The following is a 112,332-nucleotide window of genomic DNA, read 5'->3' on the forward strand; positions in this document are numbered from 1 at the left end:
AAGCGGTGCGCCTCGTCGCGCAGCCGCTGCACGAGATAGAGGGCCTCGCTGGTCCGCGGCAGGATGACGGGGTACTCGTCGCCCGGCAGCCAGAGCTCCTCCAGCCGCTTGGCGATGCCGCACAGCGCGATGTCCGATCGTCCGGCATCCCGGAGCGCGCGCGCCGCCGCCTCGACCTGGGGCTTGCCGCCGTCGACGATCAGCAGTTGGGGCGGATACGCGAACCGCGGCCTGCGCCGCTCCGTGACGACCAGCTCCTCGCCCGGTTCCTGAGCCTGATGGAGAGCGCCGACCGGCCGCGCCTCCTCGGGCTCCTCGGGAGCATCGATGTGCGCGAGGCGACGACGCAGCACCTGGTAGATCGAGTCGGTGTCGTCGGTGGTCTCCGCGATGTTGAAGGAGCGGTACTGATCCTTGCGGGGCAGTCCGTCCTCGAACACCACCATCGATGCGACGACGTTCGTGCCGCCGAGGTGCGAGATGTCGTAGCACTCGATCCGCAGCGGCGCCTCGTCGAGTCCGAGCGCCTCCTGCAGATCCGTGAGCGCCTGCGTGCGGGTGGTGTAATCGCTCGATCGGCGCGTCTTGTGCCGGATCAGCGCCTGCTGCGCGTTGAGGGTGGCGGTGCGCATGAGCTCCGCACGCTGACCGCGCTGCGCGACGGCGATCTCGACCTTCCGGCCGCGGCGCTCCCGCAGCCACTCCTCCAGCTCCGCGGCGTCCTCGGGGAGCGACGGCACGAGCACGCGTCGCGGGACCTGATCGCCGCTCGCCTCGCCATACGCGCGCTGGAGGATCTGGTCCACGAGATCCGCCCCCGAGATGTCGATCTCCTTGTCGAGGGTCGACGCCCGCACGCCGCGCACGCGGCCTCCGCGGATCACGAAGTGCTGGATCGCAGCGGACAGCTCGTCCTCGGCGACGCCGAACAGATCCGCGTCCTCGTCCTGCGGCAGCACCAGGGCGCTGCGGCCCAGCACCGCGTCGATCGACGCGAGCCTGTCGCGGTACTTCGCGGCGCTCTCGTAGTCCATCGCGGCCGACGCCTCGTGCATCCGCCGCGTGAGGTCACGCGTGAACCGCTCGTCACCGCCCTCCATGAACGCGATGAAGTCGTCGACCATCGCACGGTGCTCTGCGATCGTCACCGTCATCGAGCACGGGCCGCCGCACTTCCCGATCTGCCCGGGGAAGCACGGACGCCCCGTCGCCATCGCCTTCCGATAGCTCGCATCGCTGCAGGTGCGGATCGGGAAGACCCTGATCATCTGATCGATCGTGTCGTGGACGGTCCACACCTTCGGGTACGGGCCGAAGTACTTCGCCCCCGGGATCCGCCGATTGCGCGTGACGATCACCCTGGGCGCCTCATCGGCGAGCGTGATCGCCATGAACGGGTACGACTTGTCGTCCTTGTAGCGCACGTTGAAGGGCGGATCGAACTCCTTGATCCACATGTACTCGAGCTGCAGCGAGTCGACGTCGGTCGGCACGACGGTCCATTCGACGGAGGCCGCCGTCGTGACCATCCGCCGCGTGCGCTCATGGAGCGTGCGCAGCGGTGCGAAGTAGTTCGACAGCCGCTGACGCAGGTTCTTCGCCTTGCCGACGTAGAGCACGCGCCCCTGCGCATCGCGGAACCGGTACACCCCGGGATCCGTCGGGATCTCCCCCGGCCTGGGCTTGTACGGGAGTTCTGCGGCCATCAGCCCGCCTTGCGCTCGAGCACCCGCCGCGCGCCGGGACGCCCTGCGGCGACGGCGCCGTCGAGGATCTCCGCGAGGAACGCGCCGGTGTGGCTGTCCGCGTTGCGCGCCACCTGCTCCGGCGTGCCCGTCGCAATGATCTGACCTCCGCCGGACCCGCCCTCCGGACCGAGATCGATCACCCAGTCCGCCGACTTGATGACGTCGAGGTTGTGCTCGATCACGATCACGGTGTTGCCCTTGTCGACCAGCCCGTTCAGCACCTCGAGGAGCTTGCGGACGTCTTCGAAGTGCAGACCCGTGGTCGGCTCGTCGAGCACGTAGATCGACCGGCCGTTGCTGCGGCGCTGGAGCTCGGTGGCGAGCTTCACGCGCTGCGCCTCGCCGCCGGACAGCGTGGTCGCCGACTGGCCGAGACGCACGTAGCCGAGACCGACGTCGACCAGGGTCTTCATGTAGCGGTGGATCGCCTGGATCGGCTCGAAGAACTCCGCCGCCTCCTCGATCGGCATCTCCAGCACCTCGGCGATGTTCTTGCCCTTGTAGTGGACGGCCAGGGTGTCACGGTTGTACCGCTTGCCGTGGCAGACCTCGCAGTCGACGTACACGTCGGGCAGGAAGTTCATCTCGATCTTGATCGTGCCGTCGCCGGAGCACGCCTCGCAGCGACCGCCCTTGACGTTGAAGCTGAACCGTCCCGGCTGATAGCCGCGCACCTTCGCCTCGGGCGTCTCGCTGAAGAGCGTGCGGATCCGGTCGAAGACGCCCGTGTAGGTGGCGGGGTTCGAGCGCGGGGTGCGGCCGATCGGCGCCTGGTCGACGTGCACGACCTTGTCGAGGTTGTCGAGCCCGGTCACCCTGGTGTGCTTGCCGGGAACCGTGCGTGCGCCGTTCAACCGCGACGCGAGCACCCGGTACAGGATGTCGTTCACGAGCGAGGACTTGCCGGACCCGCTCACGCCGGTGACGGCAGTGAGCACTCCGAGCGGGAAGTCGGCCGTGACGTTGCGGAGGTTGTTCTCCTTCGCCCCGACCACGCTGAGCATGCGCTTGCGGTCGATGCGACGGCGCTTCCTGGGCGTGACGATCTCACGACGACCTGCGAGGTAGTCTCCCGTCATCGAGCCCTTCTCGCGCAGCAGAGCGTCGTACGGACCGGAGTGCACCACGAGCCCGCCGTTCACGCCCGCGCCGGGGCCGATGTCGACGACCCAGTCGGCCGCCTCGATGGTCTCCTCGTCGTGCTCGACGACGATCAGGGTGTTGCCGAGGTCTCGCAGCGTGAGGAGCGTCTCGATCAGGCGACGGTTGTCGCGCTGATGCAGGCCGATCGACGGCTCGTCGAGCACGTAGAGCACGCCCGTGAGCCCGGAGCCGATCTGCGTCGCGAGACGGATCCGCTGCGCCTCGCCGCCCGACAGCGACCCGGCCGAGCGGCTGAGGTTGAGGTAGGACAGGCCGACCTGCAGCAGGAAGTCCAGGCGCAGACGGATCTCGCGCAGCACCTGCGCGGCGATCTTCGCCTCGCGCGGGCTGAGCTCGAGGCGCTGCATGAAGTCCTGCGCCTCGGCGAGGCTCTTGTGCGACACCTCGGCGATGGAGTGCCCGTGCACCCGCACCGCGAGCACCTCGGGCTTGAGCCGGTCGCCGTCGCACACCGGGCAGGGCACCTCGCGCAGGTACTCGCCCCAGCGGCTGCGCTGGGTGTCGCTCTCAGCCTGCTGGTACTGACGCTCGATGTAGGGCACCACGCCCTCGAACCCCGACGAGTACCGCATCTCGCGGCCGTAGCGGTTCTTCCACTTGACGGTGACCTTGTAGTTCTCGCCGTGGAGCACCGCCTCCTTCACGTCGGAGTGCAGATCCTGCCACGGGGTGTCGAGGGAGAAGTCGAGATCCACCGCCAGGCCCTCGAGCAGCCGCTCGTAGTACTGGAACAGACCCTTGCCTTGGGTCGTCCACGGGATGATGGCACCCTCGCGGATCGAGAGCGACTCGTCGCCGAGCATGAGGTCGACGTCCACCGACATCCGGGTGCCGAGACCGGAGCAGGCGGGGCATGCGCCGAACGGGGCGTTGAAGGAGAAGGTGCGGGGCTCGATCTCGGTGAGCGTGATCGGGTGCCCGTTGGGGCACGCCAGCTTCTCGGAGAACGACTGCCAGGCGTCGTCGCCCTCCTCGTCCACGAAGTTCACCTGCACGACGCCGCCGGCGAGTCCCAGCGCCGTCTCCACCGAATCGGTGACGCGACCCAGGATGTCGGGGGCCGCGACGAGGCGGTCGACCACCACGCCGATGTCGTGCTTGTAGCTCTTCTTCAGCACGGGAGGCTCGGCCAGCTGCACGAGCTCGCCGTCGACGATCGCGCGTGCGTAGCCCTTCGCCCCGAGCTCGCGGAAGAGGTCGACGAACTCCCCCTTCTTCTGGCTGACGACGGGAGCGACGATCTGATAGCGGGTGCGCTCGGGCAGCTCCATGAGCTGATCGGCGATCTGCTGCACGGTCTGGCGCTGGATGCGCTCGCCGCACTGCGGACAGTGCGGCACCCCGATGCGCGCCCAGAGCAGGCGCATGTAGTCGTAGATCTCGGTGATGGTGCCCACCGTGGAGCGCGGGTTCCGGTTCGTCGACTTCTGGTCGATGGACACAGCGGGGCTGAGCCCCTCGATGAAGTCGACGTCGGGACGGTCGACCTGTCCCAGGAACTGGCGGGCGTAGGCGCTCAGCGACTCGACGTAGCGGCGCTGCCCCTCGGCGAAGATCGTGTCGAACGCGAGGCTCGACTTCCCGGATCCGGACAGCCCGGTGAAGACGACCAGGGAGTCGCGCGGAATCTCGAGGTCGACGTTGCGGAGGTTGTGGACACGAGCGCCTCGGACGCTGAGTCTTCCGGGGCTGGTTACGGGTACGATCGGCACCCGTCAAGTCTAGGAGCGGCCTCCGACATTGGCGCCGGTCGCCGGATCGTCGGTGCTCGCCGGATCCGGTCCGGCGACCGTGGACAGCCGCAGCACGGTCGCGCTCGCACCCGCGAGCACCGCCGCGCCGAGCGGTGCCAGCCAGGAGAACCCCGGGCCGTGCAGGGGCGGAACGGCCAGCACGACCGCCGCCGCCACCGTCTGCGCGATCGCCTGGATCACGAGCAGCCGCCGCACGCCGGGGAGCAGCACGCGGAGCCGGATCCGCGAGTGCCACGGCACCGCCCAGGCCCAGGACGCGACGACGTGCGCGACGTGCACCAGCAGCACGGCCAGCGCGGTGCGCACCGCGGACGGCTCGGTCAGGACCACCCCCATCGCCAGACAGGCGATGGCGACCCACGACCCCATCGTTCGCGGGATCAGCACCGAGAGCAGTGCGGAGAGGACCGCGATCGTCCACCACATCGGATAAGGGTTCAGCAGCAGCACGCCGCCGACGATCAGCCCCGCCGCGCCCACCCGCAGCACCGGCGCCGGCATCGACCCCGGAACCCGCAGCTCATGAGCGTGCGTCATCGTCCCGCCCTCCGCCCGCGTTCCCGCTGCATCCGGCGGGCCGCGATCCTCAGGTCCGTCGCCGCGTCCTCCGCCGACCACGCGACGACCTCCACCCCGGCGCCCCGAAGGTCCTGGAGGACGCCGGCGCGCTCGAGCAGGAGGGTCCGCATCGCGAGGGTCTGCACGGCTGTCAGGCGCTCGGTCCGCGGAGGAGGCAGCACGTCGACGGCGACCACGGCCTGCCCACTCGCGCTCCAGCGCAGTGCGAGGTCGGCCGCCGCCCCGTCGGAGAAGGTCGACAGGATGAAGACGATCGACCCCGGCGGCACCGGCGGGGTGCGCCGGTACCGCGTGCCGTCGCCGTCTGCGCCGACGCCGGCGATCACGCCGCGCAACCGCTCCAGATGACGTGCGCCGGAGCCGCTCCGCACCGAGCGCCCGCCGGGTGCAAGGGCGTGGAAGGCCACACGATCCCCGGCGTCGATCGCCGACGCGGCGATCGACAGGGCCGCTTCACGCCCGAGATCCATCGAGGTGGGCCCGCTGCGCGCCGTCGCGCCGCTCCCCCACGTCGCCACGACGGCCCCGAGGTCGTCGACCGCATCCAGGGCGACGACGACGGCGCTGTCGCTGAGGGCGTTCGTGCGCCGCACCAGGAGGTCTCCCGGACGCCGCGCCATGCGCGCGGTCGCACGCCAGTCCACCCGGCGCAGCTCGTCACCGGGCCCGAACGGATGGATGTCGCGGAAGTCCCCTCCACTGCCCCCGCGCCGCCCCTCGTGCCCGCCGTGCAGACCGATCAGCCGCGGCGACAGCGGCAGTTCGGCCGCACGGCGCGTTCCCGGGGCGGCGTTCCAGATCGCCGCCACCCGCGGGAGCGGGATGCTCGCCCACGATGCGTCGTGCTGCAGGGCACGAGCGGTCACCGCCAGGGCCTCCCCCGGACCGGAATGCAGGATCCGCGTGCGCGCGGTCGCCGCCTCCCCCGGTCCCGTCTCGACGGCTCCGGTGCGCTCGCCGCCCTGATCGACCGCGAGCTGGATCCACTCGGCGTCTCCTCCGACCTCGATCCGCCCCTCCACGGCGCCGGTGTCCGGCTCCGCGTCGAGCGTCAGAGCGAGCTGCACGGATCCGGCATGCGGAGGCCGGAACAGAGCCCAGGCGCCGGCGAGGGCGAGCGGGAGGCCCACCGCGATGACATCAGGGCGGCCCAGCACGAGGCCCGCGCCGGCGAGGAGAACCGCACCGGCGAGCGCCGACGCGGGAACGGGCGTCCGCCTCCAGTGCAGCGGAGCGTCCTTCGTCGAGCGCACGCCGATCATGCGCGGAGTGCTCCCTCCCGCGCGACCGTGGGCGGAACGGGGGTCGTCCCGACGACGCCCGCGACGACGGTCGCCGGATCCACTCCCTGCGCCCATGCCTGGGGCGTCAGCGTGAGGCGGTGGGCCAGCACAGGGACGGCGACGCGCTTGAGGTCGTCGGGCCGCACGTACCCGCGCCCCTCGATCGCCGCGACGGCACGCGCGAGCAGGATCAGCGCCTGAGACCCTCGTGGCGACGCCCCGACCGCGACGTTCTGCGCCGTGCGGGTGCCCCGGGCGAGCGCCACCGCGTAGCGGATGAGATCCGCCTCGACATGGATCCGTTCGACGGCCGCCTGGATCCGCCACAGCTCCTCCGCGTCGATGACCGCGTCCACCTCGGCGTGCTCACGCCGGCGCCGGATGCGCTGGGCGACGATCCCCACCTCGTCCTCCTGGACGGGGTACCCCACGGCCAGTCGCACCATGAAGCGGTCCAGCTGAGCCTCGGGCAGCGCAAAGGTGCCCTCGTACTCGATGGGGTTCGAGGTCGCGATCACGTGGAAGGGCTCGGGGAGCGGATAGCGTCGGCCCTCGACCGTCACCTGACGCTCGGCCATGGCCTCGAGCATCGCGGACTGCGTCTTCGGGGTGGTGCGGTTGATCTCGTCGGCGAGCAGCAGGCCGGTGAAGATCGGCCCCGGCCGGAACCGGAAGTCCCCCGTGTCCGGCGCGTAGACGAACGACCCGGTGACGTCGCCGGGCAGCATGTCGGGCGTGCACTGCAGCCGGCGGAACTCCAGCCCCAGGGCGGCCGCGAGGCTGCGGGCGGCAAGGGTCTTGCCCAGGCCGGGGACGTCCTCGAACAGCACGTGGCCCCCCGCGAGGATCGTGGCGAGCGCCAGGGTGAGCGGCTCGTCCATGCCGACCACCACCGCGCGCACGCGGTCGAGGATCTGCGCGGCCGTCCGCGTGATGTCGGTGATGTCGTCGCCGGTCTGCTCCGAGGTCATGGGCTCTCCTGGGTCGAAGGGACGAGGGGCTGCTCAAGAGCGCGCAGCAGGCTCTCGAGGTCTTCACGGCGCAGGACCGGTCCGGTCAGGGCCGCATGCGCTCCGGCGCCGAGAACGGCGTCCACGTCGGCCGGGTCCGCCGTCTCCGGCGGGAGTCCGTGCTCGCGCAGACGGCGTTCGGCGAGCGCAGTGATCCGGCGACGGAGCGACGGCCCGACCATCCCTGTACGGGTGTCGATCGACCAGGCGAGCCGAGCGACCTCCGATCCCCGCTGCAGCGGCTGCGGCGGCGCCGGCGGCCAGGGACCCGCCTCATCGAGGAAGCTCTGCCGTGCGATCAGCAGCGCCGCGGCGAAGACGAGGATCCACGCCGCCCCGAAGACGAGCGGCACTCCGAGGAAGCCGAGGAACAGCACGACGGGGACGCCGAGGACGATCCAGACCGCCGTCATCACGATCGGACGCCTCATCGCCATTCCTCCTCGATGGCGGCGAGGCATCGTCGCGCGGCGGCGCGCGCCCGCTCGTCTGCGGGCACCCCGCCGAACCGCACCGACTCGTAGAGGGCCAGCAGCGTCTCCACCTCAGCATCACGTCCGGGGCGTCGCCGCAGGATCCTCACGGTGAACTCGCCGGGCGTCTCCGACTCGGCCCTCGCCCGGCCGGCGCGTGCGGACGCCTGCTCCAGCTCCACCCAGGCGGCGACGATCGCATCGCTCGGATCCCGGTGCTCGTCGATCGCCTGCTGCGCGTCGACGGCGGCGTCCCGGATCGCACCGGCGTCGACGCTGTCGTCGGAGGCCATCGCAGGCTGGCCGACATCGACCGCGCCGCCCTCCTGGCGACCCAGCGGACGCGCCGCCCAGAGCGCCCGGACCACGCGCCACAACAGCCAGCCGAGCAGCAGCAGCCCGACGACTGCCATCACGATCGCGATGACCGATGCGATGGCCGCGAGCAGCGGGAGATCCGGCAGCCGCTGACCGATCGACGGCCCCGCCGTCTGTCCGCCGGACGACGGGGTGGGCGCCGGAGGCCTGCGATCGAGCAGGAGGTTGCCGAACTGGGGCACGCCCTGGAGCGAGGCGATGGCCATGAGCAGCACGGTCACGAGCACCACGAGCGCCAGCGCTCCCGGGAGCGGGAGCGACCGCAGACGCCGGTCGTCGTGGACCATGTCCTCACCCTATGCGGCGGTCGGCCCGGCCGTGCGACGCCGTGTCAGGTCGGCGCCTCGGGCTCAGAGGTCGACGGCGCCCGCGAACCGGGTCAGAGCGTCGCGGACCGCTTCGACCTCCGGCACCGTCATGCCGAGCCGCGCCATGACCTGGCGAGGGACGTCCACTGCCTTGGCCCGGAGCGCGACGCCCTTCGGAGTGAGCGCGATGTCGAGCCGGCGCTCATCCGCGCTGCTGCGCCGCCGCTCGATGAGGCCGTCCGCCTCCAGCCGCTTGACCAGGGGCGAGGCGGTCGCCGGCTCCATGGCGAGGGCCGCAGCCAGATCCCCGAGCGAGCGCGGCGATTCCTCCCAGAGCGCCAGCATCGCGAGGTACTGCGGATGCGTCAGGCCGAGCGGCTCGAGGATCGGGCGGTACACCGCCACCACGTTGCGGGCTGCGGTCACGAGCGCGAAGCACAGCTGGTTGTCCAGCCGGAGAAGGTCGTCGGTCGTGGTCTCGCTCACGGATCCGATGGTACCAAACTGCCCTAATCGTTAGTACACTAATGATCATGGTGAACACTCCGACCGAGCACACGCCGCTCCGCCAGCGCATCCGTGATGCGGGTGGACTCTACGCCTGGATCAACACGAACCTCATCCGGTTCGCCGGTCCGGCTTCCGTCGGCCCGTATGAGGCGACGCCGCCGCCGTCCGACGCCGAGCGCGCTCAGCGCGGCTGCCCGCTGTGCGGCGCACCGATGACGGCGCACGAGATCGACCGCAGCGGGCCGAAACCGCTCATGCACTGCCCCTGAGCACGCAGCAGCCGCCGGACCTGCCCGTCAGACGCCTTCCGCGTCCTCGCGGGCGAGGTCGATCCAGCCCATGAGCGCCGCGTCGTCGGCGACGGCCTCGGCTGAGACGTCGAGCCAGTTGTCGCTCATCGTGCGCGCCCCCATCACCGCGCGCGACACTCCGGGCTCGGTGATCAGGGCGGCCGCGCGCTCCGCCGCGACCCGCACGAGCAGCGTGCCGCCTTTGCGCGCGCCGACGAGGATCCGGCCTTCGCTCAGGAAGGCGCGACTGCCGAACATCGCCCGCTCCTCGATCTCGCCCTCACCGCCGAGCAGCGCGCGGATGCGGTCCGCCAGCTCGACGACCGCCGGATCCGCCATGCTCCCGCCTTCCTCAGCGTCGCCTTGCGCGCTCAGACACGCCTCAGGCGTGTCCCGCCCGCTCCATCGCGCGCAGCTCCTTCTTCAGGTCCTGCACTTCGTCACGCAGTCGCGCTGCGAGCTCGAACTTGAGCTCACCCGCCGCGGCGAGCATCTGCGAGGAGAGATCCGCGATCGTCTCCTCCAGCTGGATCGCACCCTCGGCGGCGATGCCTTCGCGGCGCAGATTCGGCGTCGGCGACTTGCCCCGGCCCGACTTCGTACGCTTGGACAGCAGCTCGGCCGTGTCGGCGCCTTCGCGCGCGAGCACATCGGTGATGTCGGCGATACGCTTGCGCAGCGGCTGCGGATCGATGCCGTTGGCGGTGTTGTACGCGATCTGCTTCTCCCGCCGCCGCTCGGTCTCCTCGATCGCCTTCGCCATCGAGTCGGTGACCGTGTCGGCATACATGTGCACCTGGCCCGACACGTTGCGGGCGGCGCGGCCGATCGTCTGGATGAGCGAGGTGCCGCTGCGGAGGAAGCCCTCCTTGTCTGCGTCGAGGATCGCGACGAGCGACACCTCGGGCAGGTCGAGTCCTTCCCGGAGCAGGTTGATGCCGACCAGGACGTCGTAGACGCCGGCTCGGAGTTCGGTGAGCAGCTCCACGCGTCGCAGCGTGTCGACGTCCGAGTGCAGATAGCGCACGCGGACCCCGTGCTCGCCGAGGAAGTCGGTCAGCTCCTCCGCCATCTTCTTGGTGAGGGTGGTGACCAGCACGCGCTCGTCCCGCGCGACCCGGATCCGGATCTCCTCGAGCAGATCGTCGATCTGCCCCTTCGACGGCTTCACCACGATCTCGGGATCGACGAGGCCCGTCGGCCGGATGATCTGCTCGACCACGCCGTCTGCGATGCCCATCTCGTACTTCCCCGGCGTCGCGGAGAGGTAGACGGTCTGCCCGATGCGCTTGGTGAACTCATCCCATCGCAGCGGGCGGTTGTCCAGGGCGCTCGGCAGCCGGAAGCCGTGGTCGACGAGAGTGCGCTTGCGCGACGCGTCGCCCTCGTACATCGCGCCGATCTGCGGCACGGTGACGTGCGACTCGTCGATGACGAGCAGGAAGTCGTCGGGGAAGAAGTCGAGCAGGGTGTGCGGCGGCTCTCCGGCCTCGCGGCCGTCCATGTGCCGCGAGTAGTTCTCGATGCCGGAGCAGAAGCCGAGCTGCTGCAGCATCTCGAGATCGAACGTCGTCCGCATGCGCAGTCGCTGCGCCTCCAGCAGCTTGCCCTGCCGCTCGAGTTCTGCGAGGCGCTCCGTGAGCTCGTCCTCGATCTGGCCGATCGCACGCTGCACCACGTCGGTGCCGGCCACATAGTGCGACGCCGGGAAGATCGGCACGGAGTCGAGCTTCGCGATCACCTCACCGGTCAGCGGGTGCAGCGAGTACAGCGCCTCGATCTCGTCGCCGAACAGCTCGATGCGGATCGCATGCTCCTCGTAGACCGGGATGATCTCGATGGTGTCGCCGCGCACGCGGAAGTTCCCGCGGGAGAAGTCGACGTCGTTGCGGTTGTACTGCATGGCGATGAACTGGCGGATGAGAGCGTCGCGGTCGTACCGCTCCCCCACCTGCAGCGCCACCATCGCGCGCAGGTACTCCTCGGGAGCACCGAGACCGTAGATGCACGAGACGGTCGAGACGACCACTACGTCGCGGCGGCTGAGGAGTGAATTCGTCGTCGAGTGGCGCAGGCGCTCGACCTCGGCGTTGACCGACGAGTCCTTCTCGATGAAGGTGTCCGTCTGCGGCACGTACGCCTCGGGCTGGTAGTAGTCGTAGTACGAGACGAAGTACTCGACCGCGTTGTTCGGCATGAGGTCGCGGAACTCGTTCGCGAGCTGGGCGGCGAGCGTCTTGTTGTGCGCGAGGACGAGCGTGGGCCGCTGCACCTGCTCGATGAGCCAGGCTGTCGTCGCGGACTTTCCCGTTCCCGTGGCGCCGAGCAGCACCACGTCGGTCTCACCGGCGTTGATGCGCGCCGCAAGCTCGGCGATCGCCTGCGGCTGATCTCCCGCGGGCGCGTACTCCGAGACGACTTCGAACGGCCGGACCGAACGTGTGGGTTGCATCCCTTAACACTACGAGGGGCTTCCGACATCGGCGCCGGAAGCCCCTCGCAGAGCAGACTCAGGCGTCGTGCACCTTGGGCCCGACCACCGGGCCGCCGTCGAGCGCCGACACGAGTCCGTCGATCTTCAGCGTGCCGTCCGTGCTCACGCCCGAGATGTTCAGCGTCAGCGAGTTCAGCGGCGGCACCGCGGAGCCGGCGTTGTAGGCCAGGTCGAAGCCGGTGATCCCGACGAAGCAGGTCACCGTCTGCGTGGCGGTGAGCGTCACGGACGTCGCGGACCGGCTGGCGACCGTCCACACGCTGCCCGCCGAGGTGACGGTGCTGCCGGCGAGCGAGAACGCAGGGTCGCTGTTGTCGTACGTGATCGTGGCGATCAGGTTGAACGGCGCGGAGAACGTGTTGGCGGGGAAACAGGACTCGACGCGGGACGAAGAGGCCGACAGGACGGTGTCCTTCACGTTCGGCGAGGACTCGACGAGCGATCCGACGCTGTTCGGGGTGGTGCTCGCCGCAGCCATCGGCGCGGCCGCCGCGACGGCGATGACGGGCACCGACCACGCGGCCCCCTTGATCACGGTGCGGCGCGAGAGGCCGCTCTTGAGGTCAGTCATTCTGTTGCACTCCAGATATCGGTTGAGCCCACAGCTCAGATACCGAGATCGCGCACGTCGCGGGTTCGATGCGCGCGACGGAGACGCAGTGCGTCCAGCCCCCAGAGTTCCCCAGAGCTTTTCCCCATTGTCCCCACAGCGCTTCCCCGCACTGCCCCACCGACGAAGATATACGATCGCGGCGAATATTGCAAACCATCCGTACAAACTGTCCGATCGGTTGGTTTCTCCACTCGTAGACACGCTCCGGACAGTGAGCGACGCGCGATCGGGGGCGCGCCGGCTGCCCCCACCCCTACAGTGGTGCCGTGATCGAGTTCGTGATCGGATCCAGTCTCGCCGCGGCCGCGGGCCTGAACGCGTGGATCCCCCTGTTCCTGCTCGGACTCGCGGCTCGCCTGCTCCCCGCCGTCACGCTCCCCGCGGGATGGAGCTGGCTGAGCAGCGATCTCGCGCTCTGGATCATCGGCCTCCTGCTCGTGCTGGAGATCGTCGCGGACAAGATCCCGGCACTCGACTCGCTGAACGACATCGTGCACAGCATCATCCGGCCCGCGGCGGGCGGCATCGCTTTCGGGGCGGGCGCGAGCGCGCAGACCGTCGCCGTCGACGATCCAGGGACTTTCTTCTCCACGCACGCCTGGATCCCGATCGTCGCGGGAGTCCTCATCGCGCTGGCGGTGCACGTCGTGAAGGCGACGGGTCGCGTCGCGGCGAACACCGCGACCGCAGGGATCGCCGCGCCCGCGCTGAGCACCGCGGAGGACGTCGTGTCGTTCGTCCTCGCCGCGGCCGCGATCCTCGTGCCGCTCCTCGCCGCCGCGCTGCTCGTGGGCCTGATCGTCGCCGTCGTCGTGCTCGTGCGACGGCGCACCCGCCGGCGGAGGACGACGGCGACCGGGGACTAGCCGGTCGCCTCCCGCGTCCACACCCACGGGGTGGTGGTCGTGAACCGACGCATGCCGGAGCGTTCCAGGATGGGACGGGAGAACTCGGTGGAGTCCGAGTGCAGGAACCGCAGCCCCCGTGCCAGCGCCGCCTGCGCGCGCTTCGCGGTGAGCGCGCGGTAGACGCCGCGCCCGCGCCACTCCGGAACGGTCGCACCTCCCCAGATGCCCGCGAACTCCGTGCCCGCCACCGGCTCCAGGCGCCCGGCGCTGATCACGCGTCCGCCGGCCTCCGCGATCCAGAGGACGACGTCCTCCCCCTCGGCGAGCCGCTCGATCATGTGCTCCGCCCTGGCCTCCCCGTCGCCGTGTCCGAAGACGGCCGCCTCCATCTGCTCCATCGCGCGGATGTCCCCGGCGTCACGGATCTCGCGCAGGACGACCCCGTCCGGCAGGGACAGATCGGCCGCGAGCGCCGCCGCCTCGCCCAGCATGACCGACTCCGTCTCCTCTGGCTCGAACCCTGCGTCGCGCAGGGCCGCGTCGAGCCCGGGCGCGACGTCGTGCCCGCGTGTCTTCCACTCCGCCGTGCGCACGGCCGGGTGCCGGGTGAAGTGCTCCCTGACCTGGACGACGAGGGACCGGATCCGGCGCTCGCCGAGCCCGTCCAGGTCTCGATAGCTCGCGAAGCCGGCTCCGCCGGGGAAGATCCCGACCGACACCGGGCCGATCGTCTGCACGTCGTCGGCCCCCTGGAGCTCGGCCTCCCCGCGCAGCTGCGCATCGTATGCCGCGAGCAGATCCGTCACGCAGTCTCCCCCGCGCTCAGGCGACGCCAGAGGCCGTCCGTCTGCCGGAGCGTGTCGTCGAGGCTGCCCGCGGTGTCGATGACGACGTCCGCGATCTCCCGGCGCTTCTCGTCGGAGACCTGCGAGGCGATGCGCTTGCGCGCCTCGGCACGATCGAGGCCGCGCTCACGCACGAGCCTCTCCTCGCGCTCCGCGGCCGGTGCGTCGGCGACGACGATCAGATCCCAGGGATCGTCGACCCGCGCCTCGACGAGCAGGGGCACGTCGTAGACCACGACCGCCGCAGGATCCGCATCCCGCGCGGCCGCGAAGCGGCGCTGCGACTCGGCCTTGACGGCGGGATGGACGATCGCGTTGAGCCGGCCGAGGGCCTCAGCGTCGCCGAACACCCGTGCGCCGAGCGCGGCACGGTCCAGTTCGCCATCGGCCCGGATCACATCCTCGCCGAACTCTGCGGCGATGCGGTCGAGCACCGGGGAGCCCGGTGCCTGCACGTCGCGGACGATCCGATCGGCATCGACGACGACGGCGCCGTGCTCCGCCAGCCGGGCGGCGATCGTGGACTTGCCCGACGCGATCCCGCCGGTGAGTGCGATGAGGGGCATGCTGCCAGTCTCGCACGGTGCCGGCGGGCGCCGTGCGCGCGGGATCACCGCCGTGACGGGTCGGCGTCGCGCAGGGCGGAGGCGGCGGCCAGCGCGGCCAGAGCGCACATCGCGATGACGATCGCCGCGAACCACGCCCATCCCGCGGAGCCGAACACGACTCCCAGGATCCAGCCGAACAGACTCGATCCGGCGTAGTAGGCGAAGTAGTAGAGGGACGACGCCTGGGCGCGGCTGTCGGCCTCCGTGGCGACCGAGGTCCACCCCGATGCCACCGCGTGCGCGCCGAAGAAGCCCGCGGTGAACAGCAGCAGGCCGGCGAGCACCGCGATCGTGCTCGACGCCAGCAGGAGCAGCGCTCCGCACGCCATGACGGCGATCGCGCCCAGCAGCACCGGATACCGCCCGATGCGGGAGGCGAGCACGCCGGCCCAGGGTGAGGAGAACGTGCCGGCGAGATACGCGAGGAAGAGCAGCGTCACGAACCAGGCCGGCAGGGCGAACGGCGGCGCGGCGAGGTGGAAGCCCAGATAGTTGTACACGGCGACGAAGGCCCCCATGAGCAGGAACCCCTGCGCGTAGAGCGCGAGCTGGCGAGGCGAGCGCAGCAGGCGACGCAGGCGTGCCGGGACACCTGCGCCGCGCTCCCTCCCCGGGATCCGTGGGACGAACCCCTGCGAGCGCGGCGCCAGCCACAGGAACAGCACGGCCGCCACCGCGCAGAGCCCGGTCGCCGTCCACACCCCGGCGCGCCACCCGCCGCCTTCCGCCACGAGGCCCGAGACGATGCGCCCCGCGAGGCCGCCGACGGTCGTGCCGGCGATGTAGCTGCCTGCGGCCGCCGCGGCGTGACGCGGCCCCACCTCCTCCGCGAGGTAGGCCAGCGCGACGGCGGGGACCGCGCCCAGGGCCACACCCTCGGCGCCGCGCACCACGAGCAGCACGACGATGTTCCCGCTGAAGGGAGCGAGCAGGCCCAGCACCGTCGCAGCGATCACTCCGACCGCCATCACCGGCACGCGTCCGACGCGGTCGGCGACGACCGACCAGCCGATGACCGAGGCGGCGAGCCCCAGGGTCGCGGCCGAGACGCTCAGCGCCGCGGTGGCCGGCGGGATCGCGAGATCGCGGGCCATCTGAGGCAGCACGGCCTGGGGCGCGTAGAGCTGCGCGAAGGTCGCGACTCCAGCGAAGAACAGTCCGAGGATCAGCCGCCGGTACTCCGCGGAACCGGGCGCGTGACCCGCGAAGCTCATGGGGCGAGGATCCGCATTCGCGTGCCGCGAGGGGGACGCGGCAGGAGCGGATCCATGTGCTCCATCCTCACATGCCGGCGGCGTCGCTCCGACGGGAGGCGCGTCGAGGATGCGGAAAGGGCCGCCACCCGCCCGAAGGCGAGGTGACGGCCCGTTCCGATGAGGCGATGCTTACGCGTTGCCGCCCGAGAGCTTCTCGCGGAGAGCCGCGAGAGCCTCGTCGTCGGCGAGCGTGCCGGCGCCGGTGGACTCGCTCGAGAACGACTGCGCGCCCCCGAAGTCGTCGCCCGCGGCAGCCTCGGCCTCGGCGGCCTTGAGCACCTGAGCCTTGTGCGCCTCCCAGCGAGCCTGGGCAGCGGCGTACTCCTGCTCCCAAGCCTCGCGCTGGGCGTCGAAGCCTTCCTTCCACGCACCGGTCTCGGCGTCGAAGCCCTCCGGGTACTTGTACTCGCCGTTCTCGTCGTACTCGGCGAGCATGCCGTACAGAGCCGGGTCGAACTCGGTGCCGTACGGGTCGACCGACTCGTTGGCCTGCTTCAGCGACAGCGAGATGCGGCGACGCTCGAGGTCGATGTCGATGACCTTGACGAACACCTCTTCGCCCACCGAGACGACCTGCTCGGCCAGCTCGACGTGCTTGCTGGACAGCTCGGAGATGTGCACGAGGCCCTCGATGCCGTCCGCGACGCGGACGAACGCACCGAACGGGACGAGCTTGGTGACCTTGCCCGGGGTGACCTGGCCGATGGCGTGGGTGCGGGCGAAGACCTGCCACGGGTCCTCCTGCGTCGCCTTCAGCGACAGGGAGACGCGCTCGCGGTCGAGGTCGACCTCGAGGATCTCGACGGTGACCTCCTGGCCCACCTCGACGACCTCGGAGGCGTGCTCGATGTGCTTCCAGGACAGCTCGGAGACGTGCACGAGGCCGTCCACGCCGCCGAGGTCGACGAACGCACCGAAGTTGACGATCGACGAGACGACGCCCTTGCGGACCTGGCCCTTGTGCAGGTTGTTGAGGAACGTGGTGCGCGACTCGGACTGCGTCTGCTCGAGCAGGGCGCGGCGCGAGAGGACCACGTTGTTGCGGTTCTTGTCGAGCTCGAGGATCTTGGCCTCGAGCTCCTGGCCGAGGTACGGCGTGAGGTCGCGGACGCGGCGCAGCTCGATGAGCGAGGCCGGCAGGAAGCCGCGGAGGCCGATGTCGACGATGAGTCCACCCTTGACGACCTCGATGACCTGACCGGTGACGACGCCGTCGTTCTCCTTGATCTTCTCCACGTCGCCCCAGGCGCGCTCGTACTGGGCGCGCTTCTTGGACAGGATCAGACGGCCTTCCTTGTCCTCCTTCTGGAGGACGAGGGCCTCGACCTGGTCGCCGACGGAGACGACCTCGTTGGGGTCGACGTCGTGCTTGATGCTCAGCTCGCGCGAGGGGATGACGCCCTCGGTCTTGTAGCCGACGTCCAGCAGCACCTCGTCGCGGTCGATCTTGACGATCGTGCCCTCGATGATGTCGCCGTCGTTGAAGAACTTCAGAGTCTTCTCGACCGCAGCCAGGAAGTCCTCGGCAGATCCGATGTCGTTGATCGCGACCTGCTTGGTGGCCGGGGCGGCCGTTGCGGTAGTCATGTAGTGGGTTGTCCTTGTTGATGGATACTCGGGCCACGACGCGCGCTCCTCAGGGAGCACAGGATCGCGTCGCGGCGAAATGGATGTGTGTTGTTCGTCACGCACACGTGAGGAAGCCCCCACGGGTGACAGTTCATGCTATCAGGTCGCCGTGAGCTGCGGAAACCGCATTCGCAGGCGGATCAGGCGGCGTGGCGGACTCTGCGCACAGCGGATGCAACACGGACTCCGGGCACGGTGTTCCCGGAGCATCACCCGGCCCCCGGGCGTCGTGCGGCCCGCGTTCCGACAGCCGCGTGCCCCCGCCTGGCAGACTGTGGGCATGACCGACGCCGCTCCGAAGCTGCTCCTGCTCGACACCGCCAGCCTGTACTTCCGTGCGTTCTACGGGGTGCCCGATGCGGTCAAGGCTCCTGACGGCACCTCGGTGAACGCGGCACGCGGCCTTCTCGACATGATCGCGAAACTGGTCGGCGCCTATCGCCCCACGCATCTCGTCGCATGCTGGGACGACGACTGGCGCCCGCAGTGGCGCGTCGACCTCATCCCCAGCTACAAGGCGCACCGGGTGGTCGAGGTCGTCCCGGGCGGCGCCGACGTCGAGGAGGTGCCGGACCCCCTCGAGGCGCAGATCCCGATCATCCGACAGGCCCTGGGCGCGCTGCGGATCCCGATCATCGGCGTCGCGGAGCACGAGGCCGACGACGTGATCGGCACCCTGGCGACGATCGCGGGAATGCCGGTCGACATCGTCACCGGAGATCGCGACCTGTTCCAGCTCGTCGACGACGGCCGCGCGGTGCGCGTGATCTACACGGCCCGCGGGATGAGCAACCTGGAGACGGTCACCGAGGAGACGGTCGTCACGAAGTACGGCGTGCTGCCGAGCCAGTACGCCGACTTCGCCACGATGCGCGGCGACGCCTCGGACGGACTCCCCGGCGTCGCCGGGGTGGGCGAGAAGACGGCGGCCAACCTCCTGGCCGTGCACGGGGACCTCCCCGCGATCCGCACCGCCGCCGAGACGGCGACGGGCATGTCCGCCGGCGTGGCGAACAAGATCCTCGCGTCGTCCGACTACCTGGATGTGGCTCCGGCCGTCGTGCGCGTCGCCACGGCACTCCCGATCTCGGTGCCGACCGACGCCCTGCGCCCCCTGGACGCCGCGGAGACCGCCGGTGCGGTCGCGGTCGCCGAGCGGTGGAACCTCGGCACGTCGATGGCGCGCGCGCTCGAAGCCCTCGAGCGCACCGCCTGACGCCCGCCCGTCGCTCGGATGGGCTCAGCCGGCCCAGCGCCGCAGTCGCTCGAGCCCCCACGTGGTGACGATCCGCTCCGCGGGGACCCCTGCACGTTCCGCGCGCTGCGCGCCGTGGTCCAGGAGGGACAGCTGCCCGGGAGCATGCGCATCGGAGTCGATCGAGAAGAGGCAGCCCGCCTCGAGCGCGATCGCGATGAGCTCGTCGGGCGGATCCTGCCGTTCCGGGCGGGAGTTGATCTCGACCGCGACACCGTGCTCGGCGCACGCCTCGAAGACCGCGCGGGCGTCGAACCTCGACGGCGGCCGCGTGCCCCGCTCCCCCTGCACGAGCCGCCCCGTGACGTGCCCGAGCACGCTGACGCGCGGATCCGACACCGCGGCGATCATGCGCCTGGTCATCGGCCCCGGCTCCATGGCGAGCTTGGAGTGCACGGAGGCGACCACCACGTCGAGCTCGCCGAGCAGGGCGTCCTCCTGATCCAGGCGTCCGTCTTCGAGGATGTCGACCTCGATCCCCGCGAGCAGGGTCAGGCCGTCTCCGCTGAGCGCGCGCACCTCGGGGATCTGGGTGCGCAGCCGTTCCGCGGTCAGGCCTCGCGCGACACGGAGACGCGGCGAGTGGTCGGTGATGGCGAGGTACTCGTGGCCCAGCGCCCGCGCCGCGTCCGCCATCGCCGCGATCGGCGTCGTCCCGTCCGACCACTCGGTGTGCGCGTGCAGATCGCCGCGCAGCCGGGAGCGCAGCTCGGAGACGATCTCCGGCTCGACCTCGCGGCGCAGCTCCACCAGGTACGACGGCGTCTCGCCGGCGAGGGCCTGCCGGATCACCTCGAACGTCGACGCGCCGATCCCCTTGGCCTGCTGGATCCGCCCCAGGTCCTGCCTCGCGTCGTCGGGAAGGGCCTCGTACGTCGCCGCCGCGGCGCGGAACGCCTTCGCCCGGTACCTCGACGCGCGCTCGCGCTCCAGCAGCCTCGCGATCTCGAGCAGCGCCTCCTGCGGATCCATCCCGGCCTCCCGCCGTCAGCTCGCGGCGAGCTCCCGCGACGCCGCCACCCAGGCGTCGAGCTTGGCCAGCGCGCTCCCGTCGTCCACGGCGGCCTCGGCCTTCGTGAGCGCGTCGCGCAGACGCTGCACGATCGGCACCTGCGCCTGCGCGGCGTCGTGCGACAGCTCGTACGCCACGATGCCGGCCGCGGCGTTCAGCAGCACGATGTCGCGGACGGCCCCACGCTCGCCCTCCAGCGTGCGGCGCAGCACGCCCGCGTTGTGCTCGGGCGAGCCTCCGATGAGGTCCTCGAGCTCGGCGAGCGGGATGCCGAGATCGCGGGGATCGAGGTCATGCTCGTGGATGTCGCCGCGGGTGACCTCCCAGATCCGGCTGTGCCCCGTGGTCGTCAGCTCGTCGAGCCCGTCGTCGCCGCGGAACACGAGCGCCGTGGCGCCGCGCGTGCGGAAGACGCCGGTGATCAGCGGGACGCGGTCGAGCTGGGCGACGCCCACGGCGTTCGCCTCGGCGCGCGCCGGGTTGCAGAGCGGGCCGAGCATGTTGAACACGGTCGGCACGCCCAGCTCCGAGCGCACCGCTGCCGCGTTCTTGAAGCCCGGGTGGAAGGCGCCGGCCCACGCGAAGGTGATGCCGGTGCGATCGAGGATCTCGGAGACGGACTGCGGATCCAGCGTGAGCTGCAGTCCCAGCGCGCCCAGCACGTCGGACGACCCCGAGGAGGAGCTCGCGGCGCGGTTGCCGTGCTTGACCACGGGCACGCCGGTCGCGCCGATGATGATCGCCGCGGTCGTCGACACGTTCACGGTCCCGATCCGGTCGCCGCCGGTGCCGACGATGTCGAGCACGTCCGAGGAGACCGGCAGGGGCACCGCCGCCTCGAGGATCGCGTCGCGGAAGCCGACGATCTCGTCGATCGTCTCCCCCTTCGCGCGGAGGCCGATGAGGAATCCGGCGAGCTGCGCCTCGGTGGCCTGGCCGCGCATCACCTGACGCATCGCCCACGTGGACTCGTAGACGCTCAGATCACGTCCGGCGAGCAGGGTGGAGAGGACATCGGGCCAGGTCAGAGCTTCCGCCATGCCAGAGATCCTATCGATGTGATGCAGTCGTGATCGCGGGGTCAGGATCCCGGCGCTCCCCCGCCATGCCGCGTCTCTCAGGGGATTCGCGGCGGGTTCCGAGGTCGCACCGAGGCTGGGGCGGGCTGAACCGCCGGGCCCGGTGCGACAATCGGCCCCGCGGATCGGCCATAATGGACGGGTGACGACCTCAGCGACGTATGCCCCGGCGGCGAGAACGATCAAGCGCCCCAACCCGGTGGCTGTGGGAACCATTGTCTGGCTCGGCAGTGAGGTGATGTTCTTCGCGGGACTCTTCGCGATCTACTTCACCCTGCGCAGCACCTCTCCGGAGCTCTGGGCCTCGCGCACCGAGCACCTGAACGTGCCGTTCGCCGCGATCAACACCCTGGTCCTGGTGGCGTCATCGTTCACCTGCCAGATGGGCGTGTTCGCCGCCGAGCGCATGCAGCCGTACACGGCCGTGAACGACAAGGGCCGCAAGCGCTGGGGCATGGTCCCGTGGTTCTGGCTGACCTTCATCATGGGCGCGTTCTTCGTGTCCGGCCAGGTGTGGGAGTACTCGCAGCTCGTCGCGGAGGGCATGCCGATCTCGGCCGACTCCTACGCCTCTGCGTTCTACATCACCACCGGCTTCCACGCTCTGCACGTCACCGGCGGCCTGGTCGCGTTCCTGCTGACCCTGGGCCGCGCCTTCGCCGTCAAGAACTTCACGCACAAGGAGGCGACGACCGCGATCGTGGTGTCCTACTACTGGCACTTCGTCGACGTCGTCTGGATCGTGCTGTTCTTCGTCATCTATTTCCTCAAGTAAGAAGCGGAGCGGATTCCCGACATGGCACGTGAGAAGAAGCGCCGTACCGGCCGTCGCAGCCCCCTGGCCGCGGCGGCGCTGATCGGCGCAGGCCTGATGATCACCGGCGGCGTCTACGCCGGTGCGAGCGCGGCGTTCGCCGCCACCGAGCCGGCGTCCGTCACCGCCGCGGTGTCGACCGAGGACGGCCAGAAGCTGTTCCAGGCGAACTGCGCGACCTGCCACGGCATGAACCTGCAGGGCACGTCGACCGGTCCCAGCCTCTACGGCGTGGGCGAGCTGGCCGTCGAGTTCCAGATGTCGACGGGACGCATGCCGCTGCAGATGCAGGGACCGCAGGCGCCGCAGAAGCACCCGCAGTTCACCGAGGAGCAGATCAAGAACGTCGCGGCCTGGGTGCAGTCGGTCGCGCCCGGCCCCACCTACCCCGATGAGAAGATCACCGACGGCAAGGGCGATGTGGCGCACGGCGCCGAGCTCTTCCGGATCAACTGCGCGATGTGCCACAACGTCGCCGGCGCCGGCGGCGCGCTGACCGAGGGCAAGTACGCCCCCGGTCTCATGAAGACCAGCGCCCTGCACATGTACGCGGCGATGGTCACCGGCCCGCAGAACATGCCGGTCTTCGGCGACATGAACCTGACGCCCGAGGACAAGCGCGACATCATCTCGGCGCTGCTCTTCCAGCAGAAGGCGACTCAGGTGGGCGGCATGGATCTCGGATCCCTCGGCCCCGTCTCGGAGGGTCTGTTCATCTGGATCTTCGGCATCGGCGCACTCGTCGCCATCACCGTGTGGATCACGGCGAAGTCCAACTGACGCCGGCTTATCGAAGAACGTACGAGGAGAACCATGGCACACGACGACCCGCACGCTCTTGACCGGACCTATCAGGCTCCGGCTGGGCTGAGCGTCGACGTCAGCGACCCCGCGCTGAACCCCGGGCTGCCCCCGCACCGCGCTCGCGTCACCGACCAGGACCCGAAGGCGATGAAGGCCGCCGTCCGCACGGTCTACACGCTCTTCTACCTGTCGCTCGCGGGCAGCATCTGGGCGGTCGCCGCCTACATGCTGTTCCCGATCGAGAGCGGCTCGCTCATCGATGTGCGCTACAACAACCTGTTCATCGGTCTCGGCATCGCCCTCGCGCTGCTCGCCCTCGGCATCGGCGCGATCCACTGGTCGAAGGCGATCATGGCCGACCACGAGCACGTCGAGTACCGCCACCCCACGCGCGGTCGCGATTCGACGCGTGCGGCCGCGATCCAGGCGTTCGCCGACGCGAACGAGGAGTCCGGCTTCGGACGTCGCGTGATGATCCGCAACTCGCTCATCGCGGCCGTCGTGGCGTCGGTCGTTCCCGGCCTCGCCCTGTTCCGCGGTCTCGCCCCCCAGGACACTCCGGAGAACCCGATCGCGGGCCAGCCGGTGAAGCTCCTGCAGCACACGATGTGGGAGAAGGGCATGCGCCTCGCGCACGACCCCGACGGCACCCCCATCCGCGCGGCGGACATCACGATCGGCTCGGCCGTGCACGTGATCCCCGAGCCCCTCGGCAAGGTGGCCCACGAGGACGGCTACCTCGAGGAGAAGGCCAAGGCCATCGTGCTGCTCATGCGTCTGCTCCCCGAGCAGCTCATCGAGTCCGAGGAGCGCAAGAGCTGGTCGTACAACGGCATCGTCGCGTACTCCAAGGTCTGCACCCACGTCGGCTGCCCCGTCGCGCTCTACGAGCAGCAGACCCACCACCTGCTCTGCCCGTGCCACCAGTCGCAGTTCGACGTCACGGAGCACGCCAAGGTCATCTTCGGCCCGGCGGCGCGTCCGTTGCCGCAGCTGCCGATCACGGTCGACGACGAGGGCTACCTCGTCGCGCAGAGCGATTTCCACGAACCCGTCGGTCCGAGCTTCTGGGAGCGTCATTGAGCACCGCAACTGTTACCGAGCCGAAGTCCTCGGAGAAGCCCTCGGAGGCGCCTCTGGGCGGCCGATTCGTCGGCGGCCTCTCGAACTACATCGATGAGCGGACGAGCCTCTCGGGCTTCGTCAAGGAGCTCGGCCGCAAGATCTTCCCGGATCACTGGTCGTTCATGCTCGGCGAGATCGCGCTCTGGAGCTTCGTCGTCGTGCTGCTCTCCGGCACGTTCCTGACGTTCTTCTTCCAGGCCTCGATGGTGCCGACGCACTACTCCGGCGCCTACCCCCCGATGCGGGGTGTCGAGATGTCGGCCGCGCTGGACTCGACCCTGCGCATCTCGTTCGACATCCGCGGCGGCCTGCTGGTCCGTCAGATCCACCACTGGGCGGCCCTGACGTTCGTAGCCGGCATCGGTGTGCACATGCTTCGCGTCTTCTTCACGGGTGCGTTCCGCAAGCCGCGTGAGCTCAACTGGGTGATCGGCTTCGTGCTCTTCGTCCTCGCCATGGCCGAGGGCTTCACCGGCTACTCGCTCCCCGACGACCTTCTCTCGGGCAACGGTCTGCGCATCATCGACGGCATGATCAAGGGCCTCCCGCTGATCGGCACGTGGACCTCGTTCATGCTCTTCGGCGGCGAGTTCCCGGGCGACCAGATCGTCGGGCGCCTGTACACGCTGCACATCCTGATCCTCCCGCTGCTGGTCATCGGCCTGGTCGTGCTGCACCTGATGCTCATGGTCATCAACAAGCACACGCAGTTCGCCGGCCCCGGCCGCACCGAGGAGAACGTCGTCGGCTACCCGATGATGCCGATCTACATGTCGAAGATGGGCGGATTCCTGTTCATCACCTTCGGCGTCATCGTCCTGATCGCCTCGCTCTTCCAGATCAACCCGATCTGGAACTACGGACCGTACGACCCCTCCCCCGTCTCGGCGGGCACCCAACCGGACTGGTACATCGGCTTCGCCGACGGCGCCCTGCGTCTGGCTCCGTCGAACCTCGACGTGGTGTTCCTCGACCACACCTGGTCGTTCGGCATCATCATCCCGGTACTGGTGCTGGGTCTGTTCATCGTGCTCGTCGCCGTCTACCCCTTCATCGAGGCGTGGATCACCGGTGACAAGCGCGAGCACCACATCGCGCAGCGTCCCCGCACCTCGGCGACGCGCACCGCGATCGGCGTCGCCGGCGTGGTCTTCTACGCGACCCTGTGGGCGGCGGCGTCGTCCGACCTGATCGCGACGCACTTCTCGCTCACGATGGAGGGTGTCATCCACACGCTCCAGGCCCTGCTCTTCGTCGGTCCGGTGCTCAGCTACTTCGTCACGAAGCGCATCTGCATCGCTCTGCAGAAGAAGGATCGTGAGATCGTCCTGCACGGCTACGAGTCGGGTCGCATCGTCCGCCTCCCCGGCGGCGAGTACATCGAGGTGCACAAGCCCGTCGACGTGTACGACCGCTGGAAGCTCGTCGACACCGAGGTGTACGAGCCGCTCGTTGTCCGCCCCAACGCCAAGGGCCGCATCCCGTGGACGCAGAACCTGCGCTCCTCGATCTCGCGGTGGTTCTTCGAGGACCGTCTCTCCCCGCTCACGCAGGCGGAGATCGCGGCAGCGGACGCCCACCAGCGTCACACGCTGCACGACGTGAACGAGGGCGCGCACGAGGAGATCGTCGCCTCCCACGTCCGCGCGGGTGTGAGCGAGGACCAGATCGCTCCGGCCGACACCTCGCACGTCAGCGAGACGCCGAACACGCCGAGCTCCGCGCTCGCGCCGGAGTCGCTCCCCAAGAAGGAACAGGGCGAGTAACCCTCCCCCGCACGCTCGAAGGCCCCGTCGTTTGACGGGGCCTTCGTCGTTGCCGTCTCATACGCGATTCCCACCCCTCGCAGCGGATACGCTGACCTCATGACCTCCGCCGACTATTTCGCCGCGAAGCTCGCCCACGAGACCGATGCGAGCGATCTGCACGCAGCCCGCAAAGCCGGCGAACGGATCGCCGTCGTCGACGTGCGCAGCGACGAGGCTTGGGCACAGGGACGCGTCATGGACGCCATCCACATGCACTACAGCGAGATCCCCGCACGCGCTCCTCAGGAGATCCCTCTGGACACCCCCGTGGTCGTGTACTGCTGGAGCCCCGGCTGCAACGCGGCCGACAAGGGGGCGCTGGCCTTCGCACAGCTCGGCTACGAGGTGAAGGTGATGATCGGCGGATTCGAGTACTGGGTGCGCGAGGGCTACCCCGTCGAGGACGCCGACGGCGTCCATCGCCGCCCCGTGGACGCCCTCACCGGCATCGCCCGCATCCGAACCCGCGCCTGACGAGGTCCGCGCCCCGCAGCGGCGCGGTGGCTCTTTCTTTGACCGGACTCCCGCCTGATCGCTCACGGACGTCGGGCATCCGTCCCGCGCGCGATGCGCAAGGGACGGGGGCGCGTTCTCTCGCCGCAGTCGCCCATGCACGAAAGAGGCCCTGGAGCGATGCTCCAGGGCCTCTCGACGACCTTCGCTCAGCGAGCGAAGTGACCGCGGTAGTACTCGTACACCCAGCCGACGATCGCCACGACGAAGATCGCAAGGGCGACGGGGAAGAGGAAGACACCGACAGCGAGGGCGATCATGCCGACAGCGGCGGCGCCGGCCAGCACGATCGGCCACCAGGACCAGGGGCTGAACTCGCCCAGCTCCGGGTCGCCGTCGTCGATGTCGCTCGTGAGGATGTCCTCGGGCAGCGTGCCGCCCTGAGCCTTGTGGGTGCGGTCGAGGTAGAACGCCACCATCGCGCCCATGAACGCGGCGAAGAACAGGGCGACGGTGCCGACCCATTCGATCGCCTTCACAGGCGGCTCACCGGCGTGCGCGATGAGGTTCCAGACCGTGTACGTCACGCCCATGAGGGCGAAGAAGGCGGTGAGGATCCACCACAGGACGATGTTGTCGCGCATGGGTCAGTGGCCCTTTCCGTCGGCGGCCGCGGCAACCGGGTGCTCTGCGGCCTCCGGGTGGTTGAGGTCGAATGCGGGACGCTCGCTGCGGATGCGCGGGATCGACGTGAAGTTGTGCCGCGGCGGCGGGCACGACGTCGCCCACTCGAGCGACGCGCCGTATCCCCACGGGTCGTTCACGGTGACCTTCGGCGCCTTGCGCGCGGTGAGCCAGACGTTCAGGAAGAACGGCAGCATCGAAGCGCCCAGGATGATCGCGCCGATCGTCGAGACCTGGTTCTCCCACGTCCAGTTGTCGTACGCGGAGTAGTCCGCGTAACGACGAGGCATGCCGTCGACGCCCAGCCAGTGCTGGATGAGGAACGTCATGTGGAAGCCGATGAACAGCATCCAGAAGTGCACGTAGCCGAGGCGCTCGTTGAGCATGCGACCCGTCCACTTCGGCCACCAGAAGTAGAAGCCGGCGAACATCGCGAACACGACGGTTCCGAACACCACGTAGTGGAAGTGGGCCACGACGAAGTAGGAGTCCGAGAGGAAGAAGTCCAGCGGCGGGGAGGCCAGGATCACACCGGTCAGACCACCGAAGACGAACGACACCAGGAAGCCGAGCGAGAACACCATCGGCGTCTCGAACGTCACGGATCCTCGCCACAGCGTGCCGATCCAGTTGAAGATCTTCACACCGGTCGGGACGGCGATGAGCATCGTCATCAGAGCGAAGAACGGCAGCAGCACACCGCCGGTGACGTACATGTGGTGCGCCCACACCGCGACCGACAGGGCCGCGATGGCGATCGTCGCGTAGACGAGGGTCTTGTACCCGAAGATCGGCTTGCGGCTGAACACCGGGAAGATCTCGGAGACGATGCCGAAGAACGGCAGCGCGATGATGTAGACCTCGGGGTGGCCGAAGAACCAGAACAGGTGCTGCCAGAGCAGGACGCCGCCGTTGGCCGGGTCGTAGATGTGCGCGCCGAGGACGCGGTCGGCGGCCGCAGCCAGCATCGCCGCGGCGAGCACCGGGAACGCCATCAGGATGAGCAGGCTCGTGATCAGCGTGTTCCACGAGAAGATCGGCATGCGCCACATCGTCATGCCCGGGGCGCGCATCGTGATGATCGTGGTGATGAAGTTCACCGCGCCGAGGATCGTGCCGAAACCGGACATGCCGAGGCCGAGCATCCACAGGTTTCCACCCGCACCCGGCGTGAACGAGGCGCTGGCGAGGGGCTGATACGCGAACCAGCCGAACGACGCCGCGCCCTGCGGAGTGAGGAATCCGGCGACCGCGATGGTCGAGCCGAACAGGAACAGCCAGAACGCGAAGGCGTTCAGACGCGGGAAGGCCACATCGGGAGCACCGATCTGCAGCGGCAGGATCGCGTTCGCGAAGCCCGCGAACAGCGGCGTCGCGAACATGAGCAGCATGATCGTGCCGTGCATCGTGAACAGCTGGTTGTACTGCTCCTTGGTCGGGATGATCTGCATGCCCGGCGAGAACAGCTCGGCGCGGATGATGAGCGCCATCACGCCGCCGAGGAGGAAGAACAGCACCGAGGCGATCAGGTACATGTACCCGATGGTCTTGTGGTCCGTGGAGGTGATCCACTTGACGACGATGTTGCCCTTCTGCTCGACGCGGGTCGAGCTGAGCAGGGCCGCCTGACGCGGCGGGATCGTCGTCGGACGCGCGCCGACCTCAGACGTGTCGGGAAGAGTGCTCGTCATTCTGCTTACTTCGCTTCCGAGTCGGTCGTGGGCTTCCCGGTGCCGGGGAAGTTGGTGAGGCGGTCGTAGGCGTCGGTGATGTCGCCCGTGTTCCCCTCGTCCTTGAGCTTGGTCAGGTAGGCCTGGTACTCGGCGTCGCTGACGACCTTCACGTTGAAGAGCATCATCGAGTGGTACTCGCCGCAGAGCTCGGCGCACTTGCCCTGGTAGGTGCCCTCACGCGTCGGGGTGAAGGACCACGAGTTGTCCTTCCCGATGTACATGTCCTTCTTGTACAGGAAGTCGATGATCCAGAAGGAGTGGATCACGTCGCGCGACTGCAGCGTGATGTGCACCTTCTTGTTCACCGGCAGGTACAGCGTCGGAAGAGCCGCCTGGTCGATGTTGCCGGCCTTGTCCGGCTGCGCCTGGACGCCCATGGTCCAGACCGCGTCGGAGTTGTCCTTCTCCGTGCCGTCGTACTGGAAGTCCCAGGCCCACTGCTTGCCGATCGCGGTGATCGACACATCGGGCTTCTCGTACTGGGTCTCGATGATCGTCTGGTCACGAGCCGTGAACGCGAACATCCCGAAGATGAGGATCAGCGGCACGATCGTGTAGAAGATCTCGATCGGCATGTTGTAGCGCAGCTGCACCGGCAGGCCGGTCTGGCCCTTGCGACGGCGGTACGCGATCGCGGCCCAGCCCATCAGACCCCAGGTGATGAGGCCGACGACGAGGAGAACGATCCACGAGTTGACCCAGAGCGCGGCGACGCGATCGGTCTGGTTGGTGGCGGGTGTGCCATCGGCGACGAAGCCCGGAAGGAATCCGTGGAGCTCTGTGGGAGAGCATCCCGCGAGGGCCACGGCTGCCGCGACTCCCAAGGGGAGTGCGGCCCAACGAAGGCGGCGTTTCGAGGGCACGATGCACCTTTCAGATCACGGACGTGGGCTACCCCAGTCTAGGGCAAGCTCACACCCGATTCACGCCATCCACGCAGGTTCGGCGTGGATGGCGCAGGGGTGGGAGAGGGGAATTCCGCGGGTCAGTGGAAGCTGTCGCCGCAGGCGCAGGAGCCCTGCGCGTTGGGGTTGTCGATGGTGAACCCCTGCTCCGAGATCGTGTCCTTGAAGTCGATCGAGGCACCGTCCAGATACGGCACGCTCATGTTGTCGACGATCACCTCGACGCCGTCGAAATCGACGGTCTCGTCGCCTTCGAGATAGCGCTCGTCGAAGTAGAGCTGGTAGATCAGGCCGGAGCAGCCGCCGGGCTGCACGGCGACGCGCAGGCGGAGGTCGTCGCGGCCTTCCTGCTCCAGCAGGCTCTTCACCTTCGCCGCAGCGGCGTCGGTGAGCTTCACACCGTGCGCGGTGGTGGTCTCGGGGGTGAGGGTGATGTCGCTCATGTCGCTCCTTGGATCGGCCGTGCAGCGGCACGGTTTCCGTCCCTCGAGTCTACCGCCGCGCACGGGGGTGGCATCGAGCGCGGCCGTCACGACCGCGTCTCGATGCCGGGCGTGTCAGAGGGTGATCTCGTTCATCCGCGCCAGCAGCAGCGCCTCGGTCGCGACCGCGTTGCGGAAGGTCTGCAGGTGCAGCGACTCGTTCGGGCTGTGTGCGCGCGCGTGCGGGTCCTCGACGCCGGTCACCAGGATCTCCGCGCCCGGGAACCGCTCGACGAGGTCGGCGATGAACGGGATGGATCCGCCGACGCCGAGATCGACCGGGTCCTTGCCGTAGCCGTCGGCCATCGCCCCGCGCGTCAGCCCCACAGCCCAGCCCGACGTGTCGACGAGGAAGGGGTTGCCGAGATCGAGGTCTGAGAAGGACAGCTGGGCGCCGAAGGGGGCGTGCGCCCGCAGGTGCGCCTCGAGCGCCGCATACGCCTCGTCTGCGCTCTGGCCGGGCGCGATGCGGCAGCTCAGCACCACGGTGGTCTCGGGGGCGAGCGTGTTGGACGCGGCGGCCACCGAGGTGGCGTCGATGCCGATGACCGTGACCGACGGCTTGTTCCAGATGCGGCTGAGGATCGTCCCGTCACCGATGGGCGAGACGCCGGGGAGCAGCCCGGCCTCATCGCGCAGCGTCTCCTCGCTGTACTCGGGGGTCTCGGCGTCGCGCACCGTGAGCCCCTCGACGGCGACGGATCCGTTCTCGTCCCAGAGCGTGTCGAGCAGGCGGATCGTGGCGAGCATCGCGTCGGGCACCGCTCCCCCGAACATGCCTGAGTGCGAGGCGTGACCGAGAGTGCGCACGGTGAGCGTGAAGCGCACCGCGCCGCGCAGCGAGACCGTGAGGCCGGGCGTGGAAGAGTCCCAGTTGCCCGAGTCGGCCACGACGATCGCGTCGGCGCGGAGGGCGTCCTCGTTGTCGGTGAGGAACTGGGCGAACGACCGGGAGCCGTACTCCTCCTCCCCCTCGATGAACATCGCGATCCCGAGATCGAGGCCGTCGCCGAGCGATTCCGCGACCGCGCGGATCGACGCGATGTGCGCCATGATGCCGGCCTTGTCGTCGGCCGCGCCGCGACCGTACAGCCGGCCGTCGCGCACCGTGGGCTCGAACGGCGGGGTCTCCCACAGCTCGTCCGCCCCCGGGGGCTGGACGTCGTGGTGCGCGTAGAGCAGGATCGTCGGCTTGCCGTTGCGCGCGGCCCGGCGGGCGAGCACGGCCGGCTGACCGACCTCGTCGGTGCCGGGGATCGCCGAGCGCAGCACGCGCACGCTGTCGAACACGCCCGTGCCCTCGGCGAGCTCCGCGACCGCGGCCGCGCTGCGCACCAGCTGCGTCTGGTCGAACGCCGGCCAGGCGATGCCGGGGATGCGCACGAGGTCTCCGAGGTCGCTCAGCGCGGCGGGGATCCCGGTGGAGACGGCGGCGGCGACGGCGGCTTCGACGTCACCGGGTGCGGTGACCGAGGAGGAGGGAGAAGTCATGCAGGTAATCTTAGGGAACACCCGTTTCTCCTCTCTCGACATCCAGGAGCCTTCGTGCCCAGCACTCCCACCCCCGCCCCCGACGACTCCGCCGACGAGGCGACGAGCGGCAAGGGTCGCCGCACGCCCACGCGCGCGGAGCAGGAGGCCGCCCGGCGCCGTCCGCTGGTGCCGGACACGAAGGAGGCCAAGGCGCAGGCGCGCGCCGAGCTGCGCCAGCGCCAGGAGCGTCAGCGCATCGGGATGGCCAACGGCGAGGAGAAGTACCTGCCGGTCCGGGACCGCGGTCCGCAGCGCCGCTGGGTGCGCGACTACGTCGACGCCGGCTGGCACGTCAGCGAATGGATCATGGCGCTCATGGTCGTCGTGATCATCGTGTCGCTGATTCCGAACACGCTCGTGGCGTACTGGGCGTTCGTCGGTCTGTGGGGCTTCATCGCGATCGCGATCATCGACATGGTCTTCCTCGGGATCCGCGTGAACCGCCGGATCGCCGACAAGTTCGGCAAGGACAAGCGCGAGCGCGGCCTGGCCTGGTACGCGGCGATGCGCTCCCTGCAGATGCGCTTCATGCGCCTGCCGAAGCCGCAGGTCAAGCGCGGCCAGTACCCGGACTGATCCGGCCCCCGCTCAGAACGACGAAGATCCCGGTGCGCGTGATGCGCCCGGGATCTTCTCTTCGTCCGCCGGTCAGCGTGCGCGCAGGCCGGCGCGGATCTGCCGGGCCCAGAACGGCCCGCGGTAGAGGAACGCCGTGTAGCCCTGCACGAGCGTGGCGCCGGCCTCCAGACGCTCGCGCACCTCGGCGCCCGTCTCGACACCACCCACGGAGATCACGCAGAACTCCGCCGGCACCGCGGCGCGCACCAGGCGCAGCACGGCGAGGGAACGCTCCTTGAGCGGCGCACCAGAGAGCCCGCCCTCCCCCGCGGCGGCGACCTTCGCGGGATCCGTCACCAGGCCCTCGCGGGAGATCGTCGTGTTCGTCGCGATCAGTCCGTCCAGCCCCTCGGCGACGGCGAGCTCTGCGATCGCGGTGACCTCGTCATCGGGCAGATCCGGTGCGATCTTGACCAGCAGCGGGGTCGCGCCCGCGGCGGCCTTCACCGCGCGCAACAGCGGCGCCAGCGTCTCGACCGCCTGCAGTCCGCGCAGCCCGGGTGTGTTGGGCGAGGACACGTTGATGGCGAGGTAGTCGGCGAGCGGTGCCAGACGCACCGCCGAGGCGACGTAGTCGGCGGTGGCGTCCTCCACCGCCACCACTCGGCTCTTGCCGATGTTCACGCCGATCACGGCGGAGGGACGGCGACGGCGCAGCTTCCAGAGCCGCTTCTCCGCGGCTTCGGCCCCCGCGTTGTTGAAGCCCATCCGGTTGACGACCGCGCGATCCGCGATGAGGCGGAACAGGCGCGGCTTCGGGTTGCCCGGCTGCGGGATCGCGGTGATGGTGCCCACCTCGACGTGCCCGAACCCGAGGGCCGAGAGCCCGCGCACGCCGACCGCGTTCTTGTCGAAGCCGGCGGCGATGCCGAACGGTGTGGGGAACGTCAGCCCCAGCGTCCGGACCTCGTCGTCCGGCAATGGGCGCGTCAGCGACCGCGCGATCCAGGAGAACGGAGGCACGCCGAGGATGCGCACCACAGCCATGCCGGCGTGGTGTGCGAACTCCGGGTCGAAGCGCGCGAGGACGAGGCGGAAGAGCAGCGCATACATCCCTGCCAGGCTACCGGTCCGCGGCCGTGGATCCCGACCGCCGCCGAGGCGCCCGCTCCCGCCTCAGAGCGCGGTCTGCTCCGCGGCGGCGTGGTGATCGGCGCGGAGCTCGGCGATCGACGCCTCGAAGTCCTCCAGCGAGTCGAACGCCTGGTACACGCTCGCGAACCGCAGGTAGGCGACCTCGTCGAGGTCGCGCAGCGGCCCCAGGATGGCCAGCCCGATCTCGTTCGTGTCGAGCTGGGACACCCCCGTCTGCCGCACCGCCTCCTCGACACGCTGCGCGAGGATCGCCAGATCGGCCTCCGTCACGGGCCGCCCCTGGCACGCCTTGCGCACGCCGGAGATCACCTTCTCGCGGCTGAACGGCTCCATCACGCCGCTGCGCTTGATCACGTTCAGGCTCGCGGTCTCGGTGGTCGTGAACCGCCCCCCGCACTCCGGGCACTGGCGGCGCCTCCGGATCGACAGACCGTCGTCGCTCGTGCGGGAGTCGATGACGCGGGAGTCCGGGTGACGGCAGAACGGGCAGTGCATTCGTGAAAGCCTACGCCTCGGTGACCGGCACCGGCGCGAACCGTGCCTCGACCGCTTCGCCGTGCGCCGGCAGCAGCTCTGCGGAGGCCAGCGCCGCCACACCGGCGCGCGCTTCGGTGAGCGCTGCGTGGTCGTACGCCACGACCTGCTGCGGACGGAGGAACGTGTACGCCCCGAGCCCGGACGCGTAGCGCGCCTGGCCGCCGGTCGGCAGCACGTGGTTGCTGCCCGCCATGTAGTCGCCGAGGCTGACCGGGGTCTGGTCGCCCACGAAGACGGCGCCCGCGCTCGTGAAGGAGGCCGCCGCCTGCGCCGCGTCGACGAGGTGCAGCTCGAGGTGCTCGGGCGCGTAGGCGTTGCTGAACGCGACCGCCGCGGCACGGTCATCCACCAGCACGATCGCGGACTGCGGACCGCTCAGGGCCGCCCGCACGCGCTCGGCGTGCCGGGTGCGGCCGGCCTGCTGCTCGACCTCGTGAGCGACGCGCTCGGCGAGCGCCGGGGCATCCGTGACGAAAACGGCGGAGGCCTGCTCGTCGTGCTCCGCCTGGCTGATCAGATCGGCCGCGATGAGGCGTGGATCGGCCTGGTCGTCGGCGACGATGAGGATCTCGGTGGCGCCGGCCTCGGAGTCGGTGCCGACGACGCCGGCGACGGCGCGCTTCGCGGAGGCGACGAAGTTGTTCCCGGGGCCGGAGATCACGTCGACCGGGTCGAGCCCGACCGCGCTGACCCCGTGGGCGAAGGCGCCGATCGCCCCGGCACCGCCGATGGCATAGACCTCGTCGATTCCCAGCAGAGCGGCCGCGGCGAGGATCGTCGGGTGGATCCGCCCGCCCTCGCTCTGCTGCGGCGGAGAGGCGAGCGCGATGCTGCCGACCCCGGCGACCTGCGCCGGGACCACGTTCATCACGACGCTCGACGCGAGGGGGGCTTTGCCGCCAGGGATGTAGACGCCGACCCGGCCGACCGGCTGCCAGCGCTGGACGATGCGGGCGCCGGGACCGATCTGCGTCTCCCGATCCTCCGGCACCTGAGCGGCGGATCCGCGGCGGACCCGCTCGATCGCGGCCTCCAGCGCGGCACGCACCTCCGGCGCCACGGCGGCGAGAGCCTCCTGGAGGTGCTCTCGCGGAACGCGGATGGCGTGCCCCGTGACCCGGTCGAACCGCTCCGCCTGCTCGCGCAGGGACTCCTCGCCGCGGACGCGCACGTCCTCCACGATCTCTGTCGCGGTCGCCAGCGCTTCGGCGCGGGCGGCCGTGGCGCGCGGCACCGCCGCGAGCATCTCGGCGGTGGAGAGGGAGCGTCCCCTCAGGTCGATCGTCTGCATGCGTCCTCAGCCTCGGGTCATGTTGTCGGTGTCGTGCAGGTAGCCGACGCGGCCGTCGTCGTGCCGCACGACGAAGGCTCCGCCGCGGTCCTCGAGTACAAGGATCCACGCATCGGGCCCGATCGTGAAAATCTCCTCGCCTCGCGCGTCATGGACCGCGCGGGTGTCGGGCGCCAGCGCCCAGAAGGGCTGGGACTGTCCGGACGGCGCCGCGGCGCCGTCCTCCGCGACCACGTCGACCGCGTGCGTGGCCACGTCGTCGGCCGGAGCGGGCTCGAGAAGGTCGCCGAGCACCTCGGTCATGGTGTCCGACAGGTCGCGCGGCGCAGGCTCCGCCTCCGCCAGGGCGTCGTCCGCCGGCGAGGGCTCCGCGAAGTCGACGATCGGCGCCGATTCCGAGGCCGTCGCACCGCGGCGCGCGTCGGCACGCGTGGCGGGCTCGTCCTCCGAGGAGGACGGCACCGCCGGCCCGGCCCCGCTGTCGACGATCGTCGGCGCACCGGCGTACGGGATGGCCTCGGTCAGCGCCTCGGCGGCGGGCGGCGCTTCGGCGGCGCGCGGCGCCTCGGCCGCATCGGCGAGCGCGACGCCTTCGGTGCTTTCCGCCGAGGCGAGGAACGACTCGCGGTGATGCTCCGGCACGTAGCCGGCCGCACCCGCGATCGCGGCGCCCGTCGTGCCTGCGGACAGATGCGCGTTCGCTCCGACCTCGTTCTCGTGCAGGAGACCCGGATCCACGTCGTCCTCGTTCTGCGGATCAGAGACGCTCCCCCGCGCGCGCACCGGGCGCGGGCGGGTGAACACCGGGCGTACGGGGTTCGCGCTGCGGTGCGCCAGGGTGTCGGTACGTCCTTCGAAGTCCTCGCGGATCCCGGGGATGAGCGTCGCGAACACCGTGACCACGACCAGCCCGAGCAGGAAGAGGAGCTCCAGCCACAGCGGCCACGTGGTGAGCGCGCTGCGTCGCTGGGCCGCGACGAGGTCGAGCTGCTGCCACAGCAGCACACCCCCGTTGACGAGGGCGACCGAGAAGGCGACCGACGCGAACTGGTCGATGCCGAGGGAGCCGACGCGGCGGATCCCTTCGGGCGACAGGCGGCGCAGCACGATCAGGAACACGGCGGCCGTGGGCACGCCGATGGCGAGCAGCCAGGCGCCGTTCATCGTCCACACGGTGGCCGAGCCGTCCAGCACGCTCCCCGCGGCCGGGACGAAGGACAGCACGAACGCGAGGAGCCACAGCCCGACGATGATCAGCTCGCGCAGGGTGAATCCGAAGTAGCCCTGCTGAGGCGCTGCGGCGGGCAGAGCGTCCCCCGGGAGCGCGTCGCCGGTGAGGGACTCGGGAGCCGGCGTCGAGGTGTCGTCGTCCTGCGTCGTCTCAGCGAAGGGGGCGTCGCTGGTCATCAGTGCTTCCTTTCGTCGTGCGGCCGTCTGGGGGTCGGCCGTCGAACGCGACCAGATACTACCGGGCAGGTTTGGACGCCTCCTGAGCGGAGTCGCACGACGGGATGTCCGGCTGCGTGGCTGCGTGAGTCGCGGCTCAGCCCAGGCACTGCGGGCCGAGCAGCGACTTCAGATCGCCGAAGAGGTCCGCGGTGACGGTGACGGGAAGCGGCACTTCGAACACCTTCGCGCGCCCGCCGCGATGCATCTTGAGCATGACCTCGGTGTCGCCGGCATGGCGCCGGAGCACCTCGGCGAGGTCTTCGATCACGCGCTCCGTGGCGCGCTGCTCCGGGACGATCAGCGACAGCGGACCGGCGGCGTCGAACGCGCCGACATCCGGCGTGAACGCGGACTGGGCGTGCAGGTTCATCCCGTCGTCACGGCGCGAGACGCGGCCTCGCACGGCGAGGATCGCGTCCTGCTGCAGCATGCTCTGGAACTCGAGGTACGTCTTGCCCATGAACATGATCGTGATCTCGCCATGGAAGTCCTCCACCGTGATCATGCCGTACGGGTTGCCGCTGGCCTTCGCGACGCGGTGCTGCACGCTGGTCACGAGTCCCGCCACCGTCACCTGGTCGCCGTCCTGCAGATCCTCCGACTCGAGCAGCGCGTTGATCGCGATGGACGCGTGCTTGGCGAGCGGCACCTCGAGCCCCGCCAGCGGATGGTCGGACACGTACAGGCCCAGCATGTCGCGCTCGAACGCGAGCTTGTCCTTCTTGGTCCACTCCGGCCGGTTCGGCACCTTGGGCGGAGCGACCTCCTCGACCTCGTCGTACAGGCTGTCGAAGTCGAAGCCGATGGCGCCCTGGGCCTCGTTGCGCTTCTGGTCGACCGAGGCCTCGACAGCGTCCTCATGGATCTCGACGAGCGCACGGCGGGTGTCGCCCATGGAGTCGAAGGCGCCGGCCTTGATCAGCGACTCCACCGTGCGCTTGTTCGCGACGTGCAGCGGGACCTTCTTGAGGAAGTCGTGGAACGAGGTGAAGTTCTCCTCCTGGCGCGCCTTCACGATGCCGTCGACGACGTTGGATCCGACGTTGCGGACGGCTCCGAGCCCGAAGCGGATGTCCTCGCCGACGGCCGCGAAGAAGTTGATCGACTCGCGCACATCCGGCGGCAGCACCTTGATTCCCATGCGGCGGCATTCGTTGAGGTACAGCGCCATCTTGTCCTTGGAGTCGCCGACGCTGGTCAGCAGCGCCGCCATGTACTCGGCGGGGTAATGCGCCTTCAGGTACGCGGTCCAGTAGGAGATCACGCCGTAGGCAGCCGAGTGGGCTTTGTTGAAGGCGTAGTCGGAGAACGGCAGCAGGATCTCCCACAGGGCGTTCACCGCGCCGTCGGAGTAGCCGTTGGCGTGCATGCCCGCCTGGAAGCCCTCGAACTGCTTGTCCAGCTCGGACTTCTTCTTCTTGCCCATCGCGCGGCGGAGGATGTCTGCCTGACCGAGCGAGAACCCGGCCACGCGCTGGGCGATCGCCATCACCTGCTCCTGGTAGATGATGAGGCCGTAGCTCTCCTCCAGGATGTCCTTCAGCGATTCCGCGAACTCCGGGTGGATCGGCGTGATCTCCTGGAGCCCGTTCTTGCGGAGCGCGTAGTTGGTGTGCGAGTTGGCGCCCATCGGGCCCGGCCGGTACAGCGCGATGAGGGCCGAGATGTCACCGAAGTTGTCCGGCTTCATGAGCCGCATGAGCGCGCGCATCGGCCCGCCGTCGAGCTGGAACACGCCGAGCGAGTCACCGCGGGTGAGCAGGTCGTAGGAGGGGCGGTCGTCGAGCGCGAGATCCTCGAGGACGAGCTCCTCCCCGCGGTTCATCCGGATGTTCGCGAGGGCGTCCGAGATGATCGTGAGGTTGCGCAGCCCCAGGAAGTCCATCTTGATCAGGCCCAGGGACTCGCACGACGGGTAGTCGAACTGGGTGACGATCTGCCCGTCCTGCTCGCGCTTCATGATCGGGATGATGTCGATCAGAGGGTGCGACGACATGATGACGCCGGCCGCGTGCACGCCCCACTGGCGCTTCAGGTTCTCCAGGCCCAGGGCCGTGTCGAACACCGTCTTCGCCTCGGGATCCGTCTCGATCACGACGCGGAACTCGCTGGCCTCCTTGTACCGGGGGTGCTCGGGATTGAACATCCCGTCCAGCGGCATGTCCTTGCCCATGACCGCCGGCGGCATCGCCTTGGTCAGCTTCTCCCCCATGCTGAAGGGGAAGCCGAGCACGCGGCCGGCGTCCTTCAGGGCCTGCTTCGCCTTGATCGTGCCGTAGGTGACGATCTGCGCGACGCGCTCGTCGCCGTACTTCTCGGTGACGTACTGGATCACCTCGCCACGACGGCGGTCGTCGAAGTCGACGTCGAAGTCGGGCATCGAGACGCGGTCGGGGTTGAGGAAGCGCTCGAAGATGAGGCCGTGCTCGAGCGGGTCGAGGTCGGTGATCCGCATCGCGTAGGCGGCCATGGATCCGGCACCGGAACCACGGCCCGGTCCGACGCGCACGCCGTTGTCCTTGGCCCAGTTGATGAAGTCGGCGACCACCAGGAAGTAGCCGGGGAAGCCCATCGAGCTGATGACCTCGACCTCGTAGTTGGCCTGCTTGCGCACCGCGTCCGGGATGCCCCCCGGATAGCGGATGTGCAGGCCCTTCTCGACCTCCTTGATGAACCAGCTCTCCTCGGTCTCCCCGTCGGGGACCGGGAAGCGCGGCATGAAGTTCGCGCTCGTGTTGAACGACACGTCGCACCGCTCGGCGATGAGCAGCGTGTTGTCGCACGCCTCCGGGTTGTCGCGGAAGATCTGGCGCATCTCGGCAGCCGACTTCACGTAGTAGCCGTCGCCGTCGAACTTGAACCGGTTCGGGTCGGCCAGGGTCGATCCCGACTGCACGCACAGCAGCGCCTCGTGGCTCTTCGCGTCGTGCTGGTGCGTGTAGTGCAGGTCGTTGGTGCCGACCAGCGGGATCCCCAGATCCTTCGCGATGCGGAGCAGGTCGCCGGTGACGCGCCGCTCGATCTCGAGGCCGTGGTCCATGATCTCGGCGAAGTAGTTCTCCTTGCCGAAGATGTCCTGGAACTCGGCGGCCGCCGCCCGTGCCGCGTCGTACTGGCCCAGGCGCAGCCGCGTCTGGATCTCGCCGGACGGGCAGCCCGTCGTGGCGATGAGGCCCTTCGAGTACTTCTGCAGGATCTCCCGGTCCATGCGGGGCTTGAAGTAGTAGCCCTCGAGGCTCGAGATCGACGAGAGCCGGAACAGGTTGTGCATGCCCTCCGTCGTCTCGGAGAGCAGCGTCATGTGGGTGTACGCACCGGACCCGGAGACGTCGTCGCTGCGCTGCTCCGGCGTTCCCCACTGCACCCGGGACTTGTCGCTGCGGTGCGTGCCGGGCGTCACATACGCCTCGATCCCGATGATCGGCTTGACGCCCGCGGCCTGCGCCGCCTTGTAGAACTCGAAGGCAGCGAACGTGTTGCCGTGGTCGGTCACGGCGACGGCAGGCATGCCCTGCGCGACCGCCTCCTGCACGAGCGGCTGGATGCGCGCGGCCCCGTCCAGCATCGAGTACTCGCTGTGCACGTGCAGGTGGACGAAGGAGTCTGATGCCATGCTTCGAGTCTACGTTCGACCTCTGACGCGAGCCGCGCGGGCTCCGTCGTCGTCGGTTCGACGACGGAGCCTGCGATCCTCGGCTACGGCGCCGAGTCGACGATCTCCTGGCTCAGGATGAAACGCACATCCGGCACTTCCGCGGGGACCAGGCCACCGTCCGTCCGAGGGGACGTGACCGTGTATTCGGCGGCCCACCCGGTTCTGGCATCGATCGTGATCGTCTCCCGGCGGACTCCGGTGGCGGTGAAGTCCACCGCATACGTCGTCGAGGTTCCCTGGATCGAGGTGACCGTGCTCCGCCCTGTGAGCTCCAGCGCCTGGAGGAGACCATCGCGCAGCGTCGCCGGCGCGAGGTTCGATCTCAGCACCCGGATGATCCAGCTCACCGTGCGTTCATCCTGGTCGGGGCCCGCATCCGCGTGCTCCTGGCGGATCCGCTCCAGCAGAGCGCCAGGATCCGTCGGGTAGTCGGTGAAGTCGATCGGAGCCGACTGCCCCTCGAACACCCCTCCCGGCGCGCGGGAGAGCATGTCGTCTCTCGCCGGGATCAGTGTGTCCCACGCCGCCGAGTCCGCCGCCGACTGCGGATCCGGAAAGGAGCCGACCCGCTGCGCGCTGCGGCCGGTCGACTGGACCCAGTCGGATGCGCGATCCGCGGGGACATAGAGCGCACTGCTGTCCTGGACGACGACCGCGGAGGACGGAAGGGGGATCGTGGGGTCTCGAAAGGACCACTGATACGCCGTGCCTTCGGGGCCGTGATAGAGGAGCACCTGAGCCGTGGTGGAGAGCTTGAGGTACTGCCCCGCGTGCGGGGTGGTACCCGGGAAGGGCTCCGCTCCGACAGCGCCCGCTCCGCTGCTCTGAGAGGAGGTGGGGCCGGCGGTCGGTGCCGGGGTCGTCGCGGCGCTCGCGGTCGGAGCAGGCACCGCGTCGACCCGCGGCCCGGACGCCGTGCCGTGGGTGACGACCAGAACCGCCGTCGTGATCGCGGCGACTCCGACGAGGCCTCCGGCGATAAGAAGCATCGGGCGCCGAGACACGTGCGTCCGAACTGCGGCATGCTGGTCGTCGATCCCGGCCAGGAGCCGCGAACGCGCCGCGGAGATCTGTGCCGACGTCAGCTCCGCCCCTGTGTTCACCTCACGCACGCGCTCGAAAACGTCCATCGACTTCCCCTTTCCTGCTGGTGTTCCGCACCGAAGCGATCGCACCGGCGGGGTGCAGCTTCGTGCGAATGCGATTCATCCTCGACCGCACCGTTCCCACGGGCACGCCGAGCGCCTCCGCTACTTCCTCGTAGGTCAGGTCGCCCCAGGCATAGAGAAGCAGCGTCTCGCGCTCCTTGCCGGACAGCGCAGCGATGCGAGGCGCGAGCTCTCTCGTCGAGAGCTCGGCATCGAGCCGGGAGATCGTCGAGTCGAGGTCGCCGTGGGAGATGAGTTCCTCTCGGCGGGCGAACTCCGCCCTCGAGCGCAGGTGCTTCGCCTCCGTCGCACGGTGTTTCCTGACCAGCCGGGAGGCGATTCCGTACAACCACGGAAGGGCCGAATCCCACGCGGTGTCGAAGGAGGTGCGCCGCGCGAACGCCACCAGGAACGTCTCGCTCAGGATGTCCTGCCCGGCGTCCGCACCGAGCCGCCGGGCGGCGTAGCCGCCCAGCATCCCGGCGTGCCGGTCGAACAATTCGGCGAAGGCTCGGGGGTTCCCGAGCGAACGCTGAATGATCTCGCTGTCTGTGCTCACACTATGTATTGCCTGAACGGTTGATGACGGTTCGAAAATCGTGCACGGGCTTTCTCCGGACGCTGTTCGTATTCTCCGGGACTCGCAGGATGCCGCGCGATGGACGAGGCTAGCCTGGATCCATGACCACTCCCGACTTCGTCGTCGCACTCCGCGAGCACGTCGGCCACTCCCCGCTGAATCTCGTCGGAGTGACGGCGATCGTGTTCCGCGACGAGAAGGTGCTGCTCGGCAAGCGCGCCGACAACGGCGCCTGGCAGCCGATCTCCGGCATCGTCGAACCGGGCGAGGAGCCCGCCGACACCGCCGTGCGGGAGTGCCTCGAGGAGGCAGGCGTGACCGTGAAGGTCGAGCGCCTCGCACTCGTGCAGCAGCTCCCCCGGGTCACTTACGCGAACGGCGACGAAGTCGACTACCTGGATCTGGTGTTCCGCTGCTCCTGGATCGCGGGCGAGCCGCATCCCGCCGACGGAGAGCTGACCGAGGTCGGCTTCTACGACCTCGCCGCGATGGGCGACATCGACGACGCGCACGTGCGCAAGATCGCCCTGGCGGTGGCGGAGGACGACCCCGCGCACTTCCGGGGAGGAAGGCCGCCCCGGTTGGACGCGCCCGCCGCACGCGACTAACGGAGATCCAGCCGCATCAGCACACGGGGGAACTTGTTGATCACCGATTCGGTGTCGGCTGCCTTGGTGAATCCGGCGGACTCGAACAGTGCGCGGGTGCCCACGTACGCCATCGTGAGGTCGACCTTCGCGCCCTGGTTGTCGACGGGATACGCCTCGACGGCGGGAGCGCCGTACGCGCGTGCGAAGGAGACCGCGCCTTCGATGAGGGTGTGGGTGATGCCCTGCTTGCGATACCCCGGCCGGACACGCAGGCACCACAATGACCACACGTCGAGCTCATCGACGTGCGGGATCAGCCGATTGGCCGCAAAAGCGGTGTCCCGCCGCGGATGCACCGCGGCCCAGCCGACCGGCTCGTCGTCCAGATAGGCGATCACGCCGGGAGGCGGATCCTCGGCACAGAGCCCGCGCACACGCTCCGCCCGGGCCTCGCCGCGCAGAGACAGGCTCTCCTTGCTCGGGATCCGGTAGCTCAGGCAGAAGCAGGACTGCGATGTCGGGTTCTTCGGCCCCACCAGCGTCGCGACGTCCTGGAAGACGTTCGCCGGCCGCACCTCGATGCTCATGGGCTCAGTCTGCTCCGTGGCATCGACATTCGCATCCGCCGCCTCGGGGCAGACATCACGGCTCGACGATGCGCTGATCGGTGTTGGTGTAACTGATCGAGTCGGCCACCGTGCCGACGAGCCCCATCGTCACCCGGAGTAGTCCCGGTGAGACATCGTCCAGCGGTGGAGGCGTGTCCGTACCGAGAGTGAGCGCACGTCCGTCCTGCGTCGTCGCCGTGATCGATCCGAGGTAGACGCTGACATGCCCTTTGAGAGTCATCGTGTCGGCGTTCGTGACGAGTCCCGCCTTGTCGGGCGGACGCACGGTGAGCGAGAAGCCGCTGATGGTGATGGAATCCGCGGAGATCTTCAGAGCGCGCACGGTGCTGCCGTCGATCGTCGGCACATCCACGATCGCGATGCCGCTCAATCCCGTGAACGACAGCCCCTGGGATCCCATCGACGCGGGCGTCTTGGTGAAGATCGGCGCGCCCTCGTCCTTGGCGGCGACGACCGGTGTCGGCGCGGGCGTCGGGGTCGTCTCCCCCGGCGCGGCGGGCGTCGTCCCGGGTGCGGACGGCGTGCCGGGCACCGCAGGGACTCCGGGAACTCCCGGGAGCCCCGGCACCCCCGAGGTGGGCGTCGGCGCGGGCGTCGGACTCGGCGACGGGCACCAGATCAGCGGGATGCACAGGCCCGCGGGATGCGCCGCAGGCGCCGCGGCAGCGCCGAGCGTCATCGGCGCGACCAGGGCGAGGACCGCGATGGCCAGGACGCCGGCGCGGGGCACGCGGATCACGTCGTGCTCTCCGCGACCTCTGGTGCCGGCACGCGCGGGCCCATCCAGGCCACGACCAGCACGGCGCCCGTTCCGGCGAGCAGCATGCCGACGATGAAGCCGCCGAGGTTGACGCCGATCAGCGAGTAGATCGCGACGACCAGGGCGAGGATCCCGTAGAACACGTGATGCGCCGGCATCGTGATCGCAAGGATCCCGAGGAGCAGCAGGGCGATGGGGATGATCGTGGCCTGCAGTCCTTCGATCCCGAGCTGCACGTGCAGGTGGCCGATGTCGAGCTGGCCCGAGAAGAACATCTCGATGCCGCCGAGAGCGACCAGCAGCCCGCCGACGAACGGGCGCTGCCTGCGCCAATGCCGGAAGCCGCCGGCCGGCGCCCGATCGGCGGGCGTCGCCGCGGCGGCGCCCTCCTCGGACTCCGCACCGCGCACGGGCGGCATCGCGCTCGTCTCGGGCTTCCGACGCTCGCGCCGCGCGGATCCCCGCTCGTCCGTCTCGTCGGTCATCGTGGCGGCGTTCCTCAGAAGCATCCCTGCGAACCGTCCGTCAGCTCCAGCGTCATGCCCGTGAGCGTGAACACCGAGGCCTGAGTGCTCCAGGCCGTCTGCTGCAGGTTCTTGATGGAGACCGTGTCGGCGTCCTGGGCGAAGTCGCCGGCACTGCCCTTGGCGTCGGTATTGACGGTGGAGGCGTCGACGCCGATGCGGATGGCGCCGAACGAGGCATCGCCCTTGAGCCCGGTCATGCCGATCTGCAGATCGCTCGCCGATGCGGGGTTTCCGTTCCCGCCCGCCTTGATGAGCACACCGACCTTGCCGAGAGGCGTGTCGGTGATCACCGACTGGCACAGATCCGCCAGCGTCGCGCTCTTGATGTTCGCGATCGCGACCGTGTGCTCCTTGCCTTCGGTGTCCTTCGCCACTCCGGCGTACTGCGAGAAACCGGTGCCCTCCAGCTGCGATGCGCTGATCTGGAACTGGCTCCCCGACACTGTGAACGACACGGGGACGGCACCCTGGGCGACGCCGCCCATGAGGGCCGCGGCCACGACTCCTGCGGGAACCGCGACGAGCGCGATGCGGCCGGCGTGCGACGAGCCGAGCTTGCGGACCCGGTCGGACTTCGGGAACTTCATCGATCCTCCTCCTGTGCGCCGACAGCCGTGGCGGCGCTCACCACGTCGAGTATATTGCTCATTGACTCAGAGTCAATACGCGGTGCGAGACCCCGCGCCGCGCCGCTAGGCTCAGAGCATGCCTGAGGAGCGACGTGCCCGCCTGACTCCGGACGAGCGTCGCGCCCAGCTGATCGCGACCGGAGTCAACTTCCTCGCGGACCATCCCCTCGATGAGCTCACCATGGACGTGCTCGCGCAGCGCGCCGGGGTCTCCCGACCGCTGCTCTTCCACTACTTCGACACGCGGCAGGGCATGCACCTCGCGGTGGTCACGATGGCGCGCGACAGCCTGCTGCGGGCATCCGAGCCGCGGGACGACCTCGAGCCGCGGGACCGGATCCGCGACACGCTGCTGCGCATCACGGAGTTCGTGCGCCAGCACCAGAGCACCTTCCACTCCCTCGTGCGGGGCATCGCGAGCGGTGATCCGGCGGTCCGCCGCGTCGTGGACGAATCCCGGGATCTCAACGCCCAGCGTCTGATCGATGCCTTCACGGAGCTCGGCACGCCGGACACGCCGGCGCTGCGTGTCGCGATGCGATCCTGGGTCGCGTTCACGGAGGAGACGCTGCTCAGCCTCGTGATCGACCGCGACGAGGATCCGGAGCAGGTCGTGCGGTTCCTCGAGGGGACGCTCGACGGCGTCGTGGCCGCCACAGGGGCGCTGCAGCTCGGCTGACCGCCCGGCCGATCTCGACCTCAGGCCTCCCCGCGGAGCACGTCCAGCGCGTGCTGCAAGTCGGCGGGGTACGGCGACTCGGTCTGCACCCACTCGCCGGTGACCGGATGCGCGAAGCCCAGCCGATGCGCGTGCAGCCACTGCCGCGTGAGTCCCAGGCGCGCCGAAAGGGTCGGGTCGGCGCCGTAGAGGGGGTCGCCGACGCAGGGATGGCGATGAGCGGCCATGTGCACGCGGATCTGGTGGGTGCGGCCGGTCTCCAGATGGATCTCCAGCAGCGACGCGCCGGGGAACGCCTCGAGCGTCTCGTAGTGCGTGACCGACGGCTTGCCATCGGGGATCACCGCGAACTTCCACGAGTGGTTCGGGTGCCGCCCGATCGGGGCGTCGATCGTCCCCGCCAGGGGGTCCGGATGACCCTGCACGACGGCGTGATAGATCTTCTCGACCGTGCGCTCCTTGAACGCGCGCTTGAGCGCGGAGTAGGCGGCCTCGGTCTTGGCGACGACCATGAGTCCGCTCGTTCCGACGTCGAGCCGGTGCACGACGCCCTGCCGCTCCGGGGCGCCGCTCGTCGCGATCCGGAAGCCGGCTGCGGCGAGGGCCCCGACGACGGTCGGCCCTTCCCAGCCGAGCGAAGGATGTGCTGCGACGCCGGTGGGCTTGTCGACCACGACGATGTCGTCATCGTCGTAGACGATTCCGAGCTCGGGCACGGCGATCGGCTCGATGCGGGGCTCCTGCTTGGGAGCCCACTCCACCTCCAGCCATCCGCCCGCGCGCAGCTTGTCGGACTTGCCGAGGGTGACACCGTCGAGCGCCACTCCCCCGGCCTCGGCGACGTCGGCGGCGAAGGTCCGCGAGAAGCCGAGCATCTTGGCCAGCGCGGCGTCGACGCGGACGCCGTCCAGTCCGTCGGGGACGGGAAGCGCTCGGGACTCCACGGTCAGCTCCCCGCTTCGGTGGGATGCGGGCTCTGGCTCCCGGTCGCGTCGGGCGCGTCCTCGCTGTCGGCGGGGCTGGCCGCGTCATCGGATGCGGCGTGGTCGCGCTCGCGCGAGCCGTCGAGCCGGAGGCCCGCGATGATCAGCAGCGCGATCGAGATCATGCCGGTGACGATGAAGATGTCGGCGACGTTGAAGATCGCCGGGAGCATCCACGGCATCGAGATCATGTCGACGACATGGCCGACGGGGAATCCGGGCTCGCGGAAGACACGGTCGGACAGATTGCCCAGGACGCCGCCGAGAAGCGCGCCGAGCACGACCGACCACAGTCGGGAACGGACCGAGAACGCCTTCCACACGATCACGCACGCGACGACCGCGAGCGCGATGGTGAAGATCCAGGTGTAGCCCGCGCCGATGGAGAACGCCGCTCCGGAGTTGCGGATGGAGTACAGCTGCAGGAACTCTCCGAGGACCGGGACGGCCTTCTGCTCCGGGAGATGCGTGATGGTGAGGTACTTCACAAACTGGTCGGCGGCCAGCACCACCACCGCGAGAATCGCGATGATCGTGCCGGCCGCCGAACCAGGAAGCGGTTGACGCCGGGCCAACAGGGCTCCTTACTGCGCGGAGGCGTCCCCGCCGGGGCCGCCCTTCTCGTCGAGGTCGCGGAGCTGACCCTCGATGTAGCTGCGCAGCTGCGTGCGGTACGAGCGCTCGAAGTCGTGCAGCTCGGCGATCTTGCTCTCGAGAACGCTGCGCTCGCGCTCCAGGCGGGCAGCCTCCTCGCGCGACTTCTGCTCGGCGTCGGAGAGGATCTTCGAGGCCTGGGCCTTGGCGTCGGCGATGAGCTGGTCGCGCTGCGACTTGCCCTCCGCGACGTGCTCGTCGTGCAGGCGCTGCGCGAGCTCGATGATGCCGGCGGTCGCCGCGGCGGGTGCCCCGCCTTCGGCGGCGGGAGCGGGGGCGGCGACGGGGGCCTGAGCGGCCGGGACCTCGGCGACCGGAGCAGCCTTCTCCCCCGACTCGTAGGCGGCCAGCTTGGCCTTCAGCTCGGCGTTCTCGTCGAGGGCCTTACGCCACTCGAGCACGACCTCGTCGAGGAAGTCGTCGACCTCGTCCGGGTCGAAGCCGTCCTTGAAACGGACGTGCTGGAACTGCTTGGTGACGACGTCATCCGGGGTCAGTGCCATTGGTGGCTCCTCTTTCGATGAGTTCTCGGTGGCCGGGTGGACAGCGGCGCCCGCTGGTCGGCCGGCACCTTCAGAAAAGCATAGCCGTCCAAAACCGCGGCCGCGAAGGCGCGCGGAGACGCGCGGAGCGATATGTCGGAGGTCATGCAATATGTCGGGGTCAGATGAACGATCGAGTGATCGAGATCAGGATCAGCACGACGATCATCGTGAGGGTGAGTCCCATGTCGAGCGCGACGGGTCCGATCCTCAGCGGAGGAATGAGGCGTCGGAACATGCGGATCGGCGGGTCGGTGATCGTGTAGACGATCTCGGCCGCGATCAACCCGGCGCCGCGCGGACGCCAGGAACGATTGAACACGGGGATCCACTCCAGGATCACGCGCACGAAGAGCGTGAGCAGGTAGAGCAGCAGCAGGATGTTGAGGATCGCTGCGATCACAGAGATCGCGGGCGCCACCACCACCTGTCAGGAGTGCGCGAGCGCGGGCTCGTCGCTCCCGGCGATCCCACCCTGCCCCGACACCGCGATGCTCTCGGGCGACAGCAGGAAGACCTTGCTGGTGACCCGCTCGATCCGGCCGTAGAGGCCGAGGGAGAGGCCGCTCGCGAAGTCGATCAGACGACGGGCATCGGCGTCGCTCATCTGCGACAGGTTGATGATCACGGGGATGCCGTCACGGAAGCTCTCCGCGATGACCTGCGCGTCGCGGTACTGCTTGGGGTGCACCGTGAGGATCTCGTTCACCGTGCCCGCCGAGGGCTGACGGATCGCAGCCGGACGACGCAGCGGCGTGACCGGTGCGGCCTTGACCTCTTCGCGCTCACGACGGATCTCCTCACGACGAACGGGCTCGTGCTCCTGACGCGTGCCGTGCGCGACGGGAGCGTCCTCGTAGACCTCTTCCTCATCGGCGAGGCCGAGGTACACCATGGTCTTCTTCAGCGGGTTCCCCATCGTGTCCTCCGAACGTGTGCGGGGTGGTTCTGATTCGAGGCTAACCCTGGGCAGGGCGCGGCCCCGTGATTGCGGAGCCGATGCGAAGGTGTGTCGCGCCGGCCGCGATCGCCTCGGCGAAATCCCCGGTCATCCCGGCAGAGATCCAGTCGGCCTCCGGCGCGACCGCGCGCAGCCGCGCGGCGTAGTCGTGGACGCGCGCGAACGCGGAGGCCGGATCCTCGTCGAGCGGCGCGACGGCCATCACCCCGCGCAGCCGCAGGGTGGGCAGCCCGAGCACGTGCTCGGCGAGCTGCTCGAGCTCGGCCGGGGCGACCCCGCCGCGGCCGGGGTCATCGGTGAGGTTGATCTGCAGCAGCACATCGAGCGATGCTCCCCCGTCGGCGACGCGGTCGAGGGCGTCGGCGATCCGCGGCCGGTCGACCGAGTGCACCGCGTGGGCCGCCCGGCGGATCTGCCCGGCCTTGTTCGTCTGCGCCTGCCCGATGAAGTGCCAGCGCAGGTCGTCGAAACCCGATCTCTCAGACTCCTCCCGCAGGGCGTCGGACTTCGCTGAGAGCTCCTGCTGGCGGTTCTCGCCGAACTCGCGGACGCCCAGGGCGTAGAGCTCGCGGACCAGGGAGACGGGGTGGAACTTCGTCACCACGATCCGGGTGATGTCCTCCGGATCGCGCCCCGCGCGCCGTGCGGCGTCCGCGATCGCTGCATCGATCGCGGACAGCCGCTCGGCGACGCTCAGCTCACGCTGATCGTTCACCCTGAGCCTGTCGAAGGGTCACTTGAGGAACTCGGGGATGTCGAGGTCGCTCTCGTCGAAGGCCGGCTCGATGCTGGTGTGCACCGGCGGGATCGACGGCACGCTCACGGGCGCCGTCTCGCGGGGCGACTCCTCGACGGCCGACTCCTCGGCGTCCTCGGCCGCAGGCTTCTCGGCCACGGCGGGAGCCGACGTGCGCGAGAAGATCTGCGGGTCGAGGCGCAGCGTGGGCTCTCCGCTGTCGAACCCTGCCGCGATCACCGTGACGCGCACCTCGTCGCCGAGGGTGTCGTCGATGACCGTTCCGAAGATGATGTTCGCCTCGGGGTGCGCGGCCTCCTTGACGAGGTCCGCCGCGTCGTGGATCTCGAAGATGCCGAGGTTCGATCCGCCCTGGATCGACAGCAGCACGCCGTGGGCGCCCTCGATCGACGCCTCCAGCAGCGGCGACTCCACCGCGAGCTCGGCGGCCTTGATCGCACGATCGGCGCCGCGCGCCGATCCGATGCCCATGAGCGCGGATCCGGCGCCCTGCATGACGGACTTGACGTCGTTGAAGTCGAGGTTGATCAGACCGGGCGTGGTGATCAGGTCGGTGATGCCCTGCACGCCGGCGAGGAGCACCTGGTCGGCCGTGGCGAACGCCTCGATCATCGAGATGCCGCGGTCGCTGATCTCGAGCAGGCGGTCGTTGGGCACGACGATGAGGGTGTCGACCTCTTCCTTCAGCTTCGCGACGCCCGCGTCGGCCTGACTCTGCCGGCGGCGGCCCTCGAAGGAGAACGGCTTGGTCACGACGCCGATGGTCAGGGCGCCGATCGACTTGGCGATGCGCGCGACGATCGGCGCACCTCCGGTTCCGGTACCGCCGCCCTCGCCCGCAGTCACGAAGACCATGTCGGCGCCGGTCAGGGCCTGCTCGATCTCCTCCGCGTGGTCTTCCGCGGCGCGGCGGCCGACTTCGGGATCCGCTCCGGCGCCGAGGCCGCGGGTGAGGTCGCGCCCGACGTCGAGCTTGACGTCGGCGTCGCTCATGAGCAGCGCCTGCGCATCGGTGTTGATGGCGATGAACTCGACGCCTCGCAGGCCGAGCTCGATCATGCGGTTGACAGCATTGACGCCACCACCGCCGACACCGACGACCTTGATCACGGCGAGGTAGTTCTGGTTCTGGCTCATCCCGTCCTCCGATGTATTTCGAGCCTCGAGCCGAGGGCAACCTTAAACCTCAAGCAGAAGGTTAAAGTATTTCCCGGTATTGCTTTCTCTGGATCGAAGGTAAGCGGCGCAGGGGGCGCAGAGCCCAAGCGACACGCGACTGCGCGCGATCGTTTCGGATATTCGTGGTCAGCCGACGACGCCGACGCCGGGCGAGGACACGTCGTAGGACGTCGCGGCGGGATTCGCCTTCATCAGCGCCTGGAGGGCGAGGGTCTTCTCGGCCGACTGGTCGGCACTCCCCCACACGATCTTCGCGCCGCCGGCGAGCTGCAGCACGATGTCGTCGGGCGTCGAGGCGGTCGCCGTGTCGACCTGCGCGCGCAGTTCGGCCGGGAGCGAGCGCAGGGCGGTGCCGACCGCCGCGAAAGCGGGGGTGCCGGTGCCGTCCGGAGTCTCGATGAGGGCGTAGCCGGCGGGGCGCTGCTCTGCGGTCGACAGCACGACGCCGGCGACGTCGACGACCGTGAACCGGCCGTCCTTCTGCGCGACCGCGCCGACCGGCGTGCGCTCCACGATGCGCACGACGAGGTCGTGCGGAGGATGCGCCTCCAGGCGGTAGGTCTCGATCAAAGGGAACCGGACAAGGGCGGCCTTGACCGCGCTCGGGTCCACGAGGGCGAGCGGCCGGCCGAGCTGATCCGCGAGGGCCTTCTGCACGTCGCCCGGCTTGAGGGCGCCGGTGCCCTCCACGGTGATCGTCCGCACGGCGAAGAGTGGGCTGTAGGCGGCGCCGACGCTGCCGCCGACGACGAGCAGCGCGAGCGCGGCGCCGACGATCCATCCGATCCGGCGCCGGCGGGAACGCTGCGTGAAGCGACGGATCTCGCTGCGCAGCGCACGACGACGCGCACGCGACGCCTGCCAGAGGTCCCGCGCCGTCAGTGGAGTGCCGCCTCCGGCCCCGGCCGCGTCGTCCTCCACGGACGGATCCCCCGTACGGCGGCCGAGCGGGATCGGCCCGGCGCCGCCGTCGTCCGCGCCGGAGGACACGGCCGCCTCCGGTGCGATGCCGCCCTCGGAAGCACCCACGCCACGACGTCCGACGCGCTCCTGCTCCGCCTCGTGGACGTCGTCGGTCTCGACGGGCGGCGCGGAGGCGGGGATCGCGGACGGCCGGCGCACGATCAGCCCTCGGCGGTGGTGCGCAGCGCGTCCAGCACCTGCGGGATGATCTGGTAGACGTTGCCGCAGCCGAGCGTGATCACGTAGTCGCCGTCGCGGGCCACTGCCGCGGTGTAGTCGGCGGCCTGCTGCCAGTCCGCCACGTAGTGCACGTTGCCCTGATCCGCGAACGCGCCGCTCACCAGCTCGCCGGTGACCCCGGGCACGGGATCCTCGCGGGCGCCGTAGACGTCGAGCATCACGGTGTGGTCGGCGTACGTCTCCAGCACCTCGGCGAACTCACGGAACATGTGCTGCGTGCGAGAGTAGGTGTGCGGCTGCTGGATCGCGATGATGCGCCCGTCGCCCACGATCGTGCGCATCGCCTCGAGCGCGGCACGGACCTCGGTGGGATGGTGCGAGTAGTCGTCGTAGACGCTCACACCGCGCGCGACGCCGTGCAGCTCGAGCCGACGCACGGTGCCGGCGAAGCCCTGCACAGCCTGTGCGGCATCGGTCAGCGAGTATCCGAGGGCGGTGAGCACGGCGACCGCGCCGGCGGCGTTGATCGCGTTGTGCACGCCGGGCACCGTCAGCTGCATGCGCGCGGACTCCCCGCGCATCGTCAGGGTCGCCGCGACGGGCCCGTCCGTGACGACGTCCGTGATCCGCAGATCCGCATCGTCGGCGAACCCGAACGAGATCACGTGGGGATGGGTGATGCCGGCCCGGACGCGCAGGGCGCCCGGGTCATCGCTGGAGATGACGACGGCCTCGCTCGCCCCGTTCGCGAACGTCACGAACGCCTCGTGGAAGGCCTCGTCGGATCCGTAGTGGTCGAGATGGTCGGGATCGACGTTGGTGATCAGGGCGACCGAGGTGTCGTAGAGCAGGAAGGTGCCGTCGGACTCGTCGGCCTCGATCACGAAGAGCTCGTCGGTCCCCGAGGAGCTGGACGTGCCGAGCTGCTCGATCACTCCGCCGTTCACGAAGTTGGGGTCGGCCCCCAGCTCGCGGAGGGCGGTGACGATCATCCCGGTCGAGCTGGTCTTGCCGTGCGCGCCCGCCACCGAGACCAGGCGGCGGCCGCCGATCAGCCAATGCAGCGCCTGGGAGCGATGGATGACGTGCAGCCCGCGCTCCTTGGCGAGCACGAACTCCGGGTTCTCGGGCCAGATCGCGCCGGTGTGCACGACGGTGTCGGCATCGCCGAGGTGCGCGGCGTCGTGCCCCACGTGCACGTCAGCCCCGAGCGCCGCGAGAGCCTGCAGGTTGGCGCTGTCGGCGCGGTCGCTGCCGGAGACCCGGATGCCCGCGTCGAGGAACATGCGGGCGAGCCCCGACATGCCGGAACCGCCGATGCCGATGAAATGCGCAGCGGTGATGTCTTCGGGGATCGGCAGGGAGAGGTCGGGTCTGATCATGGCTCTTTCGTCCTTACGGGCTGAACAATCCTAAGTCGAGGAGCCAGGGCAGGGGTCCTGGCTCGCCGGGCCGCCGGCTCCGGTCAGCGCGCCAGCGCGCGGTCGGCCAGGGCGATGAGGTCCTCGGTGCCGGTGCGGGATCCGACCTCCTCCGCGGCCCGCTGCATCGCGGCACGCCGCGGGGCGTCCTGCAGGAGCGGCACGACCTCGCTGCGGACGCGATCGGGCGTGAGCTGCGCGTCGTCGATGAGCATCGCGGCCCCGGCCTCGATGGCCGCGGCGGCGTTGAGGCGCTGCTCGCCGTTGCCGACCGCGTACGGCACGTAGACCGCGGGGATGCCGAGTGCGCTGATCTCGCTCACCGTCGCGGATCCGGAGCGCGAGAGCACGAGGTCCGCCAGGGCGAACGCGAGGTCCATGCGGTCCAGGTAGCGGCGCAGGGCATATCCCGGAGCCCCCGGGTCGGGCATGTCGGAGCGGTCGCCGGTCGCGTGCAGGATCTGCCATCCCGCATCGAGGATGCTCTGCCAGGATCCGGCGATCGCCTCGTTCAACCGCTGCGCGCCGAGCGAGCCGCCGAACACGAGCAGCACCGGTTGCTCGGGATCCAGCCCGAACTCCGCCGCCGCCTCGGCGCGGAGCGCGGCCCGGTCCAGATCGATGATCTCGCGTCGCAGCGGCATGCCCACGACCTCGCCGCCGCGCAGGGGCGTGCCGGGGAACGCCACGCCCACCGCTGCCGCCGTCCTGGCGCCGAGTACGTTGGCCATCCCGGGACGGGCGTTGGCCTCGTGCACGACGAAGGGGATGCGCTCCCGGCGCGCCGCGACATAGGCCGGAGCCGATGCGTAGCCGCCGAAGCCGATGACCTCGTCGACCCCGTGCTCGCGGATGTAGGCGCGCACCTGCTTCACGGCACGCGAGAAACGGGCGGGGAACGCGAGAGCCGCCCCGTTCGGGCGGCGCGGGAACGGCACCTTGTCGACGGTGAGCAGCTCGTACCCGCGCTGCGGCACGAGCCTCGACTCGAGTCCCTCCCGAGTGCCGAGCACGAGAACGCCTGCCTCGGGATCGCGGGTGCGCAGGGCGTCCGCGACGGCGAGCAGGGGGTTCACATGACCGGCGGTGCCACCGCCGGCGAGAAGGTACGTGGTCACTTCAGGAGCGTACCGGACCGGCCTGCGCGAAGCGTGGAGCAGGGGCCGGCAGCGTCCGGGCGAACGACAGCAGGACGCCGCAGGCGAGGAGCACCGACAGCAGCGACGTGCCGCCCTGCGACATGAACGGCAGCGGCACCCCGAGCACCGGGACCACGCGCAGGACGACGCCGATGTTGATGAGCGCCTGCGAGAGGATCCACACCACGATCCCGCCGGAGGTGACGCGGATGAACAGGTCGTCCGTCTTGCGGATCATGCGGAACACCGCGACGGCGAAAAGCACGAACAGCGCGAGCACGAGGGCGCAGCCAATCAGCCCCAGCTCCTCGCCGACGATCGCGAAGATGTAGTCGTTGGAGGCGGCGGGGAGCCAGCCGTACTTCTCGCGCGAGTTCCCCAGCCCGAGGCCGAAGATGCCGCCGTTGGCCATGCCCCAGATCGCGTGCACCTGCTGGTAGCACGAGGTGAGGTAGCAGCTCGTGTCGTTGGAGGCGTCGAACACACCGAGGATCAGGGCCCGCCGGCGCTCGTCGGCGAAGGCGAATCCGAGCACCGCCACGAGCGAGATCAGGAGCGGGAGGATGAAGATCCGCAGTCGCACACCCGAGAAGAACAGCGCCCCGAGGATGACGAGGAACAGGATCATCGACGTGCCGAGGTCCTTGCCCCCGAGCACGGCGGCGATGGCGAGGAAGCCGACCGGGATGAGCGGGATGAAGACGTGCTTCCACCGTCCGAGCAGCTCCTGCTTGCGCCACAGGATGAACCCGGCCCACACGGCGAGGGCGAGCTTGATGAACTCGGACGGCTGGACCACCTGGCCGGCGATCCTCAGCCAGTTCGTGTTGCCGTCGTTCTCGTACCCGAGAGGGGTGTAGACGAGCATCTGCAGGCCCACGGCGCCGATGAGGATGAGCCAGGCCATGCGCTTCCAGAAGCGGACGGGGAACCGGCTCATCAGGAACATGAGCGGAACGCCGATCGCCGCGACGAGCGCCTGGGTCATCACGATCGCGAACGGATCCTGTCCGCCCTCGACCGCGTTCGCGCTCGAGGCCGACAGGATCATGACGAGGCCGAACACCGTGAGCAGGAGCGAGGTCGACGCGATCAGCGCGAACTCCGCGGACACCGGGCGGAACACCCGGCCCAGCCTCACGCGGGCGGCGAGACCGTCGACCCGCGGCTCAGGCGTCGGCGCCGGACGTGCTCCCAGCTGCGTCACCGGCGCTCCCCTGATCGATCCACTGCCGCACCGCCTCGGCGAAGCGGTGTCCGCGATCCGCATAGCTGGCGAACTGGTCGAAGGACGCCGCCGCCGGAGCGAGGAGCACGGTGTCCCCGTCCTGGGCGATGCCCGCCGCCAGTTCGACGACACGGGTCATGACCTCTTCAGTGTCGCCGGGCACGACCTCCAGCACCTGCACCCCGGGCGCGTGTCGTGCGAACGCCTCGAGCAGGTGCCCCCGATCCACCCCGATCACGAGCGCGGCGCGCGCGGTCGCACCGGCGCCGGCCACCAGCTCGGACAGGTCGACGCCCTTGAGATCCCCGCCGACGATCCAGATCGCCCCGGGGAACGCCCGGAGGGAGGACTGCGCGGCGTGCGGGTTGGTCGCCTTGGAGTCGTCCACCCACGTGATGCCGCCGGCACGGGCCACCACCTCGATACGGTGCGCGTCCAGCCGGAAGCCGTCCAGCGCGTCGGCGATGTGCGCGGGCTCGACGCCGAGCGAACGCGCCAGCGCCGCCGCCGCCAGGATGTTCTGCACGATGTGGGGCGCGTCCAGGCCGCGTGCCGCCAGCGCCGCGACGGTGGTCAGCTCGAGCGCGCTGTTGCGCCGGTCGTCCAGGAACGCGCGGTCGGCCAGGATCCCCTCGACGACGCCGACGTCGCTCGGGCCGGGGATGCCCAGCCCGAAGCCGATGGCACGGGCGCCCTCGATGACGTCCGCATCCTCGACCATGCGCTGGGTGGCCGCATCGGCCTTGTTGTACACGCACGCGACGCGGGTGTTGCGGTAGACGAGCGCCTTCGCGGCGCGGTAGGCCTCCGCGCTGCCGTGCCAGACGAGGTGATCGTCCGCCAGGTTGAGGCACGTCGCCGCCCACGGCACCGGCTGCGCGGCGGGGTCGGTGAGGCCGAGATACCAGAGCTGATGGCTGGACAGCTCGACGACGAGGACGTCGAATCCGCCCGGATCGCGCACGGCGTCCAGCACCGGCACGCCGATGTTGCCGCACGGGGCCGCGCGCAGGCCGCCTTCGACGAGCATGGTCGCCGTGAGCTGCGTGGTGGTCGTCTTGCCGTTGGTGCCCGTGATGAACACCCACTCCGCCGGAGTGCCGTCGGGGCGGAGGACCTTGTCCCGCACGCGCCAGGCGAGCTCGATGTCGCCCCAGAGCGCGATCGACTGCTCCCTCGTCCACACGATCACCGGATGCGTCGGCGAGAAGCCGGGAGAGGCCACGACGACGTCCGGGGCGAACTCGGACAGCCGCTCCGGCACCGAGCCGAGGTCGCCGATCCAGAGCTCTGCGCCGATCAGCGGCACCAGTCGCGCGTATTCCTCCGTCGCGCTCTCGGAGAGGACGAGCACCTCGGCGCCGAGCTCGGCGAGGGTGTCGGCGACCGAGAAGCCCGTCACCGAGAGCCCGAGCACGGCCACCCGCAGGCCCTTCCAGTCCGCGTGCCAGCTGGTCAGTGCGTCCAGGTCGCGGCTCATGAGCTGGTCAGCCTCAGCCACTCGACGTAGAACAGGCCGAAGGCGGAGACCGACAGCAGCCCCGCGATGATCCACATGCGCACCACGATCGTCGCCTCGGGCCACCCGCGCATCTCGAGATGATGGTGGAACGGGCTCTGCAGGAACAGGCGCTTGCCGCGAGTGAGCTTGAAGTAGGTGAGCTGCACGATCACGGAGCCGGACGCGATGATGAAGACGCCCGCCAGCAGCACCAGCAGCAGCTCGGTGCGGGTCAGGATCGCCAGCGCGGTGATCACGCCGCCGATCGACATGGATCCGACATCGCCCATGAAGACCTTGGCCTTGGGCGCGTTCCACCACAGGAAGCCGATGAGCGCGCCGACGAACGACGCAGAGACGACGGCGAGATCGAACGGATGGGCCACGTCGTAGCACCCGGCGAGCGACGACTTGGAGAGCGACTCGACGGCGCAGGACTGCTTGAACTGCCAGAACGAGATCAGGCTGTACGCCCCGATGACGAACACCGCGCATCCGGCGGCGAGCCCGTCCAGGCCGTCCGTGAGGTTCACGCTGTTGGAGGTCGCGATGCCGATCAGCGAGATCCACAGCAGGTAGAGCAGCCAGCCGACGATCGGGCCGAGCGCGAACAACCACAGCACCGGGATGTCGCGGAAGAGCGAGATGAAGCCGCTCGCGGGCGTGTAGCCCGCCGGGCTCCGCACCAGAAGCGCCACGATGCCGAACGGCACCATGACCAGCACCTGGCCGAGGATCTTGCGCCATCCGGACAGGCCCGCGCTCTGCTGCTGCCGCAGCTTCATGTGGTCGTCGATGAAGCCGACGACGCCGAAGCCCACCATCAGCCAGATCACGAGCAGCCCCGACGCCGTCGGATAGCTGCCGCCGGTGAACGTCCCGATGCCGTAGCCGACGATCGTGCCGAGGATGAAGATCACACCGCCCATGGTGGGGGTGCCGCGCTTGGCCTGGTGACTGGGGTTGGCGATCGACTCCGGCGTGCGGATGACCTGTCCCCAGCCCCATTTCCGGAACAGCCGGAGGAAGACCGGCGTGAGCAGGAGGGTGAACGCGAGGGAGATCGCGGCGGCGGTCAGCAGAGATCTCACGAGAACGATTCTCCCAGACGATCGCCGAGGAACCGGAGCCCCGCGGAGTTGGACGACTTCACGAGCACCCGGTCGCCGGGGCGCAGCTCGCCCTGGAGGTATTCGAACGCGGCGTCGGCGTCGGGCAGGTGCACGGCCTCGCCGTCCCAGGACCCCTCGCCCACGGCGGCCAGGAAGAGTCGACGCGCCTCGGCGCCCACGACGACGATGCGCTGGATGTTGAGGCGCACGGCGAGCAGTCCGATGCGGTCGTGCTCGTCCCCCGCGGTCTCGCCGAGCTCGCTCATGGCCCCGAGCACGGCGACCGTGCGCTCACCGGGACCGGTGATCTGGGCCAGCGTGCGCAGCGCCGCCGCCATGGAGTCCGGGCTGGCGTTGTACGCGTCGTTGATGATGCGCACCTCGGATCCGCCCATGGGCTGCATCCGCCACCGCTCGGCGAGCGGGACGGTCTCCAGGCGCGCGATCGCGTCGGCCGGCGCCACCCCGAGGGCGCGTGTGGCCGCGATCGCGGCGAGGGCGTTGTTCACGTGATGCGCCCCCAGCACCTGCAGCCGCAGCGGCAGCGCCTGGTCGTCCACGTGCACGGTGCACGACGTCCCGGATGCGGTCACGTCGATCCCGGCAGCCCTGACGTCGGCGGCGGATCCCTGACCGAAGCCGACGATGCGCAATCCGCGGCGCTCCGCAAGGGGCGCCATGCCGGCCACGCGCGCGTCGTCGAGGTTCAGGATCGCCGTTCCGCCGGGGGCTGCCGCCTCGATGAGCTCGGCCTTGGCGCGCGCGGTCTCCTCGATGCCGCCGAACCCGCCGGCGTGCGCGAGGCCGACCATGAGCTCGATCACCACGTCGGGGTTCACAAGGCCCGCCAGTCGGGCGATCTCGCCCGGTGCGCTCGCACCGAACTCGCACACCAGGTAACGCGTGCCGTCGGTGATCCGCAGCATCGTCAGCGGCGCCCCGACCTCGTTGTTGTACGAGGCGATCGGCGCGACGGTCTCCCCCTCGTCCTGCAGGATCCGCGCGAGGAAGTTCTTGGTGGTCGTCTTGCCGTTGGATCCGGTCACGCCCACGATCCGCAGGTCGCCCGCGGCGCGCACGCGTGCGACGACGGCACGGGCGAGCTCGGCGATCGCGTCGATCACGTCGGCGACCACGATCTGCGAGATCTCGTCATCGACGGGACGCTCGACGATCGCGAGCACGGCACCGTTCTCGAGCGCCGCGCCGACGAAGCGGTGACCGTCGGTGTGCTCGCCGGGCTTCGCGACGAAGATGCCGCCGGCGGCCATCTGGCGCGAGTCGGTGTCGACGACGCCGGTGACGATCGATGCGGGATCGTGACCTGCAGCAGGGCGCAGGTCGCCGCCGACGATCTCGGCGATCTCCGCGAGGGACAGAGCGATCATGGGAAGGGATCCTCCGGGCGGTGCCGCCGGGTCAGATGACGGCGGTCATCACTGGTACTTGGGCAGCAGCGGTTCCATAGGGGTGGTGGACGGCTGCACGCGATAGGTCTTCAACACCTGCGTCATGGCCTTCTGGAAGGCGGGCGCGGTGGCCGCAGACGACGTTACCCTAGTCGGCTCGTCGAGGGTGACCACGACCACGTACTCGGGGTGGTCCGCAGGGGCGTATCCGACCATGCTCGTGAAGTAGATCCCCTCCTTGTACGCACCGGTGGTGGGGTCCGGCTTCTGAGCCGTACCGGTCTTGGCCGCGATGCGGTAGCCGGGCACCTTGATCATGTCCGACACACTGCCCTGTGCAGCCACGTTCTCGATCATGCGGCTGAGCTCGGCGTCCTTGGTCGCGTCGAAGATGCGCTGCGGCTTCGGCGCGGGCGCGGCGGAGACCTTGCCGTCGGCGGCCGTGCACGACTCGACGAGGGACAGCGGGATCTTGACGCCCCCGTTGGCGATGGCCTGGTAGGCGCTGGCGACCTGCGGCGCGGTCACCGTGTAGTACTGGCCGAACGTCGTCGTGTAGTGCGACTGGTAGTCCCAGTCTTTGACCGGGTGGATCACTCCGGAGGCCTCGCCGGGGAAGTCGATCGCGGTCTTGCTCCCGACGCCGAACTTCACCAGCTCGTCGTAGCGCTGCTGATCCGTGACCATGTCGCCGAACTTCGACAGCGCCACGTTCGAGGAGTCGATGAGCGCGCCCGCGAGCGTGTAGTCGTAGGCGGGGTGCTCGAACGCGTCGTTGATGACGGCGCCGTTCGGGAACTCCTCGTGGCTGGACGCGCCGGTGACCACAGTCGAGGCGTTGGCGTTCGCGTACTCCATGACCGACGCGGCGGTGATCGCCTTGAACGTCGATCCGGGCTCGAAGCTCGTGCTGAAGATCCGCGAGCCGCGGTCCTCGGGGTTCGCGGCGCCGGGATCGTTGGGGTCCACCGTCGGATACTCCGCGGCCGCGCGGATCTTGCCCGTGCCGACCTCGACCACCGTCACGGTGCCGGCCTTCGCGCCCTGCGCCGCGACCTCCTCGGAGATCATCTGCTGCAGATACCACTGCAGCTCCGTGTTGATCGTCAGTGTGACCGTGCCGCCGTCGACCGCGGGCTTCTCCGTCTGGCTGCCGGGGATCACGACCCCGTCCTTGCCGGTGAGGTAGCTCTCCTTGCCCTTGGTGGCGCTGAGGCACTGGTTCTGCGCCTCTTCGAGGCCCTCCCGGTCGCCGTTGCCCGCGATGAAGCCGATGAGGTTGCCGGCGACGGCGCCGTTCGGGTACACCCGCACCGAGCGCGGATTGGGCTGCAGGTACGGCAGGCCGAGGGCGCGGAGCTTGAGGAACTGATCCGCGCTCACGCCCTTCTTGAGCTCGACCCACTTCGCCTCGGGATCCTCCTTCAGGCGGTCCGCGACGATGGTGCGCACCGCGTCGCCCTTCTCGCCGAGGATCGCGGCGATCTTCTCGGAGGCCTGCGCCCAGGGCAGCTTGGGCTTCGTCTTACCGGTCTCCAGGCCGCGCATGATGGAGGGGTCCATGTCGATGTCGTAGACGAGCTGGCTCTCGGCGAGCACGGTCCCGTTGGAGTCGACGATCTTCCCCCGGGCGCCGTCGATCTCCCGCGTGCTCCCGAGGCTCCAGTCCACCGACTGCTTGACGTTCGCGGATGCGCTGAGCACCTGCACGTCGACGAGCCGCACCAGGAAGCCGCACATCACGGCCAGGATCACGGCGAGGGCGAGGACGGTCCGCCGGCGCGACGTCCGGCTGGCTCGGGGTTTCATCGGATCTCCGTCCGGGACTCGCGGTCCGTCATCGTGTCGGGCTGGTGCGTCGGATGCTCATGTCAGCGGATGGTCGGCGTGGGAAGTCCCTCGGCCGTCGGCGGGGCGACCGGCTGGTTCTGCACCGGAGCCTGCTCCTGTGACTTCGGTTCTACGCCTGCTCCCCCGGCGTGGGTCGTGGTCGCAGGCGGTGTGTCGCGGATGAGCGCGTTCGGTACGCCGTTCGTCCCGGAGGGGTTGACAGTCGAGGTCCAGGGTGCGGAGCCCTGCGCACCGATCACGCTTCCGTCGCTGAGGCGCAGGTAGCTCGCGCTCCCTCCCACGACGAGCCCGAGCTTCGACGCCGCCGTGGCGAGCGCCTGAGGCGAGCTGATGCCGTCCAGATCCTGCGCCGCGGCCTGCGCCTGCCACGTCAGCTGCTTGTTCTGCTGGCTCAGCTTCGCGACCTCGAACGAATCCTGCGTGGTCGCGATCGTGAGCGCGATCTGGGCTCCTCCGATGAGAGCAGCGCCGGCCAGGGCGACGAGGGCGTAGGCCATGCGCGGACGGCGGCGCCGCGCGGGCCGCTCGACGGCGTGGAGATGGCGCGAGGGCAGCGCCTCGTCGATGCGGGGCCGCTGCAGGGCGTTCTGTGCCAGGCTCATCGCGAGCTGCTCCTCTGATCGTCTCTCACACGTTCGGCCGCGCGCAGTCGCACGGGAATGGCACGCGGGTTGGCGGCGCGCTCGGCGTCGTCCGCCAGCTCGGCGCCCTTGGTCAGCGTCCGGAACCGCGGCGCGTGCTCGGGAAGCTCGACGGGCAGCCCCGCGGGCGCCGTCGAGGCGGAGGCCGCTGCGAACGCCTGCTTGACGAGCCGGTCTTCGAGGGACTGGTACGACATCACGACGATGCGGCCCCCGACCGTGAGCGCGCCCATCGCCGCGGGGATCGCGTCGGCGAGCACGTTCAGCTCACGGTTCACTTCGATCCGCAGTGCCTGGAACACCCGCTTGGCCGGGTGCCCGGCCCGCTGCACGGCGGCCGGCGTGGCCTCCTGCAGCACCTCCACCAGTCGTCCCGAGCGTTCGAGAGGAGCCTGCGTCCTGGCCTGCACGATCGCCCGCGCGTAGCGCCCGGCCAGCTTCTCCTCGCCGTAGCGCTCGAAGATGCGGCGCAGCTGGCCTTCGCTGTAGGTCGCGAGGACCTCGGCGGCGGTGACGCCGCTCGACTGGTCCATGCGCATGTCCAGCGGCGCGTCCTTCGCGTACGCGAAACCGCGCTCCGCCTCGTCGAGCTGCAGGGAGGAGACGCCGAGGTCGAAGAGGATCCCGGAGGCGCCCTCGGCGTGTTCGCCGATCGCGTCGTAGACGGTGTGCACGAGCGTCACGCGGTCGCCGAAGCGGGCCAGCCGCTCCCCCGCGATCCGCAGGGCGTCGGTGTCGCGATCCAGGCCCACGAGCCGGATGTTCGGCAGCCGCTCGAGGAACGCCTCGGAGTGGCCGCCCATACCGAGCGTGGCGTCGACGAGGATCGCGCCGTCGTGCTGCAGGGCGGGCGCGAGCAGCTCGACGCAGCGGTCGAGCATCACGGGGGTGTGGATGCGGCGGATGTCCATGATTCCTTCGGCTCGTCGTTCTCTTCAGAGCGGTCCCTGACCCTGATCCCCATCCGCTCGACCCGGCACCGGGGAAGGTGCGCCGGGGCGGGAGCGGCTGGGAGTCACAGCCAGGGGCCCGTTCAGAACAGGCCGGGGATCACCTCCTCCTCGAGCTCGGCGAAAGCGTCTTCGTGGCCTTCGGCGTAGGCGTTCCAGGCCGCGGCGTCCCAGATCTCGGCGTGGGCGCCGACGCCGGTGACGATGAGCTCCTTCTCCAGGCCGGCGTAGGAGCGCAGGTGGGCGGGGATCGTGATGCGGTTCTGGCTGTCCGGCATCTCGGCGCTCGCGCCGGAGAGGAACATGCGCAGGAAGGCCCTGGCCTCCTTGTTCGCCAGGGGCGCCTGCCGGATGCGCTCGTGCACGCTCTCGAACTCCGAGGTGCTGAACACGTAGAGGCAGCGGTCCTGACCGCGGGTGACGACGATGCCTCCGGCGAGGTCCTCGCGGAACTTGGCGGGGAGGATCACGCGGCCCTTGTCGTCGAGCTTGGGGGAATGCGTGCCGAGCAACATGCGCCTCTCCCCCTTTCGCCGCCGTTTCCTCCACTTTACTCCACATCCCTCCATTTCGATACCCATTTGTGTCCTGGCGGGCACGTCCGCGCGCACGACGAAGGCCCCTGTCCCGCGGAAAGACGCGGGACAGGGGCCGGTGGAGGAGGGTGGAGGGCTCGGTGGGGGATGGTGGAGGAACGTGAAGCCTCCGGGAGGCGCCGGATCCGGAACACGACGAAGGGCCCGGCCGCCTCAGCGCGCCAGGCCCTTCGTCAGATCACGAAGTGCGGATCAGCGTTCCTCGTGACGCCGATCCCAACGGTCGTTCATGCGATCCATGAACGACGGCGACGGCTCCTTCGAGCCCGTCCCGGCTGCGGCGTCGCGGGCTCCGGTGCGATGCACCGGGGTGAGCGCGAGCATCAGGCCGCCGAGCATGGCCGCGAAGGCGACGACGCCGATGATGATGCCTCCGACGTTGCCGACCACGACGCCCACGATCAGGCCGCCGATGCCGGCGAGCAGCAGCACCGCTCCATAGATGAGATTGCGATAACTGAGCGCGCGGTCTCCTGCGTGCGCGGAAACGACGTCTGCGTCGTTCTGCATGAGATGGCGTTCCATCTCATCGAGCATGCGCTGCTCCTGTTCGGAGAGTGGCATTTCGTCCCCCTCGGGTGGTCTTCCTCCCAGTCTACGCGCGAGATGATGCGCCGGGGTAGGGATTCCGCTGGGAGTTGCGCATCACCTCGCCGCATGGCTCCCCCGCCGGCACCGGTGCCCGCTCGGTAGGCTGAACGCGTGGCATCCTCCGCTGTGATCGAACAGGTCTCCGACCGACTCCAGGCGTTCGTCGCCCGGATGCGCGAGGAGACGGCGACCTACGGCCCGGACGCGTCGGCATTCGTCGCTTCGGCCGAGGCGACGCTGCGCGGCGGCAAGCGCCTGCGTGCACGGTTCTGCCATGCCGGCTGGGCGTCCGTCGCCGGTCTCGCGGGTGCGGATGCCGAGCCGGACGCGCTCTGGGATGCCTGCGCCGCACTCGAGGTGTTCCAGTCGGCCGCACTCGTGCACGACGACCTCATCGACAACTCCGACACCCGCCGCGGTCGCCCCTCGGCCCATCGCGCCCTCGAGACCTCGCACGTCGGTCAGGGCTGGAGCGGAAACGCCGTCGAGTTCGGCCGCGCGGCCGCCGTCCTCCTCGGCGACCTCCTGGTGGCATGGAGCGACGATCTGCTCGAGGCGGGGATCGCCGCAAGCCCGCATGCGCACGCGGTGCGCGCCGAGTACGCGCGGATGCGGAGGGACGTCACGATCGGGCAGTTCCTCGACATCGCCGAGGAGTCGGCGTGGAGCGTGAGCGACGACGACAGTCACGCCGAACGCGCCCTCAGAGTGGTGTCGCTCAAGGCCGCCCGCTACAGCGTCGAGCAGCCGCTGCTGATCGGTGCGGCCATCGCCGGCGCCGACGAGGCCCAGCAGGCGGCGCTGCGGGCGTTCGGCCATCCGCTCGGCATGGCCTTCCAGCTGCGCGACGACGTGCTCGGCGTCTTCGGCGACGAGCAGCTCACCGGCAAGCCCGCCGGGGACGATCTGCGCGAGGGCAAGCGCACCCTTCTCATCGCGTGGACGCGCCAGGCGCTGGCGCCGCAGGGCCGGCGGGTCGTGGACGAGCTGCTGGGAGACCCGCTTCTGACCGCGGATCAGATCGCGAGCCTTCAGGCGATCATCACCGAGTCGGGAGCGCTGAACCGCATGGAGCAGCTGATCTCCGAGTACGCCGCCGCCGGCGAGGCCGCCCTCCAGGACGCCCCGCTGGACGCGCGCGCTCTCGAGCTGCTGCGCGGTCTCGCGCGGGACGCGACGCAGCGCACCGCCTGAGTCACGATCCCTTCCGACGCGGGATCCGACCCTGGCGCGGGATCAGGCCAGGGTCCGGGCGATCCTGCGCACTTCGCTCTTGTGGCCGTCGCGCAGTGCGGCGATCGGCGAGCGGCCGATGGACTCCTCCTCGGCGAGCAGCCAGTCGATGACCTCGTCATCGCTGAACCCGGCGTCCTTCAGCACGATGATCGTCCCGCGCAGAGAGCCGAGGGGCTGCGCGTCCTTGACGAAGAGCGCCGGCACGGCCAGCGCCCCGTGGCGCCGGGAACCGACCAGGTGCTGCTCGTCGAAGAGCCGATGCACGCGACCGAGCGGCTCTCCGAGGATCTCGACGAGGTCGGGAAGGGTCAGCCATTCGACCTCTGGGGTCGGCATTGCGGTTTCAGACACCCTGCAATGTTCTCATCCCCGTCGCCTTCGCCGTCGCCCCGCCTTCGCTCCGTCGCGTTGATCACTCTTTTAACATTCATCACTTCTGTTGACTTGAGATCACTTCCGTGCCAGCGTCGAAGGGCTGACGCGCGACGCTGCGCACCGGCAGAAACCGTCTGAATCGGGGGATCCATGACGACCGCAACGAGTACGCGCCGCCTCCTCGGCGTCACCGCGCCGACCGTGCTGCTGACGGCGGTGGCCAGCGCGCTCGTCGCGACGCCGGCGCACGCGCAGGCGACGGAGTCCGCCGCACGCACACCGCTCGTCGCACTGCCCACGGGTGCGGTGCTCGCGGCGCTCGCGGCCAGAACCGTGCCGGCCGAGGTCGCGCCTCCCGCCGACTACACCGTGCAGGAGGGCGACACCCTCTGGGACATCGCGCGGGCACACGGCACCACGGTCGCCGCCCTGTACGCCGCCAACGGGCTCGGATCCGGGTCCATCATCCATCCGGGGCAGGTCCTGTCCCTCGGCGGCCCTGCCCCCGCCCCCGCGGAGGCTCCGGCGGAGGCGCCTGCCGCGGACGCCGCGGCAGGGTACGAGGTCGCCGCCGGCGACACCCTGTGGTCGATCGCCCAGCAGCACGGCGTCTCGCTGGCCGAGCTGTTCGCCGCCAACGGGCTGTCGCCCGACTCGATCATCTACCCGGGACAGACGCTGCGGTTCGCCGCCCCGGTGCCTGCGCCGGCATCGGCACCGGCGAGCACGTCCGTCGCCGATTCGGCCCCGGCCGTCGACACCTACTCCGCACCCCAGGTCGTGCTCAGCGACGAGCAGGTCGCGAACGCCCGGCTCATCATCCAGATCGGGCGTCAGCTCGGCGTGCCGGAGCACGGCATCGCGATCGCCCTGGCGACCGCGATGGTCGAGTCCCGGCTCACCAACGCGCCCGCGGGCGACCGCGATTCGATCGGCCTGTTCCAGCAGCGCCCGAGCACCGGATGGGGCACCCCGGAGCAGATCGCCGACCCGTCCTATGCGGCACAGGCCTTCTTCACCGGCACCGCACACACGAACGGCCTCCTGGACATCCCTGGCTGGCAGGGCCTCGGGTTCGGCGAGGCCGCGCAGGAGGTGCAGATCTCCGCCTACCCCGCCCGCTACGCCCTGTGGCAGCCTCAGGCGGAGGCCTGGCTCGCCGCCCTGGGCTGAGCGCGCCTGCCGAGCTGCCGTCGCGGACGCCCGCCGGTCAGCCGGGGCGTACGGAAAACCGCGTGCCCGCGAGCCGTTGCCCAGGCTCCCAGCGAGTTCTCCCTAGACTCTTTTCGTGACGACCAGCCAACAAGCCGACCCCCTCATCGGGCGGCTCGTCGACGGTCGCTACCGCGTCCGCGCCCGGATCGCCCGCGGCGGCATGGCCACCGTGTACGTCGCCACCGATCTGCGCCTGGAGCGCCGGATCGCACTGAAGGTGATGCACGGCCACCTGAGCGACGACTCGGTGTTCCAGAGCCGCTTCATCCAGGAAGCGCGGGCCGCGGCCCGGCTGGCCGACCCGCACGTGGTCAACGTCTTCGACCAGGGCCAGGACGGCGAACTTGCGTATCTCGTCATGGAGTACCTTCCCGGGATCACGCTGCGCGAGCTCATGCGCGAGCAGCGCCGGCTGACGGTGCCGCAGACGATCACGATCATGGACGCCGTGCTGTCCGGCCTCGCCGCGGCGCATCGCGCCGGCATCGTGCATCGCGACGTCAAGCCGGAGAACGTGCTGCTGGCCGAGGACGGTCGCATCAAGATCGGCGACTTCGGGCTCGCCCGCGCGACCACGGCGAACACCGCGTCCGGGGCGCAGCTGATGGGCACGATCGCCTACCTCGCGCCGGAGCTCGTCACCCGTGGCACGGCCGACGCCCGCAGCGACATCTACGCGCTCGGCATCATGCTCTACGAGATGCTGACCGGCGAGCAGCCGTACAAGGGCGAGCAGCCGATGCAGATCGCCTTCCAGCACGCCACCGACTCCGTGCCTCGCCCGAGCGTGCGCAACCCGGGTGTGCCCGAGCAGCTCGACGAGCTCGTGCTCTGGGCGACCGAGAAGACGCCCGACGAGCGCCCGAACGACGCGCAGGAGATGCTCGACCGGCTTCGCGTGATCGAACGCGAGCTCGGCGTCGTCCCCGCGCCCACCGCCACGACGACCGCCAAGACCACCGCCCTGCCGCTGCGCGACACCGGCGATCAGACGCTGGTCCTGCCGCCCGGCGCCACGGCCCCGGCCCCCGCTCCGACGACGACCACGGACGCACCGCTGGACAACGCGACGCTGCTGCGTCGCCGCACCGCGCAGCGCCGGTCCCGCGGTGCGCTGCTGCTCACCCTCGTGCTGCTGCTCGCCGTCGTTGCCGCAGGCACGGGCTGGTGGTTCGGATCCGGTCCCGGATCGAAGCTGTCGGTCCCGGACGTGGCGGGCAAGACCTGGGAGGTCGCGGCGGCCGCGATCACGAAGGACGGGCTGACGCCGGTCCAGGGCAGCGAGAACTCGGTGAAGGTGCCGGCCGGTCAGGCCATCCGCACGGACCCCGCCGCGGGCACCCGCGTCGACAAGAAGGCCAAAGTCACCGTCATGATCTCGGCGGGCCCCGCGAAGCACGACCTGCCCAAGCTCGACGGCATGACCGAGGAGCAGGGCAAGAAGGCGCTCGCGCCGTTCCACCTGCAGCTGCAGGATTCCGTGGCGCTGTTCTCCGGTGCGGACAACGGCATCGTGATCAACGCCGAGGTCACGCCGCGCTCGGGTGCGGCCGGATACGAGTGCGGCGAAGGGTGCAGCGTCTTCGAGGGCGATCAGATCCGCCTCCTGGTGTCGCTGGGGCCGGTTCCCGACGTGTCGGGAATGACGGTCGGAGACGCCACCGGCAAGCTCACGGCGGTGGGACTCAAGGTCAACCCCGACTCGAACTCCTCCTACAGCGACTCCGTGCCGAAGGACCGCGTGATCGGCTACGGCGACCGTGACGGCGGCGGCAACTGGCGCCCCGGGGACACGATCACGCTGAACGTCTCCAAGGGACCGGAGCCGATCACGGTGCCGAACGTCGTCGGCGCGAACCTGGCTGACGCGATGAAGACGCTGACCGATGCGGGCCTCAATCCGCAGACCAGCGTGCCCGAGGTCGTCTGGAGCCTCTTCCAGGTGACGGGGACGGATCCCAAGGCGGGCGAGAGCGTGGAGAAGAACTCCACGGTCCGCGTGAAGGTCAGCGGCTGACCCCTGACTGCGACGGGGGCCCGGAACCGCGATGCGGTCCGGGCCCCCGAGTCGCAGGACGGTCAGCGCTTCTCGAGCTCCTCGGCGACGAGGAACGCGAGCTCGAGCGACTGCATGTGGTTCAGGCGGGGGTCGCAGAGCGACTCGTAGCGAGTCGCCAGCGCGGCCTCGTCGATCTGCTCGGAACCACCGAGGCACTCCGTCACGTCGTCACCGGTGAGCTCGACATGGATGCCGCCCGGGAAGGTGCCGACGGCGCGGTGCGCCTCGAAGAAGCCACGGACCTCCTCGACCACGTCGTCGAAGCGACGGGTCTTGTAGCCGGTGGGCGTGGTGATCCCGTTGCCGTGCATCGGGTCGGTGACCCACAGCGGCTGCGCACCGGAGTCCTTGACGGCCTGCAGCAGCGGCGGCAGCGCGTCGCGGATCTTTCCCGCACCCATGCGCGTGATGAAGGTCAGGCGTCCGGGCTCGCGGTTCGGATCGAGCTTGTCGATGAGCGCGAGCGCCGTGTCGGGACTCGTGGTCGGGCCGAGCTTGACGCCGATGGGGTTGCGGATGCGGGAGAAGTAGTCCACGTGCGCGCCGTCGAGCTCGCGCGTGCGCTCGCCGATCCACAGGAAGTGGGCCGAGGTGTTGTACGGCGTGAGGGTCCGCGAGTCGATCCGGGTCATCGGCCGCTCGTAGTCCATCAGCAGGCCCTCGTGGCCGGTGAAGAACTCCACGCGCTTGAGCTCGTCGAAGTCGGCGCCCGCCGCCTCCATGAACTTGATCGCGCGGTCGATCTCGGCCGCCATCCGCTCGTAGCGCTGGTTGGCCGGGTTCTGCGCGAAGCCCTTGTTCCAGGAGTGCACCTCGCGGAGATCCGCGAACCCGCCCTGGGTGAATGCGCGGATGAGATTCAGCGTCGACGCGGCGGTGTGGTACCCCTGCAGCAGCCGCAAGGGGTTCGCCTCGCGCGACCCTTCGGTGAAGTCGTAGCCGTTGACGATGTCGCCGCGGTAGGCGGGCAGCGTGACCTCGCCGCGGGTCTCGGTGTCGCTCGAGCGCGGCTTGGCGAACTGGCCCGCCATGCGCCCCATCTTCACCACGGGCATCGAGGCGCCGTACGTCAGCACCACCGCCATCTGCAGTACCGTCTTGATGCGGTTGCGGATCTGGTCGGCGGTCGCCCCCGCGAAGGTCTCGGCGCAGTCGCCGCCCTGCAGCAGGAACGCCTTCCCGCTCGCCGCGCGGGCGAGACGGTCGCGGAGGTTGTCGACCTCACCGGCGAACACGAGCGGCGGAAGGGCCTCGATCTGGGCGGAGACCTCGGCGACGCGCTCGGCGTCGGGCCATTGGGGCTGCTGCTTGATCGGGAGGGCGCGCCACGAGTCGAGATCGAGAGGCTGAGGCATCCCCCCATCCTAGAGTGCCGCGAAGGGTGCCGATCGCTCTGTGAAGCCCGCCCGGCGCCGGCTACGACGCCTGCGCCGCGAGGCGCTCCTTGACCGTCGACGCGTACACGTCCTCATAGTGCTGCTCCCCCAGGCGCTGGAGGGCGACCATGATCTCGTCCGTGACCGAGCGGAGGATGTAGCGGTCGTTCTCCATCCCGGCGTAGCGGGAGAAGTCCAGGGGTTCGCCGATCACCATGCCCACGCGCATGATGCGCGGGATGCGCTGCCCGGTCGGCATCGCGATGTCCGTGTCGACCATCACCACCGGGATCACCGGGACCTTGGCCTCGAGCGCCATCCGGGCGATCCCGGTGCGTCCGCGGTAGAGCTTGCCGTCGGGGCTGCGGGTGCCTTCGGGATAGATCCCGAGCAGATCCCCGCGTCCGAGCACGCTGAGGCCCGTGTTCAGCGACGCTTCCGAGGCCTTGCCGCCCGACCGGTCGATGGGCAGCTGGCCGGTGCCCTTCATGAACATGCGGGTAGCCCACCCCTTCAGGCCCTTGCCGGTGAAGTAGTCGCTCTTGGCGAGGAACGACATCTTCCGATCGAGCATGAGCGGCAGGAAGATCGAATCGGAGAAGGACAGGTGGTTGCTCGCCATGATCGCCGCCCCCGTCGCGGGAACGTGCTGACGGCCCACGATCCACGGGCGGAAGATCGCCTTCACCAGCGGACCGATGGCGATGTACTTCATGAACCAGTAGATCATCGCCCGCAGTCTATCCCGCCGTCGCGGCCCTGACGAGGGCGAGCTCGAGCCGTGCGACGCAGTTTCACACTTCGTGCGACTGGATCCCACCGGTGCCGCCTCGTCCCCAGGCGCCGCGTGGCATAGACTCCTGAGAAGCACGTACCCGTCCGGCCCCGAAGGAGTTGCCGTGGTCCAGTTCGAAGTCCCCGCGATCGTGAAAGCCGCACCCGAGGACAACATCACCGATCTCCTGGAGCAGCGGGTGCAGAAGACCCCGAATCTCGCGCTGTTCTCCGTCCCGGAGCGGGGTGGCTGGCGCGACATCACGGCGAGCGAGTTCCGCACCCAGGTCGTCGCCCTCGCGAAGGGCTTCGTCGCCGCCGGCATCCAGCCGGGCGAGAAGGTGGGCTTCCTGGCTCGCACCACCTACGAGTGGACGCTGGTCGACTTCGCCCTCTTCTACGCCGGCGCGGTCATGGTGCCCATCTACGAGACCAGCTCGCCGTCGCAGATCCAGTGGATCCTGGAGGACTCGGGAGCGATCTCGCTCCTGGTCGAGTCTCCCGAGCACTTCACGCGCTTCGACGAGGTCCGCGGAGATCTGCCCCTCATCCGCGACGTCTGGCAGATGCACCTGGGGGCCATCGCCCAGCTCACGGCGCAGGGCTCCGAGGTGGCCGACGACGAGATCGAGCGCCGGCGCAACATCGCGAACGGCGCCGACATCGCCACGCTCATCTACACGTCGGGCTCGACGGGACGCCCGAAGGGCTGCGTGCTCACGCACAGCAACTTCGTCGAGCTCTCCCGCAACGCGGCCAAGTCGCTCGACGACGTGGTCTCGATCCAGGGCGCGTCGACCGTGCTGTTCATCACCACGGCGCACGTGTTCGCCCGGTTCATCTCCATCCTGGACATCCACGCGGGCGTGCGCACCGGACACCAGCCGGACACGAAGCAGCTGCTCCCCGCCCTCGGCTCCTTCAAGCCCACGTTCCTGCTCGCCGTGCCGCGCGTCTTCGAGAAGGTGTACAACTCCGCCGAGCAGAAGGCGGAGGGCGAGGGCAAGGGCAAGATCTTCCGCGCCGCCGCCGCCGTGGCCATCGAGCACTCCCGCCTCCTCGAGGAGGGCGCGAAGATCCCGCTCGGGATGCGGATCAAGTTCGCCCTGTTCGACAAGCTCGTGTACGCGAAGCTGCGCGCCGCGATGGGCGGCAACGTGCAGTATGCGATCTCCGGCTCGGCGCCGCTCGGCGCCCGGCTCGGCCACTTCTTCCACAGCCTGGGCATCACGATCCTGGAGGGCTACGGACTCACGGAGACCACCGCGCCCGCGACCGTGAACACCGCGCACAAGGCGAAGATCGGCACCGTCGGCCCCGCACTGCCGGGCGTGGGCCTGCGCCTCGCCGATGACGGCGAGATCGAGGTGCGCGGCGTCAACGTGTTCAAGGAGTACTGGAACAACCCCGAGGCCACGGAGGCGGCGTTCGACGACGGCTGGTTCCGCACCGGCGACCTGGGATCGTTCGACGACGACGGCTTCCTCACCATCACCGGGCGCAAGAAGGAGATCATCGTGACCGCGGGCGGGAAGAACGTCTCCCCCGCAGCGCTGGAGGATCCGATCCGCGCCAACCCGATCGTCGGCCAGGTGGTCGTCGTCGGCGACCAGAAGCCGTTCATCGGCGCCCTCGTGACGCTCGACCCGGAGATGCTGCCGGCCTGGCTCGCGAACAACGGCCTGCCCGCCGACATGTCCCTCGCCGACGCCGCGACGAACGACGCGGTGCGCGCCGAGGTGCAGCGCGCGATCGACACCGCGAACACCCGGGTGTCGCGGGCCGAGTCGATCCGCAAGTTCACCATCCTGCCGACGGAGTGGACGGAGGCCAGCGGCCACCTGACCCCGAAGCTGTCGATCAAGCGGAACGTGATCCTCAAGGACTTCGCCCCGCAGGTCGCCGAGATCTACAACGAGACCACCGCCACCACGACGGTGCCGCTGGGCTGAGTGCCTCGACGAGGAAGGCCCGGGGATCCGCTGCGGATCCCCGGGCCTTCCTCGTTCGTCGCGACGCGCCGCGTCAGAACCAGGAGCTCTCGCGCACCTCGCGCATCGCGATCCTGCGCGTCTCCGGATCCAGCCGGGACAGGTACACCTTCCCGTCGAGGTGGTCGGTCTCGTGCTGCAGCGCCTGCGCGAGAAGACCCTCCCCTTCGAGCACGACGGGCTCGCCGTCGAGATCGATGCCCTCCACACGGGCCCACGGGTGCCGCAGCGCATCATGCCAGAGACCCGGCACCGAGAGGCAGCCCTCGCCCGTGGGCACGGGCTCGCCGCGCACCTCCGTGAGCACCGGGTTCAGCACGTAGCCGATGTCGCCGTCGATGTTGTAGCTGAACGCCCGCAGCGCCACCCCGATCTGAGGGGCGGCGACGCCGGCGCGCCCCGGCAGCTCGACGGTGTCGACGAGGTCGGCGACGAGCGCACGCACGCCGTCGTCGATGGTCTCGATCTCGGCGCAGACGGTGCGCAGCACGGGGTCGCCGAACAGGCGGATCTCACGGACCGTCATCAGGCGGCCTGCGCTCTCAGGCCCTCGACCACGACCGCCGCCAGCTCGCGTGCCGCCTGCCGGGTCTCGGGCTGGAGCGCCGCGAACGAGATCGCACTGCCCGCGGCGATGCGCGGGTCGTACGGGATCCGCAGCACATGCGCGACCCGGGTGCGGAAGTGCGCCTCGAGCTCGCTCAGCCGGACCATCGGGGATCCGGGGGTGGACTGATTGAGCACCACGACGGCGTCGCGGACCTTGTCCGCATAGCCGTTGGTCTCCAGCCACGTCAGCGTCTCGGAGGCGAGACGCGCCTCGTCGACGCTGAGGCCGGCCACGATCACGATGGTGTCGGCGCGATCCAGCGTCGCCCCCATCACCGCGTGCACGATTCCGGTGCCGGTGTCGGTGAGCACGAGCGAGTAGTAGTGGGCGGCGACCGAGGCGACCTGGTCGTAGTCCTCGTCGTTGAACGCCTCCGAGACGCGCGGATCGGTGTCCGACGCGAGCACGTCCAGACGGGTCGCGTCCCGGGAGACCACGGCGGAGATGTCGTGGTAGCCGGTGACCTGGTCGTGGATGCGCACCAGGTCGCGCACGGTCTTGGTGTTGGTGCGCGCGATGCGATCGGCGAGCGTGCCGCGGTCGGGGTTCGCGTCGACCGCGATGACCCGGTCCTCGCGGGCGTCCGCGAGCGCCATGCCGAGCAGCGCCGTCACGGTCGTCTTGCCCACGCCTCCCTTGCGGCTCAGCACCGGGACGAAACGGGCCGTTCCGGGCAGGGGCGCGGCGATGCGGGCGCTCAGCGCCTTCCGCTGCTGCGCGCGCTTGCCGTCGCCGAGGTTGATGCGGCGGCCGGAGATCGTGTACAGCAGGTGGCTCCACAGCCCTTCCGGCTCGGGCCCCGCGAGGCGCGACGTGTCCAGCAGCCGGTCGGCGGTGAGCAGATCCGCGCTCTCCCTCTGCCGGTCGCTCAGCTGGTCCAGCCGGCGCGCGGCGAGCTCGGGCTCGGGCACACGGGCGTGATCATCGGGCATGATCTCCTCCTCGACCGCGGGAGCGGCGATGTGCGCCGCGGGGACCGGCGCGAGAACGGGCTCGACCGCGCGCAGCACGACCGCCTCGTCGGAGGTCCCGTCCGCAGGATCGGCGTCGACCGGGACCTCGGACAGGTCCGCGGCCGGCGGGGTCGGCTCGGCGGGCGTGGGCCGGGCAGCGAAGGATCCGGATCCCTTGTCCTCGACCTCGATGTCCTCGGATTCGCGGGCGGTGCGGTCCTCGGCGGGACCGGCAGCGCGCTCCGAGACCTCGGAGACCGGGTCCGGCTCCGCGTACGGCTCCTCAGGGGCGTCCGCGACGTCCGCGACGGGGAGGTCCTCGGGCGCGGCGTCGGCGGCGGCGTCGACCTCGTCGGGATGCGCGTCCGCGTCGACCGGTGCGACGTCGGACTCCGGCTCGGGCTCCTCTTCGGATTCCGACTCCGGCTCCGGTGACGCGTCGGACTCCGGCTCCTCGTCGGGCTCAGGGCTCGCGTCCTGACCCGGTGCGTGCTCAGCGACGCCCTCGGGCGCGTCGTCCACGTCGCCCTCGGGTACGGCGGTCGACGTCGGCTCCTCCGCGGATTTGTCGTTGTCGACGAGCTCCGCCACGACGACCGCCTCGTCCGCGGCGATCGCGGGGATCTCGATCACGATGTCGGAGATGCCCGCGCCCTGGTGGATCCGGCCGATGCCGTCGTCCTCCCGGACGAACGCGGCAGGATCTGCTTCGAGCACGAGGTCGGCGAACGCCTCGCCCTCGGTCACATCGTCGTCGACGAGATCGTCCTCGTCGGTGACGGGAAGCGCGACGGGGACCTGTGCGGTCGCCTCGCCGAGCAGCCCGATGTCGGCCGTGCCGATGGCGCCGGTGCTGTCGAGGACCCCGAGCGTATCCTCGGCGTCCTCGCTCTGCGTATGTCTGCGGTCTGTGGTCATGGTGCTCTGCTTCTCCCCCGCGACGCGCTCTGGCCGAGCGCATCGCCCGCACAAGATTAGTGCACGCTCATGGACGCGCACACGACGGGGAGCCCGGGCGGGCGGCGGCACGGCGCCGCCCGCCGGAGCGTCAGGCCGCCTGCGTTGGCCGGATGACGATGAGCAGATCCCCCGCGTCGACCTGCTGCGTGGCCCCGATCGCGAGGCGCTCGACGACGCCGTCGACCGGAGCGGTGATCGCCGCCTCCATCTTCATCGCCTCGATCGAGGCGACCGGCTCGCCGGCGGTCACGGTGGCGCCGACCTCGGCCTTCAACGTCACCACTCCCGAGAAGGGCGCCGCCACCTGGCCGGGCTTCGACGTGTCGGCCTTCTCCACCTCGCGCGCGTCGACCTTGATCGAGCGATCCCGCACGAACACCGGGCGCAGCTGCCCGTTGAGCGTGGTCATCACGGTGCGGATGCCCTTCTCGTCAGCCTCGCCGATCGCCTCGAGGCCCACGTAGAGCTGGACGCCCGGATCGATCTCCGCGACATGCTCCTCGCCGGGGATGAGCCCGTACAGGTAGTCGGGCGTGCCGAGGGCGGAGAGATCTCCGAACGCCGCGCGGGTGCGCTCGAACTCCGCGGCGGGCCCGGGGAAGAGCAGGTGGTTGAGCGTACGGCGCCGCTCCAGGCTCTCCCCGTCGAGCGCGCGCTGCTCCTCCTCCGAGAGGGGGACCACGTCGATCGACACGGTGCGGCCGGCCAGCGCCTTGGAGCGGAACGGCTCGGGCCATCCGCCGGGCAGGTCGCCCAGCTCACCGGCCATGAAGCCGACCACCGAGTCGGGGATGTCGTAGTTCTGCGGGTTCTGCTCGAAGTCGGCCGGGTCGGCGCCGGCGGCGACGAGGGCCAGTGCGAGATCGCCCACGACCTTCGACGACGGGGTCACCTTGGGGATCCGCCCGAGGATCCGGTCCGCCGCGGCGTACATGTCCTCGATGCGCTCGAAGTGGTCCGCGAGGCCCAGGGCGATCGCCTGCTGCCGCAGGTTCGACAGCTGTCCGCCCGGGATCTCGTGGTGGTACACCCGCCCGGTCGGAGCGGGGAGACCCGATTCGAAGGGACGGTAGAGCTGACGCACGCCCTCCCAATAGGGCTCCAGGTCGCTGACCGCCTGGAGATCCAGCCCGGTGTCGCGGTCGGTGTGCGCGAGCGCCGCCACGAGCGCCGACAGCGACGGCTGACTGGTCGTGCCGGACATGGGAGCCGCGGCCGCGTCGACCGCGTCGGCGCCGGCGGCACTCGCCGCCAGCAGCGTGGCGAGCTGCCCGCCCGCGGTGTCGTGCGTGTGCACCTGGACAGGAAGGTCGAACCGCTCTCGCAGCGCGGCGACGAGTCGCGCGGCCGCCGCAGGCCGGAGCAGCCCCGCCATGTCCTTGATCGCGAGGATGTGGGCGCCGGACTCGACGATCTGCTCCGCGAGGCGCAGGTAGTAGTCGAGCGTGTACAGGTCCTCCGCGGGATCCAGCAGGTCGCCGGTGTAGCAGAGCGCGACCTCGGCGACCGCGGTCCCCGTCTCCAGCACCGCATCGATCGCGGGGCGCATCTGCGCGACGTCGTTGAGCGCGTCGAAGATGCGGAAGATGTCCACCCCGGTCGACGCGGCCTCGCGCACGAAAGCGTTCGTGACCTCGACCGGACGCGGCGTGTACCCCACCGTGTTGCGACCGCGCAGCAGCATCTGCAGCGGGATGTTGGGCAGCGCCTCGCGCAGCGCCTCCAGGCGCTCCCACGGGTCCTCGGCGAGGAAGCGCAGCGCGACGTCGTAGGTGGCGCCGCCCCATGCCTCGATCGAGAGCAGCTGCGGCGTCATGCGCGCCACGTGCGGCGCCACCCGCACCAGGTCGCGCGTGCGCACCCGGGTGGCGAGCAGGGACTGATGCGCGTCGCGGAACGTCGTCTCCGTCACCGCGAGCGCCGTCTGCTCGCGCAGGGCACGCGCGAAGCCCGCCGGACCGAGCTGCAGCAGCCGATCGCGTGCACCGGCGGGCGGCGCCGCGCTCAGATCGATGGCCGGCAGCTTGCTGCCCGGCGACGGGGACAGCGGCTTGTCGCCGTAGGGCCGGTTCACCGTCACGTCGCCGAGCCACTTCAGGAGCCGGGTCGCGCGATCCCTCGAGGGGTTGCTGGTGAGCAGCTGCGGCCGCTCCTCGATGAACAGCGTCGAGAGGTCGCCGACGACGAAGGCCGGGTCGTCCAGCACGGCGCGCAGGAAGGGGATGTTGGTGGAGACCCCACGGATGCGGAACTCGGCGAGGGCGCGCTTCGCGCGAGCGACCGCGGCGGGGAAGTCACGGCCACGACAGGTGAGCTTCGCGAGCATCGAGTCGAAGTGCGGGCTGATCTGCGATCCCGCCGCCGTCGTGCCTCCGTCGAGGCGGATCCCCGCCCCGCCGGGTGAGCGGTAGGTCGTGATGCGGCCGGTGTCGGGGCGGAAGCCCTGTGCCGGGTCCTCGGTCGTGATGCGGCACTGGAGCGCCGCGCCGCGGAGCTGGATGTCGTCCTGCTCCAGGCCCAGGTCGATGAGCGTCTCCCCCGCCGCGATCCGGATCTGCGACTGCACGAGGTCGACGTCGGTGACCTCCTCGGTGACCGTGTGCTCGACCTGGATCCGCGGGTTCATCTCGATGAACACGACCTCGCCGGCGCGCTCCCCCGCCGTCTCCAGCAGGAACTCGACCGTGCCGGCGTTCTCGTAGCCGATGGAGCGGGCGAAGGCCACGGCGTGCCGATGCAGCGCCGTGCGGATCGACTCGTCGAGGTTCGGGGCCGGGGCGATCTCGACCACCTTCTGGTGACGCCGCTGCACCGAGCAGTCGCGCTCGAAGAGGTGCACGGTGTTCCCCGTGCCGTCCGCGAGCACCTGCACCTCGATGTGCCGCGGACGCTGCACCGCCTGCTCCAGGAAGACCCGGGGGTCGCCGAACGCGCTCCCCGCCTCCCGCATGGCCTCGGCCAGCGCCGGCGCGAGATCGCCGATCGACTCGACGCGGCGCATGCCGCGCCCTCCGCCTCCGGCGACCGCCTTGACGAAGATCGGGAATCCGATCCCCTCCGCCTGCGCGACCAGTGCGTCGACATCATCCGAGGCGTCGGTCGAGCGCAGCACCGGGACGCCCGCGGCGACCGCATGCTGCTTCGCGGTCACCTTGTTGCCGGCCATCTCCAGCACGCGCGCCGGCGGGCCGATGAAGGCGATGCCGTTCTCCGCCGCGCGAGCGGCCAGCTCGGGGTTCTCCGACAGGAAGCCGTAGCCGGGGTAGATCGCGTCCGCGCCGCTGGACAGCGCCACGCGGATGATCTCCTCGACGTCGAGGTACGCCCGCACCGGGTGCCCGACCTCGCCGATCTGATAGGACTCGTCCGCCTTCTGGCGGTGGAGAGACCCGCGGTCCTCCCAGGGGAAGACGGCGACCGTCTTCGCACCCACCTCGAAAGCGGCTCGGAACGCGCGAATGGCGATCTCACCACGATTGGCCACAAGGATCTTTTGGAACATGGCACCTCGAACACTGTTCTGCGCGACGACGCGCATCGGGGGGCTGAGTGTTTCCTCAGCCTAGAGGAAGGTAACGTGGAGTCCGTGCACGTACTCAGCGTCAGTTCCCTCAAGGGCGGTGTCGGCAAGACGACCGTGACCCTCGGCCTCGCCTCGGCGGCGTTCGCCCGCGGTGTCCGGACCCTCGTGGTCGACCTCGATCCGCAGTCCGACGTCTCCACCGGCATGGACATCCAGGTCGCCGGCCGTCTCAACATCGCCGATGTCCTGGCCAACCCCAAGGAGAAGGTGGTCCGACAGGCCATCACCTCCTCCGGCTGGGCCAAGGTGCACCCCGGAACCATCGACGTGCTCATCGGGAGCCCGTCCGCGATCAACTTCGACGGCCCGCACCCGAGCGTGCGCGACGTCTGGAAGCTCGAGGAGGCCCTCGCGGCCGTCGAGGCCGACTACGACCTCGTGCTCATCGACTGTGCACCGTCGCTGAACGCGCTCACCCGCACGGCCTGGGCTGCCAGCGACCGCGTCATGGTCGTCACCGAGCCGGGACTGTTCTCCGTCGCCGCCGCCGACCGCGCCCTCCGTGCGATCGAGGAGATCCGTCGCGGCCTCTCGCCCCGTCTGCAGCCGCTCGGCATCGTGGTCAACCGCGTGCGGCCGCAGTCGATCGAGCACCAGTTCCGGATCAAGGAGCTGCGCGACATGTTCGGCCCTCTCGTACTGAGCCCGCAGCTGCCCGAGCGCACCTCCCTGCAGCAGGCGCAGGGCGCGGCGAAGCCGCTGCACATCTGGCCCGGCGACTCCGCGCAGGAGCTCGCGGCCGACTTCGACACCCTCCTGGACCGCGTGATCCGCACGGGGCGCATCGCCCTGCCCGACGACACGCGCGTCTGACGCGCCGATAGCGACGACCGCGCACAGCGAAAGAGCCGGTCCCCTCGGGGGCCGGCTCTTTCGCTTGAGGAGTGGTGCTCAGGCGGTGCGACGGGCGCGGCGCGCGGCGAGGTCGTCGAGGGGATCCGGCACGAGTGCGTCGAACTCGACGAGCGTCGCCTCGACCTCGTGGAAGACCTTGCCCACGGCGATGCCGAACACGCCCTGGCCGCGGCTGAGGAGGTCGATGACCTCGTCGTTCGACGTGCACAGGTACACCGACGCGCCGTCGCTCATCAGCGTGGTGCCGGCGAGATCGCGGATCCCGGCGGCACGGAGCTGATCGACGGCCGTGCGGATCTGCTGCAGCGAGATGCCCGTGTTCAGCAGCTCCTTGACGAGCTTCAGGACGAGGATGTCGCGGAAGCCGTAGAGGCGCTGGGATCCGGATCCGCTCGCTCCGCGGACGGTCGGGACGACCAGCTCGGTGCGGGCCCAGTAGTCGAGCTGACGGTAGGTGATGCCGGCGGCGCGGGCGGCCACCGCACCGCGGTACCCCACCTCGTCGTCCATGGCCGGGAGGCCGTCGGTGAAGAGGAGATCGTCCCCGAACGACGGTCCATCGCCCCGTTCCTCGGCGCTCATGGCATCCTCCTCAATCCCGAAGGCACAAGATCCTTCAACCACAACCTGAAAGTCGATGACTCCACGCTAGAACAGCCCAGCACCGGCGACAACGACATCCGGTGGGAGCGGAGGGTGTGTCGCAATCAGTTCGTTACGACAGCAGTCGGCCGATGCCGTCCTTGACCAGCAGGGCGCGCACCTCGTCCAGGCGGGAGGCCAGCTCCGGGGCCATCTCGCTCGCCCGTGCGCGCGACGGCGTGTCCGTGCGGCGCAGCAGAGCAGACAGCGCCGACTGCACCAGCGCCACGTCGCGCTCGGCGCTCTGCCGCAGGGGCCGGAGATGGCGCGGCCCGATGCCGTGCCCCTCCAGAGCCACGAGCGCCCGCAGCAGGGACACCGCGGACTCGGGGTAGGCCTCAGCCGCCGGCAGCATGCCACTCGAGACGGCGTCGCCCAGCAGGGCGTGCGTGGCGCCTGCGGCGCTCACCAGCTCATCGCGACGGTAGCGTCGCGGGCCGTGCACGATCGACGCCGGAAGCTCCGGCGTCGCACCGGACGCCTCGAGGGCGTCGAGGTGCTCGCGGATCACCTTGAGCGGCAGGTACTGGTCGCGCTGCAGGGTGAGGGCGATGCGGATGCGCTCGAGGTCGGCCGCGGAGAACTTGCGATACCCGGACGCGGTGCGCACCGGGTTCACGATCCCCTTCTCCTCGAGGAAGCGCAGCTTCGAGGCGCGCACATCGGGGAACTCCGGGGTGAGGCGCGCCAGCACCTGGCCGATGCTCAGCAGCCCTGCCGGGGCGGCGCGCTCGGCGGCTGATGCCGCCATCAGTCGTTCGCCTGCGCGAGGTCCACGGGCGAGGCGAAGAAGTTCAGCCGGAACTTGCCGACCCGCACCTCGTACCCGTTCCGCAGCGCGCTGCGGTCCACCCGCTCGCCGTTCACGTAGGTCCCGTTCAGCGAGCGCTGGTCGATGATCTCGAACGCCGTGCCGGTGCGGATGACCTCGGCGTGACGGCGCGACACGGTCACGTCGTCGAAGAAGATGTCGGCTTCGGGGTGCCGGCCGACCGTGGTCACCGCGGTGTCCAGCAGGTAACGGGCACCGGCGAGCGCGCCGGAGCGGACCAGCAGCAGGGCCGAGCCGGAAGGGAGCGCCGCGATCGCGGCCTGCTCGACCTCCGTCAGCTCGGCGCCGAACGGGACGAACGACAGGTCGGAGTCGTGTCCGAACGTCTGCGTGGTGTCGTGCGCGGGTTCTCCGCCGCGGCGGACGGCGCCTTCGGGAACGTCGTTCTGAGTCACTGTGCACCCCTCCTCTGGCGTTCCAGCCTATCGGAAGCCCGCCGCCATCGGGAGCCGGTTCAGGCCCGCAACCTCCGCCCGGAGCGCCTTCGGCGAACGGTAGGCTGGGGGCATGCCACACTACGACGTCGTCATCCTCGGCGCTGGCCCCGGCGGCTACGTCGCCGCTGTCCGCAGCGCCCAGCTCGGCCTGTCCACCGCGATCATCGAGGAGAAGTACTGGGGCGGCATCTGCCTCAACGTGGGGTGCATCCCTTCGAAGTCGCTCCTCAAGAACGCCGAGATCGCGCACACCTTCACCCACAAGGCGGAGTTCTTCGGCATCTCCGGCGACGTGCACTTCGACTTCGGCGCGGCGTTCGACCGCAGCCGCAAGGTCGCGGAGACCCACGTCAAGGGCATCCACTTCCTGATGAAGAAGAACAAGGTCACCGAGTACGACGGCCGCGGCACCTTCACCGGTCCGAAGTCGATCTCGGTCGCCAAGTCGGACGGGTCGACCGAGGAGCTCACGTTCGACAACGTGATCATCGCCACCGGCTCGACCGTGCGCCTGCTCCCGGGCGTGCAGCTCAGCGACAACGTCGTGACCTTCGAGGAGCAGATCCTCACCCGCGACCTGCCCGAGTCGATCGTCATCGTCGGCGCCGGCGCGATCGGCATGGAGTTCGGCTACGTCCTGGCGAACTACGGCGTCAAGGTCACCATCATCGAGTTCCTCGACCGCGCCCTCCCGAACGAGGACGTCGAGGTCTCCAAGGAGATCCAGAAGCAGTACAAGAAGCTCGGCATCGACATCCTCACCTCCACCGCGGTGAAGACCGTGACCGACAACGGCTCCTCCGTGCACGTCACGTACGAGACCCGCGACGGCCAGCCCGGCGAGATCACCGCCGGCAAGGTCCTGATGTCGGTCGGCTTCGCGCCGAACGTCGACGGCTACGGCCTCGACAAGACCGGCGTGAAGCTCACCGACCGCGGCGCCATCGACATCGACGACCACATGCGCACCAACGTCGACGGCATCTACGCCATCGGCGACGTGACCGCCAAGCTGCAGCTCGCCCATGTCGCCGAGGCCCAGGCGGTCGTGGCCGCCGAGACCATCGGCAAGGCCGAGACCATGACGCTGGGCGACTACCGCATGATGCCGCGCGCCACGTTCTGCCAGCCGCAGGTGGCCAGCTTCGGCCTCACCGAGGAGCAGGCGCGCGCCGAGGGCCGCGAGATCAAGGTCGCGAAGTTCCCGTTCAGCGCGAACGGCAAGGCGAACGGCCTGGGCGAGCCGGTCGGCTTCGTCAAGCTCATCGCCGACGCCGAGCACCTGGAGCTCATCGGCGGGCACCTGATCGGCCCCGACGTGTCCGAGCTCCTGCCCGAGCTGACCCTCGCGCAGAAGTGGGACCTCACCGCTCTCGAGGCGGCCCGCAACGTGCACACGCACCCGACGCTGTCCGAGGCCCTGCAGGAGGCCTTCCACGGCCTCGCAGGCCACATGATCAACCTCTGATCGGATCCCGATCGGGACGAGGGCCGGTCGCGCTTCCTGCGCGGCCGGCCCTCGTCGTCCCGGCGGCGCTCAGAGTCCGCGCATCGTGACCAGGCCCGCCGCCCAGCTCTGCAGCGGACGCGAGCCGAGGGTGCGGATCACCGTCTCGCGCAGGAGCAGCGGGAGTCCGCCCGCCGGGGCGCCCATCGCCATGTAGAACGCGCTGCGTCGCTGGGCGGCCCGTGCCGCGCGCACCGTCACGCGCGCGTAGTCGCCGAGATCCGCGTCACGTCGGGCGAGCGCATCGCGCAGCGTCGTCGCGAGCCGGCCCGCGTCGACCCAGCCCAGGTTCATCCCCTGTCCGCCGATCGGACTGATCTCGTGGGCGGCGTCGCCGACCAGCGCGATACGGCCCCGCGCCGCCGCGCCGGCGAGGTGCTGCGCGGCCACGAACGCGACCGGCGCGACGTCGGATCCGATCTCGGGATCCTCCCCCGTGCGTCGGCGGATCGCGTCTCGGAATCCGGACCCGGTGGCGAGGTCTTCACCGTCGGCCGAGCGGACCACCCATCGCCGCATGCCCGCCGGCAGCGGGAACGACTCCACCAGACCCGCGGGCCCGCAGTGCAGCAGTGCCCTGGTCCCCGCCTGCGGATCCGGGACGTCGGCCATCGCGTACCGCGCACGCCCCGCGCGTCGCCGCCAGGCGATGCCGAGCTCGGTGCGCAGGCCGCTGTGCACGCCGTCCGCGAGCACGGCGAAGGCGGCCGTGAGCTCGCGGCGTCTTCCGCCCGCATCGATCCGGAGCCGTACGAAGTCACCCTCGTCGCGCACGCCTCGCACGGCACGGCCCGCCTGCAGCACCGTCGGCGCCATCGTGTCGAGCCGCTCCCGCAGCAGCGCGTGGGTGCGCCGCTGCGGGAGCACCAGCACCGGCCTCGCCGCGGAGAACGCGAGCGATGCGAGCACCCTCCCGCGACTGAGCACGTCGCCTCCGGTGAGCGCCAGCGCCTCGGCGCGCGCGGCAGCCCCGACCCCCGCCCGCTCGAGCACCTCCAGCCCGGGCGGGTGGATCCCGATCGCCCGGCTGCGGGCGTCTTCGCCGTCGCGCTGCTCGCAGACCACGACGTCGATGCCCTCCTGCGCGAGCAGGCAGGCCAGCAGCAGCCCCACGGGGCCGGCGCCGACGACGACGACCTCGTGATCGAGCACAGGTTCAGGCGACGGCATCGTCCTGCTCCCAGCGCAGTTCCAGCCGCGAGGGGAATCCGCGGCGCACCTCCCATCCGGCCGGCGCGACGGCGGCGAGCTCGTCGGGAGTGTAGGAGCGGCGGATGCTGGTCAGACCGTCCTCGCGGATGAACGACCCGGCCAGGACCGTGCCGGCGAGCAGCCACGTCCCCGCCGCGAACGCGACGTATCCGCCCCTGCTGCGGGAGATGTCGTGATGCGCGACGAGCCCGTGCGGGGCAGCGAGACGTCGGGTGTCCTCCAGCATCCCGGCAAGGCCGTCCTCGTCCAGGTGATGCAGCACGTGGTTCGACAGCACCACGTCGAACACCTCCCCGTCGCGGACCAGCTCCGCCACGGGTGCGCAGCGATACCCGATGCCGGCGCCCCGATCGTGCGCCTGCGCCCAGGACACGGCACGCGGATCCACGTCGAGCGCCGTGATCTCGGCCGGGAACCCGTCACGGCGAAGGCGGACGGCGAGCGCGCGGCACAGATCCCCGCCGCCGGCCCCCACGTCGAGGATCCGCAGCCGGCCGGATCCCGTGTCACGTCGTCGCCGCGCCCGGGGGCGCACATCCGCACGATAGAGCGCCCCGGGCCGCGACACCACCGCGTTCACCGCTCCGAATCGCCGATAGGTGCGCTCCAGCATGCGCGCATCCGCGGCGGGATCGTCCATGAGCTCGCTCACGCCGACGGCGCGTGCGGAGAGGTCAGCGCCCATCGCCTTCCGCGCCGACCACGGTCATCAGGGCGCTCTCGGCGGTCAGCCCGGGCCCGAAGGCCATCGCCGACACGCGATCCCCGTCTTGTGCGCCCTCCTCCTCGAGGATGCGCCGCAGCACGAAGAGCACGGTCGCGCTCGACATGTTGCCGTTCGTCCGCAGGGTCTCCCTCGCGGGGTGCAGCTGCGCGTCGCTGAGCCCCAGCCGGTCCTGCACGCGGTCGAGGATGCTGCGCCCACCGGGATGGATCGCCCAGTGCCGCACGTGCTCGCCGATCGCGCCGTCCTCGAACGGGGCGCTCAGCTCCTCGGCGTACAGCGGACGCAGCGCCGCCACGATCGTCTCGCCGATGACCTGGGGCACACGCGGGGAGAGGATCATCTCGAAGCCGTGGTCGCCGATCGTCCACGCCATGTCCTTCTCCCCCTCCGGGGCGATCGCGGTGTGGAAGCGATCGAGCCGCAGGCCGGGCACGGCGGACGGGCGGGCCGTGACGATGCCCGCCGCCGCCCCGTCGGCGAAGAGCGAGGAGGCGACGATCACATCCGGATCCTCCGAGGAGCGCAGGTGCAGCGTGCACAGCTCGACGCTGACCACCAGCACCACGGCGTCCGGATCCGCGGCGCAGAACTGGCTCGCCGCCCGCAGCGCCGGCATCGACGCGTAGCAGCCCATGAAGCCCAGGTGGAAGCGCTGCACCGCGTCCGAGAGGCCGAGCGCGCGCACGATCTCGTACTCCGGCCCCGGCGCATGGAAGCCCGTGCAGGAGACGGTGATCACGTGGGTCACGTCGGCCGGGCCGATCTCCGGGTCGGCGTCGAGGGCCGCCCGCGCCGCGGCGACGAACAGCCGACGGGCCTCACGGACGTAGATGTCGTTGCGGACGCCCGTGGCGGGCGACAGCAGGGTCCCCGTGGACCGGTCGAAGAAGACGGGATCCGCCCCGGTGTCGGCCAGGGTGAGCTCGCCGAGCACCGTGCGCCGGGTGTCGATGCCGGATCCGTCGAAGGACGTGCTGACGATGCGCCGCGCGAGCCGCGACAGCTCCGGCTGCGCGGCGAAGACGTCGCGCACCTCGTTCTGGTGCAGGACCGTCTCCGGGACGACCGTCTGCAGGGACCTCAGCACCGCGGGGCTGCTCATGCTGCCCACTCAAGCACGCCTCCCGCACCCGCGGGAAGGGTCTTGCGGATCCTCGCCCGAGCTGTCAGGCCCGGGCGTGCCCTCAGTAGCCGAGCGCGCGGGCCAGCTTCGATCCCGACGGCGACGGGCGTCCGCCGGCTGCGGCCACAGCCTGCTCCACCGCACGGAAGAAGGCGCTCCGGCCCTGCGGGTCCGAAGGCGCCGCGGGGCCCAGCTCCATCTCCCATTCGCGCCACTCGCGCGTCGTCCCCGCGGGGCCGAAGAGCCCGCGCAGATCCGTGCCGCGGACGCGGTCGTCGACGAACTCCGCGACCACGCCGCCGGGGCCGAGGAGCCGGTACGCCGTGCGGGCGTTCTCGATGCGGGCGAGAGGGAGCAGCGGCGCCGTCGTCCACTGGGCGACGACCTCGGCGAGCGGCGCCGGCATCTCATCGGAGGCGCCGAGCGGCCAGCCCAGCTCGACGCGCCCGTCGCCGGTGCGCGGGCCCTTGACGTGCCACCCCTCATCCGGTCCCCCGCTGCGGCGCCGCAGCGCGACGCCGGCACGCGCGAGGTCTCCCCCGGAGGTGTCGAAGTAGCGTGCGTCCAGCTCGCGGAGCTCGCCCTCGGACACCGCGTCGACACCGGGGATCGCGTCCCACGACGGCAGCGGGGTACTGCCGTCGACGTCGTACTTGCGCTCGATCTCGACGGTGCGGGAGGGCTCAGACATCCGCGGGATTGAGGTCGTCCTGGGATCCCTGGTACCAGTACGCGTACTCGGTGGGCCCGTCGTGCTCTCCGGTGTGGGTCGGCTCGCCGCGCTTGTTGTAGACGAGCAGCGTCTCGCTGTAGGGGACCGCGATCTCGTCGTCCGCCGATCCGAGGGGGATGATCTGCCCGTCCAGCGGGCCGCCGTGAAGCCGTGCGAGTGCCATGTGCTCACCCTAATCCCCCGGCGTCGCCGAGGAGCGCGATCACGCCGCGGCGACGCCGAGCACACCGCCGACGATCATCCACGGCCCGAACGCGATGTGCGTCGACCGGGTGGCGCGGCGCAGGAGGAGCAGCGCGAGCGCATGGACGGCACCGAGCACGAACGCCGCAGCGGCACCGACGACGAGCGCCGACCATCCATGCCATCCCAGCACCAGGCCGAGCAGGGCGGCGAGCTTCACGTCGCCCCCGCCCATGCCGCCATGGCTGATCGCGCGCAGCACGGCGTAGAAGCCGCCGAGCAGCAGCATGCCCCACAGCGCCCCGAGCAGCCGCCCGCCCATCGTCGAGAACAGCGCTCCGGCGAGCGCGAGCAGGAGCGCACCGGCGAGCGCGGGCAGCACGATCCGGTCGGGGAGCCGGTGCGTGCTCACGTCGATCACGGTCAGCCGGACGCCGACGCCGAGCAGCCCGAGGTGCGCAAGGACGACGATGACGCCTGCAGGATCCATGCGGGCCACCTTCGCAGATCCGCGGAGCGCGCGTTCCTGCCCTGTGGAGAACCGGGCCGAGGAGCGTTTCAGGCCGAGCGGAGCAGGATCCGCCCGTCCTCGACCTTCGCCTCCCAGCGCGGCTGGGGAACGCTCGCCGGTCCGCGCCGCACCGCGCCGTCGTCGATGCGGAACCGGCTGCCGTGCCACGGGCAGGTGACGCACCCGTCCGCCCCGAGCTCGCCCTCGTCCAGGGGGCCGCCGGCGTGCGTGCAGACGGCCGAGATCGCATGCAGCCGGGCGTTGATGCGCACCAGCAGCACCGGGACGTCGCCCGCCATGACCCGTGTCCGCGCGCCTTCGGCGAGATCGGCGTCTGCGCCCACGTCGATCCAGCGCCGGACCGTCGGCTGGAACGCCGTGTGATTGACCCCGGTGCCGCGCACGAACGACAGGTGGCCGCCGAGATAGGACGAGCCCAGGGTGAGCCCGAGCCCCAGCAGGCTGAGCGCCTTCCCTGCGCCGTGGTGCCCCCGGCGGCGCAGGAGCCACGATGTGATCTGCAGGGCGGAGGCGGTCGCGTTCGCTGCGGCGTGGACGAGTCCCACCCGTTTGGCGGATCCGATCGTGGCCGACCAGTCCGACGCCCCTGCCGCCGCCGTCGGCGCGGATGCGAGGATGCCGAGCCCGACGAGGCGGCGCGAGGCCGCCGGATCCGCCCCCGTGAGGTCGAGCACGGCGGCGGCGCCCCAGGCGCCGATCGGCAGGTCGGTGAGCATCGGGTGCACCTGATGACCGAGCCAGGCTCCGGAGAGCGCGTTCTTCACGGCCGGGGATCGGGTGGCCGCATCCACCCAGCCGCTGAGCTTCTCCGCGGCCGGATCGAGCTCCTTGGTCTTCCCGATCGTCCGGATCAGGGACTGCATCGCCGCTTTCACCCGCATGGGGTCCCTCCTCCGCATCGCGTCGCCGGAACCTCCTGTCTACCCGCGCGGCCGGAGAGGGTCAAAGGGTTGACAGACGGCCCTTGCACGTGCAGCTGGTAGCCTCGCGCTCGATGGATCAGACCTCCCCCGCCGCACTGCATGCGGATGTGCACCGACTGCTGTCCGCGATGTACGAGGACTACCTGCGCGGTGATCCCGCGGCGATCGACGCCCGTCTCGCCGAGGACGTGACGATCTTCGACTCCGCCGCGGACCCGCTGGTGACCGGCCTGGACGAGCTCGCCGCACTGCGCCGGAGCAGGGCCTCGAGCCTGTCGGATCCGCCCTCGCCGGCCTGGACGGAGACGGCCCTCACGATCGTCGACCTCGGCGTGCGGGAGATCGGCGGCGTCGTCGTCGCGACGTGGTGGCTGCGAGTGGACGGAACGGATGCGCAGGGGGCCGTGGTCTCCCCCGAGCTGTCCCGCAACACCGCCGTGCTGCGCCGTGATGCGGACTCGGCGCTGCGCATCGCCCATCTGCACGAGGACGTCCGCCAGGAGGCCGGCCCGCTCGTCTGAGCGATGTCGAACTCGATCCGCACCGGCCCGGCGTAGCCGTCCGCCCCTCGCTCCCATTCGATTCGACCATGTCGGATGTACGGATTATCGTCGTCTCTGTCGTTACAGTATTCGAAGAGATATTCGAGAATGGAGTGCATGGGGATGGCTCTCGCTTCCATGATCGCCCCCGCCGCCGACACCGACGACCGGGTCGCGGATGTGCTGCGCCTGCGCCGGGAGATCACCCGGATGCAGCGACGACGGAGCGACCTGCCGCTGATCCCGGTGCCCACGGCGCTCGAGCCGATCCTGCCCGAAGGCGGCCTCCAGGTCGGCACCGCATACTCGCTCTCGCCCTCCCCCGGACTCATCGGCGCCCTGCTCGCCGGAGCCTCTCGCACCGGGGCGTGGTGCGCCGCCGTCGGCATGCCCACCCTGGGCGTGGAAGCGCTGGCCGGGCACGGCGTGGATCTGGAGCGACTCCTGCTGGTGCCCGCACCCGGTGCCCGCTGGCTCTCGGTCGTCTCCGCGCTGAGCGAGGTGATCCCGCTCATCGCGGTCCGCCCCTCCACCGCCGTGCGGGAGGCGGAGCTGAGCCGCCTGAACGCCCGGCTGCGGGATCGCGGCTGCACGCTGCTGGTCGTGTCCGGAACCGTCGCGGGCACCCCGGACGCCGGGTTCGCGGGCTGGCCCCAGAGCGAGGGGTCGATCCGCGTCCACGACCCCCGCTGGCAGGGGCTCGGCGACGGCTGGGGAGTCCTGGAGGAATGCGAGGTGACGGTCACCGCGCACACCCGGCGGTCCCCGATCCCGCAGAGCGTGCGCGTGCGGCTGCCCGATCCCCACGGCCGGGTGGAATCCGGTGCTCCCGGCGAGGTCGAGGTCATCGCCCCCGTCACGCCCCGGCTCGTTCCGCTCCCGTCCGCCTCCGCCGATCCGCGGCCGCCCGCGGCCGCCGATGCGCGTCCGTCCGTCGCTGCGCCGGAGCTCCTGGCGGTGGCCGGATGAGCGGCCCCACGCGGGAACCGGTCCGGGTGATCGTGCTGTGGTTCCCCGACTGGCCGCTGCGCGCCGCACTGGGGGCCTCCTCGACCGAGCCCGCGGCGATCCTGCACGCGAACAGGGTCGTCGCCTGCAGCGCGGCGGCGCGGGCGCAGGGGGTGCGGATCGGGCAGCGCCGCCGCGAAGCGCAGGGGCTGCTGCCGAGCCTGCGCATCGTCCCCGCGGATCCGGGCCGCGACGAACGCGCGTTCCTCCCCGTGCTGCGCCTGATCGAGGCGCAGGCCCCCGGCGTGCAGCTGCTCCGCCCCGGTCTCGCCCTGCTCCGCGCCCGCGGGATCGCCCGCTTCCACGGCGGCGAGGCGGAGGCCGCCGGCGCCCTGCACGCCCTGCTCGCGTCGGAAGGGCATCCCGACGTGCGGATCGGGATCGCCGACGGTCCGTTCACCGCCGAGCTCGCCGCGCGCGGGGCGGATCCGGTGCTCGTGGTGGAGGCCGGGGCGTCCGCCGCGTTCCTCGCTCCGCTGCCCGTGCACGCCCTGCAGGATCCGGAGGTGACGGCGCTGCTGCTCCGCCTCGGTGTGCGCACCCTCGGCGAGCTCGCCGCCCTGGGGGCCGCACGGCTGCGGGAGCGCTTCGGCGAGCACGGGGCGCGTCTGCATGCGCTGGCCGCAGGAGCGGACTCCCGCCCCGTGGTTCCACGCCCCCCGGATCCGGAACTCGCCGCGGAGATCGAGTTCGAGACTCCGCTGGCCCAGTCCGACCAGATCGCCTTCGCCGTCCGGCAGAGCGCCGATGCCGTGATCCTGGCCCTCGCGAAGGCCTCTCTGGTGTGCACGGAGGTGCGGATCGACCTCACGGACGACGACGACGAGGTGACCTCGCGCACCTGGCTGCATCCGACGTGCTTCGAGGCCTCGGACCTCGTCGACCGGGTGCGCTGGCAGCTGGAGTCGCTGGCCGCCGCCGCGGCCGGCGACGACGACGAGGCGCATCGCTTCCGCGGCATCGCCCGGGTGCGGATCGCCCCGGTGGCCGTCGACGACGCCGCCCATCACCAGCCGGGCCTGTTCGGATCCGGCACCGACGAGCGCCTGCACCACGCGGTCTCACGGGTGCAGACCCTGCTGGGGCACGAGGGCGTGGTCACGGCGATCGTCGCCGGAGGGCGCCTCGTCGCCGACCGGCAGCAGCTCACCCCCTGGGGCGAGCGGGCGGTGCCTGCGCGCCCCGCCGATCACCCCTGGCCGGGACAGCTGCCCGACCCGCTCCCGGCGGAGGTGTTCGTGCCGCCTCGGCCGATCACGGTGACCGCTGCCGACGGCACCCCGGTCTCCGTCGATGCGCGGGGTCTGCTCAGCGCGGCTCCGGCGGCGGTGGACTCCTGCCCGGTGCGGTCCTGGGCAGGGCCGTGGCCGGTGCGGGATCGGCGCGGGGATGCGACGGGAGCGCTCCGCGGCGAGCGCCTGCAGCTCGTCGACGAGCAGGACAGGGCCTGGCTCGTGCTGCATCTCGCCGATGCCGGCGGGGGCGGCGTCGATCCCGAAGAAGATCGCGGCGGGCGATGGCTGGCCGAGGGGAGGTACCACTGATGGGCTTCCACAACCCGGACATGTCCTGGTCGGCGCTCGAGCGCACCCTCAGCGGGAAGGAGCCGCTGCATCAGCAGATCGCCGTGGACGCCCCGTCCCGCATGCACAAGCGCCCGCCGATCCGGCTGGGCCGGATCCCTCGGCCTGCGGACGCCGTGCCCTATGCCGAACTGCACGCCCACTCCTCGTACTCCTTCCTCGACGGGGCCTCCTCCCCCGAGGACCTCATCGCCGAGGCGCAGCGGCTGGGGCTCACCGCCCTCGCGATCACCGACCACGACGGCTTCTATGGAGCCGCGGCCTTCGCCGAAGCCGCCGAATCCCTCCTGACCGCGGAGAAGGACGCCGGGGCGGGGATGGAGGCCGATCCCGGCCCGCCGCTGCAGACGGTGTTCGGCGCGGAGCTGTCGCTCCCCGGCTCCGCGCCGGACGAATCCGGCGCCCGGGGAGGCACCGCGCGCCGGCCGCCTCCGGAGCGCCGCGGTCTTCCGGATCCGCTGGGCCAGCATCTGCTCGTGCTCGCCCGCGGAGAGGAGGGATACCACCGGCTGTCCGCCGCGATCACCGAGGCGCAGCTGCGCGGGGGTGAGAAGGGGCGCCCGTTCTATGACATCGAAGCGCTCGCGAACCGCGCGGAGGGACACTGGACGATCCTCACCGGCTGCCGCAAGGGCGCCGTCCGCTCCGCCCTCGAACGAGAAGGACCGGAGGGGGCGGAGCGGGCGCTGCGCACCCTCGTCGACCTGTTCGGCGCGGACCGGGTCGCCGTCGAGCTCATCGACCACGGGGATCCGCGGGACACCCGCCGCAACGACGCCCTCGCCGAGCTCGCCGCCCGCTACCGTCTGCCCGTGGTGGCGACGAACAACGTGCACTACGCCACCCCCGATCGGGCGGAGCTCGCCGAGGCGATCTCCGCGGTGCGCGCCACCCGCAGCATGCGCGAGCTCGAGGGCTGGCTGCCGGCCCATGGCTCGGCCCATCTGCGGTCGGGGGCGGAGATGGCGGCCCGCTTCGCCCGGTATCCGGGGGCGATCGCGCATGGCCTGCAGATCGCCGAGGCGTGCGCCTTCCCGCTGCGTCGCGCCAAGCCCGCCCTGCCCACCATGAGCGTGCCTGCGGGCGAGACCCCGATGAGCCACCTGCGCGCCCTCGTCTGGGCGGCGGTGCCCTCGGTCTATCCCGAGGGCGGCCCCAAGGCGCTCACCGCCGAGGGCCGCGCCCGCATCGCCCGCGAGCTGGACGTGATCGAGGAGAAGGACTTCCCCGGCTACTTCCTCATCGTGCACGGGATCGTCACGGAGGCGAAGAGACGAGGGATCCTCTGCCAGGGACGCGGTTCCGCCGCCGCGAGCGTGGTCTGCTATCTGCTCGGCATCACCGCGGTGGATCCGATCCTGTACGGGCTTCCCTTCGAGCGGTTCCTCGCCACGACCCGCACCGAGGAGCCCGACATCGACGTGGACTTCGACTCGGGGCGGCGCGAGGAGATCATCCAGTGGGTCTACGAGGAGTACGGCCGGGAGAACGCGGCGCAGGTCGCGAACGTCATCCAGTACCGTCCGAAGAACGCGGTGCGCGACATGGCCCGCGCCCTCGGGCATTCCCCGGGACAGCAGGACGCCTGGTCGCGTCAGGTGGAGCGCTGGGGGCTGGATCTGAGTCCCGTGCCCGATCACGACATCCCGGAGCAGGTGGTCTCTTACGCCGACGAGCTGCTGCGGGCGCCCCGGCATCTGGGCATCCACTCGGGCGGCATGGTGCTGACCCGGCGGCCCGTCGGCGAGGTCGTCCCGGTCGAGCACGCCCGCATGGACAAGCGCACCGTGATCCAGTGGGACAAGGACGCGGCGGCCTGGATGGGCCTGGTGAAGTTCGATCTGCTGGGGCTCGGGATGCTCTCCGCCCTGCGGCACTGCTTCGACCTGGTCCGCGAGGCCACCGGCGAGGAGTGGACGCTGGACTCGCTGCCCAAGGAGGAGCCCGCGGTCTACGACATGCTCTGCCGCGCCGACACGATCGGAGTTTTCCAGGTCGAGTCCCGCGCGCAGATGGGGCTCCTCCCCCGTCTGCAGCCGCGGGAGTTCTACGAGCTCGCGATCCAGATCGCGCTCATCCGCCCCGGCCCCATCCAGGGCGGCGCGGTGCACCCGTTCGTGCGTCGCAAGCTCGGCCAGGAGACCGTCGTCTACGCGCACCCGAAGCTGAAGCCGGTGCTCGAGCGCACCCTGGGCATCCCGGTGTTCCAGGAACAGCTCATCCAGATGGCGACCACTCTGGGCGACTGCACCGCCGACGAGGCCGACACCCTGCGTCGGGCGATGGGCTCGAAACGGGGGCTGGAGAAGATCGACAGCATCCGGGAGAGCCTGTACTCCGGCATGCGCCGGCACGGGCTGGACGAGGAGACCTCCGACCGCATCTACGCGCAGATCCAGGCGTTCTCCGATTTCGGCTTCGCGGAGTCGCACTCGCTCTCTTTCGCGCTGCTCGTGTATGCGAGCTCCTGGCTGAAGCTGCACTACCCCGCGGCGTTCCTCGCCGGCCTCCTGCGCTCCCAGCCCATGGGCTTCTACTCCGCGGCGACGCTCACCGGCGACGCCCGGCGGCACGGGGTGGAGGTGCGCCGCCCGGACATCCGGCTGTCCGGTGCGACCGAGACCCTGGAACCCGTCGACCCCGCCGTGACGGGGCGCACCGGTCTGGATGCCTGCGTGCACCAGCGCGCGCCGCGTCCTCCCGGCACGAAGGCGGATCCGTTCGATCCGAAGGCGCCCGACGAGAGCGCGGCGCACCGCAGGGACGGCCGCTTCGCCGTGCGGCTGGGCCTCGCGGGCGTCACCGGGATCGGCGAGAAGACGGCCGAGCGGATCGTGGCCGAGCGCGACGCCCGGGGGCCGTACCGCGACCTGAACGATCTCGTACGGCGCACCGATCTCACCGCCGCACAGGTGGAGGCCCTGGCCACCGCGGGGGCGTTCGACTCCCTCGGCCTGCAGCGCCGGGAGGCGATCTGGCTGGCCGGGTCCGCTGCGGAGGACCGCGCGCGGTATCTGCCCGACACGGTCGTCGCCGTGCAGCCGCCGCTGTTCGGCGATCAGACCAGCTACGAGCTCCTCACCGCCGACCTCTGGGCCACCGGGGTCTCCACCGACGACCATCCGCTCGCCCACTTCCGACCCGAGCTGGACGCACGCGGGGTGCTCACCTCGGCCTCGCTGCGCACCCACGAGAACGGCCGGCGGGTCGAGACGGCAGGGCTGGTGACGCATCGGCAGCGCCCGTCGACGGCGGGCGGGGTCACCTTCCTCAATCTCGAGGACGAGCACGGGCTGGTGAACGTGATCTGCACCCAGGGGGTGTGGATGCGCTACCGCCGGATCGCACGCGAAGCGCCGGCGCTGATCGTGCGCGGCATCCTGGAGCGCTCGCCCGAGGGGGTCACGAACCTGCTCGCCGACGCGTTCGAAGCACTGCAGGTGGGCGTGCCGCACCACTCCCGTGACTTCCAATGAGCCCGGATCCGGTCGCGGCGACTCCGAACGCTTCCACACCGGCGTCTCGCGGTGCCGGTGCCGGTGTCACCAGAAGCGCTCCGGCATCTCGTGCGCACGGCGGTCGGTGCCGCCCCAGTTCGCCGCCTGGTCCCGGGCGTCGTCCGCCGCCTGCTGGGCGCCGCGCAGCGCATCCGCGGCCCCGCGGCGCTCCGCCCCGACGGGGTTGGCGTCCAGCACGAGCTCCGTGACCACGCCCTCGGCCGACGCTTCCACCGTGCACGCCTCGACGCGACCGCGCCAGGGCAGCGCCCCGAGCTCGGGGAGCACGGATCCCGGCACCCGGTAGACGACGCCCGTGGTCAGGTCGCGGATCCGCACGGCGCCGGCGTCCTCGTCGACCGCGATGATGCGCCCGACGCCGAGCGGCGCGCCCAGAGGGAGGATCAGCGTGACGGCCATGCCTCCACCTTCGTTCAGATGGGCCGGGCGGGCAAGACGCACCTGCCGCGCCCGGCCGCGTTCAGCTCTGCGCTGCCGGCGACTCCGTGCTCGAGGAGACGAGGCTGTCGTAGTGCCGATCGACATAGAGCAGCGGCGCGCCGGGGGTGCCCTCGATCACGTCGAGCACATCGAGCAGCACGAGGGACGACGGCCCGACCGGATGCGTCTCGCGGATCGTGCCGCGCACCGCCACCCGCGCGGAGGGCAGGAAGGGCTCCCCGGTGGGCAGCGTGCGGAACCCCTGCTCCGGCGTGAAGCGCGGCTGCCCCGAGCGGGCGAACGCGTCCGCGATCGACTCCTGCCCTGCCACGAGGAAATGCACCAGCGCGCTGGGCGCGGAGAGGATCCCGCCCGCGCTGCCGGTCGCACGGGTGACCGAGAATACGAGCACGGCGGGGTCGGCGCTCACCGAGGCGACGCTCGACAGCGTGAGTCCGACGGGGCCGTCCGGGGCGACGCCGGTCACCAGCGCCACGCCGGCAGGGTGGTGGCGGAACGCGCCCTTGAACTTCTCGGTGACGTCCTCTTCCAGACCGGGGGTGCTCATCCTGCTTCTCTCTGTCGTTGCCACGGACGCCGCGTTCGCGCCCTGCACTCAACGGTATGCCTGTTCCGAGGGCACCGGATGCGATCCCGTCGCTTGACGTCATCGCCGCGGCTCCATGGCAGGCTGAGATCATGGACGGCTCGAACGACGCCCCCCCTCATCCGTGAGCACGGCATGCCCTACAAGCTCGTGTACATCGCCGCCGTCCTGCTGCACACTCCTCTTCTCACGCTCGGCGGCATCCTGGCCGGGATCGACGTCTTCGTGCAGGCCTCCTGGCTGACCCTGGCTTGGACGGGATCCGCGGCGCTCGGGATCTTCCTCTACGGCCTCGCCAAGGTCATGGATCACGACGATCTGCGCGGCCTGCCCGGCTCGGGCAGAGCCCTGATGTGGGGCCTGCTCGCCATGATCGTGGGGGCGGCGATGGGCGCCGGAGCGGTCCTGCTGTTCGTATTCGTCCGCTCGACCGGGGCGTGACGGCTGCGGGCGGCGATGAGCCATCGATGTCGGTGCCCCCTGCTGGAATGACCCCATGACGACGGCGACGAAGACGGATCTCACCAAGACCCTGGACGGGTATCACGCACGCCTCGGCGAGTTCCGCCTCCTCGAGCTCCCGCCGAGCCGCTATCTCGCGATCGACGGCCATGGAGATCCGAACACGGCGCCCGCCTACGCGCAGGCGCTGGAGGCGCTGTATCCGGTCGCCTATGCGCTGAAGTTCGCGAGCAGACGCGAACTCGACAGGGACTACGTCGTCCCGCCGCTGGAGGGCCTGTGGTGGGCGGAGGACATGGACGCCTTCACAAGCGCCCGGGACAAATCGCGCTGGGACTGGACCATGATGATCCTCGTCCCCGAATGGGTCGGCGATCCTCTCGTCGACGAGGCCATCACGACGGTCCGCACGAAGAAGAGCCCGGCGCGGATCGACGACCTGCGGATCCTGCCGTTGTCTGAGGGGACCTGCCTGCAGACGCTGCACATCGGCTCCTACGACGACGAGGCCCCGCTCCTCCAGCGCCTGCACGACGAAGTGATCCCCGGGCAGGGTCTGCGTCTGGCGGGACTGCACCACGAGATCTATCTGAGCGACGCCCGTCGCGTGGCCCCCGAGAGGCGCCGCACGATCCTGCGCCAGCCGGTCGCCCCGGTCTGATCGTCGCCTCAGGGGCGCACCGGGCGCACCGTGAGGATCTGCTGCACCGTTCCGACCGGGCCGCGCTCGTCGTGCAGCACGGTGTCGGTCAGGCCGAGCCCCGTCGGACCGATCGAGACCGTGGTGTCGAAGCCGATCCACTCGCCCTGCGGCGCGCCGAGCAGGTGGCAGGTGAGATCGACGTTCGGGAAGGCGACCTCTCGGGGCTCCAGACGGAGCGTGAGCCCGTTCGCGAAGTCGACCAGACCCAGCAGGCGGGAGACCGGTCCGATCGGCTCGTCCAGGAGGAGCGGGATCCGCGGCCGCAACCAGGCCCAGGCGTGCCCGGCTTCGCGCTGCCGGCGATGGAATTCCACGCTGCGCACGGCCTCGCCCTGCCAGTGGTCGCCCATCTCCCAGAGGTCCAGCTCGTCTCGGCGCGGCATCGCGGCCAGAGCGCTGCCCGCCAGTTCGCGCGTGTCGACGGCCTGCAGCAGCCAGGCCCGGGCGATGACCGCGGCGCGTCCGTCGTGGCTGAGCACGGCCTCGACGAGCTCGATCGTGCGTCCCGCGCGCCGCAGGCGCACTTCGATGTCGACCCGCTCGATCGGCATCGTGCCGAGGATGTCGTAGGAGATCCGGCCGAGCTGCAGCTCTCCGCCACGCCGATCCAGGTGGTCCTGTTCGATCGCGTGCGCGATGAGCCCGAGAGCCGGCGCGATGTGCTGCTCCTGTGTGCTCCACGCCCCTTCGACCGCTGACGTCGGGCGGAAGGCGGTCGCGCCGAGGCGCTCGAAGTACGCGGACATGATCGGATCCTATGTCTCGCATGACGCCGGCCCCCCGCACGACGCCGACCCCGGCGCCGGCGCCGGCCGGCCGGGAGGCGTGCGCGTCGGATGCGGATCGCCGTGCACCCTCCCCTGCGCGCGCGACCGGGGGTAGCGTGACGAGGGGGCGCTCGATGAAGGGCGGATCGAGATGAGTACGACCAGCAGCGGCTCGCGCGGGATCTTCCGCAGGAAGCCGATCGATCAGATCGAGGACGAGGACGAGACCGGCGGGCTCAAGCGCGAGCTGGGCCTCTGGCAGCTGACGGCCATCGGCGTCGGCGGCATCATCGGCGCCGGGATCTTCACCCTGGCCGGTGAGGTCGCGCATCAGACGGCCGGGCCCGCCGTGCTGATCTCGTTCCTCATCGCGGGGATCGCCAGTGCGGCCGCCGCGCTCTCCTATGCGGAGTTCGCCGGCATGATCCCGAAGGCGGGATCCGCCTACACGTACGGCTATGCGGTGCTCGGCGAGTTCGTCGGATGGTTCATCGGGTGGGATCTCCTGCTCGAGTACACCGCGATCGTCGCGGTCGTGGCGATCGGGATCTCCGGCTACATCGGCTTCCTGGTGACCCAGCTCGGCGTGCAGCTGCCGGAATGGATGCTCGGCGCCGCGGGCACGGGTCCGGGTCGTGTGGTCGACGTGTTCGCGGTGCTGCTGTGCCTGCTCACGGCGTTCGTGCTGACCAGAGGGATCCGCAGCGCCGCGCGCTTCGAGTTCGTCGCGGTGGGCATCAAGGTGCTCATCGTCGTACTGATCATCGTGCTCGGCGTGTTCCACATCGACAGTGCGAACTACCACCCGTACTTCCCGTTCGGCTTCGGCGGGGTGATGACCGGGGCCGCGACGGTGTTCTTCGCGGTGTTCGGCTACGACGCGATGAGCACCGCCGCCGAGGAGTCGAAGGACGCGCGTAAGCACATGCCGAAGGCGATCCTTCTGTCCCTGGCGATCGCGATGGTGCTGTATGTGCTCGCCACCCTCGTGCTGACCGGCATGCAGAACTACACGAAGATCGACCCGAAGAGCGGGTTCGCGAGCGCCTTCGCCTCGGTCGGCCTGGGCGGTGCCGCGAACATCATCGCGGTCGGCGCGATCATCGGCATCATCACGGTGCTGCTGACGTTCATGCTCGGGGTCACCCGCGTGTGGTTCTCGATGAGCCGCGACGGCCTGCTTCCCGAGTGGTTCGCGAAGACGAGTCCCCGGCGCAGGGTGCCGACGCGCGTGACCTGGATCGTGGGCATCGCCTCGGCGGTCCTCGCCGGCGTGGTGCCGATCTCGACGGTCGCCGAGCTGACCAACATCGGGATCCTGCTCGCGTTCGTGGTCGTCTGCGCCTCCGTGATCGTGCTGCGATACCGGCGTCCGGATATTCCGCGGCGGTTCCGTCTGCCGCTCATGCCGGTGGTCCCGGTGGTGGGCGTGATCGCCTCTCTGTGGCTGATCTCCTACCTGCACTGGGAGACGTGGGTCCGTTTCGCGGTGTGGTTCGTGCTGGGGCTCATCGTCTACTTCGCCTATTCGAAGCGGCACTCGCTGCTCTCCCCGGACAGCCCTCGGCACCGGACCGGAGCAGACGACGGGACCGGCCAGGCGGGAACATCGGGACCCGCGATACGTTGATCTCGTCGAGCAGATCGACTCGCACGAGAGGAACAGCATGCGCCCCTACCTGGACAAGGCGATCCCGGAAGCGTGGAAAGCCGCCTCCGCCTACTCGGATGCGGTGGCGAAGGCGACGGCGGAGCACGGCCTCACCACGGCCGAGGCGGAGTTCATCAAGGTGCGCGCCTCGCAGCTCAACGCCTGCGCGTTCTGCCTCGACCTGCACGCGCGCGAGTCCCGTGCGGCGGGCATCACCCAGCAGCAGCTCGACGTGCTGCCGGCCTGGCGCGAGTCCTCGCTGTTCTCCGAGCGGGAGAAGGCGGTGCTCGCGATCGCGGAGGCCGCCACACGGATGCCGCTCGGCGAGGACGGGGAGGCGGATCTGGCCGCGGCACGCGGCGTTCTCGGCGACGAGGTGTTCGCCGCCGCCGAGTGGGTCGCGCTGACGATCAACATGTTCAACCGGCTCTCGATCCTTAGCGAGCACCCTGTGCGTCCGCGCGACACCGACGGCAACCTCATCCGCTGACCACCACGGAGGCGACATGATCCAGGGAATCGACACACGCAGGCCGCCGTCCGGCCCGGGATGCGTGGAATGCGAACGCGACGGCAGCTGGTGGTTCCACCTCCGGCGATGCACGGAGTGCGGGCACGTGGGCTGCTGCGACGACTCGCTCGGACAGCACGGCAGCGCACACGCCGAGGAGAGCGGACACCGGTTCATCCAGAGCTACGAGCCGGGCGAGGACTGGTTCTGGGACTACCGCACGGCGCAGATGGTCGACGGCCCCGAATTGGCCCCGCCGCGAAGTCATCCGGCGGAGCAGACGGTGCCCGGCCCCCGGGAGCGCGTGCCCGCCGACTGGCAGGACCAGCTGCTCCGGGCCCGATCCGAACGCGCCGGGCGTTCCGGCTGAAGCGTCGTTCCGGCTGAGCGGATCCTGATCGTTCGCAGGGCCGGCTGCGTCAGCGCCGGGCTGCGGCTCCCACGGCCACGGCGAGCGCGGCCAGGGCCAGAGCAGCGGCGAGCAGCGCCCCGTCCCCCAGCCAGCGGTGTGCCGCCGCCCCCGCCACGGCTCCCGCCGCCAGGGACGCCCAGAGCAGCAGCGGACGGCGCCATGCGGTCGAGGATCGGCCGGTGACCAGCGCGGCGAGCGCGAGGCCGAGGCTCACCAGGGTCCCGGTGGCGTAGGTGATGGCGATCCGGGCGCGTCCGTCGGCGAGATACAGCGTGTTCAGGGCGCCCATGGCGGCGGCGAGCAGCGCGAACCGCCACTCCGAATGGGGGACGACGAAGCCCACGATCGCGCAGAGGGCGACCGCAGCCGCACTGCCTGCGACGACGACGCCCCGACGCTGGGCGCGCGCACCCACCACGACGCCTCCCGCGGCCACTCCCGCCACGAAGGCCACGACGAGCCCGAGCGGGAGCAGGGCGCGCAACGGGCCGTCCGCCCACACCTCGACGCCGGCCTGGGTCGAGTTGCCGCTCATGAAGGAGACGAACAGCCCACCGGTCTCGATGAACCCGACGGCGTCGACGTATCCTGCCACGCCGCTGAGCGCCAGCGAGAGCGCGAGCCCGCGCCGGGAGACCTCCCTCATGCCGTCCGTCCGTTCACTCGCACGGGTCCATCCTGCGGTCCGGCGGCGACCCGCGGCAAACCGGACGACATCGGGCCCGCCGGAGGATCCGACGGGCCCGACAGAGGACGATGCTGTTACGAGGCCGCGACCTCGTCCCGACGCGGCAGCACCCAGCCCGCGCGCGGGAAGTGGCACGTGTAGCCGTCGGGGTAGCGCACCAGGTAGTCCTGGTGCTCGGGCTCGGCCTCCCAGAACGGGCCGGACGGCTCGATCGTGGTGACGGCCTTGGCCGGCCACAGCCCGGAGGCGTCGACATCGGCGATGGTGTCGCGCGCGACCCGCTCCTGCTCCGGACTCAGCGGGAAGATCGCCGAGCGGTAACTGGTGCCGATGTCGTTGCCCTGACGGTTCAGCGTCGACGGGTCGTGGATCTGGAAGAAGAACGAGAGGATGTCGCGGTACGTCGTCTTCGACGGATCGAAGACGATCTCGACGGCCTCCGCGTGGCCGGGGTGGTTCCGGTACGTGGCGTGGTCGTTGCTGCCGCCGGTGTACCCGACGCGCGTGCCGAGCACTCCGGGCTGGCGGCGGATCAGATCCTCGACGCCCCAGAAGCAGCCGCCCGCGAGGACGGCGGTCTCGGCGCCCGGGACCTGGGTGATGGATCCGGTGTCGGCGGGTCCGCTGGTCATGATGCGTTCTCCTCTGCGGTCTGCGGGGTGGTGGTCTCGAACAGTCCACGGTACGCGCCGTAGCCCTGCTCCTCGAGCTCGGCCGCGGGCACGAAGCGCAGCGCCGCCGAGTTCATGCAGTATCTCAGGCCCCCGGCGTCGCGCGGGCCGTCGTCGAAGACGTGGCCGAGGTGGCTGCCCGCTCCTGCGGAGATCGCCTCGGTCCGCACCATGCCGAAGGTGCGATCCGTCTTGGTGGTCACGGCATCGGACTCGATCGGCCGGGTGAAGCTCGGCCAGCCCGTGCCGCTGTCGAACTTGTCGGTGGACGAGAACAGCGGCTGTCCCGACACCACGTCGACGTAGATGCCCGCGTCGTGGTTGTTCCAGTACTCGTTGCGGAACGCCGGCTCGGTGCCGCCCTCCTGGGTGACCCGGTACTGATGCTCGGTCAGGGCGTTCAGCGCCTCGGCCGTGCGGCGGTAGTCGGTGGGGTTCATCGTGGTGCTCCTCCTCTGACGCCGCTGGCTGCGGCGTCATCAGAGAGAACGAGCACGACTCCGGTTTTGGTCCCGCGAAGCTGTGCGCCGACTGTGAGTTTCCGCGTTCTGCCGGCGATGGGCGGCTACCGGAGTCGCGCGCGTGTACCCGGCACCGCGCGCCACTGCCGCGGCCACTCCTCGCTCGGGCTCAGAGGCTCGTAGCTGCGCCACGCGGAGGTGTAGCGGTAGCCGGCGTACCAGACCGCGGCCGCGACGATGCAGAGCCCGACCACCACGCCGCCGACGACGGCGACCGGGGTCGAAGCCCCCAGAGCGGTGCACAGGCCGCCGGCGAACATGCCGGACACGACGGCGTTCACGAGGATGCTCAGCATCGACGAGGAGCCGAGCACCTGCTCCCCCGCGCCGCGGTGACGGAAGAACGAATAGGTCACGCGCATCCCCAGCTCGTCGTCGTGCACCGAGTCGAGGAAGAACGCGGCCACGCCCGGGTCGATGCCGGCGTACGCGGCGCGGATCCGGTTCATCGCGGTCACGTACATGAAGTCCTCCTCCGAGACGGCGAGCACACGCAACAGTGTGAGGAGGCCGACAGCCGAGAGGAACCCGAGGATGCCGAGTGCCGCGACGGGGAACCAGTCCACGAAGTGCGAGGCCTGTCCGAGCAGCCCGATCGTCACGAGCCCTGCGGACACGAGGGTGAGATGGATCGTGATGCGCGTGAGCACCTCGCTCTGCGCGGTGCTCCGCGCGGCGAGCAGCCCCCAGTGCTCGGTCGCGAGGATCTGCAGCCGGCGCGCCAGGGCCGCGTCGGCGCCGCCGTCGTCGGCATGCGTCGCCATGCCTCATGGTCCCACCGCGGCCACAGCAGCGGAAGGGTCCCCGGGCGGCGCTCGCCCGCCCTTATCCTGAAGAGGTTGAGGAGGGCGGATGGCTTCGAGCGATGGCCAGGGCGGTTCGCGGCGCGTCACGCTGACCGAGGTCGCCCGCCGCGCGGGGGTGTCGAGGTCGGCGGCGTCCTTCGCGCTCAACGGGCGCACGGATCTGCGCATCTCCGAAGAGACCTCCGCGCGCGTGCGCCGTGCGGCCGAGGAACTCGGCTACAGCCCCAACACGACGGCGCGGACGCTGCGCACGGGCAAGTCGGGCACCGTCGCGCTCATCTCGGACTTCATCGGCACGACCTCGTTCGCGAACGCGATGGTGCGCGGCGCGCTGCAGACGCTCCGCGATGCGGACACGCTGCTCTACACGGTCGACACGCAGGGCGACCCCGACGTCGAGGCGAAGCTGCTGCAGAACCTCCTCGACCGGGACGTCGACGGCTTCCTGTACGCCTCGATGTTCACGCGCCAGGTCGACGTCCCGCCGCTCACGCGGAACGCGCCGCTCGTGCTGCTGAACTGCGCGTCCCCCGACATCCCCGCGGTGATCCCGGATGAGCGCGGTGCCGGCGAGACCGCGGCAGCGGCCCTTCTCGACGCCGGCCATCGCGACGCGATCTGGTTCGTCGGATCCTTCCCGCCGGGGTTCACCGGCGCCGCGGTGTGGAACGGCTGGAGTCCGCTCGCCCTCACGGAGCGGCTCGACGGGATCCAGGCCCGGCTCGCCGCTGCGGGGACCGCCCTGGCGGGCACGGCGCCGATCGAGACCGATTGGGACGTCGAGAACGGCCGCGCCGCCGTCACCCGCCTCCTCGGCTCCGGCGCCCGGCCGTCCGCGCTGATCTGCGCCAACGACGCGCTCGCGGTCGGCGCCTATCACGCGCTCTCGGTCGCGGCGCTGCAGGTCCCCGAGGACGTCTCGGTGATCGGGTTCGACGGCAGCGCTCTGACGCAGGCCGTGCTCCCCCGGCTGACCTCGGTGGCGCTGCCCTACGAGGAGCTCGGCAGGATCGCGGCAGGGATGCTGCTCCAGGGCGATCCTGCGTCGCGTCCCCACCGGGTTCCGATGCCTCTGGTCCCGGGCGCCTCGATCGCTTCTCCCGCCCCGCGCGACTGATCTCGTCCGCGCCGCATCTCCCCGCGACTTGACAGGTGCTATACCCGTATAGCACCATGACGTGACGCGGTGGGCGAGGGGGCTAGGACCGCGACCGGCTACGAAGGAGTATTCGCATGTTCACATCAAGGTCCGGCAGAGGCTCTCTGAGCGCATGGTGGGTCGGATTCGTCTGCGGTATGGCCACGTTCGTCGACACCGGCGTGACCACCGGCATCCCGATCGCCCTGGTGCTGTTCCAGGCGCCGGGCGCCGGGCAGCCCGGTCTCACCCCGAACGACGTGGGCCTGCTCACCGGCGTGCTCACCGCGGGCGTCGCGATCGGCTCGCTGCTCGGCGGCCGTCTCGGAGACCGCTGGGGGCGCCGCACGGTGTTCCTGCTGACCATGGCCGTCATCGTGCTCGGCGCCGCCGCGCCGCTGCTCGGCCTGGGTCTCCCCCTGCTCGTGATCGGGATCTCGCTCGTCGGGATCGGCGTCGGCGCCGACCTGCCGGTCGCCCTCGCGACCATCGCCGAGGCGGCTCAGGATCGCAATCGCGGCAAGATCCTCGTCTTCTCCAATCTGCTCGGCGGATTCGGGATCCTGCTGGCCGTGCTGCTGGCCATCAACGTCGGCGCGGCAGGCCCGCGCGGAGGCCTGATCATCTTCGGCGTCTTCGCCGCCATCGCACTCGGCGTGCTCGCCCTGCGGCTCACCATCCCGGAGTCGGCCGCCTGGCTGACCGCGCGGGACGAACGACGCGCGGGGGTCCACACCGTGCGCGCGGAACGCGGACGCCTCCGCGACTTCGCGCGCCCCGTGTACCGCCGCCCGTTCCTGACGCTGATCGGCTACTACACCCTCGCCGCGATGGCCACGAGCGTGGCCGGCAGCTTCGGCACCTTCGTCGCGGTCAACGTCTCGCACGCCTCGATCGCGGAGTACAACTCCTGGACGATCCTCGCGATGCCCGCAGCCGTCGTCGGCGCGCTGTGGTTCATGGCCGTGGTGGACACGCGACTGCGGATGTCGTACTACGTCATCGGTGCGGTCGGCGTGGTCGTGGCCAACCTGCTCCCCGTCTTCCTGAACTTCACGCTCCTGTCGATCATCATCGCCACGGTGGCCACCGTGTTCTTCGGCGCCTTCTGCTTCGAGACGATCATGAAGGTCTGGACCCAGGAGTCGTTCCCCACGATGCTGCGCGCCACGGCTCAGGGCACGATCTACGCCGTCTCCCGGTTCGCCACGGCGGCCCTGAACATCGTCACGCCCGCCCTCGTGCTCCTCAACCCGAGCATGCTGTACATCGGCGTCGCGGTGCTCGCCGGAGCGGGCTTCCTCGTGGGGTGGCTCGGTTTCCGCCGGAACACGCGCAACGAGTTCGATCTCGAGACCGAGCTCGTGACGTCCGCACTCCAGACCCAGGCGCGAGCGGCATGACGCTCCGCCTCCCGCGAAAGGACGCGCCATGATCACCGTCACCCCGTTCGAGGCGCTTGCCGAGGGCATCCGACTGCGCGGCGCGCAGTATCTGCCGGCGGGCCCCGGTCCCTTCCCCACCGCCGTGCTCTTCCACGGCTTCGGCGCCTCGCACGTCGAGTTCTCCTCGGTGTTCGTCGCGCTCGCGAGGCGCCTCGCAGAAGCCGGATTCGCCGCCGTCGCATACGACCGCGCGGGCCACGGCGAGAGCGACGGCGAGTTCTACGACACCTCGGTGTCGAGGGACGTCCGTCACGCCCACCAGGTGCTCGCGGCGATCGCGGATCTGGACACGGTCGACGCGCACGATCTCCACCTCGTCGGCATGAGCCTCGGTGCCGTGATCGCCTCCGTGGTGGCGGCCGAGACCGATCTCGCGCTGCGGTCTCTCACCCTCTGGTCCACCGCAGCAGTGTTCGCCGACGAGATCCGCGGGGGCACCCTGCAGGGTCGATCGCTCGACACGCTCGACACCGAGGGCTACTTCGACTTCCTCGGCATGCGCCTGGGCCCCGCAATGCGTGACGACGCGCTCACCTTCGACGTCTACGGGAGAGCCTCCGGCTATGCCGGCCCCGCACGGCTGCTGCACGGGACCGACGACTTCGTCCCGGTCGGCTACGCCGAGCGCTACCTCGACGTGTACGGAGAGCGCGCCGATCTGATCGTCGTGGACGGAGCGGATCACGGCTGGGCGCAGGTGCCCCAGCGCGACATCCTGCTCTCGCGCACCACCGAGTTCATCCGCGACCACAGCCGCCGAACGGAGACCGAATGACCACCTCAGACCACGGCACCTCAGACCACGGCACCGTCGTGTCGCTCCCGAACGGGAGCGTGCGCGTGGAGGGCCACCTCGACCTGGTCGCCACGGCGGACGGCATCCGTCCGGTGCGGATCCCGGTGCGCCACTGGACGCATTTCCCTCCCGCCGGTGAGGTGCTGCGCGCCATGGCCTCGAGCGCGAGCGGCGTGCGGCTGCGCGTGGAGACCGAGGCGACGCGCCTGACGCTGCGCGTCCGCTGCACCCGCATCCGGATCGGTGAGGCGGTGCGCCCGGGAGACGCCTTCGTCGCCCGCGTCGACGGCGTGGACGTCGCCGTCGCGGCGGCGCCCGACACCCAGACCCTCGCGATCTCGCCCGCGGGCGACGAGGCCGCTCTGGTCTCGCACGCCGGGGACTCGCGGATCGAGCTCGCCCCGCTTCCCGCAGGGCGGAAGGTCGTCACCGTCTTCCTGCCGCAGGGCATGACCGTCGACCTCCTCGACATCGTGGGCGATGCCGACGTGACGGCTGCTGCCCCGAGCGGTCGCCCGGTGTGGGTGCACCACGGCAGCTCCATCAGCCACGGTGCAGAGGCCGAGCTGCCCACGAGCGTGTGGCCCGTGGTCGCCTCGGAGCTCGCGGAGCTCGATGTCGTCAACCTCGGGTTCGGCGGCCACTGCATGCTCGACCCCTTCGTCGCCGACGCCATCGCCGCAGCTCCCGCCGATCTCATCTCGCTCAAGGTGGGCGTCAACATCGTCGGCGCGCGAGCGATGGATCAGCGGACCTTCGTGCCGGCGCTGCACGGATTCATCGATCGGATCCGCGCCGGCCATCCCGACACCCCGCTCGTCCTGTGCTCCTCGATCCTGTGGCCGGGCAGCGACGACACCCCGGGACCCAGCGACGTGGAGTTCTTCGACGACGGCGGCATCCGCTGCTTCACCGCGGGCGACCCCGCCGACATCGGCAAGGGCGCGCTGACCCTCGCCGAGTCCCGCCGCCACATCGAGCACGTCGTCGAGGTCCGCCGTGCCGCGGGCGAGAACATCTCCTACCTCGACGGGCTCGCCCTGTACGGCCCGGGCGACGTCGAGCGGCACCCGCTTCCCGACTCCCTGCACCCCGACACGGCCCTCTACGAGGAGATCGGTCGCCGATTCGCCCAGCGCGTCTTCGGCGACGAGGGCCTCTACCCGAGAGCGGCGATCGGCCGCACGGCGTAGCAGCGGTGCCGGGGAGACGCGGGGAAGGTGCGGAGCGGGTCCGTGCCCTCCCCGCACTGTCGCCACGGATCCGCCGCGCCCCGGAACGGGCAGGATGAGGGGATGACATCGCTCACGCCGTCCCCCAAGCAGCTGCGCCTGATCATCGAGACCGACGACTTCGACAGCGCCCTCCGGTTCTACCGCGATGTGCTCGGCATGCCCGAGCAGCTCGCCTTCGCGACCGAGGGCGACGACCGCGTCGCGATCCTGCACGCCGGGATCGCGACGATCGAGCTCGCCACCCCCACGCACGCGGAGAACATCGACGACGTCGAGGGCGCCCCGCACAGCCCGGGGACGCTGCGGATCGCCCTGGAGGTCGACGACACCGAGGAGGCCGTCGCGGTCGCGCGCCAGGCCGGCGCCGACGTGATCGCCCCGCCGGTGAAGACCCCCTTCCAGAGCCTCAACGCCCGGGTCCAGGGCCCGGCCGGCTGGCAGGTGACGTTCTTCCAGGAGCTGGAGACGCTGGAGGAGCGCGCGTCGCGCGACGGCTTCACGACCGACGACGCGCGGACCCGCTGACCGCGGCGCCGACGCGCTCGTAGAGCGTGACGACGCAGGCGCTGCCGAGGCCGAGGTTGTGCTGCAGGGCCAGCGTCGCGCCGTCCACCTGACGCTCCCCCGCGCGTCCGCGGAGCTGCTGCACGAGCTCGGTGCATTGGGCGAGCCCCGTCGCGCCGAGCGGGTGCCCCTTCGACAGCAGACCTCCGGACGGATTCGTCACGACCCGACCCCCATACGTGTTCTGCCCGTCGCGGACGAAGCGCGCCGCCGTCCCCTCCGGCGTGAGCCGGAGCGCCTCGTACGAGATCACCTCGTTCGCAGTGAAGCAGTCGTGCAGCTCGACGACCGGGATCTCCTCGGGCGCGACGCCGGCCGCCTCGTAGACGGCGTCCGCCGCGCGGCGCGCGATCCCGGCCCCGATCAGCGCCATCGGGTCGCCCTCGAACGAGTCGGCGCGATCGCTCGTCATCGCCTGGGCGCGGATCCGCACGCCTGCGTCGAGGCCGCGCGCACGGGCGAAGTCCTCGGAGCACAGCACCGCGGCCGCCGCCCCGCAGGTGGGAGGGCAGCACTGCAGACGGGTCAGCGGGCCGAACACATGGGGCGAGGCCAGCACCTCCTCGATCGTCACCGGATCGCGGAAGACCGCGGCCGGGTTCGCCCGCGCGTGCCGGCGGGCCTTGACGGCGACCTCGGCGAACAGCGAGACATCGGCGTCGTACCGATCGAGATAGGCCCGGCCGGCGGCCCCGAAGAAGCGCGCGGCGACCGGCGCCTCCGTCTCCTCCGGCCCGAGCAGCTCCGTGAACCGCCAGAGCGCATCCGGACGGTCCGCGTAGGTCGGCGCGATCGCGCCGCGCGCCATCTGCTCGAAGCCGACCACGAGCACGCAGTCCGCCGTCCCCGAGAGGATCGCCTGGCGGCCGAGCCACAGCGCGGTGGATCCGCTCGCACACCAGTTGTTCACGTTCACGACGGGGATCCCGGTGGGGCCGAGTCCGTAGAGGGCGGTCTGGCCCGCGGCGGAGTCGGCATAGACATATCCCGCGTAAGCCTGTCCGACGTCCTCGATGCCGATCCCCGCGTCAGCGAGCGCGCGCCGAGCCGCCTCGGCACCCATCGCGTCGTAGGTCCCGCTGGTACGGGGCGTCGCGAACGGGATCATGCCGACGCCCGCGACGACGACGCTCACACCCGCTCCCGGAGCATGCGCCGCAGCGTCGGCTTGTCGATCTTGCCCACGGCGTTCTTCGGGAGCTCGGAGAGGATCTCGATCACCTCCGGCTGCTTGAAGCGGGCGAGGAGGCGTGCGGCGTGGGCGGACAGCTCCGGCGCGTTCGCCGGCGATCCCGGCACGAGCGACACGAAGGCGATGGGCACCTCTCCGAGCACCTCGTCGGCGCGCCCCACCACCGCCGCCTCGTGCACGTCGGGATGGGTGTAGAGCGCGTTCTCGATCTCCTTCGGATACACGTTCTCCCCGCCGCGGATGATCATGTCCTTGATCCGGTCCACGATGCGCAGGTAGCCGTCGTCGTCGAAGCAGCCGATGTCGCCCGTGTGCAGCCGACCGTCGACGATCGTCCTGGCGGTCTCATCCGGGCGCCCGAGATAGCCGGCCATGACGACCGGTCCGGAGATCACGACCTCGCCACGCTCCCCCGTCGGCACCGCACGGCCGTCGGCGTCGACGACCTCCACACGCTGCCCCGGGAGGGGGAGCCCGACCGTCCCCGGCTTGCGGGGCCCGCGGAGCGGGTTGATCGTGGACGCCGTGGTGCTCTCGCTCAGCCCGTAGCCCTCGACGATCGTGACCCCGAACCGCGTCTCGAACCTCTCGATCGCCTCGACCGGCATGGGCGCGGCGCCGCAGACCGCGAAGCGGAGGGACGAGGTGTCCGGGCGGACGTCCTCCGGCAGGGTCGACAGGAGCGCGTAGATCGCCGGGACGGCGGAGAAGTACGTCGGCCGCACACGCTCGACGTCGTCGAAGAACCGGTCCCGCGCGAAGCGTCCGGTGATGGTGACACGCCCGCCCGCGCGGAGCGGCGTGAGCGTGCCCAGCACGATCCCGTTGGCGTGGAAGAGCGGCAGCACGAGCAGGCTGTGGTCCTCGGGGCCGAGCTCGAACCACTCCGCGAACGAGACGGTCATCGCGTCGAGGTTCGCATGCGTGAGCATGACCCCTTTCGGGCTGCCCGTCGTCCCGCTCGTGTAGATGAGCAGCGCGAGATCCGACGCGGGCCTTGCGCGGCGATCCGGCAGATCCTCGATGCGCCCCGCGGCCAGTTCGGCCAGGAGCATCGTCGGCGCGCCGAGCTCACGACCGCGCTCCTCGCCGTCGGTGACGACCAGTCGCGCCCCGGCGTCCTCGACCTGGTACCGCGCCTCGGCCGCGCCGAGCACCGGGTTGATCGGCGTCACGACCGCGCCGATCCGCCACGCGGCGAACAGCGCGATGATCAGCTCCACCCGGTTGGGCAGCAGCACCGCCACCACGTCCCCCTCCGCGATCCCCCGGGCGGCGAGCGCCGCGGCCGCGCGCTCGGTGCGGTCGAGGAACGCCGCGTTGTCCAGCGCGCCGGTGTCATCGGCGAGCGCGGGACCGTGAGGATCGACCAGCGCCCGCCCGTGCGGCAGATCGGTGAAATGCATGTTGCCCCCTTGGGGGCGGCGCCGTCACCGGCGCCGCCCGATCATCGGTGATGTCGTGACGAGCTCAGACGCGGGTGACCACGGGCTCCGCGACGAGGCCGAACGCCCGGAGCTGCCCGAGCAGCTCCCGGTGCCCGAACGCCTGGCACGCCGACGCGAAGCCGACGCGGAGCGGGGCCTGCTGGATCAGCGAGTAGGCGGCGTAGGCCTGCAGGAGCCCGGTCTGCTTGTAGTTGCTGTTGCCGTGGATGACCACGTGCGAGCGGCCGAGCGGGCCCGAGGCGTGCACCGAGTCGAGGGAACGGTTGATCCTCGGGTTCTCCCGCGGCGGCATGCCGGCCTGCACCGAGGCGGCCACCTCGGCGAGCGCGGCCTCCTGCGCCTCGGGGTCGAGCGGGCGGATCTGCTCCTCGAACATCTGCACCGTGAGCGCCACGTTCGCCATGACCTCGGGAGCGAAGACGCCGCCGATCGCCCGGACGTTGCTCACGCGCGGATCGTGCTGGAACCAGATCGGGTGCGACAT

General features: G+C 70.4%; 109 protein-coding genes (2 of these 109 only partly in view). 31 read left to right on the plus strand and 78 right to left on the minus strand.

What is annotated here, in order from left to right:
* The 8 genes from uvrC to RL72_RS18360 form a co-directional block, all read right to left on the minus strand.
* A protein-coding gene (gene uvrC / locus RL72_RS18325) for an excinuclease ABC subunit UvrC (RefSeq protein WP_082072502.1) crosses the window boundary here: on the minus strand, positions 1–1,706 show its 5' portion. Its footprint begins 289 nt before the window's first position; only the first 1,706 of its 1,995 coding nucleotides appear in the window; its start codon is at positions 1,704–1,706; its stop codon lies beyond the left edge, outside the window.
* On the minus strand, positions 1,706–4,624 hold the full coding sequence (gene uvrA, locus RL72_RS18330) for an excinuclease ABC subunit UvrA (protein WP_045252316.1): 2,919 nt from the start codon (positions 4,622–4,624) through the stop codon (positions 1,706–1,708). Before uvrA ends, uvrC begins: the two co-directional genes overlap by 1 nt.
* A 9-nt stretch (positions 4,625–4,633) precedes the next feature.
* Positions 4,634–5,203, minus strand: a complete 570-nt coding sequence (locus tag RL72_RS18335) for a hypothetical protein (protein ID WP_156156840.1) — start codon at positions 5,201–5,203, stop codon at positions 4,634–4,636.
* Entirely contained in the window at positions 5,200–6,507 is a 1,308-nt protein-coding gene (locus tag RL72_RS18340; protein WP_045252318.1) for a DUF58 domain-containing protein, read from the minus strand. Before RL72_RS18340 ends, RL72_RS18335 begins: the two co-directional genes overlap by 4 nt.
* On the minus strand, positions 6,504–7,499 hold the full coding sequence (locus RL72_RS18345; RefSeq protein ID WP_045252319.1) for an AAA family ATPase: 996 nt from the start codon (positions 7,497–7,499) through the stop codon (positions 6,504–6,506). Before RL72_RS18345 ends, RL72_RS18340 begins: the two co-directional genes overlap by 4 nt.
* The gene (locus RL72_RS18350) at positions 7,496–7,969 is read right to left on the minus strand and encodes a hypothetical protein (RefSeq protein ID WP_156156841.1); all 474 of its coding nucleotides are present in this window, start codon (positions 7,967–7,969) and stop codon (positions 7,496–7,498) included. The genes RL72_RS18345 and RL72_RS18350 overlap by 4 nt, the downstream gene beginning before the upstream one ends.
* On the minus strand, positions 7,966–8,676 hold the full coding sequence (locus RL72_RS18355; protein WP_052674499.1) for a DUF4129 domain-containing protein: 711 nt from the start codon (positions 8,674–8,676) through the stop codon (positions 7,966–7,968). The genes RL72_RS18350 and RL72_RS18355 overlap by 4 nt, the downstream gene beginning before the upstream one ends.
* Positions 8,677–8,739: 63 nt before the next feature.
* Complete coding sequence (locus tag RL72_RS18360; protein WP_045252321.1) at positions 8,740–9,183, minus strand: MarR family winged helix-turn-helix transcriptional regulator; 444 nt, start codon at positions 9,181–9,183, stop codon at positions 8,740–8,742.
* Positions 9,184–9,224: 41 nt separating this feature from the next.
* On the opposite strand from RL72_RS18360, the gene RL72_RS18365 reads away from it, so the two are divergent.
* Positions 9,225–9,476, plus strand: coding sequence for a hypothetical protein (locus RL72_RS18365; protein ID WP_045252322.1), 252 nt, complete (start codon positions 9,225–9,227; stop codon positions 9,474–9,476).
* 27 nt (positions 9,477–9,503) lie between these two features.
* Here the strand turns inward: RL72_RS18365 and RL72_RS18370 are convergent, their stop codons facing one another.
* Genes RL72_RS18370 through RL72_RS18380 form a run of 3 tightly spaced genes read right to left on the minus strand, consistent with a single transcriptional unit; the run spans position 9,504 to position 12,562 of the window.
* The gene (locus RL72_RS18370) at positions 9,504–9,836 is read right to left on the minus strand and encodes a TfoX/Sxy family protein (protein WP_045252323.1); all 333 of its coding nucleotides are present in this window, start codon (positions 9,834–9,836) and stop codon (positions 9,504–9,506) included.
* A 43-nt stretch (positions 9,837–9,879) separates the two neighbouring features.
* Positions 9,880–11,949: an excinuclease ABC subunit UvrB gene (gene uvrB / locus RL72_RS18375; RefSeq protein ID WP_045252324.1), complete on the minus strand. Its 2,070-nt coding sequence runs from the start codon at positions 11,947–11,949 to the stop codon at positions 9,880–9,882.
* Between the two features lie 58 nt (positions 11,950–12,007).
* Positions 12,008–12,562 (minus strand): hypothetical protein, encoded by a 555-nt coding sequence (locus RL72_RS18380; protein ID WP_045252325.1) that lies wholly within the window; start codon positions 12,560–12,562, stop codon positions 12,008–12,010.
* Between the two features lie 308 nt (positions 12,563–12,870).
* Here RL72_RS18380 and RL72_RS18385 point away from each other — a divergent pair, with 308 nt between their 5' ends.
* Positions 12,871–13,470: a DUF4126 domain-containing protein gene (locus tag RL72_RS18385; RefSeq protein WP_045252326.1), complete on the plus strand. Its 600-nt coding sequence runs from the start codon at positions 12,871–12,873 to the stop codon at positions 13,468–13,470.
* On the opposite strand, the gene RL72_RS18390 is transcribed toward RL72_RS18385, so the two are convergent.
* The 4 genes from RL72_RS18390 to rpsA form a co-directional block, all read right to left on the minus strand.
* Complete coding sequence (locus tag RL72_RS18390; protein ID WP_045252327.1) at positions 13,467–14,258, minus strand: GNAT family N-acetyltransferase; 792 nt, start codon at positions 14,256–14,258, stop codon at positions 13,467–13,469. The two genes, RL72_RS18385 and RL72_RS18390, sit on opposite strands and share 4 nt — an antisense overlap.
* Positions 14,255–14,863 carry a dephospho-CoA kinase gene (gene coaE / locus RL72_RS18395; protein WP_045252328.1) on the minus strand — a complete coding sequence of 203 codons (609 nt, stop codon included), beginning with the start codon at positions 14,861–14,863 and terminating at the stop codon, positions 14,255–14,257. Before coaE ends, RL72_RS18390 begins: the two co-directional genes overlap by 4 nt.
* A gap of 44 nt (positions 14,864–14,907) precedes the next feature.
* Positions 14,908–16,119: an MFS transporter gene (locus RL72_RS18400; protein WP_045252329.1), complete on the minus strand. Its 1,212-nt coding sequence runs from the start codon at positions 16,117–16,119 to the stop codon at positions 14,908–14,910.
* A gap of 171 nt (positions 16,120–16,290) precedes the next feature.
* The gene (gene rpsA, locus RL72_RS18405) at positions 16,291–17,748 is read right to left on the minus strand and encodes a 30S ribosomal protein S1 (RefSeq protein ID WP_045252330.1); all 1,458 of its coding nucleotides are present in this window, start codon (positions 17,746–17,748) and stop codon (positions 16,291–16,293) included.
* Between the two features lie 322 nt (positions 17,749–18,070).
* On the opposite strand from rpsA, the gene RL72_RS18410 reads away from it, so the two are divergent.
* A complete protein-coding gene (locus RL72_RS18410; protein WP_045252331.1) occupies positions 18,071–19,006 on the plus strand; it encodes a 5'-3' exonuclease in 936 nt (311 codons plus the stop codon).
* A gap of 24 nt (positions 19,007–19,030) precedes the next feature.
* Here RL72_RS18410 and RL72_RS18415 read toward each other — a convergent pair whose 3' ends face one another.
* Both RL72_RS18415 and trpD read right to left on the minus strand, forming a co-directional pair.
* Positions 19,031–20,017 (minus strand): PHP domain-containing protein, encoded by a 987-nt coding sequence (locus tag RL72_RS18415; RefSeq protein ID WP_045252332.1) that lies wholly within the window; start codon positions 20,015–20,017, stop codon positions 19,031–19,033.
* A gap of 15 nt (positions 20,018–20,032) precedes the next feature.
* Positions 20,033–21,097 (minus strand): anthranilate phosphoribosyltransferase, encoded by a 1,065-nt coding sequence (gene trpD, locus RL72_RS18420; protein WP_045252333.1) that lies wholly within the window; start codon positions 21,095–21,097, stop codon positions 20,033–20,035.
* Positions 21,098–21,278: 181 nt separating this feature from the next.
* Between trpD and ctaE the strand changes: the two genes are divergently transcribed.
* From ctaE to RL72_RS18445, 5 genes are all read left to right on the plus strand, one after another.
* On the plus strand, positions 21,279–21,911 hold the full coding sequence (ctaE, locus tag RL72_RS18425) for an aa3-type cytochrome oxidase subunit III (protein ID WP_091475785.1): 633 nt from the start codon (positions 21,279–21,281) through the stop codon (positions 21,909–21,911).
* Positions 21,912–21,932: 21 nt separating this feature from the next.
* Complete coding sequence (gene qcrC / locus RL72_RS18430) at positions 21,933–22,730, plus strand: cytochrome bc1 complex diheme cytochrome c subunit (RefSeq protein ID WP_045252334.1); 798 nt, start codon at positions 21,933–21,935, stop codon at positions 22,728–22,730.
* Between the two features lie 33 nt (positions 22,731–22,763).
* Complete coding sequence (gene qcrA, locus RL72_RS18435) at positions 22,764–23,837, plus strand: cytochrome bc1 complex Rieske iron-sulfur subunit (protein ID WP_045252335.1); 1,074 nt, start codon at positions 22,764–22,766, stop codon at positions 23,835–23,837.
* The gene (gene qcrB, locus RL72_RS18440; RefSeq protein ID WP_045252336.1) at positions 23,834–25,645 is read left to right on the plus strand and encodes a cytochrome bc1 complex cytochrome b subunit; all 1,812 of its coding nucleotides are present in this window, start codon (positions 23,834–23,836) and stop codon (positions 25,643–25,645) included. Before qcrA ends, qcrB begins: the two co-directional genes overlap by 4 nt.
* Before the next feature lie 99 nt (positions 25,646–25,744).
* On the plus strand, positions 25,745–26,161 hold the full coding sequence (locus tag RL72_RS18445; protein ID WP_045252337.1) for a rhodanese-like domain-containing protein: 417 nt from the start codon (positions 25,745–25,747) through the stop codon (positions 26,159–26,161).
* A gap of 188 nt (positions 26,162–26,349) precedes the next feature.
* Here the strand turns inward: RL72_RS18445 and RL72_RS18450 are convergent, their stop codons facing one another.
* The 5 genes from RL72_RS18450 to RL72_RS18470 all read right to left on the minus strand — a co-directional run bounded on the left by RL72_RS18450 (position 26,350) and on the right by RL72_RS18470 (position 31,435).
* A complete protein-coding gene (locus RL72_RS18450) occupies positions 26,350–26,784 on the minus strand; it encodes a cytochrome c oxidase subunit 4 (protein ID WP_045252338.1) in 435 nt (144 codons plus the stop codon).
* 3 nt (positions 26,785–26,787) lie between these two features.
* Positions 26,788–28,515, minus strand: a complete 1,728-nt coding sequence (gene ctaD / locus RL72_RS18455) for an aa3-type cytochrome oxidase subunit I (RefSeq protein ID WP_045252339.1) — start codon at positions 28,513–28,515, stop codon at positions 26,788–26,790.
* Between the two features lie 5 nt (positions 28,516–28,520).
* Entirely contained in the window at positions 28,521–29,420 is a 900-nt protein-coding gene (ctaC, locus tag RL72_RS18460; RefSeq protein ID WP_045252340.1) for an aa3-type cytochrome oxidase subunit II, read from the minus strand.
* A 122-nt stretch (positions 29,421–29,542) separates the two neighbouring features.
* Positions 29,543–29,905 (minus strand): iron-sulfur cluster insertion protein ErpA, encoded by a 363-nt coding sequence (gene erpA / locus RL72_RS18465; RefSeq protein WP_045252341.1) that lies wholly within the window; start codon positions 29,903–29,905, stop codon positions 29,543–29,545.
* A 114-nt stretch (positions 29,906–30,019) separates the two neighbouring features.
* Entirely contained in the window at positions 30,020–31,435 is a 1,416-nt protein-coding gene (locus RL72_RS18470; RefSeq protein WP_045252342.1) for a dipeptidase, read from the minus strand.
* A 54-nt stretch (positions 31,436–31,489) separates the two neighbouring features.
* On the opposite strand from RL72_RS18470, the gene RL72_RS18475 reads away from it, so the two are divergent.
* A complete protein-coding gene (locus RL72_RS18475) occupies positions 31,490–32,053 on the plus strand; it encodes a DUF3043 domain-containing protein (protein ID WP_045252343.1) in 564 nt (187 codons plus the stop codon).
* 72 nt (positions 32,054–32,125) lie between these two features.
* Here RL72_RS18475 and RL72_RS18480 read toward each other — a convergent pair whose 3' ends face one another.
* The 7 genes from RL72_RS18480 to RL72_RS18510 all read right to left on the minus strand — a co-directional run bounded on the left by RL72_RS18480 (position 32,126) and on the right by RL72_RS18510 (position 41,829).
* The gene (locus RL72_RS18480) at positions 32,126–33,148 is read right to left on the minus strand and encodes a quinone-dependent dihydroorotate dehydrogenase (protein ID WP_045252344.1); all 1,023 of its coding nucleotides are present in this window, start codon (positions 33,146–33,148) and stop codon (positions 32,126–32,128) included.
* A gap of 63 nt (positions 33,149–33,211) precedes the next feature.
* Positions 33,212–33,685 carry a transcriptional regulator NrdR gene (gene nrdR / locus RL72_RS18485; RefSeq protein ID WP_045252345.1) on the minus strand — a complete coding sequence of 158 codons (474 nt, stop codon included), beginning with the start codon at positions 33,683–33,685 and terminating at the stop codon, positions 33,212–33,214.
* 10 nt (positions 33,686–33,695) lie between these two features.
* Entirely contained in the window at positions 33,696–35,018 is a 1,323-nt protein-coding gene (hisD, locus tag RL72_RS18490) for a histidinol dehydrogenase (protein ID WP_045252346.1), read from the minus strand.
* Between the two features lie 6 nt (positions 35,019–35,024).
* A complete protein-coding gene (locus tag RL72_RS18495; RefSeq protein WP_052674500.1) occupies positions 35,025–36,425 on the minus strand; it encodes a hypothetical protein in 1,401 nt (466 codons plus the stop codon).
* A 136-nt stretch (positions 36,426–36,561) separates the two neighbouring features.
* Positions 36,562–40,080 (minus strand): DNA polymerase III subunit alpha, encoded by a 3,519-nt coding sequence (gene dnaE, locus RL72_RS18500; protein ID WP_045252347.1) that lies wholly within the window; start codon positions 40,078–40,080, stop codon positions 36,562–36,564.
* An 83-nt stretch (positions 40,081–40,163) separates the two neighbouring features.
* Positions 40,164–41,252, minus strand: a complete 1,089-nt coding sequence (locus tag RL72_RS18505; protein WP_045252348.1) for a hypothetical protein — start codon at positions 41,250–41,252, stop codon at positions 40,164–40,166.
* Complete coding sequence (locus tag RL72_RS18510; protein WP_082072503.1) at positions 41,227–41,829, minus strand: RNA polymerase sigma factor; 603 nt, start codon at positions 41,827–41,829, stop codon at positions 41,227–41,229. The genes RL72_RS18505 and RL72_RS18510 overlap by 26 nt, the downstream gene beginning before the upstream one ends.
* A gap of 122 nt (positions 41,830–41,951) precedes the next feature.
* On the opposite strand from RL72_RS18510, the gene RL72_RS18515 reads away from it, so the two are divergent.
* Positions 41,952–42,458 (plus strand): NUDIX hydrolase, encoded by a 507-nt coding sequence (locus RL72_RS18515; protein ID WP_045252349.1) that lies wholly within the window; start codon positions 41,952–41,954, stop codon positions 42,456–42,458.
* Here the strand turns inward: RL72_RS18515 and RL72_RS18520 are convergent.
* From RL72_RS18520 to RL72_RS18535, 4 genes are read right to left on the minus strand one after another with little or no spacing between them, the layout of a single operon-like run.
* Positions 42,455–43,027, minus strand: a complete 573-nt coding sequence (locus RL72_RS18520; RefSeq protein WP_045252350.1) for a GNAT family N-acetyltransferase — start codon at positions 43,025–43,027, stop codon at positions 42,455–42,457. The genes RL72_RS18515 and RL72_RS18520 overlap by 4 nt on opposite strands.
* A gap of 55 nt (positions 43,028–43,082) precedes the next feature.
* Complete coding sequence (locus RL72_RS18525; protein ID WP_248700524.1) at positions 43,083–43,808, minus strand: hypothetical protein; 726 nt, start codon at positions 43,806–43,808, stop codon at positions 43,083–43,085.
* Positions 43,805–44,314 carry a DUF6114 domain-containing protein gene (locus tag RL72_RS18530; protein ID WP_248700525.1) on the minus strand — a complete coding sequence of 170 codons (510 nt, stop codon included), beginning with the start codon at positions 44,312–44,314 and terminating at the stop codon, positions 43,805–43,807. Before RL72_RS18530 ends, RL72_RS18525 begins: the two co-directional genes overlap by 4 nt.
* A gap of 14 nt (positions 44,315–44,328) precedes the next feature.
* On the minus strand, positions 44,329–44,943 hold the full coding sequence (locus tag RL72_RS18535; protein WP_045252351.1) for a DUF6230 family protein: 615 nt from the start codon (positions 44,941–44,943) through the stop codon (positions 44,329–44,331).
* 118 nt (positions 44,944–45,061) lie between these two features.
* Here RL72_RS18535 and RL72_RS18540 point away from each other — a divergent pair, with 118 nt between their 5' ends.
* Positions 45,062–45,664 (plus strand): TetR/AcrR family transcriptional regulator, encoded by a 603-nt coding sequence (locus RL72_RS18540; RefSeq protein ID WP_045252352.1) that lies wholly within the window; start codon positions 45,062–45,064, stop codon positions 45,662–45,664.
* Positions 45,665–45,684: 20 nt separating this feature from the next.
* On the opposite strand, the gene RL72_RS18545 is transcribed toward RL72_RS18540, so the two are convergent.
* From RL72_RS18545 to RL72_RS18635, 19 genes are all read right to left on the minus strand, one after another.
* A complete protein-coding gene (locus tag RL72_RS18545) occupies positions 45,685–46,608 on the minus strand; it encodes an RluA family pseudouridine synthase (RefSeq protein ID WP_045252353.1) in 924 nt (307 codons plus the stop codon).
* A 2-nt stretch (positions 46,609–46,610) separates the two neighbouring features.
* Entirely contained in the window at positions 46,611–47,222 is a 612-nt protein-coding gene (gene lspA / locus RL72_RS18550; RefSeq protein WP_045252354.1) for a signal peptidase II, read from the minus strand.
* A gap of 9 nt (positions 47,223–47,231) precedes the next feature.
* Entirely contained in the window at positions 47,232–47,804 is a 573-nt protein-coding gene (locus RL72_RS18555; protein WP_045252355.1) for a DivIVA domain-containing protein, read from the minus strand.
* 160 nt (positions 47,805–47,964) lie between these two features.
* A complete protein-coding gene (locus RL72_RS18560) occupies positions 47,965–48,246 on the minus strand; it encodes a YggT family protein (protein WP_374700504.1) in 282 nt (93 codons plus the stop codon).
* Positions 48,247–48,273: 27 nt separating this feature from the next.
* A complete protein-coding gene (locus RL72_RS18565) occupies positions 48,274–48,762 on the minus strand; it encodes a cell division protein SepF (RefSeq protein WP_045252356.1) in 489 nt (162 codons plus the stop codon).
* A gap of 40 nt (positions 48,763–48,802) precedes the next feature.
* Positions 48,803–49,501, minus strand: a complete 699-nt coding sequence (locus RL72_RS18570) for a YggS family pyridoxal phosphate-dependent enzyme (RefSeq protein ID WP_045252453.1) — start codon at positions 49,499–49,501, stop codon at positions 48,803–48,805.
* 36 nt (positions 49,502–49,537) lie between these two features.
* Positions 49,538–50,698, minus strand: a complete 1,161-nt coding sequence (gene ftsZ, locus RL72_RS18575; RefSeq protein ID WP_045252357.1) for a cell division protein FtsZ — start codon at positions 50,696–50,698, stop codon at positions 49,538–49,540.
* Between the two features lie 168 nt (positions 50,699–50,866).
* On the minus strand, positions 50,867–51,862 hold the full coding sequence (locus RL72_RS18580; RefSeq protein WP_052674501.1) for a cell division protein FtsQ/DivIB: 996 nt from the start codon (positions 51,860–51,862) through the stop codon (positions 50,867–50,869).
* A gap of 2 nt (positions 51,863–51,864) precedes the next feature.
* Positions 51,865–53,265, minus strand: coding sequence for a UDP-N-acetylmuramate--L-alanine ligase (gene murC / locus RL72_RS18585; protein WP_045252359.1), 1,401 nt, complete (start codon positions 53,263–53,265; stop codon positions 51,865–51,867).
* Between the two features lie 83 nt (positions 53,266–53,348).
* Positions 53,349–54,422 carry a UDP-N-acetylglucosamine--N-acetylmuramyl-(pentapeptide) pyrophosphoryl-undecaprenol N-acetylglucosamine transferase gene (locus RL72_RS18590; protein WP_045252360.1) on the minus strand — a complete coding sequence of 358 codons (1,074 nt, stop codon included), beginning with the start codon at positions 54,420–54,422 and terminating at the stop codon, positions 53,349–53,351.
* A 1-nt stretch (position 54,423) separates the two neighbouring features.
* A complete protein-coding gene (locus RL72_RS18595; RefSeq protein WP_045252361.1) occupies positions 54,424–55,650 on the minus strand; it encodes an FtsW/RodA/SpoVE family cell cycle protein in 1,227 nt (408 codons plus the stop codon).
* Positions 55,613–57,151 carry a UDP-N-acetylmuramoyl-L-alanine--D-glutamate ligase gene (gene murD / locus RL72_RS18600; protein ID WP_045252362.1) on the minus strand — a complete coding sequence of 513 codons (1,539 nt, stop codon included), beginning with the start codon at positions 57,149–57,151 and terminating at the stop codon, positions 55,613–55,615. The genes RL72_RS18595 and murD overlap by 38 nt, the downstream gene beginning before the upstream one ends.
* Complete coding sequence (mraY, locus tag RL72_RS18605) at positions 57,148–58,263, minus strand: phospho-N-acetylmuramoyl-pentapeptide-transferase (protein WP_045252363.1); 1,116 nt, start codon at positions 58,261–58,263, stop codon at positions 57,148–57,150. The genes murD and mraY overlap by 4 nt, the downstream gene beginning before the upstream one ends.
* Positions 58,260–59,672 (minus strand): UDP-N-acetylmuramoyl-tripeptide--D-alanyl-D-alanine ligase, encoded by a 1,413-nt coding sequence (locus tag RL72_RS18610; RefSeq protein WP_045252364.1) that lies wholly within the window; start codon positions 59,670–59,672, stop codon positions 58,260–58,262. The genes mraY and RL72_RS18610 overlap by 4 nt, the downstream gene beginning before the upstream one ends.
* A gap of 48 nt (positions 59,673–59,720) precedes the next feature.
* Positions 59,721–61,502: a peptidoglycan D,D-transpeptidase FtsI family protein gene (locus RL72_RS18615; protein ID WP_045252365.1), complete on the minus strand. Its 1,782-nt coding sequence runs from the start codon at positions 61,500–61,502 to the stop codon at positions 59,721–59,723.
* Positions 61,503–61,564: 62 nt separating this feature from the next.
* On the minus strand, positions 61,565–62,146 hold the full coding sequence (ftsL, locus tag RL72_RS18620; RefSeq protein WP_045252366.1) for a cell division protein FtsL: 582 nt from the start codon (positions 62,144–62,146) through the stop codon (positions 61,565–61,567).
* Positions 62,143–63,096 carry a 16S rRNA (cytosine(1402)-N(4))-methyltransferase RsmH gene (rsmH, locus tag RL72_RS18625; RefSeq protein WP_045252367.1) on the minus strand — a complete coding sequence of 318 codons (954 nt, stop codon included), beginning with the start codon at positions 63,094–63,096 and terminating at the stop codon, positions 62,143–62,145. Before rsmH ends, ftsL begins: the two co-directional genes overlap by 4 nt.
* A gap of 122 nt (positions 63,097–63,218) precedes the next feature.
* The gene (gene mraZ / locus RL72_RS18630; RefSeq protein ID WP_045252368.1) at positions 63,219–63,650 is read right to left on the minus strand and encodes a division/cell wall cluster transcriptional repressor MraZ; all 432 of its coding nucleotides are present in this window, start codon (positions 63,648–63,650) and stop codon (positions 63,219–63,221) included.
* A gap of 273 nt (positions 63,651–63,923) precedes the next feature.
* On the minus strand, positions 63,924–64,295 hold the full coding sequence (locus RL72_RS18635) for a DUF3040 domain-containing protein (protein WP_045252369.1): 372 nt from the start codon (positions 64,293–64,295) through the stop codon (positions 63,924–63,926).
* A 198-nt stretch (positions 64,296–64,493) separates the two neighbouring features.
* On the opposite strand from RL72_RS18635, the gene RL72_RS18640 reads away from it, so the two are divergent.
* Entirely contained in the window at positions 64,494–65,516 is a 1,023-nt protein-coding gene (locus RL72_RS18640; protein WP_082072514.1) for a polyprenyl synthetase family protein, read from the plus strand.
* Positions 65,517–65,558: 42 nt separating this feature from the next.
* Here the strand turns inward: RL72_RS18640 and RL72_RS18645 are convergent, their stop codons facing one another.
* Complete coding sequence (locus RL72_RS18645; RefSeq protein WP_045252371.1) at positions 65,559–65,894, minus strand: Rv2175c family DNA-binding protein; 336 nt, start codon at positions 65,892–65,894, stop codon at positions 65,559–65,561.
* Positions 65,895–66,083: 189 nt separating this feature from the next.
* Between RL72_RS18645 and RL72_RS18650 the strand changes: the two genes are divergently transcribed.
* Both RL72_RS18650 and pknB read left to right on the plus strand, forming a co-directional pair.
* Positions 66,084–67,106 carry a LysM peptidoglycan-binding domain-containing protein gene (locus RL72_RS18650; RefSeq protein WP_045252372.1) on the plus strand — a complete coding sequence of 341 codons (1,023 nt, stop codon included), beginning with the start codon at positions 66,084–66,086 and terminating at the stop codon, positions 67,104–67,106.
* Positions 67,107–67,221: 115 nt separating this feature from the next.
* Positions 67,222–69,165, plus strand: a complete 1,944-nt coding sequence (gene pknB, locus RL72_RS18655) for a Stk1 family PASTA domain-containing Ser/Thr kinase (protein WP_045252373.1) — start codon at positions 67,222–67,224, stop codon at positions 69,163–69,165.
* A 62-nt stretch (positions 69,166–69,227) separates the two neighbouring features.
* Here pknB and RL72_RS18660 read toward each other — a convergent pair whose 3' ends face one another.
* Together RL72_RS18660 and RL72_RS18665 are read right to left on the minus strand one after the other, a co-directional pair.
* The gene (locus RL72_RS18660; protein WP_045252374.1) at positions 69,228–70,562 is read right to left on the minus strand and encodes a class II 3-deoxy-7-phosphoheptulonate synthase; all 1,335 of its coding nucleotides are present in this window, start codon (positions 70,560–70,562) and stop codon (positions 69,228–69,230) included.
* Between the two features lie 61 nt (positions 70,563–70,623).
* Positions 70,624–71,313 carry a lysophospholipid acyltransferase family protein gene (locus tag RL72_RS18665; RefSeq protein WP_045252375.1) on the minus strand — a complete coding sequence of 230 codons (690 nt, stop codon included), beginning with the start codon at positions 71,311–71,313 and terminating at the stop codon, positions 70,624–70,626.
* 169 nt (positions 71,314–71,482) lie between these two features.
* On the opposite strand from RL72_RS18665, the gene RL72_RS18670 reads away from it, so the two are divergent.
* Entirely contained in the window at positions 71,483–73,309 is a 1,827-nt protein-coding gene (locus RL72_RS18670) for an AMP-dependent synthetase/ligase (protein ID WP_045252376.1), read from the plus strand.
* A gap of 73 nt (positions 73,310–73,382) precedes the next feature.
* Here the strand turns inward: RL72_RS18670 and RL72_RS18675 are convergent, their stop codons facing one another.
* The 3 genes from RL72_RS18675 to RL72_RS18685 form a co-directional block, all read right to left on the minus strand.
* A complete protein-coding gene (locus RL72_RS18675; protein ID WP_045252377.1) occupies positions 73,383–73,874 on the minus strand; it encodes a peptide deformylase in 492 nt (163 codons plus the stop codon).
* Positions 73,874–75,829, minus strand: coding sequence for a MinD/ParA family ATP-binding protein (locus RL72_RS18680; RefSeq protein ID WP_045252378.1), 1,956 nt, complete (start codon positions 75,827–75,829; stop codon positions 73,874–73,876). Before RL72_RS18680 ends, RL72_RS18675 begins: the two co-directional genes overlap by 1 nt.
* A gap of 130 nt (positions 75,830–75,959) precedes the next feature.
* On the minus strand, positions 75,960–79,373 hold the full coding sequence (locus RL72_RS18685; protein WP_045252379.1) for a pyruvate carboxylase: 3,414 nt from the start codon (positions 79,371–79,373) through the stop codon (positions 75,960–75,962).
* An 84-nt stretch (positions 79,374–79,457) separates the two neighbouring features.
* Here RL72_RS18685 and RL72_RS18690 point away from each other — a divergent pair, with 84 nt between their 5' ends.
* A complete protein-coding gene (locus RL72_RS18690; protein WP_045252454.1) occupies positions 79,458–80,267 on the plus strand; it encodes a ParA family protein in 810 nt (269 codons plus the stop codon).
* Between the two features lie 78 nt (positions 80,268–80,345).
* Here RL72_RS18690 and RL72_RS18695 read toward each other — a convergent pair whose 3' ends face one another.
* From RL72_RS18695 to RL72_RS18705, 3 genes are all read right to left on the minus strand, one after another.
* The gene (locus tag RL72_RS18695; protein WP_045252380.1) at positions 80,346–80,891 is read right to left on the minus strand and encodes a MerR family transcriptional regulator; all 546 of its coding nucleotides are present in this window, start codon (positions 80,889–80,891) and stop codon (positions 80,346–80,348) included.
* A 133-nt stretch (positions 80,892–81,024) separates the two neighbouring features.
* Positions 81,025–81,702 carry a transcriptional regulator FtsR gene (ftsR, locus tag RL72_RS18700; protein WP_045252381.1) on the minus strand — a complete coding sequence of 226 codons (678 nt, stop codon included), beginning with the start codon at positions 81,700–81,702 and terminating at the stop codon, positions 81,025–81,027.
* Positions 81,702–82,178: an FHA domain-containing protein gene (locus tag RL72_RS18705; RefSeq protein WP_045252382.1), complete on the minus strand. Its 477-nt coding sequence runs from the start codon at positions 82,176–82,178 to the stop codon at positions 81,702–81,704. Before RL72_RS18705 ends, ftsR begins: the two co-directional genes overlap by 1 nt.
* 112 nt (positions 82,179–82,290) lie before the next feature.
* Here RL72_RS18705 and lpdA point away from each other — a divergent pair, with 112 nt between their 5' ends.
* On the plus strand, positions 82,291–83,688 hold the full coding sequence (lpdA, locus tag RL72_RS18710) for a dihydrolipoyl dehydrogenase (protein ID WP_045252383.1): 1,398 nt from the start codon (positions 82,291–82,293) through the stop codon (positions 83,686–83,688).
* 69 nt (positions 83,689–83,757) lie between these two features.
* Here the strand turns inward: lpdA and RL72_RS18715 are convergent, their stop codons facing one another.
* The 7 genes from RL72_RS18715 to RL72_RS18745 all read right to left on the minus strand — a co-directional run bounded on the left by RL72_RS18715 (position 83,758) and on the right by RL72_RS18745 (position 89,118).
* The gene (locus RL72_RS18715; protein WP_052674502.1) at positions 83,758–84,879 is read right to left on the minus strand and encodes an FAD-dependent oxidoreductase; all 1,122 of its coding nucleotides are present in this window, start codon (positions 84,877–84,879) and stop codon (positions 83,758–83,760) included.
* A gap of 4 nt (positions 84,880–84,883) precedes the next feature.
* Positions 84,884–85,624 (minus strand): methyltransferase domain-containing protein, encoded by a 741-nt coding sequence (locus tag RL72_RS18720; protein WP_045252384.1) that lies wholly within the window; start codon positions 85,622–85,624, stop codon positions 84,884–84,886.
* Entirely contained in the window at positions 85,614–86,768 is a 1,155-nt protein-coding gene (locus RL72_RS18725) for a type III polyketide synthase (RefSeq protein ID WP_045252385.1), read from the minus strand. The genes RL72_RS18720 and RL72_RS18725 overlap by 11 nt, the downstream gene beginning before the upstream one ends.
* 82 nt (positions 86,769–86,850) lie before the next feature.
* On the minus strand, positions 86,851–87,480 hold the full coding sequence (locus RL72_RS18730; RefSeq protein ID WP_045252386.1) for a CYTH domain-containing protein: 630 nt from the start codon (positions 87,478–87,480) through the stop codon (positions 86,851–86,853).
* On the minus strand, positions 87,473–87,685 hold the full coding sequence (locus RL72_RS18735; protein WP_045252387.1) for a hypothetical protein: 213 nt from the start codon (positions 87,683–87,685) through the stop codon (positions 87,473–87,475). The genes RL72_RS18730 and RL72_RS18735 overlap by 8 nt, the downstream gene beginning before the upstream one ends.
* Positions 87,686–87,724: 39 nt before the next feature.
* Complete coding sequence (locus RL72_RS18740) at positions 87,725–88,195, minus strand: prepilin peptidase (RefSeq protein ID WP_045252388.1); 471 nt, start codon at positions 88,193–88,195, stop codon at positions 87,725–87,727.
* A gap of 68 nt (positions 88,196–88,263) precedes the next feature.
* Entirely contained in the window at positions 88,264–89,118 is an 855-nt protein-coding gene (locus tag RL72_RS18745) for a Rieske (2Fe-2S) protein (protein WP_211256084.1), read from the minus strand.
* Between the two features lie 113 nt (positions 89,119–89,231).
* Here RL72_RS18745 and RL72_RS18750 point away from each other — a divergent pair, with 113 nt between their 5' ends.
* The 4 genes from RL72_RS18750 to RL72_RS18765 all read left to right on the plus strand — a co-directional run bounded on the left by RL72_RS18750 (position 89,232) and on the right by RL72_RS18765 (position 95,769).
* On the plus strand, positions 89,232–89,681 hold the full coding sequence (locus tag RL72_RS18750; RefSeq protein WP_045252457.1) for a YybH family protein: 450 nt from the start codon (positions 89,232–89,234) through the stop codon (positions 89,679–89,681).
* 144 nt (positions 89,682–89,825) lie between these two features.
* Positions 89,826–90,671 carry a hypothetical protein gene (locus RL72_RS18755; RefSeq protein ID WP_181021844.1) on the plus strand — a complete coding sequence of 282 codons (846 nt, stop codon included), beginning with the start codon at positions 89,826–89,828 and terminating at the stop codon, positions 90,669–90,671.
* A complete protein-coding gene (locus tag RL72_RS18760) occupies positions 90,668–92,254 on the plus strand; it encodes a DNA polymerase Y family protein (RefSeq protein WP_045252389.1) in 1,587 nt (528 codons plus the stop codon). The genes RL72_RS18755 and RL72_RS18760 overlap by 4 nt, the downstream gene beginning before the upstream one ends.
* Entirely contained in the window at positions 92,254–95,769 is a 3,516-nt protein-coding gene (locus RL72_RS18765) for an error-prone DNA polymerase (RefSeq protein WP_045252390.1), read from the plus strand. Before RL72_RS18760 ends, RL72_RS18765 begins: the two co-directional genes overlap by 1 nt.
* A 66-nt stretch (positions 95,770–95,835) precedes the next feature.
* On the opposite strand, the gene RL72_RS19295 is transcribed toward RL72_RS18765, so the two are convergent.
* A complete protein-coding gene (locus RL72_RS19295) occupies positions 95,836–96,210 on the minus strand; it encodes a hypothetical protein (RefSeq protein WP_052674506.1) in 375 nt (124 codons plus the stop codon).
* A 61-nt stretch (positions 96,211–96,271) separates the two neighbouring features.
* Complete coding sequence (locus RL72_RS18775; RefSeq protein ID WP_045252391.1) at positions 96,272–96,799, minus strand: flavin reductase family protein; 528 nt, start codon at positions 96,797–96,799, stop codon at positions 96,272–96,274.
* 174 nt (positions 96,800–96,973) lie between these two features.
* Here RL72_RS18775 and RL72_RS18780 point away from each other — a divergent pair, with 174 nt between their 5' ends.
* Both RL72_RS18780 and RL72_RS18785 read left to right on the plus strand, forming a co-directional pair.
* Positions 96,974–97,279, plus strand: coding sequence for a hypothetical protein (locus RL72_RS18780; protein WP_045252392.1), 306 nt, complete (start codon positions 96,974–96,976; stop codon positions 97,277–97,279).
* A 55-nt stretch (positions 97,280–97,334) separates the two neighbouring features.
* On the plus strand, positions 97,335–97,961 hold the full coding sequence (locus RL72_RS18785) for a GyrI-like domain-containing protein (RefSeq protein ID WP_045252393.1): 627 nt from the start codon (positions 97,335–97,337) through the stop codon (positions 97,959–97,961).
* A gap of 8 nt (positions 97,962–97,969) precedes the next feature.
* Here RL72_RS18785 and RL72_RS18790 read toward each other — a convergent pair whose 3' ends face one another.
* Entirely contained in the window at positions 97,970–98,749 is a 780-nt protein-coding gene (locus tag RL72_RS18790) for a thioesterase family protein (protein ID WP_045252394.1), read from the minus strand.
* A 172-nt stretch (positions 98,750–98,921) separates the two neighbouring features.
* Between RL72_RS18790 and RL72_RS18795 the strand changes: the two genes are divergently transcribed.
* Genes RL72_RS18795 through RL72_RS18805 form a run of 3 tightly spaced genes read left to right on the plus strand, consistent with a single transcriptional unit; the run spans position 98,922 to position 101,302 of the window.
* Positions 98,922–100,400: an amino acid permease gene (locus tag RL72_RS18795; RefSeq protein WP_045252395.1), complete on the plus strand. Its 1,479-nt coding sequence runs from the start codon at positions 98,922–98,924 to the stop codon at positions 100,398–100,400.
* 37 nt (positions 100,401–100,437) lie between these two features.
* On the plus strand, positions 100,438–100,911 hold the full coding sequence (locus RL72_RS18800) for a carboxymuconolactone decarboxylase family protein (protein WP_045252396.1): 474 nt from the start codon (positions 100,438–100,440) through the stop codon (positions 100,909–100,911).
* A gap of 16 nt (positions 100,912–100,927) precedes the next feature.
* On the plus strand, positions 100,928–101,302 hold the full coding sequence (locus tag RL72_RS18805; protein ID WP_045252397.1) for a UBP-type zinc finger domain-containing protein: 375 nt from the start codon (positions 100,928–100,930) through the stop codon (positions 101,300–101,302).
* 49 nt (positions 101,303–101,351) lie between these two features.
* Here the strand turns inward: RL72_RS18805 and RL72_RS18810 are convergent, their stop codons facing one another.
* The 4 genes from RL72_RS18810 to RL72_RS18825 form a co-directional block, all read right to left on the minus strand.
* Entirely contained in the window at positions 101,352–101,990 is a 639-nt protein-coding gene (locus RL72_RS18810) for a DUF1275 family protein (protein ID WP_045252398.1), read from the minus strand.
* Between the two features lie 116 nt (positions 101,991–102,106).
* Positions 102,107–102,664, minus strand: a complete 558-nt coding sequence (gene msrA / locus RL72_RS18815; protein WP_045252399.1) for a peptide-methionine (S)-S-oxide reductase MsrA — start codon at positions 102,662–102,664, stop codon at positions 102,107–102,109.
* Positions 102,661–103,143, minus strand: a complete 483-nt coding sequence (gene msrB / locus RL72_RS18820) for a peptide-methionine (R)-S-oxide reductase MsrB (RefSeq protein ID WP_045252400.1) — start codon at positions 103,141–103,143, stop codon at positions 102,661–102,663. Before msrB ends, msrA begins: the two co-directional genes overlap by 4 nt.
* A gap of 125 nt (positions 103,144–103,268) precedes the next feature.
* Positions 103,269–103,988 (minus strand): hypothetical protein, encoded by a 720-nt coding sequence (locus RL72_RS18825; RefSeq protein WP_045252401.1) that lies wholly within the window; start codon positions 103,986–103,988, stop codon positions 103,269–103,271.
* Between the two features lie 88 nt (positions 103,989–104,076).
* Between RL72_RS18825 and RL72_RS18830 the strand changes: the two genes are divergently transcribed.
* From RL72_RS18830 to RL72_RS18850, 5 genes are all read left to right on the plus strand, one after another.
* On the plus strand, positions 104,077–105,147 hold the full coding sequence (locus RL72_RS18830; RefSeq protein WP_045252402.1) for a LacI family DNA-binding transcriptional regulator: 1,071 nt from the start codon (positions 104,077–104,079) through the stop codon (positions 105,145–105,147).
* A 116-nt stretch (positions 105,148–105,263) separates the two neighbouring features.
* Positions 105,264–106,571, plus strand: a complete 1,308-nt coding sequence (locus RL72_RS18835) for an MFS transporter (protein ID WP_045252403.1) — start codon at positions 105,264–105,266, stop codon at positions 106,569–106,571.
* A gap of 28 nt (positions 106,572–106,599) precedes the next feature.
* Positions 106,600–107,388 carry an alpha/beta hydrolase gene (locus RL72_RS18840; protein ID WP_156156843.1) on the plus strand — a complete coding sequence of 263 codons (789 nt, stop codon included), beginning with the start codon at positions 106,600–106,602 and terminating at the stop codon, positions 107,386–107,388.
* Positions 107,385–108,602 (plus strand): SGNH/GDSL hydrolase family protein, encoded by a 1,218-nt coding sequence (locus RL72_RS18845; protein ID WP_045252404.1) that lies wholly within the window; start codon positions 107,385–107,387, stop codon positions 108,600–108,602. Before RL72_RS18840 ends, RL72_RS18845 begins: the two co-directional genes overlap by 4 nt.
* A 102-nt stretch (positions 108,603–108,704) precedes the next feature.
* Positions 108,705–109,169, plus strand: a complete 465-nt coding sequence (locus RL72_RS18850; RefSeq protein ID WP_045252405.1) for a VOC family protein — start codon at positions 108,705–108,707, stop codon at positions 109,167–109,169.
* On the opposite strand, the gene RL72_RS18855 is transcribed toward RL72_RS18850, so the two are convergent.
* From RL72_RS18855 to RL72_RS18865, 3 genes are all read right to left on the minus strand, one after another.
* Entirely contained in the window at positions 109,141–110,343 is a 1,203-nt protein-coding gene (locus RL72_RS18855) for a lipid-transfer protein (RefSeq protein WP_211256085.1), read from the minus strand. The two genes, RL72_RS18850 and RL72_RS18855, sit on opposite strands and share 29 nt — an antisense overlap.
* Positions 110,340–111,806, minus strand: coding sequence for a class I adenylate-forming enzyme family protein (locus RL72_RS18860; RefSeq protein WP_045252406.1), 1,467 nt, complete (start codon positions 111,804–111,806; stop codon positions 110,340–110,342). Before RL72_RS18860 ends, RL72_RS18855 begins: the two co-directional genes overlap by 4 nt.
* A 64-nt stretch (positions 111,807–111,870) precedes the next feature.
* Positions 111,871–112,332: the end of a DUF5938 domain-containing protein gene (locus RL72_RS18865; protein WP_045252407.1), read on the minus strand. It continues 657 nt past the right edge of the window; 462 of the gene's 1,119 nt are visible here — the last part of the coding sequence; its start codon lies beyond the right edge, outside the window; its stop codon occupies positions 111,871–111,873.

This window comes from Microbacterium azadirachtae (assembly GCF_000956545.1).
In the GTDB taxonomy this organism is placed as follows: Bacteria; Actinomycetota; Actinomycetes; order Actinomycetales; family Microbacteriaceae; genus Microbacterium; species Microbacterium azadirachtae.

Coding starts and splice junctions, on each gene's coding strand:
- RL72_RS19295 (WP_052674506.1), bottom strand. CDS start 96,210: ATGGCCGTCACGCTGATCCTCCCTCTGGGCGCGCCGCTCGGCGTCGGG.
- RL72_RS18840 (WP_156156843.1), top strand. CDS start 106,600: ATGATCACCGTCACCCCGTTCGAGGCGCTTGCCGAGGGCATCCGACTG.
- RL72_RS18340 (WP_045252318.1), bottom strand. CDS start 6,507: ATGATCGGCGTGCGCTCGACGAAGGACGCTCCGCTGCACTGGAGGCGG.
- msrB (WP_045252400.1), bottom strand. CDS start 103,143: ATGAACCCCACCGACTACCGCCGCACGGCCGAGGCGCTGAACGCCCTG.
- RL72_RS18675 (WP_045252377.1), bottom strand. CDS start 73,874: ATGACGGTCCGTGAGATCCGCCTGTTCGGCGACCCCGTGCTGCGCACC.
- RL72_RS18345 (WP_045252319.1), bottom strand. CDS start 7,499: ATGACCTCGGAGCAGACCGGCGACGACATCACCGACATCACGCGGACG.
- RL72_RS18540 (WP_045252352.1), top strand. CDS start 45,062: ATGCCTGAGGAGCGACGTGCCCGCCTGACTCCGGACGAGCGTCGCGCC.
- RL72_RS18755 (WP_181021844.1), top strand. CDS start 89,826: ATGGCTCTCGCTTCCATGATCGCCCCCGCCGCCGACACCGACGACCGG.
- RL72_RS18785 (WP_045252393.1), top strand. CDS start 97,335: ATGACGACGGCGACGAAGACGGATCTCACCAAGACCCTGGACGGGTAT.
- RL72_RS18505 (WP_045252348.1), bottom strand. CDS start 41,252: ATGGACGTTTTCGAGCGCGTGCGTGAGGTGAACACAGGGGCGGAGCTG.
- RL72_RS18725 (WP_045252385.1), bottom strand. CDS start 86,768: ATGAGCAGCCCCGCGGTGCTGAGGTCCCTGCAGACGGTCGTCCCGGAG.
- RL72_RS18530 (WP_248700525.1), bottom strand. CDS start 44,314: ATGACCGACGAGACGGACGAGCGGGGATCCGCGCGGCGCGAGCGTCGG.
- RL72_RS18335 (WP_156156840.1), bottom strand. CDS start 5,203: ATGACGCACGCTCATGAGCTGCGGGTTCCGGGGTCGATGCCGGCGCCG.
- RL72_RS18800 (WP_045252396.1), top strand. CDS start 100,438: ATGCGCCCCTACCTGGACAAGGCGATCCCGGAAGCGTGGAAAGCCGCC.
- uvrB (WP_045252324.1), bottom strand. CDS start 11,949: ATGCAACCCACACGTTCGGTCCGGCCGTTCGAAGTCGTCTCGGAGTAC.
- RL72_RS18495 (WP_052674500.1), bottom strand. CDS start 36,425: ATGACCAGCGACGCCCCCTTCGCTGAGACGACGCAGGACGACGACACC.
- RL72_RS18480 (WP_045252344.1), bottom strand. CDS start 33,148: ATGTATGCGCTGCTCTTCCGCCTCGTCCTCGCGCGCTTCGACCCGGAG.
- RL72_RS18355 (WP_052674499.1), bottom strand. CDS start 8,676: ATGGTCCACGACGACCGGCGTCTGCGGTCGCTCCCGCTCCCGGGAGCG.
- RL72_RS18795 (WP_045252395.1), top strand. CDS start 98,922: ATGAGTACGACCAGCAGCGGCTCGCGCGGGATCTTCCGCAGGAAGCCG.
- RL72_RS18470 (WP_045252342.1), bottom strand. CDS start 31,435: ATGACTTCTCCCTCCTCCTCGGTCACCGCACCCGGTGACGTCGAAGCC.
- coaE (WP_045252328.1), bottom strand. CDS start 14,863: ATGCCCCTCATCGCACTCACCGGCGGGATCGCGTCGGGCAAGTCCACG.
- RL72_RS18365 (WP_045252322.1), top strand. CDS start 9,225: ATGATCATGGTGAACACTCCGACCGAGCACACGCCGCTCCGCCAGCGC.
- RL72_RS18610 (WP_045252364.1), bottom strand. CDS start 59,672: ATGATCGCTCTGTCCCTCGCGGAGATCGCCGAGATCGTCGGCGGCGAC.
- mraZ (WP_045252368.1), bottom strand. CDS start 63,650: ATGTTGCTCGGCACGCATTCCCCCAAGCTCGACGACAAGGGCCGCGTG.
- RL72_RS18765 (WP_045252390.1), top strand. CDS start 92,254: ATGGGCTTCCACAACCCGGACATGTCCTGGTCGGCGCTCGAGCGCACC.
- RL72_RS18380 (WP_045252325.1), bottom strand. CDS start 12,562: ATGACTGACCTCAAGAGCGGCCTCTCGCGCCGCACCGTGATCAAGGGG.
- dnaE (WP_045252347.1), bottom strand. CDS start 40,080: ATGGCATCAGACTCCTTCGTCCACCTGCACGTGCACAGCGAGTACTCG.
- RL72_RS18740 (WP_045252388.1), bottom strand. CDS start 88,195: ATGGATCCTGCAGGCGTCATCGTCGTCCTTGCGCACCTCGGGCTGCTC.
- RL72_RS18615 (WP_045252365.1), bottom strand. CDS start 61,502: ATGAAACCCCGAGCCAGCCGGACGTCGCGCCGGCGGACCGTCCTCGCC.
- rsmH (WP_045252367.1), bottom strand. CDS start 63,096: ATGGACATCCGCCGCATCCACACCCCCGTGATGCTCGACCGCTGCGTC.
- RL72_RS18745 (WP_211256084.1), bottom strand. CDS start 89,118: ATGCGGGTGAAAGCGGCGATGCAGTCCCTGATCCGGACGATCGGGAAG.
- RL72_RS18845 (WP_045252404.1), top strand. CDS start 107,385: ATGACCACCTCAGACCACGGCACCTCAGACCACGGCACCGTCGTGTCG.
- RL72_RS18415 (WP_045252332.1), bottom strand. CDS start 20,017: ATGGATCCGCAGGAGGCGCTGCTCGAGATCGCGAGGCTGCTGGAGCGC.
- RL72_RS18665 (WP_045252375.1), bottom strand. CDS start 71,313: ATGATCTACTGGTTCATGAAGTACATCGCCATCGGTCCGCTGGTGAAG.
- hisD (WP_045252346.1), bottom strand. CDS start 35,018: ATGCAGACGATCGACCTGAGGGGACGCTCCCTCTCCACCGCCGAGATG.
- RL72_RS18835 (WP_045252403.1), top strand. CDS start 105,264: ATGTTCACATCAAGGTCCGGCAGAGGCTCTCTGAGCGCATGGTGGGTC.
- RL72_RS18445 (WP_045252337.1), top strand. CDS start 25,745: ATGACCTCCGCCGACTATTTCGCCGCGAAGCTCGCCCACGAGACCGAT.
- ftsL (WP_045252366.1), bottom strand. CDS start 62,146: ATGAGCCTGGCACAGAACGCCCTGCAGCGGCCCCGCATCGACGAGGCG.
- RL72_RS18400 (WP_045252329.1), bottom strand. CDS start 16,119: ATGAGCTTCGCGGGTCACGCGCCCGGTTCCGCGGAGTACCGGCGGCTG.
- qcrC (WP_045252334.1), top strand. CDS start 21,933: ATGGCACGTGAGAAGAAGCGCCGTACCGGCCGTCGCAGCCCCCTGGCC.
- RL72_RS18805 (WP_045252397.1), top strand. CDS start 100,928: ATGATCCAGGGAATCGACACACGCAGGCCGCCGTCCGGCCCGGGATGC.
- RL72_RS18535 (WP_045252351.1), bottom strand. CDS start 44,943: ATGAAGTTCCCGAAGTCCGACCGGGTCCGCAAGCTCGGCTCGTCGCAC.
- ftsR (WP_045252381.1), bottom strand. CDS start 81,702: ATGGCGGCATCAGCCGCCGAGCGCGCCGCCCCGGCAGGGCTGCTGAGC.
- RL72_RS18555 (WP_045252355.1), bottom strand. CDS start 47,804: ATGGCACTGACCCCGGATGACGTCGTCACCAAGCAGTTCCAGCACGTC.
- RL72_RS18565 (WP_045252356.1), bottom strand. CDS start 48,762: ATGGGGAACCCGCTGAAGAAGACCATGGTGTACCTCGGCCTCGCCGAT.
- RL72_RS18860 (WP_045252406.1), bottom strand. CDS start 111,806: ATGCATTTCACCGATCTGCCGCACGGGCGGGCGCTGGTCGATCCTCAC.
- RL72_RS18775 (WP_045252391.1), bottom strand. CDS start 96,799: ATGAGCACCCCCGGTCTGGAAGAGGACGTCACCGAGAAGTTCAAGGGC.
- rpsA (WP_045252330.1), bottom strand. CDS start 17,748: ATGACTACCGCAACGGCCGCCCCGGCCACCAAGCAGGTCGCGATCAAC.
- RL72_RS18370 (WP_045252323.1), bottom strand. CDS start 9,836: ATGGCGGATCCGGCGGTCGTCGAGCTGGCGGACCGCATCCGCGCGCTG.
- ftsZ (WP_045252357.1), bottom strand. CDS start 50,698: ATGAGCCAGAACCAGAACTACCTCGCCGTGATCAAGGTCGTCGGTGTC.
- RL72_RS18790 (WP_045252394.1), bottom strand. CDS start 98,749: ATGTCCGCGTACTTCGAGCGCCTCGGCGCGACCGCCTTCCGCCCGACG.
- murD (WP_045252362.1), bottom strand. CDS start 57,151: ATGAGCCGCGACCTGGACGCACTGACCAGCTGGCACGCGGACTGGAAG.
- RL72_RS18635 (WP_045252369.1), bottom strand. CDS start 64,295: ATGCCACTCTCCGAACAGGAGCAGCGCATGCTCGATGAGATGGAACGC.
- RL72_RS18850 (WP_045252405.1), top strand. CDS start 108,705: ATGACATCGCTCACGCCGTCCCCCAAGCAGCTGCGCCTGATCATCGAG.
- RL72_RS18450 (WP_045252338.1), bottom strand. CDS start 26,784: ATGCGCGACAACATCGTCCTGTGGTGGATCCTCACCGCCTTCTTCGCC.
- RL72_RS18680 (WP_045252378.1), bottom strand. CDS start 75,829: ATGACCACAGACCGCAGACATACGCAGAGCGAGGACGCCGAGGATACG.
- RL72_RS18350 (WP_156156841.1), bottom strand. CDS start 7,969: ATGAGGCGTCCGATCGTGATGACGGCGGTCTGGATCGTCCTCGGCGTC.
- ctaD (WP_045252339.1), bottom strand. CDS start 28,515: ATGACGAGCACTCTTCCCGACACGTCTGAGGTCGGCGCGCGTCCGACG.
- RL72_RS18695 (WP_045252380.1), bottom strand. CDS start 80,891: ATGAGCGCCGAGGAACGGGGCGATGGACCGTCGTTCGGGGACGATCTC.
- erpA (WP_045252341.1), bottom strand. CDS start 29,905: ATGAGCGACATCACCCTCACCCCCGAGACCACCACCGCGCACGGTGTG.
- RL72_RS18825 (WP_045252401.1), bottom strand. CDS start 103,988: ATGGCGACGCATGCCGACGACGGCGGCGCCGACGCGGCCCTGGCGCGC.
- RL72_RS18515 (WP_045252349.1), top strand. CDS start 41,952: ATGACCACTCCCGACTTCGTCGTCGCACTCCGCGAGCACGTCGGCCAC.
- RL72_RS18780 (WP_045252392.1), top strand. CDS start 96,974: ATGCCCTACAAGCTCGTGTACATCGCCGCCGTCCTGCTGCACACTCCT.
- RL72_RS18730 (WP_045252386.1), bottom strand. CDS start 87,480: ATGTCTGAGCCCTCCCGCACCGTCGAGATCGAGCGCAAGTACGACGTC.
- RL72_RS18830 (WP_045252402.1), top strand. CDS start 104,077: ATGGCTTCGAGCGATGGCCAGGGCGGTTCGCGGCGCGTCACGCTGACC.
- RL72_RS18660 (WP_045252374.1), bottom strand. CDS start 70,562: ATGCCTCAGCCTCTCGATCTCGACTCGTGGCGCGCCCTCCCGATCAAG.
- lpdA (WP_045252383.1), top strand. CDS start 82,291: ATGCCACACTACGACGTCGTCATCCTCGGCGCTGGCCCCGGCGGCTAC.
- RL72_RS18645 (WP_045252371.1), bottom strand. CDS start 65,894: ATGCCGACCCCAGAGGTCGAATGGCTGACCCTTCCCGACCTCGTCGAG.
- RL72_RS18685 (WP_045252379.1), bottom strand. CDS start 79,373: ATGTTCCAAAAGATCCTTGTGGCCAATCGTGGTGAGATCGCCATTCGC.
- qcrA (WP_045252335.1), top strand. CDS start 22,764: ATGGCACACGACGACCCGCACGCTCTTGACCGGACCTATCAGGCTCCG.
- RL72_RS18810 (WP_045252398.1), bottom strand. CDS start 101,990: ATGAGGGAGGTCTCCCGGCGCGGGCTCGCGCTCTCGCTGGCGCTCAGC.
- RL72_RS18640 (WP_082072514.1), top strand. CDS start 64,494: ATGCGCGAGGAGACGGCGACCTACGGCCCGGACGCGTCGGCATTCGTC.
- RL72_RS18720 (WP_045252384.1), bottom strand. CDS start 85,624: ATGGGCGCTGACCTCTCCGCACGCGCCGTCGGCGTGAGCGAGCTCATG.
- RL72_RS18735 (WP_045252387.1), bottom strand. CDS start 87,685: ATGGCACTCGCACGGCTTCACGGCGGCCCGCTGGACGGGCAGATCATC.
- msrA (WP_045252399.1), bottom strand. CDS start 102,664: ATGACCAGCGGACCCGCCGACACCGGATCCATCACCCAGGTCCCGGGC.
- RL72_RS18750 (WP_045252457.1), top strand. CDS start 89,232: ATGGATCAGACCTCCCCCGCCGCACTGCATGCGGATGTGCACCGACTG.
- RL72_RS18650 (WP_045252372.1), top strand. CDS start 66,084: ATGACGACCGCAACGAGTACGCGCCGCCTCCTCGGCGTCACCGCGCCG.
- RL72_RS18520 (WP_045252350.1), bottom strand. CDS start 43,027: ATGAGCATCGAGGTGCGGCCGGCGAACGTCTTCCAGGACGTCGCGACG.
- nrdR (WP_045252345.1), bottom strand. CDS start 33,685: ATGCACTGCCCGTTCTGCCGTCACCCGGACTCCCGCGTCATCGACTCC.
- RL72_RS18410 (WP_045252331.1), top strand. CDS start 18,071: ATGACCGACGCCGCTCCGAAGCTGCTCCTGCTCGACACCGCCAGCCTG.
- murC (WP_045252359.1), bottom strand. CDS start 53,265: ATGATCAGACCCGACCTCTCCCTGCCGATCCCCGAAGACATCACCGCT.
- trpD (WP_045252333.1), bottom strand. CDS start 21,097: ATGGCGGAAGCTCTGACCTGGCCCGATGTCCTCTCCACCCTGCTCGCC.
- RL72_RS18760 (WP_045252389.1), top strand. CDS start 90,668: ATGAGCGGCCCCACGCGGGAACCGGTCCGGGTGATCGTGCTGTGGTTC.